Below are 115343 nucleotides of genomic sequence, written 5' to 3'. Positions count from 1 at the left end.
TATAGTTGTAATCGATATCTTCAGTGGTGTCATTGACTGCCAGAAAAAGCTCAAATGTACTGTTCTGAGAATTGTATAAATACAGGCCTATATAGGTCGCGGCGGCCCAAATTCTACCTTGCTTATCTTCAATAGTTTTGACAAATGCTATGTCCTCTAAGCCATACTCTTCTGTCGACATCTGCCTCACTTTATTCGCATCAAACCGGTTCAGACCGCCTTCGGTAGCCAACCATAAAAAGCCATTACTGTCGATCATCAGGTTGTTAACGGTGCCCTGGGAAAGGCCTTGGTCGGGTGTCAGAGGTTGCAGTAAGGGGGGTTGTGCCAGACTCTGGCCAGATAAGATCAACAACAGGCTAAACGTCAGCGTTCTGGCTAAGAACCTGATATGTTCAGACAACAGATCAACTCTGAATATCACGTAATCTCTCCAACCTGGCAGCTTTGTATGATTATTATTAGTGCTACAGCCATCTTGCTGTGACAGACCTTATACCGACAACACCTACCATGTCTAGTGCTCAGTGCAAGCTGCAGAGTATATAACCTATCTTATTTATATCAGCAATAATATGCGGGCAATATATAAAGCTAACATACTGCTAAGTAAGATAATTAATGCAGTTTGCTGGGCGTTAATCAGCAGAATAGCCCGTAAAATGTCTTTGCTGGCGGGTTCTACTCCGTCACCAAACCGCTGTCTGGGTGTTTTAAGCGCATCGTAATACGCCGGGCCGCCCAGTTTAACGCCAAGCGCAGCGGCCCCTGCAGCCAGCAAGAGGCGGCTGGGCCAGTAGTAAAAAAGCGTGTCGGCCTGACGATAATTACGCCAAGCTCTGCCAATCCCTGTTTGAATGGCTAGTAACAGAGCAGAAATTATAAGGCCAGGTGCTAATGCCAGCTGATAACAGCGCGCTGCCCCGCGGCCAAAGTAGCGGTAGTGGGGCAGTTTACTATTCCACTGGCGCGCGGCGGTTTGCAGCAGGGTATAGGTCAGAACCAGCAAGCCACCACCCATTAAAAACCAGCATAACGTGGCCACCAGATTGGCCGCCTGTTGCTGCAGCAGGCTTTCAATACAGGCTTTACTTAAGCCCATTGCTGATAAATTCTGGCGATCCCGCAGCAATAGGGGGGCAGCTTGCTCTTTGGCAAGGGTAAGCTGCTGGCGTTGTAAACTGAACGCCACGCTAGCGCCTTGCTGCAGGCTAAGCCGGCTACCGAGGCAGAAATAAAGAATAATGGCATCTAATACCAATGGCAGTTCTGATAGCAGATAGAAACCATAGGTGATAGCCAGCGGCAGCAACACTACCAGCAGCAGTGCCAGAGTGCCGGATAACTGCTGCTGAAAGTGACTGCGGGTGATATCCGGATGCACTTTTTTAGCCAGACGTTGCAGTATTAGCGCAAAGGCGCTAAACGGTACTCTGGTACCCGGCAATACCATCAGCCGGCTTAGCAGCAGCGCAATTAACGCCATACCTGGCCAGGCAGGCATGGCCTCAAGCCACGGCATCATTGTAAACTTACGTTGCTCAATTGGTTTAACAACGCGACTACCATCGCTGAACTGTTTTTCGAAGCGATTTCAAGATAGGCATCAAACGATATCGGTGACTCTTTTCCGGCTATATCACTAAGGCTTCTAATCACCACAAAAGGAGTATTTAGCATGTGACACACCTGCGCAATGGCTGCCCCTTCCATTTCCACCGCCAGCATAGTGGGAAAACGCTCACGGGTTTGTGCTATCCGCTGTGGGTCACACATAAAGCTGTCGCCAGTGGTAATGAGGCCGCTCTTGGTTTTACAAAAACCCAGACTACTAATGGTTTGTTCAGCGGCACTTACCAGTTGTGGATGGGCGATATAAGCCGGTGGCATTTGAGGTACCTGACCATACTCGTAACCGAATGCCGTCACGTCAACATCATGATGGCGTACTTCAGTGCCAATGGCGATATCGCCGACACTCAGTTCTGGGTCAAAGCCGCCTGCTGAGCCGGTATTGATAACGCAATCAGGCTTAAAATGATCGATGAGTAAGGTCGTTGCCACGGCCGCAGCCACTTTACCAATCCCGGATTGCACAATCACGGTCTCGTTGCCCGCCAGGTTGCCACGATAAAACACGTAGTTGCCGATTTGTTCGGTTGTTACCTTACTCAGTTGCTGTTTCAGTAAAGCAACTTCCGGTTCCATTGCACCGATAATACCAAAGCGTTTCATAACAGGGCCTCTACACTTAAAAGCGCTAGTATAAAGGCCCTGTGTCAGAAAATCCTCTGTTTATGCAGGCGTATTAAGCTTAATTTGACCTGCCGGGCCAGCTGCAGTGAGTTGGCCTTGCTGATAATCGCGGATAGCCTGCTCAATTTCGGCCGGCGTATTCATAACAAAGGGGCCATATTGTGCGATGGGTTCGCCAATGGGTTTTCCAGCCAGTAAAATGAGGCTTACGTCAGTGTTAGCACGCAGCGTGACGCTGTCCCCTTCGCTTAGTAAACCCGCGTGGTGCGTTTTTAATTGCTGCAGGCTGTCATCTTTTTTTACCGCAAGCTCGCCATCAAAGGGATACAGCATGGCATGATGAGCAGCGGGCAGGGCAACGGTTAACTCAGTACCCGTCTTCAGCCTGATGTCATAGAATTGAGGCTCTGTGCTTAAGCCATTAATCGGACCGGAAACGTTGTCTTTGCCAAAGCGAAAATTGCCGGCAATCACTTTTACTTCGATCCCCTCTGCCGGGTGATATTGCGGTATTTGCTCCGGGCTAATATCCACGTAGGCTGCAGGCTTCATTTTTTCGGTTGCAGGAAGGTTTAACCACAGCTGAAAACCGCGCATCATGCCTTGCTCTTGCTGCGGCATTTCAGAATGAATAATACCGCGACCTGCGGTCATCCATTGTACTCCGCCGCTTTTTAAATGCCCCTGGTTACCCAGGTGATCTTCATGCAACATATGACCGTCCAGCATATAAGTCACGGTTTCAAAACCGCGATGTGGATGCGCTGGAAATCCCTTAATATAATCGTCAGCCTGTTCAGAACCAAAACAGTCGAGCATCAGAAATGGGTCAAATCGCAGCTGGGGGTTAAGGCCCAGACTGCGCTTAATTTTCACGCCAGCACCATCTGACACCGCTACGGCGGCAATTATCTGCACAATATTGCGACTTTTCATAATGCTCTCCTGACGAGCAATCAATTATCGTGCTATTAAAGCGCAACTAAACAGAATATAAAATGCCAATTTACGCCGCACTTCTTTCGAAAAACCTGAAAGATTAAGCGAAGCAAAGTTAAGTTCAGCCGCTGTTAAGTCTGTCAGGCTAAGATGTCTGCCGTATTGCGACAGTCACTTGACATAAAAATCAGTCACTTGATTTAAAAAAGTAACGGAGTATTAAAGATGAAAAAAGTATTAGCAGTATCAGTTCTGGTGGCAATGACAATAAGCGCAACCGCTAAAGCTAACCCGGTTTGGGATTATGTTGGTGCGGGTTACACCGATGCCGCTGGCGATGGCCCCTACATTGAGGGATCTTTTCGGTTGAATCGCAATTGGATAGCTGATGCCAGCTATGCCCGCTTATCAAACGGTCCTTTTGATGCCAATCAGCTGAAAGCGGGTTTGAATTACATTCTGGGTACTTCACTGGGATTTTCAGCTGATACTCAAACGTATCTGTTGGGTGGCGTGGAGAACTGGTCTGGTGATGCCGATGAAACCGGCGCCTATGCAGGTGTAGGTATTCGTCACCCGTTAACCCCACAAGTTGAGTTGTACAGCGAAGCGACCTATCACACGGTTTTTGATGAGCATGGCAGTTTAGCGGGCGGTATTACCTACTTTTTGACGCCGGCCTGGGCTGTTCGTGGCAATTTAGCGCTTAATAGTGGTGATACCAAAAACGAGTTCCGCTTTGGTGTGTCTTACCAGTTCTAAGTACAATTCAGTTAAGTACTGTTTATCTCAGTCATGTTTTTGCTTGCAGGTTTGCCGGGCGTTGCCCGGCTTTTTTCTGGCTGCAGATTAATGTTGCAGCTTAAGACGTTGCTCATGCTGCAATAACCAGGCTTTATTGCGCAGGCCACCAGCGTAGCCGGTAAGGCTTCCATTGGCGCCTATTACCCGGTGACACGGCACCACAATTGCCAGCGGGTTTCTGCCATTTGCTGCTCCAACCGCTCTTACTGCTTTGGGCTTGGCAATGCTGTCGGCAATGCTGGCATAGCTGCAGGTTGTGCCATAAGGTAGCTGGCAAAGCGCCTGCCAGACTTGTTGCTGGAACGGCGTGCCGGTCGCTGCCAGTGGCAGGTTAAATGTGGTTAAATCACCGTAGAAATACTGCTCAAGCTGCTCAGCCGCAAGCCTGGTCAGGGCTGATGAAGCATCAGGGGTGGCGACTATTTTGCCAAGGGTTACCCTGAGTAAGCCCTGCTCGTTGGCAAAAATTTGCATGTCGCCCAACGGGCTGTCGATAGTTTGCTGAAACATTTTATTCTCCTTTTTGTAACCAGAGCTGAAAAGTAGCATAGCTTCGCCACGGTGCGAGGGTATCCGTGTTTGTTGCAGTGTTTTCTGTTCTGGCCAATGCTTTTTGAATACCTAAATCGCCAGCAAGCCAGATATCACTGTCACCCAGGCCGCGCATTCTTGCGTAATTAATAGTCCATGGGCCAATGCCCTTAATCGTCAGCCAGCGCTCAGCTGCTGCATCAGGCTCAGCCAGCACAAAAGCGGCAAGATCGCGCAAGGTTTGCCGGCGCAGCGCAGGAACTTTAATCATCTGTAAGTCGCTCGCCAGCACAGCTTGTGGCGAAGGAAACAACAGTTTGTTGTCAGAAACAGGGGCCCCCAGTGCCTGAACCAGACGATTAAGCTGGGTCCTTGCACCGGCTACGCTAACTTGTTGACCAAGGATCGCTCTGACACCGGCTTCCCACTGGTTCCACAGGCCTGGGATCCGCAGACCATTGATCAGCTGGCCTTTAAATAACGGATGGCTAGCCAGTTGCTGTTCAATTTGCAGCATGCTGGCGTCTAAGTCCAGCAACCGGCGCAGCTGCTGAACCAATGTGCCTAACCCTTCTGAGCCAGCCCAGTGCAATCTCAAAGTAAGGCTATGGGTTGTGCCGGGTTCAACTTCAAACCAGCCCGGTTGCTGCAAATAGGTAAACGTTCTGCCATAACATCCCGCATTAACCCATTCTACTTGATGCAAGGTGCGCGCCTGCCAGAATGCCAGCATGTTGTCCCACGCTAACGGCGGCTGATAACGTAACTCCAGCTGTCTGACAGGAGCAGTTTCTATGTTTAACATAAACCAGCACGATAAGTTTCAGATGACAAGAGTATACCAACACTGCTGCTTAAAACTGGCCATACCGCAACTAAAGGCTAATTTTATCTCCGGGCGCGGTAAGTGGTATTGCAGTTCGCTTTACTGCGGCTTACTATCAGTGCTAGCGTGTCCGGGCAGGATAACAGCGGCCAGCGAGGCCGGTTCAACGCAGGAGTTGCAATGTTAGAGCGCTTTTTTATTCAGTTAAGTACCGAGCCTGAAACCATTAGTTTTGAGCAAAGTATTGGCATTATTGACCTGATGTACCATTTTGAGCCATGTGACTTTAAAAACGGTGAGTTGCACAATCCGGCCGGTGAGAATGTCGGTGCCTGTAAAATACTGGCTTTTGGTTTACTGCATCAGTTATCTGAACCACAAACCTTATTTTTATTTGGCGACTTCTATGAGGAAGTACTCGCTGATCCTAAAGGCGCTGATCATGTGAACATCCGTAACTTTATGCGAAGCGGCTGGGATGGTGTTGCATTTAATCAGCAACCACTGCGTTTAAAACAATAACAACAGCGGCGTCATGCTGATTTTATATCGTTAATGGCTAAATACGGCTGGCTTTGGCCCGCCGTATTTTTAGGAAATGCCTCAGGCTGCGTTTTTGCTGTCTGTTGGTGTTTTATCTTCTTCGGATGCTTTAGCCGCTTTGATCTTGTCGCTATGCATCAGTTGATGATCAGGCAGTTCGGTTTTTCCTTGTTTAAGAAAATGATCCATCCAGCGGATTAACCGCATGCCGTAGTCCAGTTGTGCTGCGGCCTTCTGATTACCATGGCCCTCTCCGGGGTATAACACCAAGCGAACGGGCACTTTGCCATGAGTCTTCAGGTAACGGTAAAGCTCCATTGACTGGCTCGGATGCACCCGGGTGTCTTCTTTACCATGCATAATCAGAATAGGGGTTTGTGCTTGCTCCGCATGGTAAATAGGGCTGCGCTCTAAATACCACTGCCATTTTTGCCACGGATAACTGCGTGCATGTACCAGATGCATTTCATTGGCAATGTCTGTGGTACCAAACTTAGATAAATTATTGCTGATACCGACAAACATCACGCTGGCAGCAAAGTGTTCGGTTTGTTTGGTGGCTGCCCAGGCTGAGGCGTAACCGCCGTATGAGCCGCCGGTAATGCCTACTTTACTGGCGTCTGCCAGACCAATATCAACCAGATGTTTTTTGGCATCCACTAAGTCATCAAACTCTTTACCCGCATAGTCATTCTGGCCCAGTTTCGAGAACTCAACGCCCCGACCGGTGCTGCCACGGTAATTAGGAAAAAACTGCATATAACCTTCAGAGGCCATTAATTTCACCGGGCTGGCATAACGATCCAGCCAGCCATTTGAAATATGTGCTTCCGGCCCGCCGTGAACTACCATGACTAACGGGTATTGCTGGCCTTTAACATAATTCAGCGGGTAAACCAGGATCCCTTGCAGTTCGAGACCGTCGCGGGCCTTATGTCTAACCGTTTCCTGTTTTGGCATGCTAATGTCGGCCAACCAGGGGTTGGAGTTAGTTAGCCGGTTAAGCGCGCCGCGTTTCGTCATGGCATAAACTTCAGCGGGATGCCCGGCTTTATTTAACAGCACTCTGGTGTTTTCGCTGTTACTGGCAATGGCCAGAGTGGTTACGATGCCATTGCCGGCTTTAACCACGTCGCTACGTTTCATATTTCGCACATTTAAGCGGCCTACCTCAGCTTCAGTACCGACATGGCCAACATACTCCAGCTCAGTGTTACTGCGCCAGGCAACATCCTGCACATGCCCCATGTAATCAGGCAGAATGTCGGTTACCTGGCCACTTTTCAGGTCAGCCAGTAGTAAACGTCCGGCCGAGGGATCATGGATATCCTCACTGCCAATCAGCGCAATTTTGCTACCATCAGGGGAGAACTCGGCTTTATCCAGTTTACCGGCGGTGGCAAATCGCTGCACAGTTTCACCTGCAAGGTTAACTACCTGATACTGGCTGGCCATATAGTTGTCGTCTATCAGGGCGGTTGGGGCGGTGCGGATCAGCAGGTGATTGTTGTCAGGGGCAAAGCTGAGCGACAACACATTCCCTCCGATTGCAATCACTTCTGGTTTAAGCTCGCTGGCAGTCAAATCGGCCAGCCACAGCTGGTTTAATTCAGACTCCTCCTCATATACCTCTGCTTTAAATCCCTTTTTGGTTAATTGCTCTTTGGTTTTTGGCTCAGCCGGTTTGGCAATGAAGGCCAGATGTTTGCCATCCTGGCTGATGTCATAGCTGGCAATTGTGTTGCCATGGCTCAGAACTTTAGTGGCTTCACCACCATTGACGGCGATGCGATATAAACTGGCAAATTTATCTTTCCCACGCTTACTGACAAAATACAGCTGGCTGCTGTCAGGGCTGAATTTAAGGTTGCCCACCCGGACATCGCCGGTAATAAAGGGTATTTCCTGGCCTTTGTCATGCATCATAAATAATTCGCGGTAGCTGCTGCCATCGTCTTCTGTGTAAGGGTTACGCGGTCGATTACGAATAAAGGCAGTATAGTTGCCATCAGCACTGATGGTCAGTTCCGTGACGTGCTGCACTGCTACCGTTTGCTCCAGAGTAATAGGTTCGGCTTGCAGTGCGTTACTGCACAGTGCTGCGCCAACTAACAAGGAGCCTATTAACGGTTTTGTGGTTCGCCTCAGTGCGTTGAGCGAGGTTGAAACGAGATTGAGCATTGTTCTACCATCCATTTTTATCGTGCTATTTCAAATAACTGTAGCTTACAGGCTAGCAGCCTATTTTCTCCCACTGCTGCGCTGTGCTATGTTGACGGAAAAAGCTGGCGGTCTAGCCGCTGCCATAACAATAATAAAATGACACAGGACGCAATATGTCTCAACCACCCATATTTACTAATGATGCCGTGGTGCTTGGCTTACTGGCGGTTATTCTGGGCCTGGTTTTTTACACCAGCCACAGCAACAACCGTGCTTGCCAGCGTTTTTACAAATACATTCCTGCTTTATTACTCTGCTATTTTATTCCCTCATTGTTGAACAGTTTTAATGTGATTGATGGCGAAGCATCGTCGTTGTACAAAATGGCCTCACGCTACTTGCTGCCTGCCAGCCTGATTTTGCTGACATTGAGCGTTGATTTTAAAGCGATCCTGGGCCTTGGTCCCAAGGCATTGATTATGTTTTTTACCGGCACCGCGGGCATTATTATTGGCGGTCCGATCGCTTTTCTCAGTGTCGGGTATTTTTTCCCTGAGCAGCTTGGTGGTGATGTCTGGCGCGGCTTAACCACCGTTGCCGGCAGCTGGATAGGCGGTGGCGCGAATCAGGCAGCAATGAAAGAAGTATTTGAGGTAGACGGCAGTTTATTCTCGGTAATGATAACCGTCGATGTGCTGGTCGCCAATGTCTGGTTGGCTGTGTTGTTATTTATCGCCAGCCGGGCAAAGCAAATTGATCAGGCTAACGGCGCGGATACCCGGGCAATAGGTCATTTACAGCAAAAAATAGAGCAATATCAGGCTGAAAATTCCCGCATTCCGGCTATTCAGGATATTATGCTGATCGTGGCGGTAGCCTTTGGCGTGACGGGCCTGGCGCATGCCCTGGCCGATATTATTGCACCATGGATTGGCGAGGTGGCACCGCACCTGGCAGATTACAGCTTAACCAGCGGGTTTTTCTGGCTGGTGGTCATTGCAACCACGGTGGGGTTGCTATTGTCACTAACCCCTGCCCGGAAATTAGAAGGCGCGGGTGCCTCTAAAGTCGGTACGGCATTTTTATATATTTTAGTGGCAACCATTGGTATGCAAATGGATGTTACGGCAATTCTCAGTAACAAATTGATGTTTTTGGTCGGTATTATCTGGATGCTGGTACATGCAATTCTTTTGCTGGTGGTCGCCAAACTTATTAAAGCCCCGATGTTTTATCTGGCGGTGGGCAGCCAGGCCAATGTTGGCGGGGCAGCATCTGCGCCAGTAGTCGCAGCCGCATTTCATCCGTCCCTGGCACCGGTTGGCGTATTGCTTGCGGTACTTGGTTATGGCTTAGGCACTTATGGCGCCTATATTTGTGGGTTGATTTTGCAGCAGGTTGCGCCCTAGTAAGGGTGGCTTGCACTAAAAAGGAGTTTAACGGGTGAGTAACGAATTTAAAACCGAGCCAGGGCATTGGGTGCTGATCGTTTTCTTATTGCTGGCGTTATATGCCAGCTATTTGTTGATTGAGCCTTTTATGGGGCCCGTGGTGCTGGCCTTTGTGTTGTCATTGCTGTGTTTTCCGGTGCATCAGCGAATTGTGGATAAATTTCCTGACAAACCTAACCTGGCCTCGACCATCACCTGCTCGTTGTTGGTTGTGGTTATTCTGGTGCCTGCAACGTTAGTCATCATGGCGATTGTTCAGCAAGGTATTACTTTTGCAAAAGACAGTTATCAATGGGTTGAAGACGGGGGCGCCGAGCAGCTATTGCAGCAACCCCTGGTGAAAAGCAGTATTGATAGACTTAATGAGTTTTTACCCACCAGTGATTTTAGTATCCGCGGTATTATTGACCGCCTGGCTGAATTTGCTTCAGGCTTTAGTAACGAGCTGCTTAATATGAGTACGAAAGTGCTTGGCGATGTTACCGGGATGATCATCAGTTTCTTCCTGATGTTATTTGTGCTGTTTTTTTTACTGCGTGATCATAAAAAAATCATTGAAAGTCTTTACTGGGTAATACCGCTGGCCCGCTCTCAGGAAGAAAAGCTGTTAAAGGAAGCCAACACGGTCGCCCGCTCAGCCGTGATGGGCACATTATTGACGGCATTAGCTCAGGGCATCGCTGGCGGTATTGGCATGGCTATTGTTGGCATGCCGGGATTATTCTGGGGCACCATGATGGTGTTTGCTTCCCTGATACCGGTGGTCGGCGCGGCGTTAATCTGGGTACCGGCCAGTTTATACCTTGTCCTGACTGGTGACTGGCCCTGGGCCTTGTTTTTAACCTTGTGGGGGGCAATAGTGGTTGGCTCAATCGACAACTTCTTACGACCTGTGCTAATGCAGGGCACCTCTGATATGAGCACCTTAGTGCTATTTTTGTCACTGATTGGTGGTTTGCAACTATTTGGCGTTATCGGCCTGATTTATGGGCCCATTATATTTGCCTTGACTCATGTGCTTATTAAGCTTTACACGATTGAATTCAAAGATTTTCTTGAGAAGCAAGATAATAGTTGATGCCAGTGAGTCCGGTATAAAATGAGTAAGTCCTGGCAAACTGAAGAGAGTTTCCAGTTTGCCAGGTGTTGTATTGATGTTGTGTGATGTTGCGTGATACGGCGTTAAGCCACTTTAAACTGACGGGCCAGTTGTTGCAGTTCGGTGCCCAGCCGGCTTAAATCATTGCTGGCAGCCGCCGTCTCTTCACTGGCCGTGGCCGATTGTTCGGCTACATCCCTGATACTGAAAATACTACGGTTAATTTCTTCGGCCACGGTGCTTTGTTCTAATGCCGCGGCAGCAATTTGCTGGTTCATCTGCTGAATGCTGGTCACCGCACTATTAATGGCCTGAATGGCCTCGCCGGCTTCATCAGCGCTTTCCAGAGTATTATCAGCCAGGCCAGAGCTTTTATGCATATTGCTTACTGCCGCTTCAGCTTTTTGTTGCAAGGTGCTGATAAGCTGTTCTATTTGCCCGGTTGATTCCTGAGTACGAAACGCCAACGCTCTGACTTCTTCGGCAACGACTGAGAAACCACGACCTGCTTCACCGGCGCGAGCGGCTTCAATGGCCGCATTAAGGGCCAGCAGGTTGGTCTGGTCGGCTATGCTTTTAATTACATCCAGTACCGAGCCAATGTTGTTGCTCTGCTCTTTCAGCTCACCAAGAGAGTTAGCTGATGTTGTCACTTCATGAGCCAACGCCTTTATTTGCTTAATGGTTTTTTGTACTACCTGCTCACCAACATCAGCCTGGGCAGAGGATTCAGTGGCTGCAGCAGAGGCATCTTCAGCACTTCTGGCCACTTCCTGTACCGTGGCCGCCATCTCGTTCATGGCGGTGGCAACTTGTTCGGTTTCTTGTTTTTGCTGATTAACGCCATTGGCATTTTGCTCAGATATCGCTGCCATCTCTTCAGTTGCCGTTGCCAGTTGAGCGATGCCGGCCGTCAGATTATTTATCAGCGCCCGCAGGCTGATACTCATTTTTTGCATTGCCTGCATCAACTGGCCAGGTTCATCCTGGCGATCGGTTGGTAAATCCTCTGTAATATCTCCCGAGGCAATTTTTTCCGCCACTCTGACCACATGCTGCAAGGGAGCTACCACCATTTGGGTAATGATGATTGCCGCCAACACACCAATAATAATGGCAATTATCGCAGCAATAATAATCATCCATTCTAACTGATTAGTTTCTTGATCTAATATCTGCAGTTGATTGGCAACCGACCTTGTACCCGCATCGTCCGCCGCAAGGGCAGCGGTGACCATTTGCTGCTCTATTTCCTGCAGCTGCGCTTGTTCAGTTTGCTGATTAGTATTGCTAAGCAGCGATAATTGCTGTTGATACGTAGCAATGTTGGCCAGCATCTCCCGCATTAACGCGATACTTTCTGCATGGGTAAATGCTTCCAGGCTTTTCTCACCTAACTGTCTTGCCTGGGTGCTTATTTCGATTGCCTGTTGTAAAAACCTCGGCTCCTTTTGGATAAAGAAATTTTTATCCTGATGGCGCGCTTCGCTGATTAGCAGGTTAGTCTCACTGACATTCGTTACCACCTGAAAGCGGGCGTTCATGCTGCTTAGTGCGTTGTAGCTCAGCACTGAGCTAATCAGTAAAATAAGCAATACCAAGCCAAAACCGGTAAGTAATTTGGCACGAACACTCAGATTCTGGATTAACGTGGATTTATCAGACGATTTCTCAGACATAGTGGAGCCTCGTATTCAGTGACAGCTACCCCTCTTTATAACTAGATATTATTCTTGATGTTGATTGACATTTCACAGAATAAATAGAGGGCGCTGTGAATTTTTTGATACTGCTTAAGCTTAAATGCAATTAAGGTGAATGCAAGTTATTCGCAATTTACAACAACGGCTCTCGTTAATAAGATAAAGGTCAGCAAATGCTGACCTTTGATTCTTCCGGCCAGAAAACCGCTAAACACTGATATTAATATTTTGTCCGATATTACCTACAGGTGACGCAGCAGAGGTTTGCTCAACCGTTTGCATGGCACTTTGGAGCAATATATTAGCCATCTGTGCTTGCTGATTTTGCTGTTTTTTCGCCATAACGGCGCCCAGTATTTCAAAGCTCTGTGCGTTTGCCAGAGCAGCAACGGATTGACTCATAGTACCTCCTATTAACAATACGTCAGCAGGGTATCGGCCGCAGTTAGGAAAACTTTAGGTGTTTTTATTGCTATTAGGCTTTCAAGCATTCTTTTTAACGTAAAAATGCCGCCCGTGTAAGGGCGGCATTTACATGTAGCGTAAATTGAATTATTTCAGCCAGACGCTAAGACGCCTGAATGAGTCCGGTTTGCTGCGCTTTAATCTGAGAGTGCGATAGCACCGGGGTTAGGCCAGTGCCGGCTGGTTGTGCGGGTTTGTAGGAGCGTACAGGCCGGGTAGGGCCTTTTTTAACCAACCCTTTATACATAGGCTCGGCTTTTACTACTGGCTTACCTAAGCGCTGGGCCAGTGCCTGTTGTAAATCGGTGGCGGTGTAACCGGCTTTAATTTTAATGCGTAAATAAGGCACGCCAGCTGCTTCTAATGCGCCGCTGACAAACCAGTCTGGTGCGGCTTTGTGGCCATCTTTGTTGCTATTATTTACCAGGTCCAGCACGGCAATCACCCGCAGGTCATCGGTTGAGCACAGCACAAAATCCAGATATTTCGCATTAAGTTTTACCGAAGTGCTGCGTCGGGCTTTCTCGTTAGCATTGCCTTTTACCTCAATTAAATCGGCAAGTTTAATTCGGTTTAAAATTTTATACTCACCCTCCACTGCTTTTTCCAGTAAGTTCTGAAATGAGCGCTCAACCGGACTAAACAGACTGCTGCGCTTTTGCACCTGAAAAGGGTTGCTGTTATCAATAAAGCGACTGGCTACCATAGCTACCAGCACCACCAGTGCTACCAGCAACAACATAATAATTTCCATGTCCACCTCCGACGATAATTTGACATACCCAGTAATAATAGAAATTTAAAGCACAAGTCGTGCCATCAATTTCAATTGCTGTCCTTTATTACTATTGTTTTAGGTGATGCTAAGCATTTTAGCCATTAATGGCATTTATGGTTTGAAAGGGCTTATAGTTAGTGTACTAACAGCAACAACGGAAAAGGTTTGAATATGTCTGATACCATTACCCGGGCGGGATTGACCATCGCCGGCGAACTTAGCAGCGAGTATGAGCAAATTTTAACCACGGAGGCCTGTGCCTTTGTCACTGAGCTGGTGCGGGAGTTCCGGCCACGTTTAACCGAATTACTGGCTAACCGGATCAGCCGCCAGCAGCAATTTGATAATGGCGCCTTACCTGATTTTTTGCCAGAAACCGCACCAATTCGTGGTTCAGACTGGAAGGTAGCGCCTATTCCTGCCGATTTGCAGGACCGGCGGGTTGAGATAACCGGCCCGGTAGATCGAAAAATGATCATCAATGCCTTAAATGCTGATGTAAAAGTCTTTATGGCCGATTTTGAAGACTCGCAGGCACCGAGCTGGGCCGGCGTTATTGAAGGGCAGATTAACTTACGCGATGCCAATTTAGGCACTATAAGCCACACCGATCCGCAAAGTGGTAAACACTATGCGTTAAAAGATAACCCGGCGCTGTTAATTGCCCGGGTACGCGGCCTGCATTTATGGGAGAAACACCTGCTGGTGGATGGCGCGCAGGTACCGGGTTCACTGGTCGATTTTGCGCTGTATTTTTATCATAACTGGCAAACCCGCTTAAAAAATGGCTCAGGTGTCTACTATTACCTGCCAAAACTGCAAAGCCATACTGAAGCCAAATGGTGGGATGAGGTGTTCAGCTTTACCGAGCAAAAATTCAACGTAGCGACAGGCACTATTCGCGCCACGGTGCTTATTGAAACCCTGCCTGCCGTGTTTGAAATGGATGAAATTCTGTATAGCTTAAAAGATCATATTGTGGCGCTTAATTGCGGCCGCTGGGATTATATTTTCAGCTATATCAAAACCTTAAATAACCATGTGGATCGGGTATTGCCCGACCGGCAAGTGGTTACCATGACAAAGCCATTTTTAAATGCGTATTCACGCTTGTTAGTTAAAACCTGTCATAAGCGCGGCGCGCTGGCTATGGGCGGCATGGCGGCCTTTATTCCGGCTAAAGATGCTGAGGAAAACGAAAAAATTCTGGCGCGGGTTACTGCCGATAAAGAGCTGGAAGCCAGCAATGGCCACGATGGTACCTGGGTGGCACACCCAGGTCTGGCCGCTACCGCCAATGGCGTATTTGCTAAATATCTGACTGGTGGCAAGGTTAATCAGCTTGATGTCAGCCGGGAGCAGGATGAAGAAATTACCGCAGCTGAGCTGTTAGCGCCCTGTGATGGTGAACGAACAGAAGACGGTATGCGTACTAACATTCGGGTAGCGCTGCAATATATTGCCGCCTGGATAAGTGGTAAAGGTTGTGTGCCGATATACGGCTTAATGGAAGATGCGGCAACAGCCGAAATTTCCCGCACGTCTATCTGGCAGTGGATTAAGCATGGAAAAAGTTTAAGTAATGGTAAGTTAATTACCAAAGCCTTGTTTGCCGACTTTTTAGAGGAAGAGGCAAAAGTAGTGTTGCAGGAAGTGGGAAGCGAGACCTGGCATAGTCAAAACTTTGACCGGGCCAAGCAATTGCTGCTGGACATTACCACAGCTGATGAACTGGTAGAGTTTTTAACACTACCAGCTTACCAGCTGCTTGATTAACCTGAGTAAACCAAACCAAAGGCGCTGCCATTGCTGACAGCGCCTTTTTTGTTTTATTGGTTAAGCCAATACCAGAAGGAGAACGGCTGGAACCCCGTTTTGGTCGACACAGAGTGTCTGAGTGAGTGCGCAAGCGCGAGCGAGTTGCTGTGGCGAGCCAAGGCGGGTGTTGCAGTTGTTCTCAGACATGCCGGATACAACACTCTTCCTCACTCGCCGGGGCAACTCGCCCGTTGCCTTGCGGCAGGGGCTCAGACACTCCCCGGCTCCTTCAAAAGAGGTTCTATCCTCTATTGGTTAAGCCAATCTTCGAAAGAGAACGGCTTGAACCCCGTTTTGGTCGACACAGAGTGTCTGAGTGAGTGTGCAAGCGCGAGCGAGTTGCTGTGGCGAGCCAAGGCGGGTGTTGCAGTTGTTCTCAGACATGCCGGATACAACACTCTTTCTCACTCGCCGGGGCAACTCGCCCGTTGCCTTACGGCAGGGGCTCAGACACTCCCCGGATCCTTCAAAAGAGGTTCTATCCTCTATTGGCTAAATAAGCTAATTTAATTCATCTGCGGTTTCGACAATCAACCTTCTGAACCAGATATGGCTGGCGTCCTGGTGTAATAGCGGGCTCCAAATCATTTTCAGTTCAATCGACGGAATAGCAAAAGGTGGGTCCATAATGGCCATGGTCGGGTCTTTTTCATATAGTTTAGCCGCGCGGCTGGGCAGGGTGGCAATTAAGTCTATGCCTACTGCCAGGTGCATTGCCACATGATAATTACGGGTAAATACCGAGATATTGCGCTGCTTGCCAAGCTTAGCTAAGGCCTCATCTACCCAGCCGAGCTTTTGTACATCTTTAGGATCCATACCCACACCAACCCCAAAACCGGTTTTACTAACCCAGATATGCTGGGCTTTTAAATAGCTGTCTAGATTAAAGCGTTTGACTATCGGATCACTGGCATTAATCAGGCAAGAAAAGCTATCGCGCCAGACCGTTTTCTGGTGAAACGACTGTGGCAGCTGATCAAAGCGGTTAATCGCCATATCTACTTTGCCGTTTTCCACGTCATGAAAGGTCACGTCCGAGGGCGTCATAATATCCAAGCTGGTTAATGGCGCCTGTACACGCATCTTCTTCAATAATGCTGGTATCAGCGTCGAAGCAGCGTAATCACTGGCCATAATCCGGAATACCCGCTGACTATGCAGCGGTTCAAAATCTTTATTCGGCTGCAGGGTTTCTTCTAACGTGAGTAGCACACCACGCACCACAGGGGCCAGTTCGCGGGCGCGCTCGGTCGGAACCATGCCATCCGAGGTGCGTACTAAAATAGGGTCATTCAGTAAATCACGTAGCCGTTTTAAGCCATTACTCATTGCAGGCTGCGTAATATTCAGTTGGTTTGCCGCCCGGGTTACGTTCTTTTCGCGCAACAACACATCCAGATAAACCAGCAGGTTTAAATCCATCTTATTAATATTCATCTGCAAAATGCCTTTGGCTACAACTATAACTGAGTTGAATCATAACATTGGCTGGGCTGTGCTCGTCAAGCGCAACTTGGTATTCACAAGGAAAATGATGAGCATCATAAAAATCAGCTGGATGAATTGTTGTTTTGTTATCTATAGTGAATGACAACAACCCGCACAACAGTTTTAGAAAAGGAAACGGCCATGACAGCTTATCAAGATGATATCAGACACTTCGACAACGTATGCAAAGAGGTCGGTTCTGCCTGGAACGCGATTAGCCCGGAATACGCCGCACGGATGAAACTGCAAAACCGCTTTAAAACGGGACTGGACATCGCTCAGTACACGGCAGACATTATGCGCGCTGACATGGAAGCTTATGACGGTGATACCAGTCAGTACACTCAGTCATTAGGCTGCTGGCATGGTTTTATTGGCCAGCAAAAAATGATCGCTATCAAGAAACATTTCGGTACCACAAAGAAAAAGTACCTGTATTTGTCGGGTTGGATGATTGCCGCATTACGCTCGGAGTTTGGGCCACTGCCTGATCAGTCCATGCATGAGAAAACCTCAGTTCCTGCATTAATTGAAGAGTTGTACACCTTTTTGCGCCAGGCGGATGCCCGTGAACTGGGTGGCTTATTCCGCCAGTTGGACGACGCGACCGATGCAGCCAAAAAAGCTGAGATCCAGGCGAAAATAGATAATTTCGACACCCACGTGGTGCCAATTATTGCCGACATTGACGCCGGTTTTGGTAACGCCGAAGCGACCTACTTACTGGCAAAGAAAATGATCGAAGCCGGTGCCTGTGCAATCCAGATTGAAAACCAGGTGTCGGATGAAAAGCAATGTGGACACCAGGATGGCAAGGTCACCGTGCCACATGCCGATTTTCTGGCCAAAATTAACGCCGTACGCTACGCCTTTTTAGAGCTGGGCATTGATAACGGCATTATCGTGGCCCGCACCGACTCTCTGGGCGCAGGTTTAACTAAACAAATTGCAGTAACCAACGAGCCGGGCGATTTAGGCGACTTATATAACAGCTTCCTGGATGGTGATGTGATTAGCGGTGCTGACGATATTGCTAATGGCGATGTGGTGGTAAAAGCTGACGGCAAACTGTTAAAACCAAAACGTTTAGCCAGTGGCCTGTTTCAGTTTAAAAAAGGCAGTGGTATTGACCGGGTCGTGCTCGATTGTATTACCTCACTGCAGAACGGCGCCGACTTGCTGTGGATTGAAACCGAGAAACCGCACGTTGGCCAGATTGCTGAAATGGTAAACCGTATTCGTGAAGTGGTGCCAAACGCTAAGCTGGTATATAACAACAGTCCGTCCTTTAACTGGACCCTGAATTTCCGCCAGCAGGTGTTTGATGCCTGGGAGAAAGCCGGTAAAGATGTCGGCCAGTACGATCGTAAGGCATTAATGAGCGCCGAATACGACAGCACGGAACTGGCACAGGAAGCGGATGAGCGTATTCGTACTTTCCAGGCCGATGCGGCTCGCGATGCCGGTATTTTCCACCACTTAATTACCTTGCCAACGTACCATACTGCTGCCTTGTCTACCGACAACCTGGCAAAAGAGTATTTTGGTGAAGCCGGTATGCTGGGTTATGTCGCCGGCGTGCAACGTAAAGAAATCCGCGAGGGTATTGCCTGTGTCAAACACCAGAACATGTCGGGTTCAGACATTGGTGATGATCACAAAGAGTACTTCTCAGGCGAAGCAGCGTTAAAAGCCGGTGGTAAAGACAACACCATGAATCAGTTTTAAACGATTGGTTGCTTAAATTGTTTCGCTACGTGGTCAGTTGACCCCAGGCAGCCGTTAGGCTGCCTTTTTTATAGCTGTAAGCACGGTTAGCTCCGTCACGTTATGCCCGTATTAAGCACTAAACTAAATTAGCCCGGCGTGATATGTTTAGGGCATAGTCGTTATTAAAAAGTCTTTTATGAGTGAGTCATTTTTCTTTGGTGCCTGGCAGGTAGAGCCGGCAGCCAACTTATTGCGCCAGGGCAAGCAGCAGCAACAGCTTGAGCCTAAAGCGATGGATGTACTGGTGTTGTTGTGCAGTAAGCCGGGTGAAGTATTCACTACCGATGATATTGTCAGTCACTGCTGGCCGGGAACTGCCACAGGCGATAATCCGCTGCATAAAATACTGACCCAGCTACGTAAAGCGTTGGGTGATAACGCCACCAACCCCAGTTATATTGAAACCATCCGCAAACGCGGTTACCGCACGCTGGCAGAAGTGCGTTTTCCACTGGGGCAGCAGCAAAGTGTTAGCGAGCACAGCTGGCAGCAAGGCTCGCCGTTTCCGGGCTTGCAGGCCTATGACGCGCGTTTTGCCAGCGTGTTTTTTGGTCGTGGCGCACAAATTGATACGCTACTTAGCCGTATCGCACAGCAAATTAAATTCGGCCGCGATTTTTGCCTGCTGCTCGGCCCCAGTGGCAGCGGTAAATCATCATTAATTAATGCCGGGGTTATGCCTAACCTGATGCAACCGGGCGGCTTTAATGGCGTTGAAGTGCTATCTTACAGCAGCCTGGATTTGGCCGATGTCAGCAAAGACCAGTTATTTAGCAGCCTGGCCAGTGCGTTGCTGGATTGGGAGCTAAACGACAGTCCGGTGTTTGCCGGTGATAGTGCCGCTAGCCTGGCGGATAAACTACAACACCAAAGTGACGCGCTGCTGCAGCAGTGCCGTCAGCTGCTAGCCAATGGCAGGCAGTACACCCGGCGTTTTGCGCTGTTCGTCGACCGCCTGGAAGTATTGTTATCGTCGCCTCTGTTTAGTGAGCAACAGCGCAGCGACTTTGTTGGGCTATTGGAGCAACTGGCCAGCAGTGGCGCTGTGCTGGTGCTAAGCGCGTGTCGCAACGAGTTTTATCCCGATCTGGTGGGTTACCCAAGCTTAATGGCGGGTAAAGCAAAGGGCGCGCATTTTGACTTAGCCGCCCCCGGCCGTGCCGATTTACTGCAAATGATCCGCTTACCGGCGCTGGCCGCCGGCCTTAGCTTTGACACCGACCCCGCGACAGCGCAGGGGCTGGATGAAGTACTGGTGCAGGAAGCAGCCAGTAATCCCGATGCCTTGCCGATGTTGCAATACACCTTGCAGCAGCTGTACTTGCAGCGTAGCGAGGACAATAAATTACTGTTGTCCGTGTATAACGCGCTGGGCGGCATTGAGGGCGCAATTGGTAAAAATGCCGAACAAGCCATTAAAGGCTTAAGCAACATCGAGCAAAATGCCCTGCCGCAGGTGTTGTCATTGCTGGTAACGTTGCGTGAAGACGAGCAAAGCATTACCAGCCGCAGTGCCAGGCTCCAGCAGCTGCACACCGATGCCGAGCGGGCACTGGTCAATACCATGATCGAGCAGCGTTTGTTTGTGTCTAACCTGCAACACGGCGAGCCTAGTTTTAGTATCGCGCACGAAGCGCTGCTAAGGCGCTGGCCGCGCGCCACCGCCTGGATATCCGAACACTTTGACAGCTTAAGCGTAAAAAGCCGTTTGCTGCATTTAAGCCAGCGCTGGCAAAGTGAGCAACGTAACAACGCTTATTTACTGGCTGAGGGCAAACCGCTGCAAGAAGCGCTGTTACTAAAGCAAAACCGTTTATTTCAGCTAGACCCCGAAGAGCGGGAATTTATTCAGGCATCCAGCAACAAAGCCCGGTTAAAACGCTGGAGCCGGCGCGCGACCTTTACCATGTTGTGCCTACTTACTGTGACAGCGGTGACCATGGGCGTGCGCAGTTTTAATGCTGAGCAGCAGGCCCAGCAAAAGCGCCTGGCGGCAGAAAACCTGCTGGGGTTTATGGTCGGCGAGTTTGCCGACAAACTGCGCAGCATCGGCCGCATGGACTTACTCGACGGTATCAGCAATAAAGCGCTGGAATATTTTACTGATTACTCCGCTGATGACAGCAGTTTAAGTATTGCTGCCAGGTTACAGCACGGCCAAACCTTAGAGGCCATGGGCGAGGTGGCCTACTCGCGCGGTAAAACCGACGAAGCAGTAGCAGCATTACAAGCCGCCAGAGTGCAGTTAGAAGCAGTATTGGCGCAGCAGCCCGATAATTTAGAGCTGTTAAAAACACTCGGTGCCAATGCGTTCTGGCTCGGGCAAATACAATACGATGCCAGCAACTGGCAGGGCACTCAGCCTGAGTTTCAGCGCTATTACCAGTATAGCGAGCGCATGTATCAGTTAGCCCCTGAAGATTCAGATGCCATTATGGAGTTGTCGTATGCCACCAACTCCTTGGGCTCGCTGGCTATGAATCGTCAACAATTTGATATTGCGCAGCAGAATTTTCAGGAGTCTTTGCGGTTAAGGTTGTTAGTGCAAGCACAGCAGCCAGACAATAAAAAACTGCTGGCAGATATTGCTAATACCCGCTCCTGGCTGGCCAGCGCTGCGCTGGCACAGGGCGATATCAGTGCTGCTGTATCTGTGCATAATGATATTCAGCAAGCCATGTTGAATGCTGGCAATGATGCAGAGCTCTACTTATTGGAGATATTAGTCAGTAGTTACCAATTGTCTGCAAATTTACTGGGCTTTCTGGGACAGCATTCGGACGCCCTGAGTAATGTTGAGGCGTCTACTGTGATTATCAACAGAGCACTTACGCAAGACCCCGACAGCAGTCGCTGGCGAAACAATAAATACTACGCTTTTTATCAGTCACTGAAATTTTCGCCGGATAACTCTGTGCAACATATTAAACAAAGTCCGGCACAATTGGCTGAGTTGTTACAACAGGATGGCTCAGATTTGTCTGCATTGACAGACAGGCAGATGCTGGCCAGGCAATGGCTGACTGCTGCAGAACAGCTGCTTGCCAGAGGCGATGTTCAAACAAGTATCCGCTATAGCCAGCAAGCGCTTGCCGCGTATCAGGAACTGATCAGAGAAAACAGCAGTAATCTTCGTTTTATTGTGGCCAGATCAAACAGCTATCTGCTGTTAGCAAAAGCACTGTCTAAAACCCAGCGGCAAGAAGCGCAAACGTTTTGTCAAAATGCGCTGAACGATCTTGCCGATATCGTCAAAAAAAACAAAGAGCCTGAATTTACCATTCCCTATGTTAAAGCGCTTGACTGTCAGGGAGCATTGGATATTCAGTCCGACGTTGTAATGCTATTGAAGCAACATGGCGTATTAAATTTTAACTTTTAACACTTCAATTTGAATCACAAAAATAAGGAAAAACAGATGGTCAATCCTCAGGCTTCAGAATTAATTCAGGTTATGGTTAATCTGGTAAACGGTGAACCCCAATTTAGCTATTTAGACAGTGGCGGTCAGCCAATTGATGGTGATGTGACCGTGACGCTGGCTGAAACCATTACTTATCAGCTGGTCGATAATACTGGCAAAGGCCTGAAATTTTCCGGTGCCGGTTTTACCACTCCTTTTGATGGGGTGATTGACAGTGTTGCGGTATCAGCGGATGGCATGCAATTGCAGATGGTTGATACTGACCAAACAGCTGGCAGCAGCAAATTCCAGTTTGTTCTTACAAACACGACAAACACCCTTATGATCTTAAGCCCGGATCCTGAAGTTAAAAATGTACCACCTCAATAACCGCTGAAATTAGCAGATAAATATAATAAGCCCGCTGACGGGCTTGTTATATTTAGAAATTTCTTTCAAGTAAATCAATTAAATTCAGTGGGTTAAATCAGAAGGTTGTCAGAAGGTTCACACGTATAGAAAAAGCTAAAGTTGGCAGCAGTTAAACCAATTTAGTGAGATACGCCGATGAAAACTGCACACAACAAAACCTTACTGCAACCTATGGCGCTGAACGATGACAGCCTGTGGCCGGATGAAAATGGCCAGGCCAGCGGCCTGGATGTTGGCAGTTTTATTCAGTATCTGGCCGAGGCGGTGCTGATTGTCAGCCCGGATGGCATCATTGAGTGTGCCAATGCCAAAGCCGCGTTATTACTTAATTGCATTAGTACGCCGTTAATCGGCAGGCGCTGGCCAGAGTTTTTAACCAGCCGCTGTCAGCAGCAATATGATGGCCTGGTGAAAATGGTCGCTAAACGAGTGTTATCCTTGCAGGCGGGGCCAAGCGAAATGGCACTGCGCTGCGCCGATGGTGTGGTGAAAGACATCGAGCTGTCAGTGTCGTTTTTACCGGAGCCTGAAGCACGCTTAGTGCTGGTGATGCGCGATTTAAGCCGCTATAAGGCAGAGTGTGAGCAATTACGACAGCAGGCTACCACTGATGCGTTAACCGGTCTGACGAATCGCCGTGGTTTTGATGAGCAGCTGCACAAACAGTGGCAACAATGCACCGATGACCGTCGGCCACTTAGCGTGGTGATTATTGATATCGATTTCTTTAAACAGTTTAACGATAGCTATGGCCATATTCAGGGCGATGCCTGCCTGCGTAAAGTGGCGGCTGCGATTATGCAGGCTATGCCGCTGGAGGCGAAACTTGCCGCCCGTTATGGCGGAGAAGAGTTTGCCCTGATCCTGCCCAATCATAATCAGGACGGTGCGATGAGGGTGGCGCGGGACGTGCAAAAAGCCGTACGGCAACTACAGTTTCGCGATGCCGGCTTACCGGCAGCGACCAGTGTTTCAGTCAGCCAGGGCGTTGCAACAGAATTCAGCGGCCAGTACCGCACCAGCATGGCGTTGTTGTGCGCGGCCGATACCGCACTGTACCGGGCAAAGGCCGAGGGCCGCGATTGCATTAATACCGGTCACTAATACCGGATATTGATAGCGTGGCTAATAATTAGTGATATGAGCCTGGTAATTATAAACCGGGCTTTCGCCACCTTATTGCGCTGATTTCAGGTTCAGGGTTTCGCTGCCAAATATAAGGGTATCACCGGCAGTTACCTGTTTGCGTTTCTGGGTTTCCACCACCCCGTTTACTTTTACCAGGCCGGCATCGACTGCCGCTTTGGCTTCACCACCACTGCTGCATAACCCTTCAAATTTTAACACTTTATATAACTCTACCGGCTGCTTGCTTAAAATAACGTCACGGGTGTTGTTGCTCATAAAATAGGCCTTTTATTCAGTAATGTTAGCGGGTTCGCTTAGGTTCATTCGCTTAGATTTAAGTGTGGCTTGCCAACCAGATAGGCTCGGCGAAACTGGCTGAAATACTCAGCCAGGCACTTAGCCGCATTTATTTCGCCCGCCATTGCCAGCACCTCAATGGCTACTTCAGCAGTGCAAAGCTGATGCAAATGAGCGGCTTCGCGCAGGGCATAACGTGATGCCTGCTCGGGCTGAATGCCCAGTACCGGCAACTTTGCCAGGTAAGCACTTTTAAACATTTTTTTTGCTTCACGCCAGGTGCCATCCAGCATCACAAATAATGGTATTTTGCCGCGGGTAGCTAACGCTAACTGATGGGTATCCTGCAGGCAGCGCTCTGGTACCGCATACTGCTGCGGAAAGACCAGCACCGGGGCATAACGGCTGTCGGTTAATAATGCCAGTAATGCCGGATCAGGTTGGGTGCGGTCCCAGACAAACGCATGGTTATCGGCGATAACATCGCAAATTAGCCGCCCGGTGTTACTTGGCTTGTAGCACTCGCCGGTATACATAATAAAACAAAAGGCACAGTTGCCGGCGGCTACAGGTTTAGCTGCACAAATACATTCGCTGGCCGGCAGCAGACACTGCTGGCAGCGCACCACTTTGCTGCCACGGGCGTTAAACACCCGCTTAGCTTTTGCCAGCTGTTCGGTGCGCAAAGAGAGTATGGCATTTTTTTGTAAGCCGATGGCAGGTGACATGATGTTTTAACAGTCAGACGTAGAAAAGCCGCTATTGTAGCGGCTTTTGGCAGTAACTGCGCGCTGATTTTGAGCTGTGGCATTAATTTGCCGCAGGCGCTGCTACGTCATGAATTGTGACACGGCCTTTGATCCGATCTTCGTACGGCTTAAGCATCGCAACCACTTTTGTCGCCTGATTAAGCCTTGCAAAATCGGTTAACAATTTGCCATTGCAAACTATTTTTTCTACCGCACTTTGTTTGCTGATACGGTATTCCTGCAGAGTGTTGTGTAAGCTACGGCGATCATCGTCAGCCGTGTTGGTACAAACCTGCACTAAGGCGTTATAGATATAACTGTCTTCGTAAAAAACATCGGCGCTTGCCGGTACTGCCATACTGGCACTTGCCAGAGATACTGCGAAAATAAGTGTAGTTTTCATCGTATTGTCCTCTGATATCTGGGTTATGGCGTTTGCCATAGCGTTAGTTTGGCAAGGATCAGAAAGGATTACCGCCACGATGGGGTAAGCGGTGGCATGGTTGTTATCAAGTGATAAGCCGGTGCTGAGCAGGGATAAACGGTATTATTCAGCTTTGAGGAAGCGCAGTTAACTGCCCGCTCCAGTTTAGCTTGTAACGCCTGGAGGCATTGACCAGTTTGCCATTGCTTAATACAAACTGATAATCATTGTTATGGGGTTGCAGTTTATGGACATGATGCAGATTCAGTAAGGTAGAGCGATGGACCTGAACAAATTGTTCCGGCAGGCGTTGTAGTAAGTCTTTCATCGTTTCACGGATAACCAGCGTTTCGTTCAGGGTATAAATACACATATAATTGCCGGCTGCTTCAATCAGCAAAATTTCAATGTCGTCCAGTAACAGGGTGGCGCCACCGGTTTTAAAGGCCAGTTTGCTGGCAGGGGCAGGCTGAGGTTGTTCGGGGTGTTTATCAAGCGCTGTTCTGGCATCCAGCAGTGATTGCGCCAGGCGCTGGCGTGACACCGGTTTAAGCAGATAGTCAAAGGCAAAATGTTCGAACGCGGCAAAAGCAAATTGCTCGTAGGCGGTAACCAGAATATACAGTGGTCTTGCCATGGCAGAGCCTTTACCGGTTTGCTGTAAAATATCAATGCCTTTAACCCCCGGCATCTGAATATCCAGAAAAACCACATCGATATCAGGGGCGGTTTGTAAAAAACGTAGGGTGTCGTCACCATTATCAAAGCAGTCGACAATCTCCAGGTTTGAGTATACTGCCAGTTTAGCTTTCAGGTTGCTGATGGCCAGAGGTTCATCGTCGGCAATAATCACTTTAAGTGGCTGGGTCATAGAGGGCCTCCGTGGCAATGTTAAGCTGGCTGTAAAAGCCCGTTGCGTTGTAACTAAGGGATAAACTGGCTCTGTGGCCAAACAGCAGCTGCAATCGCTCAGTCAGGTTAATCAGGTTTGCCGGACGCTGCGTGTCAGCCCAGCCGGCGTTGGGGTCAGCACCTTGCTGGGCCAGGGTGATCTGCAATTGTGTGGCCGACTGCTCCAGCCGGATAATCAGACACAGCGCGCCGGCAGTTTCTGCCACACTGTACTGAATAGCATTTTCTGCCAGTGGTTGTAGCAACAGCGGCGGTATCAGTAAATCAGGTAACGGTTGTGGTAATTGCCAGCTTAGCTGCAGCCTTTCGCCAAAGCGGACTTGCTGAATTGTCATATAGGCTGTTAGCGCGTCGAGTTCCTGCTGTAACGGAATAAATTCATCCTGCTGATTTCTCAGCGAGTGGCGCAGGTAGACACATAAATGCTGGATCAGCTGTTCGGCATCATGGCCGCTGCGCTGCACGATCAATGCATTTAAGGCATTGAGGGTATTGAACATAAAATGCGGGTTCAGCTGATAGCGCAATACTTTTAATCTGGCCTGGCGTGCCTGCTTAGCCAGTTGTTGTTGTTTAACCAGGCCGGCAAAATGCAACTGGTTGGTTTTCAGCAGCATAAATACCGCCAGCCAGCCGGCTAATGGCAATAACACCAAATTAAACGCCAGAAAGAATCTCAGGTTGGAACTGACACCCTGCAGCATATCGGATGCATAAGTCGTAATCAGATACTGGCGCAGCAACACCATTAGCAGCCACCAGGGCAGTAACACCAGCAACAGCCGCCGTAACTGAACCAGCAACGGTCGCCGTTGTGCCAACTCATGCTGGCCCAGAATGCCGGTAAGCAGAATACTCAGTACGGTAACCAGCGTATATATCCACAGATAGGGCCAGCTCAGCTCATCCTGCAGCGGTACCAGCACGTTGAGATGGGTAAACTTGATCAGCAGATAACTTAACCAGTACAGCAGATGCCAGTACCAGAAGCCCGCCAGGCGCTGCTGTTCAGCGCTTGTTGCCGTCATGCCGTTTGCCATGGCAAGCAGATACTGACTGCAAACCCCTGAGGGCTGGCACCGATTTCCAGCCGGGCTTTATCGCCAAAATGTTGCAGCAGGCGGTTACGAATATTATCCAGCCCGACCCCGGCACCGCCGCAATCAGCTTGTAACTGCGAGCCCGGGCCGTCATCACTGACACACAGTTGCAGGCTGTCCTGCTGTCGTTTACCGCCAATGGTAATGGTGGCGCCCTGTTTACGGGTTGCGACCGCGTATTTAATGGCATTTTCCACCAGCGGTTGTAACAGTAAAGCTGGGATCCGCTGCCGTTTTAACTGTTCATCAATTTGCCAGTTAACTTTCAGTTTGTCACCGAAGCGGGTTTTCTGCAGCAGCAGATAAGCATCGATAGCGGCCAGCTCATCGGCCAGCTGTACCAGGCTGTCGGGTGATTTACTCAGTGAATAACGTAAAAATGTCGCCAGCTGCTCCGACATCGTTTCGGCATCATCATAGCGCTCTGCTTCCAGTAACGCGCAAACAGAATTCAGGGCGTTAAAAGTGAAGTGCGGATTAAGCTGCTGACTTAATGCCTGTAGCTCCAGTTGCTGGATTTTCTGGCTAAGCTCGGTGGTTTGAGCCAGCCGTTGCAGCTGCTGCTGATACAATAACACCGTCAGGAAGCAGGCTGTCCAGACAAAAAATGCCAGCACTGAGGTGTCAAGGTTGCCAATCAGCAGCCGGGCATCGACAACCTCTTTGTCCCATAACAGCAGCCAGAAGGCATTCTCTGCCGGAATATAAAGTGCCGCAACAACGATCACGCCCGCCAGTAAGTGCCAGTTGCTGAATGCCTGCTGGGCAAGTCGTTGATGACTCCAGATAACTAATGCCGCTGTCAGCAGCATTGCTACCAGCTCACTGGCCAGCATCATCGGTAAATATGTCCAGTTAAAAGGCTTTTCTGATATGACGGCAACCTGCCAGGAGGCAAGCAGGCTCAGCACTAAAATGGCTAACCAGTAGTACAGATTAAAGCGTAATAACGTTCCCCGACAGACTAACGGCATAACCGTCCCCACAATCTTGATTAAGCATTAGTATAAGTGCCACGGCCAATTTTGCTGCGCGCTCTGGATAAGCGGATGAAAATCCGGGGTAAAACCAGTGATAATCTTCATAAAACTGCCATGTTCAGCCGCCGGATATCAGATATGCTGGCAATTAAATTTTTTTGGTATTGATTCGAGGTTTGGTTGCAACTGCAGGATATGCTGCCGGAGCTTGGACAGCTGCAGCAATTAATTGCCAGCGCGCCACAGGCGCTTCGCTCAGAAATACTGACCACAGTGCCGCATATGACTGAGCAACTGCCGGTGTATGCGTTAGCATTAGGTAATCCAGAACCAAAGTTACCGGCCGTAGTACTGGTCGGGGGTGTCCACGGCCTGGAGCGGATAGGTACCCAGGTAGTGCTGGCGTATCTGCAAACCCTGCTGGAAAGGCTACCCTGGGACAAATGTTTACAACATACCCTGGAACACTGTTGCATTTATTTTGTGCCGCTGCTTAATCCCGCTGGCATGGCAAATGGCTGGCGGGCAAACGGCAACTGTGTTGATTTAATGCGCAATGCCCCGGTAGAGTGCCAGGAAGGCGCGGCTTGGCTGGTCGGCGGACAGCGGTTCAGCCGGGCCATACCCTGGCATCGGGGCCGGGCGGATAAAATGGAAACTGAAAGCCAGGCTCTGGTAAGTTATATCTCACGCGAGTTATTTACCCGGCCGTTCTCATTGGTGCTGGATTGTCACTCAGGCTTTGGCCGCACCGATCGGATCTGGTTTCCTTACGCGAAAAGCGCGCAACAGCCTATTTCGCATCTGGCTGAAATGTATCGTCTGCGTCAGCTGTTTTTTCAGACTTATCCGTATCAGAACTATATATTTGAACCTCAGTCGCAACATTATTTATGTCATGGCGATTTATGGGATTATCTGTACGATCAGGCGCTGGCGCAGCACACAATGATGCTGCCGCTAACGCTTGAAATGGGCTCTTGGAACTGGGTACGGAAAAATCCGTTTCAGTTGCTATCCAGCCTTGGCATGTTCCATCCGGTGAAACCACACCGGGTTAAACGGGTGCTGCGTAGTCATTTGGTCCTGATTAATTTTTTAATTAATGCTTCCTTGTCTTATCAGAACTGGTTACCGTTAACCAACCGCCGTCAACTGGAAAATGCAGCAACTAAGCTATGGTATCAGTAACCGATAACCTAACCCCGGTACTGTTATTGCGTGGCTTAACCCGCGAGCAGCGCCATTGGGGCCGGTTCAGTCCTTTGCTGGCTGAAAAACTAACTAACCCTGTACTGGGTTTTGACTTTGCCGGCAGCGGTGAGCTGTATCAGCAACGTTCGCCATCCACTGTCAACGCACTACGTCAGTCCGTTCGCAGCCAGTTGCTGTCGCATCCCGCTTTCAACGGTAAGGTGCATCTGGTGGCACTGTCGCTGGGGGGCATGATGGCAGGCGACTGGGCGCTGGCTTTTCCTGAAGAAGTCGCGTCGGTAACTTTAATAAACAGCAGTGCCAGGCCCCTGGCACCGTTTTACCAACGCTTACGCTGGCGAATTTACCCGGCGCTTGCCAGATTATTATGGCTGTCAGCCAGCGCGCGTGAACAATGTATTTTACAGCTGACCACGGCACAGGCTCATCAGGACCCGCAGCTGGTATGTCAATGGCAGCGTTGGCAGCAGCAAAGACCGGTGTCAGCAGCAAATGCGCTGCGTCAGTTACTGGCCGCCAGCCGGTTCAGGCTAAGTGCTAAGCCTGACTGCCGTATACTGATTATTAGTAGTCAGGGCGACAAGCTGGTTAATCCGCAATGCTCGGTGGCGCTGGCAAACTATCTTCAGGCCGCGCATCAGCGGCATAGCTGGGCCGGTCATGATATTGCGCTGGATGACCCGCTCTGGCTGGCCGGGCAAATAAGCCAATTTATTCAGCAGCTGTGATAATCTAGTGCTTATTTTTGCCGGAACACGTTATGTCGATAGCCCGTCAGGCCTCTGAAATTACTTTACCAGCGATTAATAAGGGCTGGGATACCGTGTTGCAGTTTTTATGCAGCCGGTTTGAATATATCAGCGAACCGGTCTGGCGCCAGCGCATGGCAGATGGCAAAGTGTTCTGGTTTAATGGTGATGCGGTGACGCCCTCGACGCCTTTTTCGCCAAGTAAAAGATTGTGTTATTTCCGTGAGGTGGCGGCCGAGCCGGTGATTCCGCTGTCACATCATATTATCTTTCAGAATGACCATATTATTGTTGCTGACAAACCCCACTTTTTACCGGTAACTCCGGGTGGCGACTATGTTAATGAATGCCTGCTGGCCCGCTTACAACGTGATACTGGTATTGACGATATGGTGCCGGTGCACCGTTTGGACAGAGATACCGCAGGACTGGTACTTTTTTCGGTAAATCCGCACAGTCGGCCAGCGTACTATCAATTGTTCAGTCAGGGGGCTATCCAAAAGCAGTATCAGGCTGTGGCAATGTTAACGGCGGCGGCACAACAGCATGAGTTGCCACAGCACTGGCATATTGAAAACCGGATTGAAAAAAGTCACCCCCGCTTTATCAATGCGGTTGTGCCGGGCGAGGTTAATGCGGTGTCTGATATTAAGCTGGTGGCGAAAGCCGGCGTGCTGGGACTGTTTGAGTTAATGCCGCGCACTGGCAAAACCCATCAGCTGCGCTTGCATATGCTTAGCCTTGGCATGCCAATAATGCATGATAACTATTACCCGCTACTGCAGGCTAAATCGTTGCCGCAATTTGACACGCCACTGCAGTTGCTGGCCTGTGCGTTAAGCTTTGTCGATCCGGTTACTGGCGATGTTAAGGCATTCAGCTCAGATCTTAAACTTTCTTCATTTCAAACCCTGTAATAATCAAACATCTAGCGGAATGTTCCGTCACTATAAATTTTGTCATTTACTGTCTGGTTGTTGGTAAAACTCTACTATGCTAATGAAAGTACTTTGCTAATAAGAGTGCTGAACTTGCCACTTTTGGCACGTTTTAGTCAGGGGATATAAGCGCATTATGAATACACTAAAAAACCTCTCGGTAAAAATGCAGATCTCTTTACCTATTTTAATCCTCTCTGTGCTTATTGCTGTAGTGGGCTTGAAAAGCCTGCTAACCATTAATAGTGTTATCGCCCGGACAGATGTCGCGATTAGTAATTTAAGTCCGGCTACTACCTCAATATTAAATGCGGATCGTGATCTTTATCAGGCTGAACTGGCACTACGTGAATATGTGGTATTAACGGGCGAAGGACAAGATATCACTGAGGTGCAACAGGAGTTTACCGATAATGTGAAGCAAGCATTTGATCGGATGGAAAACGCGGCGGCATTAGTTCGCGATCACGACGTGCGCGTGATGCCTGCTGCAGAATTTATGCAGGTGTTTAACCGCTGGCGAACGGCTGCAGATCAAGTTATTGGTTTTGCAAAACAGAATAATATTACTGAAGCAAGAGCGCTGATCACCGGTGCTGAAGGTATAGCATTTGCGACTTTACGCGAAGAATACAATGGCTTAGGTGAACGAATTGAAGATCGCCTGGTGATATTAGAACGCGAGCTGAGTTCGTATGTAAGTTTGCAAAAGAACCTGACCATACTACTGGTGATCATTGCCTTTAGCATTGCAATCATAACCGTTATATTTAGTCCGAGACTTATCGTTAAACCATTGGCACAGTTAAAAAATATGGTTAGCGACCTGGCCAGTGTCGGTGGCGATTTGACCCGTCGTATCCCGGTGAGCAGTGACAATGAAATTGGAGATGTGGCAAAGCGAACTAACGATTTTATCGCTACGCTACAAATGATGATGCAGCAGGTACAGCGTCACTTAGCAGATTTGGAGGATGCATCTGCAAATATTGCTGAAAAAACCAGTCAAACCAGCGCTAAAGCCGAACAGCAGACCGGTAATATTGAACAGGTGCTGACCGCCATTCATCAGATGCAGCACGCGGTGCAGGAGATTGCCGGAAATGCTGCGTTAACCAGTGATGCAACAGAGCAGGCCAATACTGATGCAGATAGCTCAGGCAAAGTGATCCGCCAGTCCATGGGTGAAATTGGTGTGCTGGCACGTGATATTGAGCAGGTGGTGCAGGCAATTAATAAGCTGGAGGCAGAAAGCCGTAACATTGTTTCGGTACTTGAAGTTATCGGCGGTATTGCTGATCAAACCAATTTACTGGCATTGAATGCAGCAATTGAGGCGGCCAGGGCAGGCGATGCTGGTCGTGGCTTTGCGGTTGTTGCTGATGAGGTTAGAACGCTGGCATCACGAACACAGCAATCGACCAAAGATATTCACGATATGATTATGCGATTGCAAACCGGTGTTAGCGACTCAGTAAACGCCATGAACAACGCTAAAAAACAAGTGTCCGAAACTGAGCAACATGCCGCGTCAGCCAGTCAGTATCTGGATCGCATTGTGTCCGGTATTGCGAATATTAATGACATGGCTATCCAGATTGCTGCGGCGACAGAACAGCAATCAACGGTTTCTGAGCATGTTAATCAGACAGTAAATGGTATTAGTCAAAATGCCGCAGAGTTATCTGATCTGGCTCGCAATACCGGCAATGACGGTAATCGGGTACAACAATTGGTGCAAGTTGTTAGTGAACAGGTTGGTCGGTTTAAAGTATAAATGGCTTATCAAGCCTGATGTCTTTGTAATAGCGTATCCAGCTTATTGGCAAACGCCTGCCGATCGCTCTGGTTCATTGGCGGCGGTCCTCCTGTATGCACCCCGCTGCCGCGCAAGGTATCCATAAAGTCACGCATAGTCAGCTTTTGTTTAATGGTATCGGGGCTATACAGTTCGCCACGCGGATTAAGAGCGTGGCCACCTTTAGCCAGCACGTCGGCTGCCAATGGAATATCGGCGGTAATCACCAGATCGCCTGGCTGACAACGACGCACTATCTCATTGTCAGCTTCATCAAAACCCTGTGCCACTTGCAAACTGCTGAGAAAAGGCGAGGGCGGCACCCGGACTAATTGATTGGCCACCAGAGTTGTACTGATCTGCCGTTTGATGGCGGCTCTGAATAAAATGTCTTTAATGACCACCGGACAGGCATCGGCATCAACCCAGATTTTCATTTCGTTGCTCACTTGATGTTTCAGTCATTTAATGTTTTGGTCATATCAGGTTTCGACCCTCATGCTCATCATTGTGCTTGATCAGATGGCAGTGGAATAACCAGGTTAAATTCAGTCCCTTTGTCCACGGTGGTTTGCATTTCAATGCTACCCTGCAGTACCTGAGTAATCAGATTGTAGCATAGATGCAACCCCAGCCCTTTGCTATGGCTGGCCCGCCGAGTGGTAACAAAAGGATTAAAAACAATATCCTGCACACTGGCATCGATGCCTTTGCCGTTATCGGCAACTTTAATAAGTAATTGCTGATTGCTGCAGTGAATTTCCAGCCGTATTTCACCGTGATCATCTGGTTCAAATGCATGCAATAAGGCGTTTTCCAATAAGTGAGTCAGCACGGTGGCAAGCGCACTTGCCCGCAATTGCAGGGTCAGATTATCCGGACACTGCAAAATGATGCCAATGGCGGCATTAGGTGGGTTAAGCCTGGCAACCAGGTGCTGTAGCCAGGGCTTAAGCTTAATAACCACCGTATCGGTGGCACTTTCATTTACGGCCAGCTGTTTAAACTGGGTCACCAGATCTGCCGCGCGCTGCAAGTTATAGCTAATCAGGCTCAGGTGTTGTTCGCTGTCGTTAATAAACTGACTGAAGGCCTTGGCACTGAGCGTTTTATTGTCGAAATGCTGTTTTAAGTCAATCAACTTTCCAGCTAAAGCACTGCTGGCAGTAATGCTAACGCCTACGGGTGTATTAATTTCATGGGCTACCCCCGCCACCGTCTGGCCTAAGGCAGCCATCTTTTCGTTTTCCAGCAGGCTTTGCTGGGCCACTTTTAATTGCTGACTGCGCTCTTCTACCAGCCTGGACAATTCCCTGGCCTGTAATTTAGCCACCCGCGTCCGTACCTTCACCAACAGGAATATTGCCAGCAACAGGCTAAAAATTATCATCAGCACAAACCACCAATGTTGCCAGAATGCCGGTTTTACCGTGAGTTGCAGTTCTGTTTGACGATCGCTCCATTGCCCTGCGCGGTTAGTAGCCTGAACTTGCAACGTGTAGTTGCCGGGCCACAGATTGGTATAACTGGCAATCCGCTGGCTGGCATCCGAAAACTGCCAGTCCTGATCCAGGCCCTGCAGCCGGTAGCGATATTGTAATTGTTGCGGCGCCGATAAATCCAAAGCGCTGAATTCAACACTGAAACTGCGTTCGTCGGCATTAAGGATTACCGACTGCTGCTCAGGTGCCAGTTGCCGGCTGCGACCCTGCACTTTAAGTTCTGACAATAACACCGGTGGCTGATACTGCCAGGTGCTGAACTGGTCGGGGTCGATGACTAACAGACCGCTAATGCCGCCATACAATAATAAGCCGTTATGGGTTTTGGTATAGGCGCGATACCAGGGGGTGCCGATATCGACACCATCCGCCGGGGTAAGCCGATACAACTGGTTCGTTGCCGGATGAAACCGGTATTTTGCTGTCCAGATATTGCCTTGCTTATCTTCCAGTAAATTGGCGCCAAAATCTTCAGAAAGACTGCTATTAGCAAAGCTTACTTTACTCAGAGCCGGTTTTTGTTGTCGATATTGTACATAGTTAAACTGATACAAACCCGTCGGCGTATCCAGCCATAAGCGGTTCTCACTGTCGTTAAGCATCCCATTAATACTGCTTAGCGCGTTGCCTTCAATTTCCAGTCCGGTAGGTATAGTCTCAGTAGCAGGTTTAATAAGATAAAGCCCACTGGCACCAGTGCCAAGCCAGATATTGCCGTCATGATCCTCTACGATAGCGTTAATGTAATCCTGCAACGGTTCACCGTTGGTCTGTTTGATCCGGACAAAGCGTTGCTGCTGTGTGTGCCATAATGCCACGCCAGTACTGCTACCCAGCCAGAGTCGTTGCTGACTATCAATGAACAGCGTTCGGACATTGGTGCGCCAGATACCGTGTTCTGGTCCTAATATTGTAAACTGGCCGCTAGCCGGATTATAACGATAGAGCTGCCCCGGGTTCACCCCCAGCCAGATAGTGCCATCGGCTTGTTCGACCATTGCGGTTATCCAGCCATGCTCCAATTTACCGGGGGTATTCGCTTGTGGCGTGTGCCGCGCTACAATGCCGCTGACCGGATCAATTACATCTACGCCTTTGCCCCGGCTACCCAGCCAGATCTGGCCATTAGCTAATTCGAGAATGCTGCTGATATTGCCACTGCTAATGCTGTTATCATCTACCAGACTATGTCGCAGCGTGCTGACGCCCGCCTGACCGTCAAAGCGCTGCAGGCCGCCGCCATAACCGCCAAGCCAAATTTTACCGGCCCGATCTTTCAGTAATGTACGAACATCCTCATGAGCCAGGCTAAAGGGATCTGAAATATCATGCTGATAATGACCCAGCAGCGTTTGCCTGGACGTGCTTAGCCGCATAATTCCAGCAAAGCCTGCCAGCCATACCTCATCATCGTTAATTTGCAGAATATCGTATATCGGGCCTGGTGTATTGTCGGCCTCAATCGTCTTTGTCACATTTCTGAGGCTGCGGTTAGGCTCAATAGCAAAGACTCCGGCACCCGAGGTCCCCAGCCAGATTTCATTTGCCACCCTGGCCAGGGTTAATACCTGACCCAGTTCCGTGTCCGGCGTTTGTATTTGCTGTGGTCCGGCGCTACCCGGGGTTAACAGAAACAAGCCATAACGACTGCCTATCCATAAGTTACCCTGCAGGTCTGTTAATAGTGCCCGGATGTCTTGCAGCTCAGCCTGTGGAGGCACAAACTGCAACACCTGACCATTCTGACTTAGCAGTACTATCCCCTGATTTCCTGCCAGCCAGATATTGCCATTGCTATCTTCGGTTATGGCCTGTACCTGTTGGCCAAAATCATCAGCTATGCCTGGTGCGGTAATTTTGGGTTGATAGAAACTGTCGTTGCTACTTTCATAACGTTGAATACCACCAGGAGCGGTAGCCAGCCATAAGGTGCCATCATTTGCGTGAAACAGATCCCTGACAAAATTACCGGCAATAACATTATTACTGAGATTTTTACTTTGCAGCAAATGCTGATCGGCTTGCACATAAAGTCTAAAGCGATAACCATCATAGCGGATAAGGCCGCCGGTACTGCCAATCCACAAGCGACCATAACTGTCCTGCGCCAGTTTAGTGACAATATTGTCGGGAATTTGCTGTCGATCGCTTATGCGGGTAAAAAACTCACTGGCAGGTGGGAAATAGGCCGGCGCGTCGTTTTTGCTGTCAGCGCGCTGGGCAAAAGCCGATGGCAGCAGTGCCAGCAGGCTCATTGCGCAAAATGGCAGTATCAAAGCAAATTTTTTCAGAAAACGGTAGATCAAGGAATACTGCTCTCGGTGTTAGCGGGATAGGTTAAATTTACGTCTGTTTTTATTAAAAATCAATTAATTAACTGTAGTTTTAATTGTGGTATTAAATCAGTGGCTACCAGCCAGGGACGCGGTTGTTGCCGGGCCAGACTGGCCGCGGCATTAAGGTGCAACCAGGCACCAAGCTGACAGGCATCGGCGCCGTTTAACCCTTGTGCCAGCAGGGCGGCAATAATGCCGCTGAGCACATCGCCCATGCCGCCGCTGGCCAGTGCCGGGCTGGCGGCCGCCAGCAACGTTACCTCGCCGGATTGATCGCATATCAGAGTGCCCGCGCCTTTTAGCAATACAACGCCGCCAAAGCGCTGTTGTAACTGGCTGACAGCAGCCAGTCTGTCTTGCTGGATCTGCTGGCTGCTACAGTTGAGTAAACGGGCGGCTTCGCCGGGGTGAGGCGTTAACACCCAGTTTTGTCGTTTAAGCGCAGCCTGTTCTTTCTCTGTCAGGCCTGCGATGTAGTTAAGCGCATCGGCATCCAGCAGCATAGGCTTATTGGTAGCCAGTGCCTGGGCCATTAATGCCTGGCCCCAACTTTGCCTGCCAAGGCCCGGTCCAATGGCAATAACATCTGCCCCCTGAAGCAGACGGGCACAATCTGTGCTGCTTACCATCACTTCCGGCTGGCGGGTTAGCATGGCGCCGACATGTTCACTGCGGCTGTATAAACTGACCATTCCCGCGCCACAGTTTACTGCAGCTTGTGCTGTCATTATTGCCGCGCCGCCAAAGCCGTGATCACCGCCAATAACCAACACACGGCCAAAGTGGCCTTTATGGCTGTTGGCGGCACGCCCGGGTAGCAAGTTCTGCAAAGCTTTAGCCGTAATACTGTGACACACTGGTTTAATGCTCTCTAGCACGGCATTTAGTTGCAGGGGGCTTAACCAAAGCTCACCACAATGATCCAGGCCATCTTGCATTAAGAGGCCAGGCTTCAGACCAATAAAGCTCAGGGTAGCGCTGGCATTGACCGCAACAGGCATGGCGACGCCGCTATTTGCCTTCAGGCCACTGGGGATATCCACGGCCAGCACCGGTTTGTCACTGTGGTTAATTTGATTAATCAGCGCTATGGTTGGCTTATCTAATGGCCGGTTCAGGCCGGTCCCAAATAATGCATCAATTAACAGCTGTGCTTCGGCAAACTCCTCTACCAAAGGCACGCCGGCTTTAGCGGCTGCAGCCGCCGCCTGTTTCGCTGCGGGACCGAGGGCGCTATGATCGCCATGCTGCGACAGCCTGATATCGTAGCCGCTGGCCCGGGCCATTGCCGCCAGCAAATAGCCGTCGCCACCGTTGTTGCCACTGCCGGCATACACCAGAATACTACACGGGGCTGGCCATTGTTGCTGCAGCAATTTAAGTAAAGCCGCTGCGGCGCGTTGCATTAAAACGTAGCCGCCGTTACTGCCAAGCTCAGTTATTGCCTGTTGTTCCGCTTTAACAATACTCTGCGCCTTATACAATACTTGTGACGTGCGGATATCTACCGGATATAACTGCGTTGTGCTGCTGGTATCAGTTGGCATCGTTAGTCTCACTGGTAACATTATGGTTAGCATAGCGCAGACCAAAGCGCAGTTTCTCCGGATACGGAAAAATATCCTCTACCACGCCTTTGCTGATCGCCTGTTGTTTAGCGCGCCAGTAAGCTGCATCCAGTAATTCGGGGTGCCTGCTAAAGAGCAGCTGGCGAATTTGCGGCTGTGGAGTAACAAAAGTCGCCATTTGCTCAGGGAACACGTCGCCAGGGGCGGCACAGCAATTGGCCTCGGCATTAATCGCATCTTCAAAATTATCAGTTTTAGGCAAAGAGCGGAAGTTGACATCCAGCAGGTATTGAACTTCATCGTAATCATAAAATACCACCCGCTTGTGGCGGGTTACCCCAAAATTTTTCAGCAGCATATCGCCGGGGAAAATATTGGCAGCAATCATTTCTTTAATGGCGTTACCATAGTCAGCCATAATGGTGGCTTTCTCATCGTCACTGGCCTGCTCCAGATAAATATTCAGTGGCACCATCCGCCGCTCGATATATAAATGTTTAATGACCACCAGCTCGTCGTCGACTTGCAGCGACCCACCAATGGTGTCGGTCAGTTCCTGTAATAATTCCGGTGTAAAGCGGTTCTTTGGTAACGCCACATCGGAATATTCCAGTGTGTCAGCCATCCGGCCGACCCGGTCGTGTTTTTTGACCAGCAAGTAACGGGCTTTAACGGTAGCGCGGCCAAACTCCTTGCTGGGGGCAAACTTATCGCGGATAACCTTAAAAACGTAGGGAAACGAGGGCAGAGTGAATACCATCATCACCATGCCGCGAATACCGGGGGCGGCCACAAACTGGTCATTACTTTTGGTCAAATGACTGAGTAACTCGCGATAAAACTCGGTTTTACCCTGTTTATGCAGGCCAATACTGGCATAGAGCTCTGCCAGCGTTTTATGAGGCAGCAATTCCCGTAAAAAATGGACCAGAGCAGAAGGAACCGGGCACTGCACCATAAAATAGGCCCGGGAAAAGCCGAAAATAATACTCATATGCTGTGGATCGGTTAGCAGCGTATCAAGGTACAGACCAGCATCTTGTTGATGCAACAGCGGTATAATAAAAGGCTGTTGGCCATTGGGGGTCACAACCCGGCCGACGATATAGGCTGCTTTATTGCGATAAAATACCGATTTAAGCATATCAAAACGGATTTGGTGTACCGGGTGGCGACCATGCTCTGACTGATGAATAAAGCTTTTTACGATATAGCGGATATCGCGCTCAAGATTAATAAAAGGGGTGTTAAATGCAAAGTCAGCGACAATATGCCGGATACTTTGCTTTAAGCCATCTTCAGCTGGAAAATAGCTTTGATATACCGAAGAGATCGGTGCTGGCAGATGCTGCTGATTTAGCGTGGATTCAACAAAAATATTTTGGTTGTGGAAGTACTTGCGGGCAAATAGCCTGCAAAATACCGAGTTGTAGAATGTTTCTGCCAGTTCTGCTTGCGGATGAAACAGCAGATATTGCAGATATTGCTGTTTCACCTGTTGCCATAATGGCTCGTTTAAACACGCCTGGGGTAATTGCTCGCGAAGTTCGCTAATCGTCTCATTTACCCGTTTGTCGTAAAACTGGATCCGTTCTGAGCTATCTTGCTGATAAGCCAGCCAGTCTGCCTGCTCAAACCGCTGTCGGGCCAGCGCGGTAACTTGCTGAAACACCCTGAAGTGTTTGCGGAAACCTTTTAAGATCACTTCAGCAATTTGTTGGGCTTTCGTCATGGTTTTTATTCTTTTTATGGTGGTATGCAGCCAATATCATAGCATGTCACATCTATGTCCTCTGCCACCGCTTCCCGGGCAATATACACTGTCCAGTATTCAACATGCGGGCTTGACCATTTGTAGTGGAAGCCGACACCTATGTGCAGCTGTTGCCGATAAAACGGCAACTCACCAAGCAAATGACTGCGATGTCCGTTAGAGGCTTTGAACGCAGCCCACACTTCTTCGGCAGTGCTATAGCCGCCAGCGACTGCTTCAACCTGATTACCTATAGCCCCACTGTAAAAAGGCGGTAGCTGATAACCAATCATTCTTAGTCTCTGGTTGGCACCTAAGCCACCAACATAATGATTAACAATGCCTTTTTGAGCCATTGTTTTCGCTTTTTCGGCCGCCGCTTCGGCGAGTAACGGATGACAACTCAGCCGGGTTCGTTGCTGTAGCGGGTCCTGAATAATCAACAAAGCAAGTTGTTGGGCTGCTTCGTTAAGACCACAATCGGTAATGGTATTGGTTGGAATAGTATCAGGATTACTTTTGACATTGTCAGTGGCTCCAGCAGGGAGATGCAGCTGTGGCGGAGACGTATCGGTTGGTGCTGGAGCAGCCAGCGCCGATGCGGATAACAGCACCAGCATCATGATAAAAATCAGCAATATCAACATCCATAGTTCAGAGTTAACCGCACGTTAAACCTGGCGGCATTCAATGTCAATGTTCAGGCAGCGCGGCAACTGCTGACTGCCTGAAGGTCTTTAATCAATTGCTGTTGCTGTCACTATTGCTGATAACTGTGCTGTTTTGCGTGGCAGGAGGCTGCACATCATCACCGTAGCCAAATACGACGGCCAGTACCAGCACCAACGACGCCGCCAGCATCAATTTCAGAATCAGCGGCAGGCAAAAGCGTACCCAATGGCCATAGGGAATTCCGGCAATACCGATAATTCCCATCAATATGGCATTAGTTGGAATGATCATATTAGAAAAACCATCACCAAACTGGTAAGCCAGTACGGCAACCTGGCGCGGTATTTCCAGCAAGTCTGCCAGCGGCACCATTAATGGCATGGTGACAAATGCCTGGCCGCTGCCCGAGGGAATAAAGAAATTAAGCAACGTTTGAATAATCAGCATTCCTACTACCGCAATTTCAGCACCTACGTAAGATAAGGGCAGTGACATACCATGCACCAGCGAATGCAGGATCTGACCATCTTCCATTACCAGAGAAATGCCGCGGGCAACCCCGATCAGGATCGCGGTGGTAGTCAGCTCCATAGCGCCATCAATAAATTTTTGGGCAGCGATATCGGCGCTAAGTCTGCTGATTACCACTGTGGCCAGACCCCAGGCAATAAAACAAGCGCTTAGCTCGTACAGATACCAGCCATGTGCTTTGATCCCATACGCTACCAGCGCAATGGTGGCGACAAAGCTGGTTAGGATCAGTTTATGTTTCAGCGCCAGCTTTGGGTAATCAACTGCTTTGCTATCACCGAGCGGGCAGGGCAAGTCGGCGACCATCGAATTAGCTGGGTTTGCCAGCACTTTTTTGGCGTAGCTCCAGACATGGTGAAAACCAATCAGCACGAAGGGCAGAAATATAGCAAAGCGTAACCAATTGCCTGATAGCGGCGGGATACCGGCAATTTGCTGGGCAATCAGTACGGTAAAAGGATTGACTGCCGATACGCCATAACCAATGCCGTAGCCGGCGACTGTCATGCCCACGGCGGTCATGGCATCCAACCGCATTGCTTTACATAGCGCGACCAGAATTAGCACAAAGGGAATATATTCACCGGCGGTACCAATAAAGCTGGAAGCCATGGCAAAGCAGAACACCACCATAAAGATTAAAATGTGTGGTTTTTCTCCGAAGCGTTCCAGCATCCGGCCGATTAACGCATCGACAGTGCCGGTAGCACGGGCAATCGACAACACACCGCCTAAAATCATCACAAAGAAGATGACGTCCTGAGCACTGGCAAAAGCGCGGGGGATAGCAGTAAGTAACTGCCACGGCGTCATGTAATTTTTATCTTCGGCCAGGGTAAAGGTACCCGGCACCACAGCCTGACGGCCAGACTCCAGTGTTTGCATTTCAAAAGAGCCCTGCGGCACTATCCAGGTGGCAATCATCGCGATTACCATCATAGAAAACAGCAGGGTAAGGGTGTGAGGTACTTTAAATCTTCCCATGGTCTATGGTTCCCATAACTAAAATATTGCTTGTTAAATGTGCGGTTTACGCAGCGTTATTCTGATGTAAAGCACCGGAGTCTACCCCAAGCGTGGCCGGCTCACAAATTTTAGCCGTCACTTTCAATCCACTGCTGCCACTTGCCTGTGGGCTGTTGTTTGTATAGGCTTGGCGGCTTTTAACCTTGCTGTTAATTGTGGAGCCTGCTTTGGCCTTGTTTCCTCTGACGATTCTGATAAGTGCCGCGTTGTTGTTTCTGGTGCAGCCGATGTTAGCTAAACAGCTACTGCCTTTCTTTGGTGGCGGGGCGGCGGTATGGACGGCGTGTATGCTATTTTTTCAGAGCATGTTGCTGGCCGGCTACGGTTATGCGCACCTGCTTAGCCGTTATCTGAAGCCGCAACAACAGCGGCTGGTTCACAGCAGTTTATTGCTGTTGGCGCTGCTTTGTTTGCCACTGCTGTGGCAGGAAACACTCATTCCCGATACCGCAGTTTCACCACTTTCTGCCATTCTGCTGCTGCTAACTGTCACGGTTGGCCTGCCGTATTTATTGCTGTCCGCCACTGGCCCACTGTTGCAGCACTGGTTTGCCAGCCGTTTCCCGCTGCGCTCACCCTACCGGCTTTATGCGTTATCTAATGCCGGCTCGCTGGGTGGTTTACTGGCATATCCGTTTATTATGGAGCCGTTATTCAGCCTGAGCGAACAGCGTCAGTACTGGGTAATAGGTTTTGTGTTGTTTACCCTTTGCTGTCTGTTGTTAATGTGGCGCGAACTTGGCCAGTTATCCGCTGCTATCCGGGGCATCAGTGCCCGCGTTAATCAACGCTATGCTGTGCGCTGGCTGGCATTATCGGCCTGTGGTGTCGTATTGCTGTTAGCGGTGACACAGCAACTTACCCAAAATGTGCCTCCGGTACCCTTTTTATGGGTGTTGCCACTTTGTTTATATTTAACCACTTACATCGTGGTCTTCAATCAGCCCCATTGGTATCAGCGCAGCCTCTGGTTATATGTGTTCTGCCTCAGTATGGTATTTGGTTTGTTGTTGTTTTATCTGGGGCGCCAGTTCGATCTTATTTCACAACTGCTGTTGTACCTGACCATTCTATTCAGCGGTTGTATGCTGTGTCATGGCGAGCTGGCCCGCTTAAAACCTGAACCTCAATACTTAACGGGCTATTATTTGCTGCTGGCGGCGGGCGGAGTAATAGGGAGTGCTGCAGTTAATTTACTGGCACCGCTTTTATTCAGCCAATATTGGGAGTTTTTACTGGTATTGCTGGCGATTTATCTGCTAATGCTGTGGCCAGATCGTGCAGCAACGCCACGTTGGCAGCAGGGTTTGTGGTTAAGCGGCGGCATTTTGTTCGGCTTCAGTGTTATTGGCCTGGAATGGCAATTGGGCCAGCATAATGTGTACAGCGAGCGTAATTTTTATGGCAGCCTGGTGGTGCGGGATCTTACCGTAAACAACCACCTGCAACGGCAGCTGATTGACGGTACCACCAGCCATGGTGCTCAGTACCTTCAACCGCCACTATCCGGTGTTGCCCAAAGTTATTACCGGTCTGGTACCGGTGCAGCGCTAGCTCTGCAGCATTTTTTGCCTGCAGCCCCTAGCCGTAATATTAGTCAGTTGCGCCACCGTAGCTTTGGCATGGTTGGCCTGGGAGCGGGCGCACTGGCGGTGTATGGTAAATCAGGTGACAACATGCAGTTCTACGAGCTAAACCCCGCCGTCATTAAAGTGGCTACGGAGTATTTCAGTTATCTGAGTGACAGTGCAGCAACAGTTGAAATTGTGCAGGGTGATGCCAGGCTGACTCTGGCAGAGCAGTTACAGCAGGGCAGCGCACAATTTGATGTATTGGTGCTCGATGCATTTAGCAGCGACAGTATTCCGCAGCATCTGCTGACCAGTGAAGCCATGCAGCTGTATTGGCAGCACTTGCAAAGCGACGGCGTGCTGGCAGTGCATGTCTCGAATAATTATCTGGATTTAACCAGCTTATTGCGTAATCAGGCGGCTAAGCTGGGTGTGCAAGCCTATTTTGTAGCGACTGAAGCGCAAGGTATTAATCCGGCAGCCCAGTGGGTGCTAATTACCGCTAACCAGCGTTTTATCAGCCAGCCGGTAATTCAGCAAGCACTAAGTTCTTGGCCGTCGGCGCTTAACCGCGACGTTAGCTGGACCGATCAGAGTAGTAATTTGCTGCAGGTTTTGAAGTGAAGATAAAGCGGGCAGCTAATACATAAGTCAGTGGGGGTGTAAGGTTAGCGAAACGATCAGTTTATAGGTCCTGAGGGTGCGGGGGTTGATGTAAGGGCAGGGTAGCTGGCAATACTTACTTCACCGGCTTCAAGGAGCACATCCTTGTGCCCCTTCAGCCTGCGCAGCATCCATGCTGCTGTTCCGTAAGCACACCAGCCACTTTGCGCCTGAGTCCGAGAAAAAGGGTCAGAGTGATTTACTGGGCCCGTTGAGGCTATCTCAGGGCCAGCTTTTTACTAAGACTCGTCGTCTTCCACCATGGTCATCAGTGAGGTATTACCGCCAGAAGCGGTAGTATCAATACTGATGGTTTTCTCGGTAATTAAGCGTTTAATCAGCGTATCGTAATACTCAGCACTAATTACCGGCAGTATTGCTCCCTCACGCTTGGCCAGCTGCTGACTGAAGTAACCCAGCCGCGATGAACGGGCTGCTACTACTGCACCGGCTAAATGCGGGTGGGCCAGAATTGACTGTAACTGATCGGGCCTTGCCACCTGGAACACACCTTTAGCCACACCGGTAGCAATAAACTTATCCCGAAATGCCTGCGCTTCTTCATAAAACAACTCTGACGCTACAGTAATCACGGTATTACCCGCTGCCAAGGCAGTAATGATGGATAAGGTCCAGAAATTAAACGACGTGCTCTTATCGGCATAACACACCACGCAACCGCGTGGTTCATAATGCAGAGTATTTGACTCACCCGTTGGTCCTGGCAACACAATGGCTTTACGCATGTGTTTTTCCAGCCGGTTTAGCTGGGCACGGGCATCTGACAGGGTAGAGCCCAAGTCGTCAGCCAGTTCGTCAATAATGTCAACCGTAGCAATTTTAGCCAGTAACTGGCGTACCACAGATACCCGGTCATTTAGTTTGGTGGCGCGCCATTTTTTCTCATCCTGCATGGAATTTTCCATCAGCTGCTGAACCTGCGCGTCCGCATCGGCAGTATGGTGTAAATCCAGCTCATCGGGGGTCAGGTTAGTCATCTGGACGTTTTCTGGTGATGCTTGTTCTTTGACCAGACGCAGTAAATAATTCGGGCCACCGGCTTTGGGTCCGGTGCCTGACAAGCCACGGCCACCAAAGGGTTGAGCACCGACGATAGCGCCGATCATGTTGCGGTTAACGTATACGTTGCCGGCTCGCGACATTCTGGCCAGATACTCGCAACGCTCTTCAATCCGGGAATGAATACCCATGGTTAAGCCATAACCGGTGCCATTGATTTGGTCGATAACTTTGTCTAAGTCTTTGGCTTTAAAGCGAATAATATGCACGCATGGCCCAAATACTTCCCGCTTTAATACTGACAAGTCTTTAATTTCATACAACCGTGGGGCAAAGAAATACCCACCATTTTCGCTATTGTCGGGAATTTTACATTCGTAATGCAAGGTCGCTTTGTCTTTTAAATATTCGACATGCTCGTTCAGATTTTTCAGCGCTTTTGCATCAATCACCGGGCCAATGTCGGTGCTAAGCAGCGCCGGATCGCCGACATGCAGTTCTTTTAACGCCCCTTTGAGCATCGTAATAATGCCATCGGCCACGTCTTCCTGAATAAATAATACTCTTAACGCTGAGCAGCGTTGGCCGGCACTTTGGAAACCGGAACTGATCACATCATCTACAACCTGCTCGGGCAGAGCGGTAGAGTCAACAATCATGCAGTTCTGGCCACCGGTTTCGGCAATCAGCGGTACCTGAATGTCGTTGCGATTCGCCAGGGTTTGCGAAATCAGGGTGCCGGTATCGGTAGAGCCGGTAAACATCACGGCCTGTACCCGTTTATCCGGCACGATGGTTTTGCCAACGTCACTACCACGGGCTATTACCGCCTGCACCACGTTTTCGGGCAAGCCGACGATGCCCATCAGCTCAATAGCACGCAAGGCAATCAGGCTGGTCTGTTCCGCCGGTTTGGCAATGACCGTGTTACCGGTAACAATAGCCGCCGCGACCTGGCCTAAGAAAATGGCCAGCGGGAAGTTCCACGGGCTAATACATAAGATCACGCCGCGTGGTTCAAAACGCTCATCTTTTGCCAGCTCTTCGGCCCTTGCCGCATAATAGCGACAAAAATCGACGGCTTCCCGTACTTCGTCTATACCATCCTGCGCCACTTTGCCAGCTTCTTTAATACAGATAGCAACCAGCTCGTCGTTATGACGCTCTAAAATATCACCGATACGGCGCAGCAGGTTGGCGCGCTGAGCAATCGGGGTGGCCGACCAGCTTTTAAAGGCTTCATCTGCATTGGTCAGCAGTTGCTGCATTTGCTCGCTGTTGTGCAGGGTAACGTGGCCAATGATTTCCTGAAGATTGGCCGGGTTTTTTACCGCGACTGCGCCCTCAGGCAAGCTATCTTCAGTAAGCTTATTTTCTTCCAGCCAGCGGTCAAGGTTGGCTTTAAACGGTACCAGGGTGTTTATATCGGTTAAATCAAGCCCTTTAGAGTTGGCCCGTTCAGCACCGTATAAATCCAGCGGCATTTTAATCTGGGTATTATATTTATTACGCAGGCTTTGCAGGGTTTCTACCGGATCTGGCAGCAAGGCTTCTACCGGTTGGGTAGTATCGACGATGGCATTAACAAAAGAAGAGTTTGCGCCGTTCTCAAGTAAGCGGCGTACCAGGTAGGCTAACAGATTTTCGTGTTCGCCCACCGGTGCATACACCCGACACTGAATTTTTTCTTCAGTGACAATCTGGTCAAATAAAGATTCGCCCATGCCGTGCAAACGTTGGAATTCGAAACCGGTATTATCACCTTTGGCTACTTCTAAAATGGTAGCGGCCGTGTACGCATTGTGCGTAGCAAACTGTGGATACAAGGCATCACGGGCTTCCAGCATTTTAATCGCGCATGCTTTGTATGACACGTCGGTAGAGGCCTTGCGGGTAAATACCGGGAAGTGATCCAGACCATCTTGCTGGGTGGTCTTAATTTCAGTATCCCAGTATGCCCCTTTAACCAGGCGCACCATCATCTGGCGGCCCACTTTGCGGGCTAACTGCGTTAGCCATTCAATCACAAAAATAGCGCGTTTCTGATAAGCCTGTACCGCTAAGCCAAAGCCGGTCCAGTCACCTAAATCAGGGTCGCTGAACACAGCTTCAATAATATCCAGGGAAATATCTAAACGGTCCGCTTCTTCTGCATCGACCGTAAAGCCAATATCATAACTTTTAGCAACTAATACTAATTCTTTTAATTTTGGCACCAGCTCAGACATTACCCGTTCACGATGGCTGAATTCATAACGTGGGTGAATTGCCGATAATTTAACCGAAATACCCGGGCTTTTAATCGGGCCGCGGCCCTTGCCAGCTTTACCAATGGCGTGAATAGCCGTTAGATAACTTTGATAATAGCGATCGGCATCGGCCATGGTGCGGGCACCTTCGCCGAGCATGTCGTAAGAATAAACATAACCTTTTTTCTCGGTATCCGCAGCGCGATCAATGGCATCGTCAATGGTGGTGCCCATGACGAACTGCTTACCCATAATTTTCATGGCATAGTTAACTGAGCGGCGAATAACCGGCTCGCCTAAGCGGCCCAGGGTTTTTTTCAGAATACCAAATTGTTCTGCTTTGCTATTGTCAGAATAGTTGACCATTTTGCCGGTAACTAACAAGCCCCAGGACGAGGCGTTAACAAACAGCGATTCACTGCTACCTAAGTGAGAGCTCCAGTCGCCATTGGCCAGCTTGTCACGGATCAGCACTTCCTGGGTTTTCTTATCAGGCACCCGCAGCAAGGCTTCAGCCAGACACATTAGTACGACGCCTTCTTCGCTGGACAGGGAAAACTCGTTAAGCAGCGCATCAATACCGCCCTGGCCGTCCTGATCTTTACGGATATTAAGTACAATTTGCCGCGCGCGTTCCCAGGCCCGGCTGCGAGCTTTTACGCCCACTTCGGCCAGCGGTAACAGCATGTCGATAATCTGGTTTTCATCAATCCGGTAGTAGTCACGGATTTTCTGTCTGATGGGACATTCGGTAGTTAAATTACCAGTAAATAACATAATTCACCCTTAACAAAATGGAGGCTGACCCTAAGTACGCTAGCCGAGGGAATGACACGCAAGCACGCGTGCATACTAATCAAAATGTAGCAGAATGTGCTGGCTTAATTGCGATATTTCTCCCTAGTTTACACGGCGTAATAGCAAATTAACCCTATAAAATGCTGCCTTTTCTGGCAAAATGCCGGCTGACTACGATTGTGGCTACGTGCTGGCTGATCGGGTTACATCTGACTACAGTAATAAGCCTGACAGCGTTATACGCTGCAAGTTCATGAACATACACAAACTAAGGCTTGCAAATGGAAAAAATTCGTCGATATTTCATTACGTTGCTCATAGGTTTTGCAGGGCTGTATAGCAGTATAGGCCATACACAGCAAGGCCAGGGGCAAAACAGCCAACAGCCGTCTCAGGGCTTTTTATATGGCGTGGGTATTGGTATAAATCAGGAAATTTATCGGGGCTACAAACGCCGAACTATTCCCCTGCCACTCATTGGCTATCGTGGTGAGAAGCTTTCGGTATATGGCCCTTTTGTTAGTTATCAGTTGCTGCAGCAAGGCAATATCAGCGTTAGCGCTAAGCTTTCCCCGCGTTTTGCCGGTTTTGATGAATCTGACAGTGACGTGTTTTCCGGTATGGCCAAACGGAAAAGCTCGCTGGATGGCGGTATCGGTGTCCAGTATCGCTTGCAGAGGTGGGTGTTTGAAGCAGACACTTTAATAGATTTACTGGGCAACTCTAAAGGTCAGGAATCAAAACTGGCAGTAGGTTACACGCTGCGCTTCGGGCCGGTGCTGATGGAACCTAAAGCAGGTATAAGTTATTCCGACAGCAAACTGGTCGATTACTACTACGGCGTGCGCCTGAATGAAGCTACCTCTAACCGTATGCCGTATCACGCCAAATCGGCATTTAACTATAATGCTGGTTTGTCATTAAGTACCCCGGTATTCTTTGGTGGCATGACCCGGCTGGGCATTGAACACCATTGGTATGATAGCAGTATCAGCGACAGTCCGTTAACCGACCGTGACAGTGGGGTATCAGCGTTTTTGTCCTGGTCAAAATTCTTCTGAGTATGGCGCTATGACAGATAAGAATATCGCTGTAATTACCGATATTTTTGGCCTTTGCAGCGGTCTGGACCGGTTGCTACAGGATTTGTCCGGGCAGCCGGTAAATCAGGCTGGTGACGCAACACTAACGATTACGCTAATCGATCCGTATCAGCAACAACGGCAACAATTCAAGGATGAGCAACAAGCCTACTCGGCCTATATTGACCAGTGTGGCCACGATAACTTTGCGTCTAACGTTGCCAGAGCATTGGAAACGCCGGTTGATCTGGTCATTGGTTTTAGCGCCGGCGCCAGTGCGTTATGGCGGGCACTTTCCACGCCTGCCGCTGCTAATATAAAGCAGGCTGTATTGTTTTACCCCGGCCAGATTTATCAGCACCTGAAACTCACGCCAGAGGTAACCACCACCCTTATTTTTGGTGCTACTGAGCCTCACTTTGATGTCGACGCTATGGTAGCGCTTTTACAACAAAAACCAGCGGTTAGCGCCTTTAAGACCTGTTATCAGCACGGCTTTATGAACCCGCCATCGGCTAACTTTAATGAGGCGGGTTATCGGGATTATTTAGGTATGTTGCAGAATAAGCTGAGCTAACGTTTTCTTAATACTCCCACCAGCATTGCTGCCACCACTCTGCAAATTCAGTAAAGTCGATATGACCATCATTATTTTTGTCGATGAGCTGAAAGGCTTCGCCAACATGACTGGCTTTGGTTTTGGGTGCCAGTGCCGTTAACAGCTCTATAAATTCTGCTATATCAATCTGGCCATTGCCATCCCGGTCAAAAAAATCAAATTCTTTTTTTATGGCTGCGGTTTGTTGTTCCGATAGGATTTCTTTACTCACGGGCAATGCCTTATAAATTAGTCAAATTCCTGCCTAGTTTACGTGGTGCGCTATTGCCTGTCCAGATTGCAGATAAGCCGTGCCGCCAGCATAAGCCGGCGGCACAGCAGAAAGCAGAGTTAGTTTGAGGCTGATAACTGTTGTATGACCCTGGCCGGATCAGAGAAGTCGGTTATTTCAGTAACCACCTTACCGTCAGTAATTTTTAACAGCAGTGGCATATTGCGAACATTAAAGTGTTGAAACAACACACCATGGTTATCAATCTGAAACGGTATCGCGATCGCGTATTTGGTTGTAAATTCGGCAAGTGCCGCTTCGTCTGTCCACAGATGATTAACTATGCCAGTCCAGTTAGCCTCTGGTGCCATCGACGCTAACTCATTGAAGCCACGCTGGACTCGTTGACACTGCTCGGCCATCGCCGGGCGCGACTGGGCAAGATACCAATCGCACCAGGTCGCGGTGAAAAACAAATAGTGGCTGCCCTGCTGATAAGGGGCCAGTATCTGTTGTTGTCGGGTTTTACTTATCTCGCTGGACTGTGCCGCTGGCAACTGCTGGCCCGCGGCCAGGCGCTGGATAAAGCCATCAAGTGCCTGATCAGATAGATGACTACTATAAACCTGCTGGCCCTGGTCGTTGATTAACACCGATAAGGGGGTTCCTACCAGGCCCAGTTGCAGGGCAAGCTGACCCTCAGTATCAACCCAAACCGGCATGGTTAAACCAAAACGTTTAATCACCTCTGCGATGGCCGCCGGCTTTTCGTTAATATCAATATTTACCGCGATAAAGGTGACGTCGTCACCGTATTGCTGATACAACTCCTGAAAATGTGGCATTTGCTCCATACAAGGTTGGCACCAGCTTGCCCAAAACTTGATGTACAGCGGTTTATCGCTAGCCGCGGTTGCTAAGTCTGCCGCAGCATAATCTGGGAATTTCTTTAATCCGGCCGAATTCAACGTGGTGGCGCTGGCATTTTCAGCTAGCAAAAAAGCAAGACAGCTGAGCACCAGCAGACTGACTAATTTATTCATTATTCACTCCTGATTATTTAACTTTCGCGATGGTAACTGCAGGGCTTCGCTGGGTATTGTAAATTTGCGACAACCTTCCTCATCCTTCGACAACTTGCGCAAGCGGTACAATGCCGGCGTTTCCGTGACAAAACCCCTGAACACATGGGTAAAGTGAGCCTGATCATAAAAGCCACATGCTAACGCGACATCAGCCAGTTTAAATTCGGGTCTGCAAAGCAAATGCCTGGCTCTTTTTATTTGCTGACATTGCTGGTAGTAAGCCGGGTTAAAGCCCGTCTGCAATGTCATCTGCCGCTCTAAGGTGCGCCGGCTGATAAGTAATGCCGAAGCGACAGCGCTAACGGTTTGCTCAGTGGTTCGCAGCAGTTTAAGTGCCTGCTGTAACCTGGCGGGCATGGCAGAATTAGCTGCCTGTTGGATTAACCACTGCTCAAAGTCAGTTACTGCCAGCAAGCGGCTGTTAGCCGCCAGTCGTTGTAACAGCTGTTGGAAACTGCTTTTTACCGGCCCGTTTAACAGTGCTAAGGCGTCGGTACGCCGTTCAGGTAGTTCAGTTGGCGACAATCCGAACAGAGTGAACAAAGCACCTGGCGTAAACCTGGCACTAATTTGCAGGCTACCGGTGGAAAACTGCTGGATTTGAGGGTGGCGGTTACATTCAAACCAGGCTGTTGTCTGGTACTGGTGAATATCAATTGTCAGGCTACAACCACCATCCGGGTAAAGTTTTTCTGCAGAGCTTACCGGCGCAGTGCCGGGCCCACCAATTGTCCACAGGCATTCCACAAAACCCGTTAAGGCCGGATGGGGGGCGAATAGCCGAAAACCGAGGTGGGATAGCCCTTCGGGCGATAACGCGCTCATTTTTCACCTTTGTTCAGACATCACCAGGTGTGTAGCTTGCCTGCAACGACGTCTTAGCATCAATCCACAGGCTATTGTAAAGCTAAATAGCATAAAAAGCCTGTTAGTTGTCACTTTACCTGTAGTTTGGCGACATATTGCTTGTGCTGTTATGCTTTACTTTATTTATGATTTCACACGGATAGCCCGGGTTGATCTGGCAGGGGGTAATTGATGCATACTCGGTTAAGCCGCAGGCAAAGCTTGAAATTACTAGGGGCAGCAGTCGCTGCTGGTTTGCTGCCGTCTTTGCCAGTTGTGGCTACGCCGGCATTAGTCAGCGCAGCTGATAAAAGCCCGGCAGTTTTGCTACGAAAACCAATTGGTAAACAGGGCAACACGCTGCCGGTTATTGGTATGGGTACCTGGCGCACTTTTAATGTTGGCAGCGATCCGAAATTACTGGATGCCAGAACGCAAGTGGTAAAGGCTTTTTTTGAGCTAGGCGGTGGTCTGATTGATTCCTCGCCGATGTACGGCTCGGCCCCTGACGTGATGGGTTATGCCCTGCGAAAGCTTGGCATACCCGACAGCCTGTTTTCAGCAGAAAAAGTCTGGAGCCCGGCGGGTGGCTCAGCGCGTGAGCAGGTGGCTGAGCTGAAAAAGCGCTGGCAGGTCGCTCAATTTAATCTGGTACAGGTGCATAACCTGACCGACTGGCGCGAACATCTGGCGGCATTACAACAAATGAAAGCTGAGGGCAGCCTTGGTTATATCGGTATTACCACATCACATGGCCGGCGCCACCAGGAGCTGGAACAGATAATGACCTCGCAGGATATCGACTTTATTCAGCTAACTTACAACATCACCCATCGCGAAGCTGAGCAGCGCTTACTGCCTTTAGCGCAGGAAAAGGGCATAGCGGTGATCGCCAACCGGCCTTTTGATGGCGGCAGTTTAATTAAAGGGTTGCAGCGCCGTGGCGAAAGCTTGCCCGATTGGGCCAAAGCGGAGTGCGGTTGCACTAACTGGGCCGATTTTTTACTGAAATTTATTGTCAGCCACCCGGCGCTGACTTGCGCTATTCCTGCCACTACGCAAGTAGCCCATATGCAGGAGAATATGAGCGCAGGTCACGGGCCAATGCCGTCTGCCAGCGCCCGGAAGCGGATGCAGCGTTACTTTGCTGCCTTATAAATGGAAGCACGATAAACGGAGACACTAAAAAGGAGGCGCTATGAGCGGCGGTGCAGGTTACCAGTTACAGCAATTTATCCCGTTTAGCAGCGATGTTTACCTGCGGCTATTGGAGCGGATTGGTGAAACTTACTGGCCCTGGCATATTGCTACGCTTTTACTCGGTGTAATAGTGCTGCTGCTGGCACTACGACATAAAGCCAGCGCCGGCTGCATGCTGCTGGCACCACTGTGGCTTTTTGTAGGTTATGGTTTTTTCCTGCAGCATTATGCAGAGCTGAACTGGGCCGGTAATTATATTGGCTATGCTTTTATTGCCGAGGCGCTATTGCTGCTGTGTATCGCGCTAAGCGGCAAAGGCCTTGCTAAAACAGCGCCAGACAAACGGCCAGCGGTCGTTATTGGCTTGGCGCTCGCCTTAACCGGGCTGGTGGGCTGGCCGTTTATAGGCCTGCTAAGCGGGAATAGCAGTTTTCAGGCAGCGGTGTTTGGCATTTATGCTGATCCTACCGCTATTGTCACCCTGGGCCTGCTGCTGATTATGCTAAGAGGCTGGCTACTGTGGCTAAGCGCTATTATACCGCTGCTGTGGCTGGTGGTCTCGGGCCTGACCTGGTGGGTGTTGCTGACGCCACAATGATGCTGTATTTATGCCGGATACAACACTTTTCCTTTAAATCTCAGCACTTCCTCATCTTTTGCTCATGTATTTTCAGTCTGGTCAGGTCATGCTGCAGCTTAGGCAATCATCAGGAAATACGCTATGCAAACATCTGTACCTAAAAAAACATTCTGGCAAAACCCATGGCGTAAAGCAGGCTGGGGGCTGATTGTCAGCCTGTTGCTGCTACCGCTTATCGCTATGCAATTTACCGCGGAGGTCAACTGGACTGCTTTTGATTTTGTGGCAGCCGGTATTCTGCTTGGTGGTACCGGCTTATTAATTGAACTTGGCTGTCGCTTTAGCCGAAGTGGTGCCGGTCGCGCTGGTTGGGCAGTAGCCGTATTAACCTCGTTGCTGCTGATTTGGATAAACCTGGCAGTGGGCATAATTGGTAGCGAAGATAATCCGGCGAATCTGCTGTATCTGGCAGTGCTTGCATCAGTGCCACTGGGCGGATTATTGGTGCGCTTTAAAGCTAAGGCTATGAGTTATGTGTTGCTATTTACTGCCGGTTTGCAAATCGCAGTAGAACTGGTAATTCAGGTCGCCGGGCTGGGTGCCGCGCCGGTTATCAATGCCGCTTTTGCGCTGCTATGGTTATTGGCAGCCGGGTTACTACGAAATGCCGGCACAATACTCGCCGCAAACGCGGCTTCTGATGCATAATAAAGCCATTGTAATGTAGCCTCTCGGGCTGCATAAGCCGGGAGTAGTTTTGCCTTATGACGGCACAGCGTTATTATTTTGCCGATTTTGTTTTGGATCCGGCACAGCGACAGTTGTTGTGTGGTAGCCGGCAGCTGGAGCTGAATGCCCGTTATCTGGATGCGTTAGTATTACTGGTGCAGGATTCGGGCAAGCTAATCAGCAAACAGCAGTTTTTTGATGAAGTATGGCAGGGCACGGTGGTAAGTGACGAAGCGCTCACCCAGTGCATTCGCAGTTTACGGCGGCAATTGCAAGACAGTGCAGCTGCGCCTCGTTTTATCGAAACGGTACCTAAACATGGTTATCGCTTTATTGCCGCGGTAAGCTGCTCAAGCCCAGCTGCAGCAGTCGAAAAACCGCCTGTTAAGCCAGACCGGCGCCAGCTGCTTTGGCATTTAACCGGGCAGGGGGCATTGGGTGCTGCTGTAGCCGGGCTGATTGGCGGTGGGCTGTATGGGCTGTTTGGCGCAGCACAGGCGCTGGCAACCGGCAGCCAGGCGCTTTCGGTGCTGCTGGTGATGCTTACGGTTACCACGCTGATTGCAATACTGGCCGGAGCGGCGGTGGCATCCGGCCTGGCGTTGGCGAAAATGTGGCTGATCCAGCCGTCGGGGCAGCAGCAAAAGCAGCTGCGGATCAAAAAACTCAGCTATCTGTTACTCGGTGGAGGCGCCGCGGGTTTATTAATCGGTGCCTTTGTCAGCTTATTGCTGCAGGAAACCTTTTTGTTATTTCTGGGGCGCAGCCCGGCGCATATTACCGGTGCCACCGAGGGGTTAATAATTGGCCTGGCGGCAAGCATAAGTTACTGGTTACTATTAACTGCCCGTCGCTCTGCCAGCCCGCAGCGTTTTAACTACCTTACTGTGGTTATGGCAGCAGTGCCCGGTCTGCTGGCTGGGTTGCTAATCAGTGTTGGCGGTGGGGTGTTGCTGGCAGGCAGTCTGGCGCAACTGGCGACAGAGTTTCCGGATGCCGCCGCCGCTGGCTTGCTGGCGATGGATGGCTTTAGTCCGGCACAGGGCTTCAGCACAGCGCAAGGTTTCGATGCAGCTGGTGTTATCAGCGCTATGCTGGAAGCCGGCTTATTTACTACCGGCCTGACTCTGGGATTAACATCCCGATCGCAGCGGGGATAGCCAGCGCGCCTGCCGTTTTAATTGGCAAGCTCGTCTGTCAGCTCCTGCACCAGTGGGTCCATAAGTTGGTAAACCCAGACTGTCTCACCACTTTCAAGCGGTAATTCTACCCGCTCATAACGCACACCCAGCCGCTCATATCGGTCCAGCGCCCTAAGCTCGGTGCCACTTACGGTAATAACCAGACCTTTGGTAACCGCGCCGGGGGCAGGCGTTATATTCAGCGCTTCTTTCTGATAGCCGGGCAGGGTGGCGGGGTTACCAGTGCCGGCACGGCCCATTACCAGATAGCGCACCCAGGGTTGCTTAAGCGTGCCATAAACAAATACTGAATAACGGGCGTTATCGTCAATCGCCGGTAGTTCGCCCCTGGGGTGATAACCATAGGGGCTGGCAAAGGTCAGCCATAGATATCCGGCAAGTATCATAAATAAAGCTGACAAAGCAAGCATGGTGCGAACAACTGATTTTTTCATTATGTTTAGCCGCTTATACAGTTCGTTCCCTCGGCGGTGAATTGATTTAAGTGATAAACCAGCAATTTCTGGTTTGAGTAGCCAATCGTAAATATAAATCATTGGAGTATTTCGATTAATATCATAGGCTTTGTGTAAAATTCAAGGGTGCAGTGAATTCTGGAATGTAAGATTCTGTTACAAAACTGAGCAGCGTTTACGATGATTTACCGCCAATTCGTGCTAGATTTTTCACTGATTGCAAATTAGCTGGCGGCTATCGCTGCGAGGAAATGATTATGAACAAGCTAACCTGTAACGCTGTTGCTGCACTGCTGCTTTTTGCTGCAACTTATTTATATAGTCCGCAAACCCTGGCTGCATCAGAAAACAAGCTGATAAATAAATTGTCTGACCAGGCTTATGTGTTGCGGTTTTCAAATTCATGGACAAATATTGGTTTAATAAATACAGATCAGGGTGTGGTGTTAATTGATCCGGCCGCAGGAAGCGCTAATCTGGAACAATTACGCCAATTTGTCGCTGATACGTTTCCACATGCAACATGCTTTGTGTTAAATACCCATGGTCATCCTGACCATACAAGCGGAAACGATTATTTTCAGTCCAAAGGCTGCGCGCTTATCGACAATGTCGACAATTTTGATGAGCTTCAGGCGCTACGCTTCAGTTCCCACACCAGTAACGATCAGGTGTTCTATCACAAGCAAAGCAATAGCATTTTTGTCGGCGACATCTATGAAACCAGAGGTAAAGCCATTCCTTCATTCTGGTCTGGCGGTCTGGCTGGGTTTAACCTTGCCGTGGCAGGCATTGAGGCGCTGGGCGATAGCTCGGCAGTTGTTATTCCAGGGCACGGCGAGCCCGCAAGTAAAGAAGAATTAGCGTTATTCAGAAAAAACACCGCAGCCTGGGTAGCCAGAGTAAAGGCGCTTAACGATGATAACATGGCGGCCAGCGACATCAGCAAAGATGAACAAATCAGAAGCATTTATGAAAACTTTAATGTCAATAACGTGCAGCCATACGTCGCAGAGCAGGCGCTTATCAGATTTATCGAAAGAACCCTGCACACATTAGCGCAATAAATGTAAACCAGAAGCATCTACAAGGAGCAGTCGATGAAGACCTGGTTTTTTGTTTTATTCGCTTTGTACTGCTGGCGGCTTGCTCTCACGGTTCAATGCCAAGCCAACTGCGACTAACCGGCCATGTGCTTTCGGTCTACGAGTCCAGCGATACCCTGGCAACGAGTTGCCAGTCACTTTCAGAGCTGACCGAGCAGCCGCAGTCGTTTAAAGAGCTCAAAATTGCTACCGGCAAGTTGCATGGTGCCTTCTATCTGCCGCATGTCGAATGGGTTGAGCTAGTAATGGATTGGGTTCACCAGGCCGGTGACTAACTTACTGCTAGCTAATTTGGTATGAGTTTTGCTCCTTATATATTGAACCCGGTGAATGCCCGCTCTTTTCCGGGGCATTCATGCACATTTTTCCATTAAAGGAGAAAACTATGAAATATATTCAAAAACTCGCCCTTCCTGCACTTATTGCCAGTTTAATGGCTGGTTCTGCATTCGCGGCAGAGGGTTTATATTCCATGGACAAACTTGAAGATGCTGATGTTTTCGACAGCACGGGTAAAGAAATAGGTGAGGTCGAGAATATCCTGATGGGTAACGGTATGTCCGTACATTCATTAGTTATTGAAACTGGCGAAATACTGGGGCTTGGCGGCAGAGAAGTCGTCGTTCACCGTGGTGCTTTTACCGTTGTGCCAGAGTCCGGCAAAAAGGGTTTCACTAATGTGGAGTATGAAGTTCATCTGGAAATGACCCAGGACCAGTTAAAACAACAACCGGAGTACAGCCAGGACTGGTGGAACCAAACCAGTGCTTCGCTGCAAAAGACCTGGCAGGAAACCAAGCGCGTAAGTGAAAGCGCCTGGGAGAACACCAAGGAAGCCACTGCGTCAGCATGGTATGAGATAGAGGAAGGAGCTGAAGAGTTGGGCGACGATATTGATGACGCGACTAACTAAATTCACTCCTGCTCGTGTTATGCAGCTTGTGCTGGGTAACTCTTAGAATGAAACGCTCCACCTTTATTAGGTGACTTAATAAAAAGGAGGGTTACAACCGCGCTGTAACCCTCCTTTTTTCAGTACTGAGGAGCAGAAATTCAGTTAATAATTACTTCATTAACTGCTGACTTAAAAAGGTGTACTCAAGCGCCGATCTTTTAGCAGTTTCCTGCAGATTTGCCGCTGCCGAGTGGCCGCCATCAATGTTCTCATAGTATTCAAAATTGTGGCCATACTGCTCTAACATGTAAGCCATTTTTCTGGCGTGGGCCGGATGCACCCGGTCATCTTTGGTGGAGGTTACGAAGAATATGGCTGGATACTCGCCCTGAGGATCAATATTATGTAACGGCGATATCTTTTCCAGAAAAGCGCGCTCTTCCGGAATATCCGGGCTGCCAAACTCACCTACCCATGAAGCGCCGGCCAGCAGGGTGTGATAACGCAACATATCCAGCAATGGCACCTGACACACCACGGCATTCCATAAATCAGGCCGCTGGGTATACATCACGCCCATTAATAAGCCGCCATTTGAACCACCCATTACCCCCAGATGCTCTGGCGAAGTGATTTTTTTGGCAATGATATCTTCTGCTACCGCAATCATATCGTCGAAAATAACCTGGCGCTTCGTTTTTAACCCTGCCTGATGCCAGGCCGGGCCGTACTCACCGCCACCGCGGATATTGGCCAGCACATAAACACCGCCTTGTTCCAGCCAGTTTTTACCAAGAATACCGGAATAGCTGGGCTTCATCGATACTTCAAAGCCACCGTAGGCGTATTGCAGGGTAGGGTTGCTGCCGTCGAGGGTAATACCTTGTTTGTGCACCACAAAATAAGGTATTTTTTCACCGTCAGTGGAACTGGCAAAATATTGCTGCACCACCAAATCCGCGGCATCAAACCGGGCCGGTGTAGATTTAATCGCTACAATATCAGCGTTGCTGACATTGACCTGATACAGGGTGTCTTGCGAGACAAAGTTTTCCTGATTAACAAAAATAATGTCGCTGTCGTCATTGGCTGAAGAGACCGACATCGTGCTGTTATCGGGTAAGGCCAGCTTGCTGTGCTGCCAGTTACTGTCTTTGAAGTCATACACATAGATATTGTTAACTACGTTTTCGAGCAGATTAAGCACCAGTTTGCTGGCGGTAATGGCTACACCATCCAGCGTGGCACGTTCATCCGGTTGATAAACCAATTGCACGGCACCAATTTTATTGTTCTGCAGCCAGTTTTGTATATCAAAAGACACTAAGTCGCCACTTTTAAAGCTGGTGGCACTGCCATCTGGGGTCCAGTCTTGTTTCAGGCTTAAAATAAGTTGCCCTTTAAAAATACCGTTAATACTGGACGTGTTGGGAATAGGTAACTGCACCGGGTCGCCATTTTCCGGTAACCAATAGTACTCAGACTCGTAAAAAGTAATGGCGCGCACTACCATATTTAACTGCTGATCCTGATGCTTCAGCGCATAGGGAAATACCCCGACATCGGTTTTATTGCCACTAAATACCGTTACTGCTTCGTCCAGTGACTGACCGCGTTGCAGTTGTTTAATGACATAGGGGTAGCCGCTGTCGGTTAGCATGCCATCACCCCAGTTGGTGCCAACATGCAGGCTGTCGGGGCTGCTCCAGCTTAGGGCTGTTTTTGCTTCCGGCAGATAAAAACCCTTATCAACAAAGCTTTTACTGGCGCGATCCCACTCGCGCATTTCTACTGCATCTTTGCCGCCATCCGATAGCGAAACCATGCACAGGTTGTAATCGCTTTCTGCGCAGGTTGTCCCGCTAAACACCCAGTTTTTACCTTCGGCGGCAGAGAGGGCATCAATATCCAGCAACGTTTGCCATTCTGGTTGCGCTTTGCTGTATTCTGCCAGACTGGTTTGGCGTAACACACCCCTGACATGGTTTTCATCCTGCCAGAAGTTGTACACCATATCGTTACGGTAAGTGCCATAGGGGATTTTATCGGTGGCATTGACGATATTTAACGCCGCTTGCTGATACTGACTAAAACGCGGGTCGCTGGTAAGTTTATCCAGCGTGCGTTTATTCCAGTTGGTCACCTTGGCAAGGGCCTGTTCGCCTTCAACTTCTTCTAACCATAGCGGTGCGTCGCTAATACTTGCTGTCATGGGCGTTTGCACTTCTTGATTGGCTTGCTTTGCAGTATCTGCAGGGTTACATGCGCTTAGTAAAGATATGCTTGCAACCGTGACGATCATTTTTAGTTTCATGGTAGCCTCAGTTTTTATTATTTTTATAACACTGTATTTAATGTATAGGGATTTAATGTAGAGGGTTTTAATGTAAATACACGGGCGGCCAATGTAAACCAGATTATTGCCCAGGCGGTGTATCAGGAATGGGTATATTCAGCTTATATTTTCAGTACTTATTTTCAGTACTTATTTTAAGTACTTATTTTAAGTACTTATTTTAAGTACTAAGGTATCGGCTACTTTATCCTGAATAGCTTGCCGGTTTGGATCCCAGTATATCTGAATAAACCCCAGCAATCCTGTGGCAAAGCCTGCGCTATAGCCACCCTGGCGACCAAATGCCTGCCACAGCGTAAGCGGTGTGTTATTTAGCTGCACCACTTTTATCGCCATACAGGCTTTGCCAAGTGTCTGGCCACCATTCCAACTAATAAACAGGGTGAAATAAAACACCGCCCAACCAAAGCCAATGCCTAAATCAGTTAAAATGCCTTGCAGCCATTTAAGAACACTGTGATCTGATTGGGCTAACTTTTGCCACCAGGAAGAGTCTGCTTCGGACTGGGTGGTTGTCTTAATTAACTTATCGGTAGCCTGCTGTGCGGCTTGCTGGCGATGCTGTTTAATATTGCTCATTGCTTTATTCAGTGCCACCGTCTGCTCTGCCGGTGTCAGTATTGAATCCTCAAGCAAGTCTTTAATCATGCTGTTAATTTCATCGTCGGTAAGCTTACTGCCGCGTAACTGTTCGCTGATATTCTCTAACTGCTTATCAGCGCATTCAGCATTGCAGTCTGTGCTGGTAAGCGCAATGGCGCTTGCGGTAATTAGTACACCTTCTTTTACGTTGTAGTCGCTGTGCTCGTCGGTTTCCACCTGCATCAGTGGTAATAAAAACAACGACAACAGTGCGAAGGTGATGACAATATTCCGGCGCCGGTTGTTATGTTGCAAATGGCAACGATAAGCCAGATAAGCCGCGACAGGTAGCAGGAATAAAAAGCTACCGGAGGTAAGTAAAGCGATAAGCACACCATCCAGGACTATTGCCACACCACGGCGCCAAGGCTTTGCCAGGGAGCGACCCACCAGGGCATTGGCTACCGTGAAATCGTGCGGGGTAACCACCTCGCGCACTTGCTTCGGTGAAAGCTGGTGGCCATTAAGGTCAACATACACCCCCGGAGATACTTCCGTAATGCTGGCATTACCGTCAAACTGGTGCAGACTCATCAAAATGTTGCTCTACTATTTTAAAAAAATTCAATTTACGCTAAACCGACCGGAAAGCTATTGTAATATGTTCCCCAACGTTTAGGGTGATAAAAAGACGACCTGAAACCGTATATTTTTGATTAAGAAAGGAGTTATCCGATGCACTTTCTGCTTATCTATGACACCGCGCCAGATTATTTACAGCGCCGGGCTGAATTTCGCCAGGCGCATTTGGCATTGGCCTGGCAAGCCGTTGAGCGCGGCGAATTACAGCTGGGCGGCGCGGTGGGCGAGCCAGCAGACAGCGCCTTGTTGCTGTTCAGCTGCGACAGTGCGGATATTCCAGCCGCCTTTGCCAAAGCCGACCCTTACGTAGTAAACGGCCTGGTGACAAACTGGCAGGTAAAAGCCTGGCATACTGTCGTGGGCGCGGGCGCAGCGAACCCGGTAAAAGCTTAAGCGGGCCGGCCTGCTTGGGGTTAATGCCTGGTGTCACTGCTCCCAGTGTTCTGCCTTAGCTACAACAGTTTGCAGACATCTTTTGTTACTTAATAATATTTTTTATTTCACATCACGCCTGCTAGTGTTATCAAGCGCTTAGCCCAAAACCCGTTGCGGCATAACGCCATGTATGGTTGTCATGTTCTTTGCAGAGCTAAGGAGTCGTCGTTGCCGGTTATTTTATCTATTAAAGCGGTTTTGGCTAAATTGCTACTGGCGATCACCATTATCGCGCTGGCGGTGATGGCATACCGCTGGCTGATGTTACCGGCTTTACAGTGGCTGTTTCAGCTGGATGAGCCCACTACAGCACTGCTGCGCCGGGTGGGTATTTTGCTGGTTATATTATTGGCCTACGGTGTATATGTGCGCTACGGCGAAAAGCGGCCTGTTACCGAGTTACGATTTCCAGTTAGCAAGGTCGCGGTCGGCTTATTGGCCGGCGCTGGGATGATTGTCCTGGTGTCAGCACTTTTATTTGCTGGAGGTGTATACGAAGTAACCGCTTACCGTGGCTGGCAAAGCGGCTTAGCCGATATTGCCCTGGTAATTCTGGTGGCCGCTGTTATTGAAGAAATTGTGTTCCGGGCGGTGTTGTTTCAGGCACTGGAAAGCCAGTGGGGCACGGTAACAGCACTGTGGCTGCAATCGCTGATTTTCTCCTTGCTGCATATCGCTAATATTGACGGCCAGTTGGACCTGCAGGCGCTAATTATTACCGTGATATCCGGCACCTTAATTGGCGCGCTCTGGACAGTGATGTATGTTTATGTCCGCAATGTCTGGGTGGTGGCGGCGCATCATGCCGCCTGGAACTTTACCGTGGTGCTAACCGGGTTACCGTTATCCGGTCTGGACGACTGGCAAGCAATGGCGCCACTGCAAAGTGTGTATCACGGCCCAAACTGGTTAACCGGCGGCGTGGTAGGACCGGAAGACTCGGTAATTACCCTCGCCATGGTAATTATCTCAGTAGCCGCTTTACTCTGGTTGGCAAAAAAACAGCAGCGGTTTTATTCATCAGCCGCGGAGCGCCTGGCGCAGGCTGCTGAAACAAAATCGGCGCGTACATGCTGACTGTAATCTTTAAAAGGCGATAGAAATTGAAGTTGGTACTGTTGCCAGGAATGGATGGAACCGGGCTGTTGTTTGAACCATTGGTAAAGTATTTTCAAAACGGGACAGCGCAAGAACACGCAGGCCAAGATCATAGCCTGGCAATACAGGTTTTACCTTTGCCAACGGACGGAGCCCAAGACTACCGCACCTTAGCAGCCAACGTAGTAGCGCAACTTCCAACAGAAGACTTTGTGCTCGTTGCCGAATCATTCTCAGGCGGCATTGCCGCCTGCCTGTCTCAACAGCCTGTGCCGCATTTAAAAGGCATTATATTTGTTGCGTCGTTCCTGTCAGGCCCTAAAAAACTAATCGCCTTGCTGGCATCGTTTTTACCAATCCGCCATTTAACCATGTTGCCATTTTCTGGTGCTGTCTACCGGTTGTTGATGCTAGGTAAAAACGCCACACCCGCGCAAATGACATTGTTTCAGGCTGCGTTAAATACTGTTCCTGCCAATGTTCTTAAGGCAAGGCTCAGGGTAATTGCTAAGGCTAAGTATGATGGGTTTACTTCAAATGTACCTGCAGTATATATAGCGGCGACAAACGACAGGCTGGTGCCGGCAATAAAAAAACAGCAGTTTGAGCAGGCCTATAGCAATATAACGTTCGCAGAAATTAACGGCCCGCACTTTATTCTGCAGGCAAACCCCAAAGACGGTTCCGCTGCCATAGTAAAAGCCACCAACCTAATACTAAGCAAAAGATGCTGATAGCTGCCATGCTGGTAAACCTGGCGTTTGTTTACTGAATATAAGGGGCAGATCAAAATTAAATAGCCTGAGCTGACTTTAATTTTGTTCTGGCCCCAATAACTCGCCCGAAGTGTGGTGTGGCTAAATATTTTAATCTAATCAGCACGATGCAGCATAAGTTGCGCACATTTCTCAATTAAATCGGACCTAAATTGCTCATCTTGCAAGGAACTCTGTAACTGTTCTTTATGTTCTTGATAATTGGGCTCAGTGAGTTTAAATTCATTAATCATTTTGGGTAAGTCCATAAATCGAATATTATTTTCTAAGCTTCCAATAAGGGTAGGCTGTTCAATGTCATTTTCAACATGATCAAGGCTATTGAGCTGAAGTATCAATGAGCTCTCATAGCGATGTAGCATTCGGCACTGGGAGGTTTTCTCGCAGGCTATCTCCATTAATACTACGGATTGACTTTGATCCATATCTACACAACTACTAACGCTAGACAGAATATCAGGGTTTCCTGCTTGAAGCTGCTCTGACAGGAAAGCATTTATTTCAGGGAGATCAATATTCACGGTCATTGGTGGCAGCAGAGGGATACCTAAAATATTGATGACAGCTTGCTCATGGCCTGCCTGTGCGGCCTGAACGAGCCAGTAAAAACCTAAGCTCCATGAAATATCTGATTCACTAGCAAAGCGACTTAAATAGAGCTCATTTTGAGGAAAAAACAATTCCAAATTCTCAGGATAAAAATGTGCACACGCTTGCATTAATCGCTCTAAGTCCGGTATTACGTTGGCAGGCAGTTCATCGGCATACGCATAGAGCATATGTAAGTTATTTACCAAGATTTCGCGGTCGTAAGCTACAATAGTACAAACACTTAAAATACGACCAAGTTCGAACTGACTGTTAACGTCCCCGGTCATTGCCAATTTATGCAAGGCTACTGCGATATCAAAGTAGTCTTCTATTGCTTCGTCGGCTGGCAGAGCAGGTGTTAAAGATGTAACTTCCAGTTCGGTGTCGACAACTTGCTTAAGGGTATTTTGTATGGGTGCTAACTCGGTTAAATGTAGCGTACACAAACACCAGCCAATAAGCATAATAAACAAAGTGGCAAATAGAGTTGTAATTGGTTTCTTAATAGTCAAGGTTGGTGTGCCTCTTTTTTTCATGATCTATTGAAAAAAATGCTGTGATTGCTTCAATTTTAATTGCTCAAAGCACCTTAGTAGGTTGTTCCGACTAAGGTGCGTGAGTTAAATTTAGTATGTCATATGATAACAAACCGGATCTTGTCCCTCAATTGCGGTACAAACCTTAACCGATTTTCTATTAGAAGCTATTGTCACAGATCGAATGTAATAGTTACCGCCGCTACTTCCGCCACTTAGATTAGCAAAGCCTGCTGCTACAATTTTATCCTGTTCATCTAATATTGCTATCAATCTATGTGTTCCATACACAGGATGAATAATCATGCGTACTTTATAACCATTACTGAGCCTTCAGCACAGCCTTCAGGGTCAGGTCTTGCCTTTTGACTTTGCTACTCAAGCGCGGGTTCTAGTCTCAAAATCTTGGTACTATTATCCGCATAAACAACCTGGCTTTGGGCTAACGTCACCTTGGCCTGTATTGAGTGTTAGACCGGTTTTAGCGGAGTTTTTAAAAAGTGAATAGCGATATCCTTAAACAGCAATTAGTTCAGCTGGAACAGCTACTGGTGCAGCCTGCTACCCGGATATCTGCTGAGCTACTTAACCGCTATCTGGCTGATGATTTTTATGAGATTGCTGCTACCGGCCGGTGTTTCGGTAAAGCCGATGTGCTTAAGCGCCTGCCAACTGAAACGCCGCCGGTTATTAGCCAGCAAGATTTTGCATGCCGGGTTTTAGCTGAAGGACTAGCGCAGCTAACTTATCGCGCCACGATACAACGTGCAGACAATGAGCCAAGTTACTCGGTGCGTAGCTCAATCTGGCGTTTTGATGGTGAAAAATGGCAGATGGTTTTTCATCAAGGCACACCGTGCGGACCACTTTAACCACAGGAATTACCCGCCGATGCGCGATGCCTTAAGACAAAAAATTATTGCCGTTTGTGACAAAAAATCCTCGCCAATAAAATGATGACCCCCAGCTGCTTATGGAAGCGGCGACGTGGTGGATCCAAACCCACCGCCTGGACCATTTTGAGAAAGCGCTGAAAATAAAGCAGTTGGTTATGGCAGGGCTTTAGTCGCCACTAGTTGTAGTTACCAATTTCATGTAAGGGCTGATGTTTTGCGGGATGCTTAAACAGCTAATCTCCGCTTCTGTTTGCTTCGCTCTGTTTTTTAACACGATACTCCGTTTGTTCACGCAGCTTTCGCGAAACAGCTGATATGCCGCAATACCCTCTTTGTAAATATCGAAGTTACCAACATATTGGATTTCATAACTTTTCTCGAAAGCTTTACAAGATTCTATCGGGTAGGTTTTTAGATAGTCATCATAACTGCTAATACTGATGGCATTGCAATGCGTCCGCATAAGATCAGAGACAATTTGCTTGCCCCAATGTTGTTTTACCGCAGCTGGGTAATCTTCCGATAATGAAACGGTTGTGCCAGACTGCTTAAACCAGCTTGCCACTTCTGTTTGGTTATCAAGCTCAGTGTCGCGGCTAAAGCGCGCTAGGGCTTGTGTCAGCGTTTCCGAGCCCGTTAATAAGCTTAACTGGTCAAAATAATCTTGCTGGTTGTAGCTCCTGCTTACTGCATTGGCTTTGAATATCCCTTGCCAAACATCAAACACAGATTTCTCCGGAGATTCTGCCTGTATTGCCAGATGGCTGGCCAGTGCCATGGCCGCACCGCAATCGTAATAGTTCCGATAGCGCCATAATTCAGCAGCTTGCTCCAGTGACTCCGTACCTTTGTTTAACACGCAGTTATTAGCGGCCTGTTCGAATCGCAACATCATTTGGCTGTTATCAATAAGGCCGAATTCCAGCATGGCAAAATTGGCAAAAGCATCAGCGCCGCCTTCGTGCATCCAGGCGTGATGTTGCTCTTCAAATGTAAACATTTGGCCGTTCCAGAAGTGCGCGGCTTCATGCGCTAAGAAATAAAACAGGGTATTGAACTGCCGGTCATTTTCTTCAATCCAGCGCTTGCCGTTTATGGTTAGCTGTACAAGGCCATCTAAGGTGCCGCCACTGTAGTTCGAATAGTCACCGTCAAGCTGGTCGTAATTAAAAAACACAACCGGCTTGAAATTCAACGCCTGGCCCGTTTTTGATTGGTAGTAGTCAAACAGCTGCGGAAAGTATTTCAGTGTCTGGTTCCATACCCATTTCGGCAGTTGCGGGTCGACGATAGCCAGCATATTGTCCGTTTCAATCGGCGTTATATTACCAAAATAGATATAGGTGCCTTCATTTTCTAAGGTCCAATGGGTCTGGTCCGAGTATGCTTGGCCGAGAAAAATAATGTTCTGCCCGGGGGCGTAAAAATGGAATTGGGTGCCGCTAAAGGACGCTCCTATAGGACTTACGGCTTTGTCCTCAATAATATTGGCGCCAAGCGTCAGATGGTTGGTATATAACAGCGTACTGCCATCGGTGTATTTTATATTGTGGGTATAGTCTTTCTGGATAAAGTCATAGTAAGAACTAAAGCTCAGTTCCAGTGATGTGAACTTGCTGCCGTCTAGGCTTCTGATCAGCAACACGTCGCCAGCTTTGTCCCAGACAAATTTTGTCGGGTCAAGTTGGTATAAATTGCGCCGGTCAAAATTGCTGTTGCGGTTAAAAGCGACATGATCCACCGCTATCGGCAATTGATAGATGACCTGCCATTGATCGTCATTTTGCTGATAACGCACATGAATGTGTAAGGCAAAATCGTTTTCCTCAGCACTCACCTGAAACACGAAAATGTGCAGCAATACGGTGATAAGTAGATAAAATCCATTAATCCTACAGCGCATGTTAGAAAATCCTTTTAGATGGTGTTTTTTATAAGTGACTGATTATAAATAGAGCAGCAAAAATGCCAAGCATAAATTCTCAGACGTGGTGAACAGCTGCTTAACCGCCACTAATTTACCATCAGAAGTTGCGGGTTGCGAAACTTGCGTCCAGAATATTCATGTGTTTCAGTGTTTCAGTGTTTCAGTGTTTCGATACGCTGTTCTGAGCAAAGGTAATTAATAAAATGAAAAATACTACTGAATTACTGACCAGTGACAACCTGCGTGAGATGGGCCTGATTGGCGCGCCAAAAGGGGCTGGTGCACATTTCAAACGCTTCCTGCAACGTAAGAACCTGACAGCAGCTGATGCTGCCCGTGATTTGAATGTGGCTAAATCTACCATTACCCGTTTTATAAACGGCGAAAGTGAGTTGAGTATTGACCTGGCAACCAAGATTAAGCGGGTTTATAACGCGCCGGTAGACGTGTTCTTTAGAATTGACGCCCAGTATAAGGCGTATGTTGTTTCGCAAAATATCAGCAAGTCAGTGGCATAAAAATTGGCAGGCGATTTTTCATCAGGGCACCGCGTTTAATCCACCATAATCTTCGGAAATCTTCAGTTATGCGCGACAGCTTAAAACAAAAAATTATTGCCATTTGTGACAAAAAATCCTCGCCAAAGGCGAAACAGTAGGTGTGTCGTTTTATGCGTTATTTGCCCATAAAATTGATGACCCCGAGAGCTAACTTTCTCAGGTCGTCAGTAAAGTTTACAGTTTTCTGTCCATTTTTCCGCTTAATTTACCTGCTCAATTCCTAGTTGTTGATAGCATTGATATTAATTTGTTGGCGCGCTTAATGCGTGGCTACTTAGTAGTGCTGAGATGTGGTCATTTATAAAAACCATATTAAAACATTATGTTAATAATAAGGCTCTGTGGAGTATCTGCTTTGTTTTAACGATGTTGGTGGTTGGCACTTCAGATGCAAATGTATAAATGCATACCAACGTTTTTCAAACAATATCGCAGAGGGCAACATTATGAAAACAGCATTGCCGTTCAGCGGCTACTCCAGGGTCGCTGCAATTTTTCTTCTTAGTCTGGCATCAGTAAACCCGAGCGTTGTCGCAGACGAAACCGGCAACTATACCGTCAAGTATGATGCACAAAGCATTACTGAGTACCAGCAAAAATGGGCCAACATATACGGGCCACTAGAGTTAGCCGCCGGTGGCAGCTTGTCTGTGTCAGAGCAGGAAATTGTAGTGAGCGCTATTCCTTTTCAGGTGGGGGCGGACTTTAGTGTTTTCGATCATTTGAAATACATTGCTGTAAGCACCCAAACATTTCAGGTACCTGAACATGGCTCGTTAGAATTTTCAGCTGAGATTATTGCCCATACACCGGGTACCCAGCCTGACAGATTGATTCAGGGCTGCTATGGCCCGGCATTTTCATATCTTAGCCCGACAGACCCGTGCGACATTCCTTATCAGCAAACCGTGTTGGAGGGGCAGCAGGCAGGTGTTGTGTTAAATATGATTAATTTTGAAACCGGGCAATTATTTGATTGGTTTATTTCCGGCAATAAAGCCTTCGCACTAATTGAGCGTTTACCTACGGTAGTAACCGGCAGCCCCGGCACCGGATTAGACCTTGCTTACACCCAGATTATCAGAGAAGTAGATATTAAAGCAGGCAAAAAGCAGCGCGTTGCCATTCGCTACAGCCGTGGGCCGGACGCGTCGTTTGTTGAGTATTTTCTCAATGGCGAACTGTTTGCCCGGGTTGATAATGTCGGCATACCATTAGACAAACAAGGCGTGCCCTATACTGGCTATGCGCCCTCTACCGGTGATGGCGAACCATTAAAAGACCGGCTGAACTCGTTTGTCATTGGTCACGGTTTATTTAGCTTACTGGATGCCTACCCCTATCAACATCCGGATGCGCCCGAGCTGAGTGTATCTATTCCAATGTCAGAACGGCTGTTTGGCCAGGGCGCAGCAGGGCAGTGGAGTAAATTTAAAGTGCAGCAAAAAGTGCAGCAATAAGTGCATTAGGCACCAGCAAAGCAGAGCAAAGGATCCAGCTAAAGCACGCGGTAGTTAATCGCTGGTTTGGCTGCGATCCTTTGTTTGTATTGCTTGTGCCATAGATCATAGCGGGTATTATTTGGTTGCCAGTTAAAGCGCCACCAAAGCTACGTACCGCAACATAGAAATGAAAACTGGTCGGAGGTAATTACTCTTGCTTGGTTTACTGATTAGTTTAATCAGACCTTCAAGCGCGACACTCGCTTTTGAAATGCCCGCACTACCCTGTTACGAGTCTGCTGTTTCTAATGTTTTGCAAACCGGATTTTAGCTATGCGCTGGACATTGCAAAAAATTATATCTTTACGTAAAGATAAATCTGTTGCTATAGTGCTCTCAATGCATAACACAAAGGAGAGCCACTATGGTGCGTGTATTTGCTGCAGCAATATCTATCTGCATGTTACTGACTTTAGGTTCAGCTGCGGCGAAAGCTGAACAACCCCCAGAGCAGACAGCTACTGCCGCTAAGCTGGCTGAGGTGGCGCAGGCTTATGCGGATGTGTATGGTTTTTCCGGCACGGTAAAGGTAGTAAAGCAAGGGCAGGAAGTGTTGCTTGCCAGTTATGGCTTGGCTAACCGCGAGTTTGGTATTAGCAACAGAGCGGATGTGAGGTTTTCAATTAACTCTATGTCGAAAACCTTTACTGCTGCGGCGGTGCTACAGTTGACAGAGCAAGGTAAGCTTAAGCTGCACACGCCGGTGGCGGCCTATATTCCCGAGCTAAGTGCCGATTGGGCTAACAAAGTCACTCTGCATCATTTGTTGACCCACAGTAGTGGCTTGCCGCGGGAGTCGGGCATTCAGCCACATCAAAACTTAACCCTTAGCCAGCAGATTACGCAGCTGGTTAATAATCAGACGCTGCTGTTTGAACCGGGTAGCCGTTATGAGTATTCCAACATTGGCATTATTTTACTTGGCCGGATAATAGAAACGGCGTCTAAACAAGATTTTGCCAGCTACATTACCGAACACATTCTCAAACCGCTTAAGCTTAGTAATACCGGCGTATATCTGGCGGAAAAGGTGGTCGAGCGCCAGGCGACACCCTACCGTATTTCACCAGAGGGGGTTGCTACTGCGGCGAGGTCGAAGCATTTAGGTGTAAACCCCGGTGGCGGCATGTATTCTAACGTCAACGACCTATATCAATTTGTGCTGGCGCTGGAGCAGCACAAACTACTTTCGGCAGAAACCACCCGGCAAATTTTTCAGCAACAGCTGACATCGGCAGAGGGCGATAGCCACGGCTATGGCTGGACGCTAAAACCCTTCGGTGACCGCATGCTGTATTTTGCTGCAGGCAGTGGCTTTGGCACCAAAAGCGTTATGCTGCGTTCGGCATCGCAAGATGACTTTATCGCTATTACCGCAAACTGGGGCAATACGCCGGTATTACAGCTGATGGCAGGGCTGTTCTTTGTGCTGAACGACATGGATTACACCTTGCCGGATAAGCGCAGCTTAGCGTCTGAGTCACAGTTTACGCCCCGTTTAGGCCGCTACAGTTTTGTTGCAGACGAGGTGCAGAAACATTTGATGATGCAGTCCAACATTGTCACCTTGCAGGCAATAGACGGCAAAGTATTTATGAATGATGAACTGATGGCGGTGCGGCCTGATAACACCTTACGACTTACCTATACCGATGAAGTCAGCATTGGCTTTGCCGGTAATAACATGATCATCAGTATTAACGGTAATACGCTACGCGGTGAAAAGCTGCCGTAAGTTAAGTGCGTCATATGCAGTTGAATAAGCGTTTTGGAGAATTTTAGATGAATAAACTCAATCAGGTACCCGCTCTGTTACAGCGGGCGGCTTCGCAGTGGAAAGCAATCCACCCACAGTTGCCGGTTGACGATGCAGTGCTGATTGGTTTGCTGATTGGCGTCGGCGCTAATGCCGATACGCTCGGCGTGCAGCAACTCAAGCCGTTCGCTTTGTGCCAGACCGAGCATGATGTGCTGGCGTGTGCCAGGCGCCAGGGACCGCCTTATCAGGTAACGCCGGCACTGTTGTTAGAAGAGGTGCGTATTACGTCGGGCGCTTTAACCACCTGCCTTAACCGTTTAATTGAAAAGTCGCTGATCAGCCGGGTGCCCAGCCAGACAGATTTGCGCTCTAAGCCATTACAGTTGACAGAGCAGGGCTTGGCGCTGATAGACAAGTTAACCAAGGTGCGTTTTCAGCTGGCAGCACAAGTGCTGGCAAATTTTTCCGCTGAGGAGAAAACACAGTTAAGAAGCCTGCTGGCTAAAGTACAGCAGGGTTTAAACCAGGATAGCGCTGCGGCTACAACAACGGTTTAGTCGCTACCAGCACGCCATTATTATCGGCATAGACATACTGGCCGGGGATAAAGTCTACCCCGGCGAAGGTAACAGTCAGGTTAATATCACCTAAATCACGCTTGTCGGTTTTCATCGGGTGAATACCCAATGCCTGCACGCCAAGTGGCGTTTGGCGGATGATGTCAATGTCACGAATACAACCGTTGATAATAATGCCTTGCCAGCCGTTGCTTGCTGCTTGTTCAGCCAGCATATCACCCAGTAGCGCATGGCGCTTTGAGCCGCCACCGTCTACCACCAGCACTTTGCCATGGCCGTTGGTTGCCACCAGCTGTTTTACCTTGGAGTTATCTTCAAAACATTTTACCGTAACAATTTCACCGCCAAAGCATGTGGTAGCGCCGTAGTTGGTGAAAATGGGTTCGGCTACGCGAATGCAGTCGGCGTGGGCGTCGCATAAGTCGGGCAGGGTAAATGGTGGCATGGCATAACCTCTTGCTAAATTTTTTAATCAGGACGTATTGTTAGTGCTGGTAATTAGTATGCCAGGCTATCGGCAGATGGCCGCTGTCGGGTTTGCAGCAGCATTAGCTGTAGTGACAAACTAAGCACGATATACAGCAGTTCCGGCTTTGCCTGAAATGCACCTAATAATAAAAATAGCACCAGCAGCAAATTAAAGCCGATGATCGCCTTAAGATAATGGTTAACTTTACGCTGCGTCTGCAACTGCTGGAGCTCCGGGGTATCGTCAAAATTTCGCCGCTTGCGAAACACCGTGAAATACACAGCGGCACATAACGCCGTATTGGTGAGCAAACCGACAGTGATTAACCGCCATAGCTTTGCCATATCAGGTGCCCAGTTACCGCTAATTACCAAAATGGCGGCTAACAGCGGCACGGTAAGCACGGCACATACCGCCATGACTCGATCGGCTGGCTGCACATAATCCAGTACCCGGCGCGGTTGTAAACTGGCTTTGCGCTGCGTTGGCACTATTGGCGGGGGTTGTAGCCATTGACGTTGTACCAGCAATAAAAAAACCTGCAGGCTGGTGAAACCCAGCAGTAGTGATATGTTCAGTGCTATCCAGCCAGACAACTGGGCCAGCAATAAAGCCGAACCTGCCAATAACACCAGCCTGTTTATCCATTTGAAATAAACGCGTAGCAGCGGTTTATTGGGCTGTAGCGGGTGCTGCTGTTGGCAACGATGAGGCAACCAGCCAGAAAGCAGCGCCAACTGCAGCGCAAATATCACATTTATCGCCAGATGCATGATGGTCATAAGGGCTCCGTTAACGTTGGCTCTTTGATAAGTTCAGCAAACTGCAGGCGAATTTCAGAGTCGGTCAGCCCGAGATCCCGCAGTTGTATAATCGTTGTTGTCAGCAGTTGCCGGGCTTGCTGGCTATGATCAATCAGGCAATTCTGGTTTGCCTGTGCGTGAATAAAAGTTCCGCGATACCCTTTGCCGACAATTACTGCGTCACGTTCCAGCAGCTTATAGGCTTTGGCCACTGTGTTCTGGTTAATGCCTAAATCGGCAGCTAACTGGCGAATAGAGGGCAACTGAAAGCCTGGCTGCAAGGTTCCTGCGTTGACCAACTGCTTAATCTGGCTGATCAGCTGGCTAAAAATCGGCTCTGTGCTGTCGGTATCAATCAGAATTTCCATATGCCCCCCGCTAAATCCTGATTTTGTTGTACTACTTGATCTAATAGTACACCGGTGCTAGTCTGCTTACAACATGTACTATTTGAACTAGTGGTGCATGTGGGTCATGCGTGTGTATCAAAAGTGCGATTTTAACTAAATTAACTGCCGCGCCGCGTGCAGTAATAAGGAGATACTGATGAAAAAACCACCCGTTATTGTGTTGCATAGCCTGTTCTGGGCCGCGATTATTCTGCTGTTTGCCTGGGTATTCCGTGATGCCGGGCAATCGGGTAGCTGGTTATTCTGTGCTGTTGCGCTGTGGTGCTGCAGCCATTCGCTGCTGCAATACGGCGTGTGCCGTCGTAAACCTTGCTGCAACTTAGTAAGCGATAGCAATAAGGATGTGAAATGAATACGTTTGAGCGAAGTCTAACTACTACCCATATATTTTTTTTATTTTTGCTTAGCGGACTGCTTAGCGTGACAGGCAAAGCGTTTCGCAGGGCCGGCCTGATAGCCGGTGTGCTGCTGAGCATGTTAGTACTGAGTGCGCAGGCTGATACTGTTACGAATACTGTGGCTGATGCTGAACCTGATTTGCAGGGGGCCTGGGTTGGCACGTTGCAGGTTGGGGATAACAAGTTGCGTTTACGCTTTAATGTCAGCCGAGAACAAGATCAGCCATATCAGGCAACCATGGACAGCATTGATCAGGGCGCCAGCGGCATTCCGGTTAGTCGGGTTACCGTTAAGCAACAGCACATTGAGCTGGAAATAGACGCTGCGCAGGTGCTTTATGTCGGTGAATACCAGGTAGCGTCTGAGCAAATACAGGGGCAATGGCAACAAGGCGGTCAGGCGTTTGATTTGACGTTAAGCCGGCAACAACAGGAAGCGCGCAAACCGCAGGATCCGGTAAAACCTTATCCGTATATTGAAGAGCAAATCAGTTTTAACAATACGGCTGCCGGTATTCAACTGGCTGGCACGCTGACCCGGCCGGCTGATACCTCGCACGCTGTGCCGGCAGTGGTGTTAATTTCAGGCTCGGGGCCGCAGGACAGAGATCAGCAACTGCTCGGCCACAGACCCTTTCTGGTGCTGGCTGACTATTTAACCCGCCAGGGTTTCGCGGTACTGCGGTTTGACGACAGGGGCATTGGCAAGTCTGGCGGGACATTTTATCAGGCAACCAGTCTGGATTTTGCCACTGACGTTGCTGCTGCGGTGCGCTATTTGCAGCAGCGAATAGAAATTCGTGCCGATCAAATTGGCTTGATTGGCCACAGCGAAGGAGGGCTGATAGCCCCTGTGGTAGCGCAGCAACAGGAGGGCGTCAGTTTCCTGGTGCTGCTGGCTGCCCCCGGTATCACCGGCGCCGAAATATCTGCTAATCAGTTTGAGCAGATGCTTGTCTCGCAGGGATTGCCTGAAACAACGGTCAGACATGCAACTGCGATTTATACCAATATGAACAAGCTCGCGGCAAAACCCAGGCAGCCCACTGCGGCAGAGCTGAACGGGTATTATCAATTGCAGTGGCAGAAATTACCCGACGAGATTAAGCAACAACTGCTGCCTTTGGGTGGCGGGGCATTGTCGAAAGAGCGGTTGGCCGAATTGCAGAACGCGTGGTTTCGCTACTTCCAGCAACATGATCCGCATCGCTGGCTCAGCAAAACCAAGTTGCCTACGCTGGTATTGTATGGCAGTAAGGATGTGCAACTGGATGCCGAGATCAATATTGCTGCCATTGAACAGGCGCTGCAGCAAGCCAGAAACACTCAATATAAGGTGATCCAATTACAAGGACTTAATCACCTGTTTCAGGAAGCAGACACCGGGCGCTGGGATGAATACGCCAGTATCAGCCAAACATTATCGCCAATGTTACTGAGTAATCTCGCAGACTGGTTGCTGCAGATAACCATGCAAAAGGCCCCTGAGCTTAAGTGAACCTGAAACCAGAAACGATAAACCGGTTCGAGCATTACACCGGAGTTTGCCCCTTAATCTCGCTGATCAGCTTTGGCTTAGCGGTTGCCAACTTGAATCTAAAGGGCCTGAGCCATTGATTTAAATTAAGGGGGAATAGTCGTTGATTGCAAATGGCGTTGAAGGGCTGGACTTACCTGTTGATTTTATAACCAGTAAAAAACTCTCTGTGAGTTAGTCTTAATTACTATGATGACTCGCCTCATTCCGGCTGATTGCCGAAATCCTAATTTAGGAACCGAGGCGAGTCATCATATTTGAGCCTGGTGGCTCATTGATACTTTTTGAAAATAACTTTTAATTAGCGTTTTGCGAATCTACGTAATGCTAATAGTGCGATACCAAACAAAGCCAGTGAACTAGGTGCTGGTACCTCAGTGGCAACCTCACCAATCACCACGTTACGTCCGGTCATGCCAAACTGCTCCCATATCTGCCACCAGGTTGTTTCGCTATAGGAACCAACAATATTCTCACCTGCAGTTGATGAGTTCATGGTGTAAGAGATACTGAAACTGTCAATCATATTAACAGAGCTAAAATCGATATTCTCAGGCCCCATATGAATACATGACTGGCTGCCCTCAGAATAATTGGCAGATAAAACTGACGAGCCATCAAAGCCGGCATTGTAAGAACCTTCGCTTGATCTTGTACCACATGAACCAGGGTACTCAAAACCAAGGTTTACATTGCCTGTAATGCTAACAGCCGAGAAGTCCCAGTAATTAGTATCGAGTGCTGTAAATGTAAGATTTAATGTATCGCCTACATTCAGCACAGTGCCAAACAGGTTATTGCCATAAATAGAAGTAAAGGTTGAGCCGTCCCACTCATACTCAATATCAATAATTGCAGCGTTTGCTGAACACGCCGATAAAGCTAAAATCAGACTTAATGCTTTTTTCATTAGAATACTTCTCTTATTTTGATAGTTATTATTTCCAATTGCCGCAGCGATCTTTGCAAAAAATGAACCACTATATAATATATGATATATATCAACAGCATAGGTTTGTGTTAATTGTGGCTAGTTATTTTTTGTAAAAAAAGCTGACAAAGGCGGGTGCATTGCAGTTGAAAACGCATAGGTTTGCCAACGGCGACAGTTGTCTAAAATTACTATCTGGATGGACGCATGGAGCTGGCTTTTATAATCTCAGTGTAGATTAGTGTGCACTGCTCGAACCGGTTTGCCCGCGCTAACACGCCGTAAACCCATCCCCGGGGGCTTCAACGGTTAGCTTAGGGCAAACCTAATCACGCTTATAACCTTCGTCCTAGCAGCTGGCATAAACAGGTGGTTATACCTTTAAATAATCCAGCATACCTTCCGCAGCTTTGCGACCCTGGGCAATGGCGGTAACCACCAAATCAGAGCCTAATACCATATCGCCACCGGCAAAAATCTTTTGCTGGTTAGTTTGCAGCGCGTAGGGGCTTTGCTCAGAGGCAACTACCCGGCCTTTACTGTCGAGCGCTACACCCATGTCAATTAACCATTGTGGTGGGCTCGGCTGAAAACCAAAAGCGATAATAACCGTATCAGCAGCTATTACTTGCTCTGAACCTGCTACAGGCTGCGGGCTGCGTCGGCCTTTAGTGTCGGGCGCACCCAATTCAGTAGTCACCACTTTAACGCCGCACACCTTGCCTTCGCTGTCTACTTCAATACCCAGCGGCTGCAGGTTAAACAAAAACTCGACGCCTTCTTCGCGGGCATTTTGCACTTCTTTGCGTGAGCCAGGCATATTGGCTTCATCGCGCCGGTAAGCACAGCTGACTTTGGTGGCGCCCTGGCGAATAGAGGTGCGTACGCAGTCCATCGCCGTATCGCCGCCGCCTAAGACCACCACGGTTTTATCTTTTAAGCTAACGAACGGATGCTCGGTCTGCCAGCCCATCAGGTTATTAATATTACCAATTAAAAACGGCAGGGCTTCATGCACCCCTGGCGCATCTTCATTTACCAGGCCGCCTTTCATTGGCGTGTAAGTGCCAAGCGCTAAAAATACCGCGTCATACTCATCCAGCAGGCTGTCGAAGCTGACATCGACCCCAACATTGGTATTTAAGCGAAACTCGATACCCATGCCTTCAAAAATTTCCCGCCGCCGACTTAGCACTTCTTTTTCCAGCTTAAACGGCGGAATACCAAAGGTCAGCAGCCCGCCAATTTGTGGATAGCGGTCAAACACCACCGGCGATACGCCATTACGCACCAGTACATCGGCACAGGCTAAGCCAGCCGGACCGGCGCCAATCACTGCCACCCGCCGATCGGTTTTTATTACCGCCGATAAATCCGGCCGCCAGCCCATTTCAAAGGCTTTATCGTTAATGTACTTTTCAATACTGCCAATGGTAACAGCGCCGAAGCCTTCATCGAGGGTACAGGCGCCTTCACACAGGCGGTCTTGCGGGCATACCCGGCCGCATACTTCCGGCAAGCTATTGGTTTTATGCGACAACTCGGCCGCTTCAATAATTTTGCCCTCGTTAGCCAGCTTTAACCACTGCGGAATATAGTTGTGCACCGGGCACTTCCATTCACAGTAAGGGTTACCGCAATCGAGGCAGCGGTCGGCCTGGCCTTCCACCTGGGTGTTGGTCATCGGCTGATAAATTTCCACGAACTCGATAGTACGTTCGCTGTGAGAGCGTTTTGGCGGATCAATCCGTTTCACGTCAATAAACTGATATACATTCTGTGCCATAACGTTTCCTTTGCCCTTACATCGCCTGAACCCGCAGCTCGGCAGAAGAGCGAGCGCGGTGTCCCAGCAAGGTATTTACATCGCTGGTTTTTGGTTTCACCAGCTTAAATTTGCTTAAGTAATTGTTGAAGTCAGACAGGATGCGCTGGGCTTTATCGCTGCCGGTTTCTTCTACGTGTTGGTGCAACAGGCTACGCAGGTGCTCTTGCAAAATGGGCGTGCTGATCTCCAGCGCTTCAACCAGCTCTGGGTTTAGCCGCAGTTCCAGGTCATCCTGCTCATCCAGTAAATAGGCAAAGCCACCGGTCATGCCCGCGCCAAAATTCACCCCGGTGCCGCCCAGCACCACCACCACACCGCCGGTCATATATTCGCAGCAGTTATCGCCGGTACCTTCTACTACCGCCAAGGCGCCGGAGTTACGCACGGCAAAACGCTCGCCGGCCTGGCCCGCAGCATAAAAGCGACCGCCGGTGGCGCCGTATAAACAAGTGTTACCGGCAATAGCAAAACCGTTTTTGGCAAAGCTGGCACCTTTGGCCGGGAATATCGCTATCTGGCCGCCGGTCATGCCTTTGCCGACATAATCGTTAGCATCGCCCTGCAGCGCTAAGTGCAGGCCACCGGCATTCCATACCCCAAAGCTCTGGCCGGCAGTGCCGGTAAAGCGCAGGCGGATTGGATCGGTTGCCATGCCCTGGTTACCGTGCTTGCTGGCGATAAAGCCTGATAACGTGGCGCCAACTGAACGGTCGGTGTTGCGAATGGGCAGGCTAAGCTGACCACCGCTTTTATTAAGCACCATTTGCTCACAGCGCTGCAGCAGTTGCTGGTTTAATGCACCCGGATCAAACGGCGTATTATTTTTAACGCAGTGCAGCGGTTTATCTGATGTTACTCCGCTGGCCTGTAAAATAGGGGTTAAGTCCAGTTTGGCTTGTTTCTGGGTTTCGCTGGCTTTAGCGGTCAGTAAGTCGGTACGACCAATAAGCTGAGTAAGCTCGGTTACCCCAAGCTGCGCCATTAGCTCACGGACTTCTAAGCCTAAAAACTTAAAGTAATTCATTACCATTTCTGGCAAGCCGGTAAAGTGGTCACGTCGCAGGGTTTCATCCTGGGTGGCTACGCCGGTGGCGCAGTTATTTAAATGGCAAATACGCAGGAATTTACAGCCGAGCGCCACCATGGGCCCGGTACCAAAACCAAAGCTTTCAGCACCTAAAATAGCCGCTTTTACCACATCGAGGCCGGTTTTTAAGCCGCCATCAACTTGTAAGCGCACCCGATCGCGCAGGCCATTTTCAACCAGCGCCTGATGCACTTCGGCCAGGCCAAGCTCCCACGGGCTGCCAGCATATTTAACCGAGGTTAACGGGCTGGCGCCGGTGCCGCCATCGTATCCTGACACGGTAATTAAATCGGCATAGGCTTTAGCCACACCGGTAGCGATAGTGCCGATACCGGGCTCTGATACCAGTTTTACCGAGATCAGCGCCTGCGGATTAACCTGTTTTAAATCGAAAATAAGCTGGGCTAAATCTTCAATTGAGTAAATATCGTGATGTGGTGGTGGCGAAATAAGGGTAACGCCGGGTACCGAATAACGTAAGCGGGCTATTTCGGCAGTGACCTTTTCACCGGGTAACTGACCACCTTCACCGGGTTTTGCGCCCTGCGCCACTTTAATCTGAATAACTTCAGCATTTACCAGGTAATGCGGGGTAACGCCGAAGCGGCCAGAGGCAACCTGTTTAATTTTGGAGTTTTTCTCGGTACCAAAACGGCGTGGATCTTCGCCGCCTTCGCCTGAGTTAGAACGCCCGCCTAAGCGGTTCATGGCGATGGCCAGCGCTTCGTGCGCCTCGGGGCTTAATGCACCAATGGACATGGCGGCACTGTCAAAGCGCGGATATAAGTGTTCGGCCGCTTCTACCTGGTCTAATGGGATACTGTTTTTGGCTGCGTCGGTATCATTAGCCAGTTGTAGTAAGTCACGCAAATGGGCCACCGGGCGCTGGTTAACATGGTTGCTGTAAACCCGGTAATCTTCGTATTTGCCAGAGCGTACCGCTTTTTGCAGGCTGGTAACCACATCCGGATTGTAGGCGTGGTATTCGCCGTCATGCACGTATTTTAGCAGGCCACCGTGGTTCATTGGTTTGCGTTTAAGCCAGGCGACATTGGCCAGCTGCTGCACGTCCTGTTCAAAATCAATAAAGCTGGCACCACCAATGCGCGAGGCTACGTCGGCAAAACACAATTGCATCACGTCGTTGTTAATGCCCACTGCCTCAAACAGGTTAGAGCAGCGGTAACTGGCCACGGTGGAGATGCCCATTTTCGACATTATTTTATAAAGGCCTTTGTTAATGCCCTTGCGGTAGTTAAGCACTGCCTGGCGCGCACTTAAATTAATGGTGCCTTTTTCAACCAGCTGCTCAACGGTTTCATAGGCTAAAAACGGATAAATACCGGTCGCGCCCAGGCCAATTAACACTGCAAAGTGATGCGAGTCACGGGCGCTTGCGGTTTCAATAATTATGTTAGAATCACAGCGCAGCTGCGCATTAACCAGTGCCAGTTGCACCGCACCTACTGCCATGGCGGCCGGAATAGGAATTAAGCCTTGTTCGATACGCCGATCGGTCAGGATCACCAGTACCACACTGTTGTCGCGCACCGCACTGACCACGGCGTCACACAAGGCGCGGGTCGCCAGCTCTAACGTTTGTTGCTGAGGGTCAAAGTTTAATGAGAACACCTGGTTTTTATAATATTTTTCATCAGCCTGGCGTAGCTGTTTTAAGTCTGAATACATCATTACCGGCGATTCAAACTGAATGCGGCGGGCATAACCGGCCGTTTCTTTAAACACGTTGTGCTCACGGCCAATACTGGTAGCCAGCGACATTACGTGTGACTCCCGCAGCGGATCGATAGGCGGGTTGGTTACCTGGGCAAACTGCTGACGAAAGTAGTCAAACAAGTTGCGGGGCTTGCGCGATAACACGGCCATTGGCGTATCGTCGCCCATAGAGCCGACCGCTTCCTGGCCGTCTTTGGCCAGCACGGTCATTACCTGCTCAATTTCTTCGTAGCTGTAGTTAAACAGCTTGTGATACACCTGCATGGTGTTGTCGTCAAATACCCGTTTACCAATTAAATCGGTCTCGTACTTCTCATAAGGCACCAGCCGCTGCACGTTGTCATCTAGCCAGCTGCGATAGGTATGTCGTGCCTTTAAATCGTTATCAATTTCATCCGAGCGCCAAATTTGCCCGGTAGTCGTATCAATCGCCAGCATTTCACCGGGGCCAACCCGGCCTTTCTCGACCACTTCATCCGGGGTGTAATCCCAGATACCCACTTCAGAGGCTAAGGTAATCAGTTTATCGCGGGTTATGACAAAGCGGGCAGGGCGCAGACCGTTACGGTCCAGGTTACAAGCCACATGCTGGCCGTTGGTCATGACGATACCGGCCGGGCCGTCCCACGGCTCCATGTGCATTGAGTTAAATTCGTAAAAGGCTTTTAAGTTGTCATCCATTACCCGGTTGCCTTGCCAGGCTGGTGGTACCAACAAGCGCATGGCGCGGAATAAATCCATGCCGCCGGCTAATAGCAGCTCCAGCTGGTTATCCAGTGAACTGGAGTCTGAACCACTCTGGCCGACAAATGGCGCGGCGTCTTGTAAGTCGGGTAACAGGGGTGAGGCAAATTTATACTGGCGGGCGCGGGCCCACTGCCGGTTGCCGGTAATAGTGTTAATTTCTCCGTTGTGCGCCAGATAGCGAAAAGGCTGCGCCAGTGGCCAGCGTGGCATGGTGTTGGTAGAAAAACGCTGGTGAAAGACGCAAATGGCGGTTTCCATCCGGATATCGGCTAAATCGGTGTAGTAACGCGGCAAGTCGGCCGGCATCATCAGGCCTTTAAATACCGTTACCAATGACGAGAAGCTGGGAATATAAAAATCCGGATCAGCCATTAATTGCTGTTCTACCCGGCGACGAACCATATAAAGGCGGCGTTCTAAATCATGATCGCCCCAACCATGGGGGGCATTAACAATAACCTGCTCAATTTGCGGCATCGATTCCAGTGCCAGCGGGCCTAACACGCTGCTGTCGGTAGGTACAGCGCGCCAGGTCACCAGGCTTAAGGTTTCACGGGCTATTTCTTTATTAATAATGGCTTTGGCTGTGGCAGCTTTTTCCGGATCCTGGCTTAGGAAAATCATACCGACGCCGTATTTTTTTGCCAGGTTCCAGCCATTCTCCTCTGCAATTGCCCGGAAAAAACTGTCAGGTTTTTGCATTAATAAACCGCAGCCATCGCCGGTCTTACCGTCAGCCGAAATACCGCCACGATGCTGCATGCGATCCAGGCCGTTGATGGCAGTTCTGACAATCCGGTGGCTGGCAGCACCTTCTATATGAGCGATAAGGCCAAAGCCACAATTTTCCCGCGCCTGACTATGCTGATACAACGCCATGACTTACCTCCAAACTTGCCTTGAAAATATATAAATATTTACAAAAAATGAATTATTATTCTTAAAACCAATTTTTCTGCAAATGAAAGAAAATAACGAGGTCTCTTTCAGTAATTTATGCGCTGTAGTGTTTTTACTCTATTTTGATTGGCGCTCTGCAGCCACCAAGCTGAACAGGTATACTAAGAATAAGCTAAAAAAGCAAGTGAAGTTTATCCGTCTGGCCGTCTGTTTGATTTTGAAATTGCCCGGCTGAAAATGAAAATAAATTACATGAATTGGCGCTATTTCCAGCATCAATATTACTTTGGCATAAAAAAAAGCTGCCGAAGCAGCTTTCTAAGTTCTAGTAGTACATTTGGTTTGCATATATTTATGCTAAACGTGCTTAGTGCAATGTTAGCGCTCAAACATGCCTTTTACCGTGGCTTTGCCTGAATTTACTAGCTGTTTGCCCTTGGCAAATACCTGGTTGATAGCCAGATCGTCGCGATTAAGCAATACCAAATCGGCATCTAAGCCGATTGCCAATCGACCTTTTAGCTTTAGTCCTAACACAGCCGCTGGCGACTGGGTGATAGCGCAAATGGCGTCACTGATACTTACCTTGTGCTTTAATATTGCATCGCGGGCTGACTGATATAGCGTGCTTACCTGGCCAACTTGCAGCCCCAGTAAATCACCGTTGTCCGTGTAAATTGGCAGACTGGCATTGCCGTCTGAGCTAAGCGTCAGATGCAGCGGATTGATATCTTCCTGCAGTGCCTCAGCCAGCGCCGCTGCTGCTGCGACTTCGCCGTGTTTTAGATCGTACTCTGTGGTACTGGTGGTGAAGTCAATCACGCCGCCTTTTTTAGCAAATTCAAGGCCGGCTTCGAAAACCCGGCGGTTGCGGTTCATATGGGTAGGATAAAACTGCTTTAAGGTTAATTCTGTGCCAGAAACCGCCTGATAAATAGGTTGCAGGATACGTTCGCCAGCACCCATATGCACGCTGACGACCCCACTCTTACCTGCCAAAATACCGCCCACTCTGGCTGCTGCTGCGATCTTACGGATCTCATCAATGGTAGGCTGTGATGAGCGATGATCACTTATCGCGATTTCACCTACACCAATAAATTTATCAATTAAGATTAAATCATCAGTAATACTACCCGTTAAGGTACGGCAGGGAATTTCATATGAGCCGGTATGGCAGTAGGTGGTAATACCTTCTATATCTAGTGCATGTGCTTTGGCCAGCAGGTTGGTTAATGTGCGGGTGGTGGCATCGGTCCCCAGCACACCAATAGCAGTAGTCACACCCCCTAAGGTGGCATCAGTAAGTTGCATTTCCGGGGTGCGGGTGGCAAAACCACCTTCACCGCCACCGCCAATAAAGTGTACCAGCGAGTCGACAAAACCCGGGGTCAGGTAATAGTCACTGCCATCGATAATCGTCACCGGCAAATTGCTGCCAGCCATGTTAAAGTCATTGCCAATGGCGGCTATACGACCGCCGGCTATTACTACGTCCAATTTGCCAAGTGGCTGTGGCGCAAACAGCTCGGCATTTTTTATAAGTACAATTGAATTCAAAATATTAACCTCGAACAGCCGATTTGCTGCTATTGATAACCTATTGCCACAGCGATAAGCATAAAGCTGCTGGCCAGCGCAAACAGCCAAAGCTGTAATTTCCAGACAAAACGAAACCACACGGTCCAGTCAACCCTTACCACACCTAAACAACCGATTAACGCCGCTGACGTCGGGATAATGCAGTTGGTCAAACCATCACCGAGCTGGAATGCTAATACCGCAATTTGGCGCGACAGTCCGACTAAATCGGCCAACGGCGCGATAAGTGGCATAGTTAGCGCCGCCTGACCTGAACCAGAAGCAACAAAGAAGTTTATGACCGACTGAATAATCAGCATTAACCAGGCGGACAAGTACGACGGTAAATCGCCAAGCGCCTGGCCGCTGTAATAAAGCAGGGTGTTTAGTACCGACGGCGAATTGGGCTCATCGCCACCTAGCAACAGCACTATGCCTTTGGCCATACCGACAATCAGTGCGGCGGGTAAAAGCTCTGCAGCGCCATGTTTAAAACCATCGGCCGCTTCATTCATGGTTAAACGTTTACCAAATACCGCGATAACGGCGATAATAATACCAATAGTAAAGAATTGGCTGGCAATCTCCGGAATATAGTATTGGCGAGTGGTTACACCCCAGATAATCCAGACCAGGCCGGCGAAGAATGCCAGTAAAATAATGCTATCGAGCTGATTGTAGTCGTTTTTTGCTTCTGCACTTTGTTGTGCCCGCAATTTCTGGTCGGTATTGAAACTTAACGACAGCTCTGGCTGCGCTTTTATTCTGGCGGCATAGCGCATGGTGAAAACCATGCCAAACAAAGTGAAAATCACCCACATAGCGATGCGTAAGTCTTTGCCAGACATTAATGGAATTTCCGCAATGCCCTGGGCAATAGCGACATTAAACGGGTTCATCCAGGAGGTTGCAAAACCAATTTGGGTAGCAACGTAGGTAACCAACACCGTGGTGATGGCGTCATAACCAAGTGCCAGCATCAATGGCAGCAAAATGATACAAAAAGCGATTGCTTCCTCGCCCATACCAAATACCGCACCACCTAGTGAAAATAAGCCAAACATCAGTGGAATAAATACAAATTCCATTCGTTTGGTTTTTTCGATAAGCGCCAGAATACCGTTGTGAATAGCACCGGTTTTCATAATGATGCCAAAAGCACCACCCGTAAGCAGAATAAAAGCCACTACACCAATGGCTGATCCCCACTTATCGCCGGATACCAGCCCTTCAAAGGCATAGTTAAAAAAGCCAATGCCACCGCCCTCCGCAAACAGCGGCACACCTTGTTGTGCATCTGTTACCAGCGTAAAGCTGTTTGGGTCAATTTTACCCTTAAGTTTGGCTGCCCCTTCGGCCACCGGCGCAGGCTCGAGTAAACTAAATGAGCCGGCAGGGACCAGATGCGATGCAACCGCAGCCAGAATCATCACAAAAAACAGGATGACAAAGGCGTCCGGCATTGCTACCGGTTTTTTTACTTGGTTAGCCATAATGTAAGCCTTGTAATAGCTATCGGTAATTAGCGGGCGTAATACCAGTTGTAGTATTTACGCCCGCGTCTTTGCTAATTAAAAGAAGTAGCTAAAGGATACACGATAGTTGCGGCCAAAGGCGTTGTGGTTAATAGAGTCGAACCCGCGGCTGCTGCCATATACCGCTGGTGGGTCACGATCCAGCAGGTTGTCGATAGTGAAGTTAAGCGATGCATGCTCAAAATCATAACCAATGTTGGCCCGCAGTGTGGTCCAGGCTGAGACATCACGAGTGCCATCAGCGTCAATCAGACCTAACTCATCAAGCTCGTCCAGGTTGCGACTGCGTAACCGCGCAGTATCGTCCAGGTATGACGAGGTATAAAGTGCTGTCAGGCCCAGATAAAGCGCTTCGCCACTCCAGGAAATGCGGGCACTACCGATATTTTCCGGGTAGCGGAAAGTACCAATGAGTGCTTCAACTTCATCCGAGCCGGCTTTATTGCGCTCAAACTCCAGATAGTGGGTCCAGTCAAGATCCAGCCCTAAGCGGCCACCGGCCAAATCAAGTGTATGGCTGAAACTAGCATCAATACCGCTAACATCCTGACGGCCAACGTTATCCAGCTGGATAACATGGTCACGGAACAGCGGCAATTCAGCAAAGCGCGGATCGTCGTACTCAACCCAGGCATCCAAGATTTCTGCCATATTGGCGCCGTCATCTTCAACAGTTCTGCCGGCCAGATCGGTAACATCACACAAGTCAGGATCGTAAGAGATACCCAGTTCGCCATCAGGCACCAGGCCACAATGACGGACACTGGCATCGGTTGCCGTGCGGGCCAGCATCGCGGTCATATCGGTATCGACCAGTTTTTTATGCTCAAACTGCCAGTAATCGACGGTTAGCGTGGTGTCCTGAGTCGGGCTCCAGCCAAAACCAACGCTGACAGACTCTGAAGTTTCGGCTTCAAGCGCAGCATTACCCAGTTCCAGTACATTCGGGCTGCTGGTAAAACCGGCACCGTCACAGTACAAATCAGAAACGGTTTGGTTAGCACTACAATCAAAGGTTGCGGTAGTGGTTCTTAGTTTTACCCCTGCCTGAGTAAGTGACGGTGCCCGGAATGACGTGGCCCAGGAGCCACGAATCACTAAGCTTTCCAGCGGACGCCAGGTAATACCCACTTTCGGGTTAAAGGTACTGCCAAAATCGTCGTAGTGGTCGTAGCGGCCAGCCAGCTGTAACTCAACCGTATCACCTAATGGCGCATAAATTTCGGCAAAAGCGGCCATCTGGGTTCGATCAGCAGCAGAGAGGCTGGAACCAAAGCCGAAGACATCTACCAGGTAACCATTGGCGGCACTGGCCTGAGCGTTAGCAGATGGCGTATCAGTAATTTCTTCTTTACGTAATTCAAGACCAAATGCCGAGCGTACCAGCTGACCATTCAACTCAAATAAATCGCCACTTATCCGTGCATCCCAACCATAAACTGTGCTGACGCCATCGCGGGTAGGTACCTCCTGAGCCAGTGCTAACAGTGCTTCATTACCGGCATCATTGGCTAAAAACGGATTATAAACACCCGCCAGACCTGCACCACTGCCGCACGTTAACGTGTCGGCATCACTATTGTAACTGGCGATAGTACCGTCCTGGCAAAGCTCACCGGCGATTGCAGCATGATATTTATAGCGGTTGTAAATCCCGGCTATGGCGCGCTGCTCTGACTCAGAGCGTGATAACAGCGCTGCAGTTTCCCAGTCCCAGTTTTCAGTGCTGCCAGCGATACTGCTAACAAGACGGAACGAATCGCTGGTAACTTCAACAGTTCTTGGTGTATTAAAGCGAGCATCGAACTGAAAACCAAACAACCGCTGACCCGCCACACTGGTGAACGGGTCAATATAAATTTGATCGAGCAACGAGTCGCGCACGGCGTCAGGGAACACATCCAGTGCGGTTTCCCGAACCCAGGCGCCCTCGCTGTCATCAACCTGATTAATTGGTGCCGGGCTGGATGAAGAAACCGACGAGGTGTGGCTGTAGAAAAAGTCGGTATTCCATATCAGGTTGTTGCCCAGCTCTTTGCGGAAATTAAAGCCGGCTGAGGCACTTTCAAACGGCGTTTCTAATACATCATCCTCGTTTGCATAGTATGCACAGATTTGCTCGCCAAATTCGGTGGTAACCAGTTGGCTGGTGCAGCCCGGGCTGGCTATTTCATCGCCACTAACGGCTGAAAAGAAATAAATATTAGGTACGCCTTTTGGTAAGTAAGAGTAGTTACTTACCAGGTTTGGGTTGCGGGTAAAGTCACGATCCTGCGCAGTGTAGCCCTTGCGATCATAGACATCAGCAAATATGGTCAGATTACCGCCGGCCAGTTCTGTACCCAGCACAATATTGGCGTTAACTTTCGCATCATCTGATGAAGCAGTACTGTTGCCGTAGGATACGTTGAGTTCTGCACCTTCATAATCTGTTTTCAGTATATAGTTAATAACCCCGGCCACAGCGTCGGCACCATAGATTGCTGAAGCACCGGTTGCCAGCACTTCTATCCGCTCAATGGCTGCCAGCGGAATGCTGTTTACGTCAACAAAGTTCTGAGTGCCGGCTGCAAACGAAGAGGCTGCAACCCGGCGGCCATTTACCAGCGTCAATGTTGAAGAGGGACCAAGACCACGCAGCGATGCTGCAGCCTGACCTGCTGGAGTCGAAGTAGACGTTGCGCCGCTCTCAGAAGTAGAAAAGGTACCACTACCACCTCGTACCTGACCTAGATCTTTAAGCAGATCATAAATTGAACTGGCGCCAGAATTTTTAATCTGTTCGGCAGAAATAACAACCAACGGTTGCGTGCCTTCCAGATCAACACCTTTGATCCGTGAACCTGTTACTTCAATTCGTTCTACTTTTTGTTCTTCGTTGGCCGTTTCTTGTGCATAGCTAAAAGGAGACACGACTAAGCTGCCAGCAATAGCCAGCGCCAGTGGGGTTAATTTACGCATAGTTACACCTGTGTTTTTTGGGCATGCGATCAGCTAAGGATCGGCACAGCCACTTATTTGCTTTATTTTTGCTTTAATGGGTTTGTTTAAATAGAACACCTCAGGTCAACCGCAGTTGCCTGATAGGTTTCTATTCGTTAAACCACTCAGAAAGGTAGTAGGACGAATAGTGATATGAGCCGAGCATTAGTGCTTTCTTTAACATATCGCTACTTTGAAAAGTGAGTTATTAATTATAAATTGCCTTATTTTGTGATCGGCACTGATCTAAATCAGTGCCGATCACAATCTTATTTCTACTTCTAATTGGCAAAGATGTCAATACAGGATAATCTGTATGCCTTAAATATGGGGTTCGCGCCTGGCGCATTATCAGTAGTCTGCAGGCCCTGGTGGCCTGAAAAACAATAAGAAAGAGCCGATGAAAAAAATAACTGCTTGTTTATCAGCCATTTTAGTGGCAATGCCGGTTTTTACTCTTAGTGCCAATGATGAAAATAAAACGATGCCTGAGTACTCAATGCTGCTAATGGGGGGCGGGCTTGCTGCCTGTAGCTCAACCAGCACCCGGCATTGTGTAAATAATGAAGTATTTTCTGCTGCGGCTAAAAAGCATAGTTTGTTCCAATTGACTGCAGAGCATCTGCAAGCAATAAACAGTCAGGGATTCTGGTCCGAAGATCGGATTATCGAACAGCAGCAAACTCTGGCCATTTTAGAATTTTTGCGGGGACAGTTGGCTAACGACGCCGTGCCTGAACGTGAACTGCTTAGATTATGGCGCAGCGCTGAGATTGAAGTGGATGGTATCTGGGTTTCTGGTCGCACGGTTTATGAGGGCTTAAGTGGCCGTGAACTGAATTTCGTGCTGGACCAACTGGAAGTACCGGTAATGACTGAAAGCAGTGCAAACCGCACCAGTCAGCGGAGCCGGGAATTTGCTGACCTGGCCAACACTAAAAATAAGTTTACTGTGGAACTGTATCAGAAGTTTGTAGCGATGGCTCAGCAAATAGCGGGTGAGCAACGTAAACCGAGGATCCTGGTTGTTACTGCGTCATCACGCGATCCTTTTGCGGCTGTCGATTTTTATACTAATTTATTTACTGAAGCCGGAGCTGATGTTAGTTGGTTGCCTATTAGCGCAGCCTATCAGGCTGCATGGCAGAGCGGCGATAAAAATAGTTGTGCAGAACTGGATAAACATCTGGCAGAGCAGCATGGCAGTTATCAACGTCAGCGGGTGTACGCTGATTTAATGACCCAGAAAACTGAGTTTTGCCAGGCTGGCAGTAAAGGCGCTGTGGCAAAGATTCGTCGGGCAGATGGTATCTTTTTTAATGGTGGCGATCAGAGTTTGACCCTGAAAGCCCTGCGGCTGGATGACGGCTCTGCCTCAGCCGAACTGCAGCAGATAGAGCGAATGCTGGCAGCTGGTCAAATTGTGGTGGCAGGCACCAGCGCCGGTACGGCCGTGATGTCAGGTGGTAGCTTTAACGGACAACGCACCCCGATGATTACCAATGGTGATAGTTTTAATGCCATGCAATTTGGTGCTTTCGATCTGCCAGCACCGGAGGTAGGTTGCGATAAAGATTCAAGTTGCAGTAATGGTCTGGCAGAAAGCCATCTTACCTATAGCGCAAGCGGTGGTCTGGGATTATTTCGTTGGGGCGTGCTCGATACCCATTTTTCAGAGCGTGGTCGGCAAGGGCGTTTGATCCGCTTACTGCACGATACGCAAAGTCGTTTTGGCTTTGGTATTGATGAAAATACCGGTTTACTGGTGGGTTTTGGTGCTAATCCTGAACAGCCTGCTGTACGAATGGCGGTAATTGGTGAGGCAGGTGTTTATGTTGTTGATATGAGTGATGCTAATAGCAGTGGTGAAGGCAATGCCTTAGCGCTGCGTAATGTGGCAACCCATTATCTGACCCGGGGTGATGAATTAGAAATAAACGCAAACCAGATGCGAAGCCGCTTTGCCAACTGGAAATTTGCACCCAATAATCTGGCGCAACCTTTACTGAGCTCGGGTGATATATTCGACCGTGACAATTATAAGCAAGTGAGTCATTTGCTTTGCATGACTCAGGCTCGACAGGCGGAAGGGCGTGCCATTAAAGTTGGTCAGGGCTATGCCGTGACAATTTATAAAGACCATAGTTCTTATACCCGCCAGGGTAGTTTTAGACAGCAAGCAGAAGACGTTGCATACTGTTCATATCGCAATATGATGGTAGATCTGCAACCCGCCAATTAAGGTGCTTGTGGAACATAACCTTGTAAAGGGTATCGAATAATGCAAAGTCCGGTACACCCAAAGGTTAAAGCTTTTGCTGCATTGATAAAGCGCTGGGGTAATTTTCGTCTCGGCCTTTTATCATGGCTATGTTTGCTGGCATTGCTGGTAATGGGGCACTACACCTACGCTGCGTTATTTGCGGTAGAGGTCGACTGGTTAATGCTGCAGGCCCAGTTGATCCTTGTCATGTTCGCCAGCCCCATTGTTATTCTTATCGTTTTTTATCTGGTACTGCACCTCAATGCTGCCTTGCTGTACCTGAAAGACTCTGCCCATCAGGAGCGCCTGCTAAACCAGAATATGCAGGACAGTATCCGTCAGCTGAACTTTGAAATAGAAGAACGTAAGAAGGCGTTTCAGGCGAAAAGACGTGCTGTTGATGAGCTACGCAAGGAAATCTCTGAGCGTAAAAAAACCCAGCAGGAACTTGAAGAGCAGAGTTTACTGATCCGTTCTATTGTTGATAGCTCGCCCGATTTATTCTACTACCGCGATGAAAACGGCCATCTGGCCAGCTGCAACAAAATGTTTGAAATTATCATGGGTAAAACATCGCAGGAGCTTATTGGCTTTCATCCTGCTGAACTGTATACCGAAGACAGTGCTCAGGCTGCTATTTTAACGGAATATGAAGCAGCAGCAGAACACACTGAGCTAACGCTGGATGTTGAGTTTGTGAAGCAGGACGGCCAGATCCTCTGGTTTGAAATGCGTAAAGTACCATTTTACGACGGCCAGGGTCGCTATATCGGCTTACTGGGTTTTGGCCGCGATATTACCTCACGGAAGCTGGCAGAGCAGGCCCTTGAAAAAGCCTATCAGGACAAAGGTAAATTTATTGCCACTCTGAGCCACGAGCTTAGAACGCCACTTAATGGCATTGTCGGGCTAAGTCGGCGTTTACTTGATAGCACCTTAGGACCCGAGCAGCACAGCTGGGCTAATACTATATTCAGCAGTGCGGAAACTCTTGGTAATATTTTCAATGATATTATTGATTTAGACAAAATTGATCGCCAGGACTTAGACATTGTTTTTCACAGTATCCACATTCAGGGCTTTTTAAATGATATTGCAAACTTCGCCGAGCTGATTTGTCAGCAAAAGGGGCTGCATTTTGTACTGCGTTGTCAGGGAGATATGGAAACCTATCTGAAACTTGACGCAACCCGGCTGCGTCAAGTGCTATGGAACCTGCTGAATAATGCCGTGAAGTTTACTGCTCAGGGCCAGATAACCCTTGATTGCACACTCAATACTGACCTTTCGCAGCTGCTGTTTAAAGTTCAGGATACCGGCATTGGCATTGCTAGCGCTGAGCAAGAGCGTATCTTCGACATGTATTATAAATCTACTGATGGCCGTCGGTTAAGTATTGTTGGTTCTGGCATTGGTTTGTCTGTGTCCCGTGCGTTGGTTGAAGCTATGGGGGGAGAAGTCTCCTTAACCAGCAAACCCGGCGAGGGCAGTTGTTTTAGTGTCTTGCTGCCAACTGAGCAGGTAAGTGCGCCAAGCGATACCACGGTGTCCTGCCCGGAACTGGTTATATTGTTGATTGAAGATGTACCATTAAATGCGGAAATTGCCATAGCCCTGCTGGAGCAACGCGGACATAGCGTTATCCACGCAGAAACAGGCGAAGATGCCATAGCCTTGCTGGAGACCGAGGACGATATTGATTTGGTGCTTCTTGATATGCAGTTGCCTGATATGAGCGGTGACCAGATTGCCCGCTATATTCGTAGTGAAAGCCATTTGCAATCTATACCCATAGTAGTACTTAGTGCAAATGTCAGGAAGGCTGAAGAGCAGTTAACTGATATTCAGGTAGATGGCGCTTTAGCAAAACCAATAAACACTAACAAGCTTGATCAGATGCTGGCGAAACTGTTTTCGCCCAGTGCGTTAAAGCTGCAACAGTTACACCCCGGCACTGAGATTGATACCGAGAATCAGATCCTGGATATGGCAACTTTGCACGACTACATGCAGTCATTGGGGCCTGATGCGATGAAACGCAGCGCCCAGCTATTTGCGCAGCTATTGCCCGGCTACATTAATAAGATGATTGAAGCTGCGGTGCAGCAAAACCAGGTAGAGTTTAAAGAGTCGGCTCATAAGCTAAAGGGTGCGGCCGCATCAGTTGGCCTGCTTTGGGTGCAGCAACAGGCAAAAATGTACGAGCAGGGGCCAGAAGGCTGGCAGGGCATGGAACGTCAACTGGTAGACTATCATTTAAAAATAGAGCAGCACCTGGCTGCTCTGCAAGAATTTATAGAAGCTAACTAACCGGTAGTTAGCTCGCTATCTTTACTTATCGATTTTACCAACGAAACGGTAACCTTCACCATGGATAGTGCTGATTAACTCCGGGCTGTCGATATCAGATTCAAAATGCTTGCGGATACGACGGATGGTCACATCTACCGTGCGGTCATTCGGACGTAATTCACGGCCGGTCATATGGCGGATAAGCTGTTCACGGGTAAATATTTTGCCTGGTGTATCCAGCATTAAACGCAGAGCGCGATATTCGCCTTTCGGTAAACGACGAGCCATACCTGTAGGTGAAGTCAGGTTGCGGCTGTTTTCATCCAGCGTCCAGCCGTTAAACTTAACAATACTTTTATGCTCTTCAACCACCGGTTGAGCGACTGTGCGGCCCAGCAGATTACGGGCACGAATCGTTAATTCACGTGGGTTAAAAGGTTTGGTCAGATAGTCATCAGCACCAATTTCCAGACCCAGGATCCGGTCAACTTCACTGTCACGACCTGTCAGGAAAATTAAACCGATGTTTTCTTTCTGGCGTAATTCACGTGCCAGGATCAGGCCATTCTTGCCGGGTAAGTTGATGTCCATAACAACCAGGTTAACCGGATTTTGTTCCAGCTTTAGATACATCTCTTCGCCATTAACTGCTTCGATGACATCATAGCCTTCACCCTGGAACAGATTAACCAGATTGAGTCTGGTAACTTCTTCATCTTCAACGATCAGAATCACAGGTGTTTGCATTAGAGTTAAACCTTATGTTTTTTTTGTGAACAGTATAGCGTACTAATTACTATAGTTGCCGTGGACATGTCAAATATTGGCGCAATTATAGCGGGCCGCCCAATTGTTAACAAGAATTTTGTTAACAATTGACGTTTCATTATTAGCAACTGTCTGTGAATGAATAAAAACATGTTTTAATACAATGAGATATTATTAACTTTTGTTTTGATGGCTATTATTGATTACCGGAAAGTCGATGAGTATTTGCACACCTTGACCAAGAGTGCTGGTAAAACTGATTGTGCCATTTAAAGCCTGGGTAACCAGATTATATACCAGGTGTAAACCCAGGCCGCTGCCTCCTTCGCCGCGTTTAGTGGTAACAAAGGGATCAAAAATTCGTTTTTTAATACTTTCAGGTACACCACTGCCATCATCGCGATAGGATAGTTTACAACGCGTGCCACTGATTTTTACTGCAATAGTTATGTTACCCTGGTCAGTGTTGTCAAAAGCATGAATAAGACTATTCATGATAAGGTTAATCAGAATCTGGTTTATCGGTCCCGCTTTGCTTTCAATAATAAGTTCTGGCGGACATTCAACCACAACTTGATGGTGATTTTTCTTAAGGTTAGGTCGCAAAGAAAGTAATACTTCATTTATCAGTTGCGCCATATTGAAGCTGCGCTGACTGTCATGCGACTGATCGACCGCTACTTGTTTAAAGCTGCTGATTAAACTCGCCGCGCGCTCCAGGTTGCGATAAATAATGCCCAGGTTTTCTTTGCTTTCACTTAAAAATCGACCCAGTTGGGAAGAGGTCAGTTTTTTCTCGGTATAAGCACGTTCTATTTGGGTCAACCGATCCTGTAGCAAGGTTGACGCAGTTACGCCCAGTCCAATGGGGGTGTTTACTTCATGAGCAACGCCTGCCACCATCTGGCCAAGACTGGCCATTTTTTCTGTTTCGACGATTTGATTCTGATATTGATGTAAAGTAGCAAGGGTATTCAGCAGTTCCTGATTTGATGATTTCAGCGCATCGGTGCGTTCACTTACTTTTTGTTCCAGACCTTGATAAAGCTCACGAATTTCTGTTTCAGTTTGTTGTTGCTTAATAATTTGTCGCTCAACTTTGTCGAGCATAGTGTTCAGCGCTTTACCAAAAGTATTGAATTCTGCCACATTAGTTTGCTGCGCACGCAGGTGATATTCTTTATCTTTGGCAATACGCTGCACTAACTGCAATAGCTGATGTATAGGTGTGGTGAAGCGCTGATCAAGCTTTCTGGTCAGAAAATAAGCAATGGTTAAAGCGCAGAGAATAATCAACAGATCAATTAACACGTTGTTTTGGATATAGGTCTGCAATTTTTGCTGACTTGCTCTGACGTAAACATAACCTGCAAGCGTATCGCCAACCCTGATTTCCTGACTCAACTCTATATGATTGTCAGTTAAATACGGGGTTAAAAAAGAAGCTACTTTGTCGTACTGCGTTGGATAAGGACCAATACCTCTGGCGTTGTAAATTGAGTAGAGTGCTAATTTATCGGAGGCCGCTTGCAGCCGGTATATGTGAATGTTGTGTAACATTGGAACGGCTTCAAAAGAATACAATCGGTTTTCTTCTATGTGGGCAAAGTCGTTATAAATGTTTTCCTTTTCATCGGTAGTTTTTGCCTCTGATTGTTCGATGCGTTGCTCTGCTGCGATAAAGCTAACTTGGGCATTGTACGCAATAACACTGGCATATGTTTTTAGTTCATTAATCAGCGCTGTACGCTGTTGTCCGATATCGTGCAACGTTGAAGCAAGCATTGCAACACAGATTGTCAGGCTGCAAATGGCCATTACACCGACAAACAACGCACTTCTGATAGTACTGGTTTTTGAACTGGTGTTGACTACTGCTTTCATGCATTGCTCACTTTTAGCTGACATTGCTGCAACTGATCCAGATTAAGCATTGATGTTATGCAGTTAAGGACGTTTTAGCAAACCTGTTTGGTAATTTTCTGGCTGGCGGGTATAGTTAGCTGGATTGTTTCAAGTAGGTGTAACATATGTCGTTATGGCAAGCTTACAAAGACAGTGTGTTTATCTGCCGGCAACGCCTGGCAACTCAATTAGATTTTGCGATTATTAGTGCCCAGAATCCTGCCGGTGAAATCAAAAATTCGCATGTCAACTTGTGCCTCGACAAACAATTTGAAGATATATTGCAACAAGCGCGCATGCCTTTTCGGGCGGTTATCGGCGCCTCTGCCGATTTAAGGTTTCAGGAAAAAAGCTGGATAGTATTGTGCGAAAAATTGCAGGCAATGCAGTTGGCCCGTGATTTACAGCAAAATGCCCTTTATTGGGTAACAAATAATAAGTTGTATCTGGTTCCTGTACTTTACAAGCAGACAGAAGAGTATCTTGGCTTATTCGATAGCAGAGTTATTTTACTGGCTGATTAACGTTGCCGCTTGAGGATGGCCAGGATCACAGGTAAATCTTCTTTATATTGCGCCTGATACTGGCGCCGGGTCATGTTTTGTTCAATTCTTTGCTGTTCGCTGCCGGGTTGTTGCAGCAGTGGCAGAAAATCTGTCACGCAAATACAAAGTAACTGTAATTCGTTTTGAGATGGCAGAGTATCGGCCCGATACAGCTGGTGAGGGCAGGCTTTAAACCGGTTTTTATTTTGAATACACTGCTGTGGCACATCGGCGTGTGCTGGCATTATTACTGCTACAACCAGGGTAAACCCCAGCACTTGCCATGCCAGCGTCATTAACCGCTTTTTCATTGCCTTACCTTTTAATTGCCTGATATATAACAAAACCATTGGCTTTAGCCAATATTGCCACTTTGCCAAAGGTTTGTTCAAGTAATGTGTGGTATGCCAGATGCGAGTTGGCGACCAGCGTTAAACTACCACCAGCATTCAGGCGGCTTTTACTCTGACTGATAAACGCTTCACTTATACTGTAGTCGGTCTTTATGCCGGTATGAAACGGCGGGTTACTGACAATATGATCAAAGCTTGCTGGTTGTGCCGGCAGGCCGTCTGCTGTTATTACCGTGCCTTGCAGATTATTAGCGCTTAGGGTCTGACGGGTGGCTTCAGCGGCCAGTGCACTAACGTCCGAACAATACAAATTAAGCGCGTTGTGACGTTTTTTCAGATAAGCACCGATAACGCCGCTGCCGCATCCAAAATCTAAAACAGTGCCTTTAACAATATGTTCCAGATTATCAAGTAATAAAGCTGTACCAATATCCAGTTTGCCATGGTTAAACACTCCGGCGATGGAGCAAATGTTAAGTTCGGTGCTGTTAATGGTTAGTTTGTGCTGGCTGAATGCAGGTTTGGCAAGGTTTTGCAGTGAGCCACTTAAGTAGTACCACAGGCAATGCTTAGCATTATCCAGTTTGTTAACCTGCAAGCCTAACTTATCGGCGTGACTGCTGAGGCTTTTAATACCGCCTTTATTGTCACCAACCAGATAGAGCTGACTGTTGTCGGCTAAGGCAGGAGCCAGGTTTGCCAGCGTTAAATTAAGTTGCTCTTTACTTTTCGGGTAAAAAATTACCACAGTATCAAATTGCTGGTTAAATGTTGGCAGTGCACTGAAGTGGCAGGTTGCTGAAGAATGCTGCCAGGTGCTGGCAACGGCTGCATTTGTGGTGTAGCAGCTTAATGTTGCATCCGTAGGCAGGTTTGCCAGCAGGCTGCGGCAAAGTTCATCAGCTTCTGGTTCAACAATTAATATATTGCCGGTTAAATCGGCAATATTCCGCAGTAGCATCTGACTGGTGTTAGTGAGCATTAACTTATCCTTTCAAACATAAGATCCCAGACGCCATGGCCAAGACGCTGCCCACGTTGTTCAAATTTGGTTAGAGGGCGCTGTTCCGGACGTTCAACATAATCGCCGGTTGCAGATACGTTGGCAAAGCCTTCAGCTACCTGCATTACTTCGAGCATATGCTCAGCGTAATTTTGCCAGTCTGTTGCCATATGAAACACTCCGCCAATCTGTAGTTTCTGGCGCAGCAACTGAACAAAATCAGGCTGAACTATCCGCCGCTTATGGTGGCGTTTTTTATGCCAGGGATCGGGGAAAAACAGCTGCACGGTACTCAGACTACTATCCGCTATAGTGTCGTTCAGTACTTCCACCGCATCATGTTCGAATAAACGCAAATTGCTCAGACCCGCCGCCGCCGCATCACCAAGACAAGCTCCCACGCCGGGTTTATGAACTTCAATACCGATAAAGTTTTTGTCGGGTGCATGTTGAGCCATGGCAACCAGTGACTTTCCCATGCCAAAGCCGATTTCCAGTACCACCGGCGCAGCGCGGCCAAACACTTCAGTCAGGTTTAATGGCGAGTTCTGATAAGCCAGACCAAATGCGGACCAGTGGTTATCCAGGGCATTTTGCTGGCCTTTGGTCAGCCGGCCTTCTCGCAGTACAAAAGAGCGGATTTTACGCATGTAAGGCACGTTTTCGTCTTGCCCTGCGGCCGGTTTTTGCGTTTCTGGTTGCTCTGGGGTGGTGGTCATTTATGGCTCCATAATCAAACTGCGGCGCACATTATGCGGATATTAGGGCAGAAGCTCAACTGACGTTTTGCGTTGGCTTTCAACTGCAAGCTGCTTATACTGCGCAGCTATTCGCAAGTTGGCTGAGATGTGGAGAGCGCTGTTGCAAAAAGATACTGCTAATTGGTTTTCAGATCAGCTGCTTAGCTGGTATCAGTTACACGGCCGTAAAACGCTGCCATGGCAGATAAATAAAACACCTTATAAAACCTGGCTCAGTGAGGTGATGTTGCAGCAAACCCAGGTGAGTACGGTAATTCCTTATTTTGAGCAGTTTATTCAGCATTTTCCTGATGTGAAAAGTTTAGCGGCGGCGCCACTGGATCAAGTGCTGCATTTGTGGACTGGCCTTGGCTATTATGCCCGTGCCCGAAATTTACATAAAACGGCTCAGATAATAGCGACTGAGTATGATGGACAGTTTCCGGTTGAATTTGCCCGGGTACTTGCCCTACCCGGGATTGGCCGCTCTACCGCAGGTGCCATTTTATCGCTGGCACTGGGCCAGCATTACCCTATTTTAGATGGCAATTGCAAAAGGGTATTAAGCCGGTTTTCTGCGGTTTGTGGATGGCCAGGTAATAAAGCTGTCGAACAAAAGTTATGGGATCTGGCTGAACAGGTTACCCCGCAGGGAGAACAGGTCTCGGCATTTAATCAGGCAATGATGGACCTGGGGGCGACACTATGTAGTCGCAGCAAACCCCGTTGTGCACAATGTCCACTGCATTTAAACTGCCGGGCAGCTCAGGCTGGTGAACAAACCGCGTACCCTGGGAAAAAGCCTGCAAAAACCATCCCTGAGAAACAAAGCTTCTGGTTAATGCTGCAGTATCAGCAGCAGATACTATTGCAACAAAGGCCTGCAAGTGGGTTATGGGGCGGCCTGTACGGCTTTATTGAGTTTGGCAATGAACAGCATCGAACAGATTACCAGTTGTTAAATAACTTAAAAGTAGCAGCAACGCTTGAATTACCGGCATTTCGACATACATTCAGTCATTTTCGCTTATGGATAACCCCTCTGTTAGTGCAGCTTGCGACAAAACCTGAGCTGGTGCAGGAGCAAACGGCAGCGCAATGGTTTACAATAGCGCAATTACCGCAGGTGGGGTTATCTGCACCTGCTAAAATCCTGCTGCAACAGTTGCAGGCATTACAACCCCGTAATGAGGAGAAAAGTTGATGAGTAGAACGGTTTTTTGTCAGTATTTGCAAAAAGAGGCACCTGGAATGGATTTTCAGTTATATCCGGGCGAGCTTGGCAGTAAAATTTTTGCGTCGATTAGCAAAGAGGCGTGGAGCAAGTGGCAGGCCAAGCAAATAATGCTGATTAACGAGAAAAAGCTCAATATGATGAATCCTGAACATCGGCAATTTCTGGAGCAACAGATGGATGCCTTCTTGTTTCAGGGCGAAGATATTGAGATTGAAGGCTATAAGCCCCCAGCCAGTTAACTATTGAGCTAAGTAAATTTATGGCGCGTCGTCTGCCACCACTAAATGCGTTAAAGGCTTTCGAAACAGCCGCCCGACACCTTAGTTTTACTAAGGCTGCCGAAGAAATGTATGTAACACAGGCTGCGATAAGTCATCAGATCAAGGCGTTAGAAGATCATCTTGGTCTGAAATTGTTTATGCGTAAAAACCGCTCGCTGTTGCTGACAGAAGAGGGTCAAAGCTATTTTCTGGACATCAAAGAGATTTTTCTGCAGTTGCATGAGGCGACAGAGAAGTTACTGGTACGCGGTGCTAAAGGTTCGTTAACCGTAAGTTTGCAACCAAGCTTTGCAATTCAGTGGCTGGTACCCCGCTTAAATCAGTTTAGTGAACAGCATCCGGATATCGACGTCCGGATTAAAGCGGTGGATCTGGATGAAGGGTCATTAACTGATGACGTAGATGTGGCCATTTATTATGGTCGGGGCAACTGGCGTAATTTACATGCAGATAAGTTGCACACGGAATATTTGTTACCGGTATGTTCGCCATTGTTGCTTAACAGCGGAAAACCGCTGAACGAACCTACAGATTTAGCAAAACATAATTTACTTCATGATAGCTCACGCCGGGCCTGGAAAGCCTGGTTTACCAGCCAGGGCTATAAACAGTTTAATGTTAATCAGGGACCAATTTTCAGTCATTCTTCAATGGTGCTGCAGGCGGCTATTCATGGCCAGGGTGTAGCTTTGGCGCACAACGTGCTGGCACGGCCAGATATTAACTCCGGTCGTTTAATTGTGCCGTTTAACCATGTGCTGATTAGTAAAGATGCCTATTATCTGGTGTGCCGGGAAAGTCAGACCGAGCTGGGTAAAATTACAGCGTTTCGACAGTGGATGGTCGATATGGTAACAGCGGAACAACAACTATTCACTGAACAACAATTTACTAATGCTGTTGCCCTTGACTAACCCCAAAGCCTGTTTAATTCTGGCTCACGGTGCCGGAGCCTCCTGCGATAGCCATTACATGAATGCTCTGGCCGAGGCGCTTGGGGCGCAAAACATTCAAGTACAGCGTTTTAATTTCGGTTACATGCAGCAGAGCATTGAGCTGGGGCGTAAACGACCTCCGGGGAAAATGACAGTATTGCAGCAAGAGTTCTTAGCGCAAATTGACATGGCCAACGCCAGTACACCATTATTTATTGGTGGGAAGTCGATGGGCGGTCGGGTTGCCAGCATGTTGAGTTTGTCAGAGGTGCCGCGCTTTAAGGCGATATTTGCTTTTGGCTATCCCTTTCACCCGCCAGGTAATAACAGCTGGCGTACTGAACACTTTGCCCGGTTGACAGCACCTTTGTATATTATACAGGGCGAGCGAGACCCGTTTGGTAAACGTACAGAGTTAGCGGATTTAAGTTGGCCAGAAGTCAGGATACATTGGCTGGCGAGCGCAGATCATGATTTTAAACCGACTAAAGCCAGCAAATTACGGCAGCAACAACTGATTGAGCAGGCCGCAGCATATTGCAGTGAGGTAATAGATGAAATTCTTCTGGTCAGCCAGTAACAGCTTCTCTGCTTTGTATGGTGCAGCAGTAGTAGGGTTGGCGGCGGCATTGATGCATCTGTGGGCTGGGCTCGATAGTAAAGAGTTTGGTCGCCTGTTAAGTGCTATCAGTATCCTGGCATTTCATACTCTGGCGTTGATGGTTATTGGGCGTCAGCCCGATTCTGCCAGGCTGATAAAAGCTGTTGCGTTATTCTGGCATCTGGGGCTTTGGCTGTTTGTCTGGACGCTATGTGCCGGCGTGCTGAAATTACCGTTGTATAATTCTGCCTTAGCACCAACAGGTGGACAAATTTTGATTATTGGCTGGTTGATGCTTGCAATAAGCGCCTGGCGAAAGGATGTTAGATGAAACAATTACTATTGTATTGCCGTGCCGGTTTTGAAAAAGAATGTGCCGCGGAAATTCAGGACAAAGCCAGCAGCTATGACGTTTTTGGTTTTTGTAAACTAACGGCGAATTCAGCCTTTGTTATTTTTGAAGCTTATGATGCTGATGGTCTGGCAGAGTTTTATCGTGATTATCCATTTGAGCATTTTATTTTTATACGCCAATGGTGTCTGTTGCAGGCGCAACTGCTTGAATTACCATCTGAAGATCGAATAGCGCCGGTGCTTGAAGCTCTTCTTGCTGCTGAACTAACCGGCTGTGGTGAGCTACGGGTCGAATATCCTGAAACAAACGACGGTAAAACGTTATCAACCCTGGCACGTAAATTAACCGTGCCTCTTCGCCAGTCACTGCGCAAAGCAGGCGTATTATTGTTAAAAGAGCAAAAGCGAGCGCCGGTTTTGCATATTTTATTGCTCAGTGGTCAGCAAGGGTATGTTGGCGTGTCTTATCCAGAGAATAATAGCCCGCTGGAAAACGGTATTATGCGGCTGAAGTTTCCTGGCGAAGCGCCCAGTCGTAGCACGTTGAAACTGGAAGAAGCGTTTCTGCAGTTTATTCCTAAATCTGAATGGGATAAGCGATTGGGCGGTGGCTTAAATGCGGTTGATTTAGGCGCCAGCCCCGGTGGCTGGACTTATCAGCTGGTCAAGCGCAGCATGATGGTGACCGCTATCGATAACGGGCCAATGGCTGAATCGCTAATGCAAACTGGCCAGGTCAAGCATTTAACGGTAGATGGTTTTAAGTTCGAGCCGCAAAAGAAAAATGTCTACTGGGTTGTTTGCGACATGATTGAACAGCCACAGCGGGTTGCACAGCGGATGGGCGACTGGCTGATTAATGGCTGGTGTCAGGAAGCGATATTTAACTTAAAACTGCCGATGAAAAAGCGCTACGAAACAGTAACAGACATATTGGCTCAACTGGAGCAGCGCCTGGTAGAAGCCGATATTAAGTTTCGTTTACAGGTTAAGCATCTTTACCATGACCGTGAAGAAGTTACGGTACACGTGCAAAACCTGGTTTTGAAATTTTAAGCGTGTCTTAAATATTGTCCCGAACAGAGTTGCGCGCTGAATTACTCAGCGCTTAATTCAAGCTTCAGCCAAACCAGACGATGATCTGAGCTGGCGCCACGAGTGCCGACCATAGCATAGTCTGCTTCATTTTTTGCCGGCCAGAAAACCCCACCATCGGTAGTGTTAAAACCAAAGTCAGAAGCCAGCACATAATCTGCCCGCATCCGCCATGCCGCGGTGTGATATTTAGCATGTGCCTGTTCGGGCGAGTTTTCAGCCGCTCCTTTACTTTCTGGGGTAACGCTCTGGCTTATTCTCTGATGGCTTACCAGTGCTTTAATGGCACTGCTGATAGCATCACCATCGCCATCCGCTGACGCATTTAAATCGCCGAGTAACACAAAGCGACTGTTTTCTGCCAAACCACCTTTATTGCCTTCATCATCATAAATGTAGCCAGCGTTACCCGGATCCAGATAGTCCAGCCAGAAACGGATCTCGTCGTGATTGCGGATGCCATTGCGGTTTTCCGGTCCATCAAATACCGGTGGAGTAGGGTGGCTTGCCAGAATATGCACCGTGGTGTTATCAACTTTTATTGGTATATCCCAGTGTGACTTAGACGACAATGGCATTTGCTGCCATGCTTCACTACTATACCAGGGGCTGCCGTCAGGTTTTAATGTGGGCATAAACTGTGGCATATCTTTCCACTTAAAATGCTGAAACGTGCGAACGTTTTTGAGATCAATCGGGTATTTCGATAGCAAAACCATACCGTACTGGCCCGGGTAAAAGCCATAACCCCAGGCATCGGCACCGACACCGGTAGCTTTACCACTATTATCCAAATCAAACGGGCTGGGCTGTCCGGTATTTACGGTAGAATAGTAAAAATACGGATAGTTAATAGGCTCGCTGCCCGCTTGAGGCTGGTTTAAATAGTGTTTAATAAAAGCCTGAATACCCTGCTTGGGGTCAGTAATATAGTCAAACTCATTTAATAACAGGACATCGGGCCTTGCACGCTGAATTATTGCGGCAATATTTTTTACCTGCGGGTTGTCACCATTTGCCAGAATTGACGCCAATACCCGGTTGTTCCCGGTTTCACCTTGCGCCAGGTAATTAGAAGATTCCATGCTGACATTGAAGGTTGCGACCTTAAGCTCGTTGACGTGATCGGCCATAGCTACTCCGGAAAACAGCAAAAGAAAATAAAACACAGAATGATTAAACATAGATAAACGATAGTTTTTCAAGGGGCTGCAAGGAGTTGGTAGCATAACCAAGCGAATGCTGAAACACCAGCATGCTGCCGCTTTATTCAAAAATTGATATTTTTTAATCAATTTAGGTCGTGATTATTCGCAACTCTGACCAGCCATGTTACACTTGGATGACAGGCGCACTTTGACTAAAGAAGAGCTTAAAAGTTCCCGGTTAAATTGTGGTGTAATCAAAGTGACATAAAATTGCGTTACACTTTTGCCCTTAATTGAACACAGATTTTTGTATTCAAACGGATTAGAACAAAACTACTAACTACCAGGTGATTAACGATATGAAAATAAAACATTTAGCGTTAGCCGTAACACTCGCATTGGGCTCGGTTAATATCGCTATGGCAAATGATACCTCTTCTGGTGTCCGTGGTAATGTTACAGGCCCTGCTGGTCAGGTTATAGCCGACGCCAAAGTTGAAATTGTCCATGTACCATCTGGTACCCGTTCAACGGCAGTAACTAACCAGTCTGGTGCTTTCTCCAGCACTGGCCTGCGGGTTGGTGGTCCATATACAATTACAATTACCAGCGCTCAGGGTGTAAAAACCTATAACAATATATATCTGTCGCTGGATGATACCCTGCGCTTAAATGCTCAGGTCGAGTCTGCTCAGCAAGTTGAACGTATTACAGTTACTGGTAGTTCTATAGTCGCCCAGAACATTGGCAGCAACAGTTATTTTGGTGCTGAAGACATTGCCAATTCACCTAGTTTTAACCGCGATATCAAAGATATCGTTCGTAATAATCCGTTGGCAGTTTTATCATCTAAAGATGGTGAATTAAGCGTAGCAGGCACCAACCCACGCTTTAATAGCATTAGTGTAGATGGTATTGCTCAAAACGATGACTTTGGTTTAAATGCCAACGGTTATCCTACTACCCGGTCACCCATTTCTTTAGAAGCCATTGATCAAATCACGATTGATGTTTCCCCTTTTAACGCCAAAGACAGTGGCTTTCAGGGTGCAAAAATCAATGCTGTAACCAAATCAGGTGGCAATAAGTTATTTGGCTCTGTGTTTTATGAAACACAGAATGACGACCTGGCCGGTACACCTCAGGACGGTACGAACGAGATCCCTATAAAGTTTGATGAAACAACTTACGGCGCTACCCTTGGTGGTGCTATCGTAAAAGACGAATTGTTCTATTTCGTATCATACGAGTACTACGAAGCGACTGCGCCAATTGAGTGGGGCCCGGCAGGAAGTTCAGCGCCTAACCAATCAAGAGCTAACCTGGCTGATTATAATGCAGTTAGAGATATTGCCCAGCGCGTTTACGGCGTTGATCCTGGGGTATGGGATCTTGCACCGATAACGGATGACGAAAAGTTACTGTTAAAATTAGACTGGAACATTAACGATGAACACCGTGCGGCGTTTACTTACCAGTATACCAAAGGTAACCGCACCTCGAATCAAAGCAGCAGCCCGTTTGAACTGCGCTTATCTTCGCACTGGTATAATCGGGTTGAAGAGCTTTCTAATTATGCCTTTAAATTATATTCTGACTGGACACCTGATTTCTCCACCCAGTTCAGCCTTACCTACCTTGACAACCCGACTATACAAGCATCATTTGGTGACTTTGGTGATGTATTAGTTGAAACAAGTTCTGGTGATATTGCACTGGGTTCTGACTACTCCAGGCACTCAAATGATTTAAGAAAGAAATCATTTATCTTAGGCATGGACGCAGATTATCTGGTTGGCGATCACAGCATAAGTTTTGGTTATCAGTTTAAGCGTTTAGACATTTTTAACCTGTTTTTACAGCGCACCAAGGGTGAGTATGAATTTGCGAGCCTTGCAGACTTTGAAAATAGAATTGCTGCTTCAATTGATTACCAGAACGCTAACAGCTTGGACCCGAATGATGCAGCAGCTTCGTTCGTGCGTGATGAACATGCAATATATGTGCATGACGAGTGGGCTTTTGATGAAAACTTCACTTTCGACATAGGTTTACGTTACGAAATGCTGGCATCAGATGATAAGCCACTATTTAACGATCAGATGGCGGCCAGAACGGGTGGCTTAGATAATAGCGAAAGTCTGGATGGCATCGGTATTTTATTACCACGTTTGGCATTCAAATGGGATGGGTTTGATGATTTAGTAATTCGCGGTGGTGTTGGTCGCTTCTCCGGAGGTCAGCCAACTGTATGGGTATCTAATTCCTATTCTAACCCAGGTGTAGGTATCGCAAGAGAAAGCGGTGAAGATTTCACTAATGTAAGCTTAACTCAGGTACCACAAGAACTGCGAGATGCAGTAGCTAATGCAACTGCTTATGGCAGCACCAACTTTACTGATCCAAACTTTAAGCTGCCGTCCGATTGGCGCGTTCAGATTGCTGCAGATTATCGCTTCGATATCCCAATGTTGGGTGATGATTTCTTGTGGACAAACGAGTTAATGTACAAGAAAGGCGAAAATACCGCTTTCTGGCAAGACGCAAGTCTGTTTGGTGACGAAGATGGCACGACCGCTGATGGTGGCCGGATCATTTATGACGATGCAGATGGCAATACTCGCGATCTGATGCTGACCAATACCGATAAAGATGGCCGTTCTATTGTCTTCAGCACTATCCTGAGCAAGAAATGGGATAATGGTATCAATGTAACGACCTCTTATACTAATCAAGACATTACAGATGCGCACACCAGTACCAGCTCTACTGCTTCCAGCAACTATGGCTTTAATACTGCAATAAACCGTAATGAGGCAGTTGTTGGCCGTTCAACCTTTGAAACTGAGCATCGCTTTGTTATTAACTTTGGTTATGAGCATCAGTTCTTTGAAGGCTATAACACCAACATTAATATGTTCTTTGAGCGCCGTTCAGGTAAGCCAATAACCTATTATGCCGATGGCGCTGATTTAGATGGGCGTTCTGGTCCGGGTAGTGACCCATATGGCCTAATAAGCCCAGGTACGTTTAATGATTCGTTCCTGCCTTATATTCCAACGCAAGGTGATCCTAATGTACGGTTTGTTTCAGCAGCAGCTGAAGCTACGTTCTTCAATACCATTAACCAGCTTGGGTTAAACCAGTATGCGGGTGGTTATTTACCAAAAGGTGTCAATACAACTCCTTGGGTAACGACCCTGGATTTAAGCATCCGTCAGGAAGTACCAGGCTTTAAAGAAGGCCACAAAGGTATGGTCTACCTGACAATAGATAACTTCTTGAATCTGATAGATAGCAGCAAGGGCAAGGTGTACGGTAGTAACTTCGGTACTACTGAACTGGTTGAGTTTACTGTTGACCCGGAAACCCGTCAGTATGTTTATGGTAACCCTTCAACCAATACTAACAACTTTGATACGTTTTATGTTGATGATTCAACCTGGCGTTTGAAAGTAGGTGTAAGCTACCGCTTCTAAGATTAGTTAAGCTAAAAACTAAAATGCCCGCGTAACGCGGGCATTTTTTTTAGCTGTTTTTATTTCTATCTGCTGCATTATTAGCGATAATCGCCAGCTGTTTTCCACAAAGTAGGCGATGTTGTGGCTAAAAATACTATTATTGCTATTGCGGGTGCCTCTGCATCTGGTAAAAGTTTATTTGCGTCAACCGTTTATCAGGAGTTGGTTGCTGAACTGGGCGGCGAGCGTATTGCTATTTTATCGGAAGATGCTTATTACCGTGACCAAAGCCATCTGTCTTTTGATCAGCGGATCCTGACTAATTACGATCATCCTTCTGCGTTTGAACATAGCTTACTGGTTGAGCACTTGCAGCGCTTGCGTGCTGGTCAAAGTATTGAAATGCCGCAGTACAGTTACAAATTACATACCCGGCTGGATGAGTCTATAAAAGTGCAGGCCGCCAAAGTTATACTGGTAGAGGGTATTTTACTGCTGAATGATGAAAAGCTGCGCGGGCAGTTTGATATCAGTGTATTTATGGATACGCCGCTGGATATTTGTCTGCTAAGGCGAATTAAGCGTGATTTAGAAGATCGCGGCAGAAGCCTGGCATCTGTTACTGAACAATATGAAACAACCGTACGGCCCGCTTTTTTCGAGTTTATCGCACCGTCTAAGCAATATGCTGATTTAGTGGTTACCCGCGGTGGTAAAAATCAGATTGCAATCGATATTATAAAAGCAAAAATTCGCCAGTTACTGGCAGAATAATAATAATCAGGGAATAACATATGATGGGATTAGTGGGCATTTTTGCCTTATTACTGGTGGCGTTTGCTGCATCTGCACATCGCAATCGTATCAACTGGCGCACGGTAGGCGGGGCTTTTGCTATTCAGTTGGTGATTGGTGCTTTTGTACTTTATGTGCCTTTTGGTCAGGACGTGTTGTACCGCGTGTCGCAGGTTGTCGCCAATGTTATTGGATATGCCAACGCGGGCATACTGTTCTTGTTCGGTGATTTAGGGAGCTTTTCTCAGGGCTTTATATTCGCCATTCACGTACTAACGATTATTATCTTTTTCTCTTCGTTAATTGCGGTGTTGTACCATATTGGTTTAATGAGCTGGGTTATCCGGTTAATCGGCGGTGGTTTACAAAAATTACTCGGCACCAGCCGGCCAGAATCGATGTCGGCAGCTGCCAATATTTTTGTTGGTCAAACTGAAGCTCCATTAGTGGTCAGGCCCTTTATTCCAACAATGACCCGTTCAGAACTATTTGCCGTAATGGTGGGGGGGCTTGCATCAGTAGCCGGCTCAGTGCTGGCAGGGTATGCCGGTTTAGGTATTGAACTTAAATACCTGATAGCGGCCAGCTTTATGGCCGCCCCTGGTGGCTTTTTAATGGCCAAAATAATATTGCCTGAAACCGAACAACCGAAGAATGAATTAACCGAAATAAGCACGGAAAAACCGCATACGAATGTTATCGATGCCGCAGCGGCTGGCGCGTCCAGTGGTATGCAACTTGCGCTGAATGTTGGTGCTATGTTACTGGCCTTTGTTGGTTTAATTGCCCTGGTTAACGGTATTGTTGGTGGCGTTGGTAGCTGGTTTGGCATGGAGAACCTGACGCTGCAACTGATATTCGGTTATGTGTTCCAGCCGCTGGCGTTTATTCTTGGCGTATCCTGGGATGAAGCGCGTTTAGCGGGCAGTTTTATTGGCCAGAAATTAGTTATTAATGAATTTGTCGCATACCTCGACTTTGTGCAGGTGAAAGAACAGCTAAGTGCCCATACTCAGGTAATCGTGACAATTGCCCTGTGTGGTTTTGCTAACTTTTCTTCAATTGCTATTTTATTAGGCGGGCTGGGTGGTATGGCGCCAGGTCGTCGGGCTGATATTGCTGAGCTGGGCTTAAAAGCGCTGCTTGCTGCAACATTAGCTAACTTAATGAGCGCTGCAATTGCAGGGTTCTTTTTTTCCTTAGGCTAAAAAACAGGTCTTTTATATGACACAGCAAGTTCCAACGTTAGATATAAGACGGTTTGCCACCGACAAAGATAACTTTGTTGCCGAAATTGGCAAGGCCTACACTGAGTTTGGATTCTGCGGCATTAGTGGCCACGGTATTCCAGACGAAGTGGTAGCAAATACTTACAGCGCGATTAAGCAGTTTTTCGCGTTACCGACCGAGGTGAAGACCAAATATCATAAACCAGGGCAGGGCGGTGCCAGGGGTTATACCGCCGTTGGGGTCGAAAAAGCTAAAGACTCTAATCATCCTGATTTAAAAGAGTTCTGGCACGTTGGTCGCGAGCTGGAAGGTCCGGCACCGCACCCCAGCTTATACCCGAATATCTGGCCTGCTGAAGTGCCTGGCTTTAAAGAGGCCACTTACACCTTATTTGCTGAGCTGGAAAAGTTAGGCAATCGGGTGTTGGAGGCGTTAGCGTTATACCTTGGCCAGCCACAGCAGTATTTTGCTGATAAAGTAGATTACGGTAACTCCATCTTGCGGCCTATTCACTATCCGCCAATTAAGGATACCTCCACGGAATCTATTCGGGCCGGCCAGCATGAAGATATTAACCTGATTACCTTATTGGTTGGCTCTAACGAAGCAGGCCTGGAAATCCTGCGTCGTGATGGCAGCTGGTTACCGGTAACGACCATTGAAGGCACCATAGTGGTCAACATTGGCGATATGCTTCAGCGCTTAACTAACCATGTGTTGCCTTCTACCACTCATCGGGTAGTAAATCCGGCCGGTATGGCCGCGGGCGAGCCACGATATTCGATCCCGTTCTTTATGCACCCTAATCCGGACTATGTAATTGAAACACTGGATAGTTGTATTAGTGCAGAACGGCCAAACCGTTATCCAGAGCCTATAAACTCTAACGACTATTTAATGCAGCGTTTAGAGGAAATTGGCTTGCTTAAAAAGGCGAAATAAATAGCGCCTTGCTCAGCAAATAAGCGAACGGATAAAAACGAGCAGAATAGTTGAATTCAATAGTTGACTAGTTATTTTGAATCGCTATACTGCTCGCCATGTTAGGCACCTGGTGCAAAACATAACGCAGATGTGGTGGAATTGGTAGACACGCAAGCTTCAGGTGTTTGTGCCCACAAGGCGTGAGAGTTCGAGTCTCTCCATCTGCACCAAATTAACCGGCCAAGGCCGGTTTTTTTGTGCCTGCAATCCGTGCAGGCATCCCTCGGGACCAGCCTTAGGCTGTCCAAAAGCACTCCCGGCGCTTTTGTGTTTTTACCATCCATGGTAAATACCTGCTACGCAGGCCAGCTGAAGCTGTCTAAAACTGATCCCGTCAGTTTTATGTGCCTGCAATCCGTGCAGGCATCCCTCTTAATTTATCTTTTCAGTTCTATCCGACGGATAAAGTCTTCGACTAAGATGTCGTAAAGTTTGTTACCCAGGTGCAAGTCTTCCACACCATCATCAATATTCGGGTTGTCGTTTACTTCTATTACATAAACTTTATCGCCGTCTTGTTTAACATCTACTCCGTAAAGGCTGTCACCAATTGGTGCGCAGGCACGAATAGCTGCATCTAATACATGTGCCGGCACTTCATTCACTGCGCAGGTGCTAAAACCACCACTTTCGGTTTTAGCCTTACCATGCTTATAAATTTGCCAGTGATTGCGGGCCATAAAATACTTACAGGCAAATATAGCCTGGCCGTTCAACACGCCAATCCGCCAGTCGTATTCGGTAAAGGTATACCGCTGCGCCAGGATAATAGCGCTTTGTTCAAACAGAGTGACTAGAGTAGAGCGTAATTCGGTCAGGGTTTTTACTTTTATTACGCCGCGGGAAAAACTGCCATCAGGAATTTTTAACACTAGCGGCAGGCCAAGACTATCGGCTGCGCGTTCCAGGTTGTCTTCATCCTGCTTGAATAACATAATACCGTCAGGCATTGGCACCTTATGCTGTTCAAACAAAGTATGAAGGTACACTTTATTACCACAGCGTAAAATAGAGCTGGGATCATCCACTACCGCTAATCCTTCGCGCTCTGCTTTTTGTGCCATATGAAAGGTATGATGATTCACTGCTGTTGTTTCGCGGATAAACAGACCATCAAATTCTGCTAACCGGTGAATATCTTTTGCGGTAATTTGCTCAACATCCATCGCCGCTTTTTTCGCAGCTCGGACAAATAAATCCAGCGATTTTGGTGTGCATGGCGGAAACTTTTCTTTTGGGTCAACTAACACGGCAAGGTCGTATTTAAACTTGCGGTTCGTGGGTTCCAGGCGCCATATTTTATGGCTGTATTTCTCCAGAATATTGCCAAATAAACTCTGTTCTGTTTCAGTAAGTTTGTTTACGCTGCCAATTTTCAGGGTTTTGACCTGCCAGCGGACTTTTTTCTGTAGTTCCACTCTGAGGATAGGTACCGGAAAAGCTTCAAACAGATAGGAGGCAACCTTTTTTAAAGCTTTATGCTCTGTCTCCCCAAAGTAAATATTAAACGTCAGCTGGCTTGCGGTTTCTTCAGCCAGGTCTTTGTTCAGCTGTTGCAGCAATGCCAATGGCACTTCGTCGGCGATATCTGCAATTTCATGGCGATTAAATTTATTAAATGCCCGCACCGATGGCATTACATTATGCCCACGGGCCTCGGCCAGTAGGGAACAATAGTAGCCGCTTCCCAAATAGTGTGACTGGCGACACAGGTTAATCACCCGCACACGCTGTTTTTGTTTGGCAGACCACTTAAGGTAAGCGGGTAAACTCATTACACCGTCATATTGATGAAAAGGTGCCCAGTCCTGAGCTTTATCTACTATTATTATCAGTTTCGCCATGTTGCCTCCTGTTAGCATGTCAAGCCTGACTGATTATGGCAGTGAAAGACAGCAAATTTATTTTCAGCATAGCATCAGAATTTCTTACTGGCATTTCAAACGCATAACTGTTGTGATGTATTTAGGTTGCTATTAAGAATGATGTTAAGGGTAAAAGTGTATGGTTAAGTCAGAACAGGCGAACGATATCAGATTACGACCTGCGATGCTGGCTGATGTTGCTGCTTTACAGTTTATAGAACAACGTTGCTTTAGTTCAGACAGATTAAGTGTGCGTAGTTTCAGGCGTTTTATTACTGAAAAACGTAGTGACTTGCTTGTGCTTGAAGTGGGCGACACGCTGGCAGGATACTTTTTGTTAATCTACCGCAGAGGCACCAGTCTGGCGCGGTTGTATTCAATAGCTGTGGATCCTGCATTCAGGCAGCGGGGCTTTGCTGAAAAGCTGATGGCGGAAGCAGAGGTCCAGGCAGCTAACCGGCATTGTGCATTGCTGCGTTTAGAGGTACGCAAAGATAATGAGGCGGCAATAAAACTTTATAAGAAGTTGCAGTACCATGAGTTTGCAATAAAGCATGACTTCTATGAAGATCATTCAGATGCAATCTGTATGCAGAAGCAAGTGATCCAGTTTAAGCGTGACTCGGGTACCCGTCAGGTTCCGTACATCGCCCAAACCACTCCATTTACCTGTGGGCCAGCCAGTTTATTAATGGCTTTTAATTATTTTAAGCCGGGCTTGTTTAACCCTTATCAGCATGAAATCGAGCTATGGCGGGAGGCCACTACCATCTTTATGACCAGTGGCCATGGCGGCTGTGGTCCGAGAGGATTAGCACTGGCGGCGCATCGCAGAGGGTTTTCTGCCGAAGTTTATCTGAACAATGATGGCTTGTTGTTTGGTGACAGTGTTAGAAGTGAGGTAAAAAAAGCGGTTCTGCAACGGGTTCATGACTCTTTCAGGCAACAAACGGAGCAGCAAGGTGTCACAGTTCATCATGCTGAGCTTACGGTTAGTGCAATTAAGCGGTATCTGCAACAAGATAAGCTTATCATTGCTCTGATCAGTACCTGGCAATTTGATAAGAGCAAAGCGCCGCATTGGGTAGTAGTGTGCGCGGCCGATGATAATTTTATCTATATAAACGATCCTGACACAGCCGACATTCCCTGGTTGTCGACAGCAGAGCGACAATATATTCCAATTGAGTACAAGGTGTTTAGCAAAGCTTTCAGCTATGGTAAAAAACGGCTTAAAGCTGCTATCGTTGTTGGCCTGGGTTAGAAACAGGCATAATTTGTAGGTGTTTTCGCTAAATCGTTTGCTTTTTGCGCGAACAATCGTGTTCTGCATGTTTTTAATTGATTAACCCTTGCACCCACAGCTGAACTCTCTATAATGCGCGCCATGTCATGCGGAGCGCTGCGAAAGTAGCGCCTCAGGTGAGATAAGCCGGATTGCAAAAATCTTTCAAAAAGACGCTTGACAGTCAGGTTTAAATCACTAAAATGGCGCCCTCGCTTCAGGGTGGTAACGAAAGCCCTGAAATGCGATGTTAGCAGTACCAAATAGTGAAAGAGTCAATCGTGATGATGTGTTTGGTAAAAAGATAAATCATCACGCTTGACTTAAAATCTGGGAAGTGTAACATACGCCTCCCGCTTCAAACGAGTTTGAAGCACGCTCTTTAACAATTAGCAATCAATTATCTGTGTGGGCACTTATGATGATGTTCGTGTAAAACGAAAAAATCAGTATGAGTGACCAAATGTAAGATTTAGTCAGTAATGCTGAGCTGGAACGTCGGTTCCGAAAAAACTTTAATTGAAGAGTTTGATCATGGCTCAGATTGAACGCTGGCGGC

Annotated in this window: 97 protein-coding genes and 1 tRNA gene (1 of these 98 running past the window's edge); 50 read left to right on the top strand and 48 right to left on the bottom strand. The window is 48.3% G+C overall.

Going from position 1 to position 115343, the window contains the following annotated elements; genetic code table 11:
- The 4 genes from B2X65_RS12440 to B2X65_RS12425 all read right to left on the bottom strand — a co-directional run.
- On the bottom strand, positions 1–424 hold the beginning of the coding sequence (locus B2X65_RS12440) for an EAL domain-containing protein (protein WP_290612944.1). It extends 4127 nt beyond the left edge of the window; the window shows 424 of its 4551 coding nt (coding positions 1–424); the start codon lies at positions 422–424; its stop codon lies beyond the left edge, outside the window.
- A gap of 135 nt (positions 425–559) precedes the next feature.
- Positions 560–1525, bottom strand: a complete 966-nt coding sequence (locus tag B2X65_RS12435) for a cobalamin biosynthesis protein CobD/CbiB (protein WP_290612939.1) — start codon at positions 1523–1525, stop codon at positions 560–562.
- On the bottom strand, positions 1522–2235 hold the full coding sequence (gene mtnN / locus B2X65_RS12430; RefSeq protein WP_290612936.1) for a 5'-methylthioadenosine/S-adenosylhomocysteine nucleosidase: 714 nt from the start codon (positions 2233–2235) through the stop codon (positions 1522–1524). Before mtnN ends, B2X65_RS12435 begins: the two co-directional genes overlap by 4 nt.
- A 60-nt stretch (positions 2236–2295) precedes the next feature.
- Positions 2296–3192, bottom strand: a complete 897-nt coding sequence (locus B2X65_RS12425; RefSeq protein WP_290612932.1) for a pirin family protein — start codon at positions 3190–3192, stop codon at positions 2296–2298.
- Between the two features lie 228 nt (positions 3193–3420).
- On the opposite strand from B2X65_RS12425, the gene B2X65_RS12420 reads away from it, so the two are divergent.
- Positions 3421–3957, top strand: coding sequence for a hypothetical protein (locus tag B2X65_RS12420; protein WP_290612929.1), 537 nt, complete (start codon positions 3421–3423; stop codon positions 3955–3957).
- 87 nt (positions 3958–4044) lie between these two features.
- Here the strand turns inward: B2X65_RS12420 and B2X65_RS12415 are convergent, their stop codons facing one another.
- Together B2X65_RS12415 and B2X65_RS12410 are read right to left on the bottom strand one after the other, a co-directional pair.
- Positions 4045–4509 (bottom strand): methylated-DNA--[protein]-cysteine S-methyltransferase, encoded by a 465-nt coding sequence (locus tag B2X65_RS12415; protein ID WP_290612928.1) that lies wholly within the window; start codon positions 4507–4509, stop codon positions 4045–4047.
- Position 4510: 1 nt separating this feature from the next.
- Positions 4511–5335, bottom strand: coding sequence for a DNA-3-methyladenine glycosylase family protein (locus B2X65_RS12410; RefSeq protein WP_290612927.1), 825 nt, complete (start codon positions 5333–5335; stop codon positions 4511–4513).
- A 201-nt stretch (positions 5336–5536) separates the two neighbouring features.
- Here B2X65_RS12410 and B2X65_RS12405 point away from each other — a divergent pair, with 201 nt between their 5' ends.
- A complete protein-coding gene (locus B2X65_RS12405; RefSeq protein ID WP_290612926.1) occupies positions 5537–5878 on the top strand; it encodes a HopJ type III effector protein in 342 nt (113 codons plus the stop codon).
- Between the two features lie 81 nt (positions 5879–5959).
- On the opposite strand, the gene B2X65_RS12400 is transcribed toward B2X65_RS12405, so the two are convergent.
- Complete coding sequence (locus B2X65_RS12400) at positions 5960–8080, bottom strand: alpha/beta hydrolase family protein (protein ID WP_290612924.1); 2121 nt, start codon at positions 8078–8080, stop codon at positions 5960–5962.
- 155 nt (positions 8081–8235) lie between these two features.
- Here B2X65_RS12400 and B2X65_RS12395 point away from each other — a divergent pair, with 155 nt between their 5' ends.
- Both B2X65_RS12395 and B2X65_RS12390 read left to right on the top strand, forming a co-directional pair.
- Entirely contained in the window at positions 8236–9471 is a 1236-nt protein-coding gene (locus B2X65_RS12395) for a DUF819 domain-containing protein (RefSeq protein ID WP_290612922.1), read from the top strand.
- Between the two features lie 34 nt (positions 9472–9505).
- Positions 9506–10591, top strand: a complete 1086-nt coding sequence (locus B2X65_RS12390; RefSeq protein ID WP_290612920.1) for an AI-2E family transporter — start codon at positions 9506–9508, stop codon at positions 10589–10591.
- A gap of 104 nt (positions 10592–10695) precedes the next feature.
- Here B2X65_RS12390 and B2X65_RS12385 read toward each other — a convergent pair whose 3' ends face one another.
- The 3 genes from B2X65_RS12385 to B2X65_RS12375 all read right to left on the bottom strand — a co-directional run bounded on the left by B2X65_RS12385 (position 10696) and on the right by B2X65_RS12375 (position 13534).
- Complete coding sequence (locus B2X65_RS12385; protein ID WP_290612918.1) at positions 10696–12291, bottom strand: methyl-accepting chemotaxis protein; 1596 nt, start codon at positions 12289–12291, stop codon at positions 10696–10698.
- A gap of 231 nt (positions 12292–12522) precedes the next feature.
- Positions 12523–12717 (bottom strand): hypothetical protein, encoded by a 195-nt coding sequence (locus B2X65_RS12380; protein ID WP_290612916.1) that lies wholly within the window; start codon positions 12715–12717, stop codon positions 12523–12525.
- Between the two features lie 166 nt (positions 12718–12883).
- Positions 12884–13534, bottom strand: coding sequence for a DUF2726 domain-containing protein (locus B2X65_RS12375; protein ID WP_290612914.1), 651 nt, complete (start codon positions 13532–13534; stop codon positions 12884–12886).
- Between the two features lie 195 nt (positions 13535–13729).
- Here B2X65_RS12375 and aceB point away from each other — a divergent pair, with 195 nt between their 5' ends.
- Positions 13730–15334 (top strand): malate synthase A, encoded by a 1605-nt coding sequence (aceB, locus tag B2X65_RS12370; protein WP_290612912.1) that lies wholly within the window; start codon positions 13730–13732, stop codon positions 15332–15334.
- Between the two features lie 543 nt (positions 15335–15877).
- On the opposite strand, the gene B2X65_RS12365 is transcribed toward aceB, so the two are convergent.
- The gene (locus tag B2X65_RS12365) at positions 15878–16816 is read right to left on the bottom strand and encodes a LysR family transcriptional regulator (RefSeq protein WP_290612910.1); all 939 of its coding nucleotides are present in this window, start codon (positions 16814–16816) and stop codon (positions 15878–15880) included.
- Between the two features lie 192 nt (positions 16817–17008).
- On the opposite strand from B2X65_RS12365, the gene B2X65_RS12360 reads away from it, so the two are divergent.
- The 4 genes from B2X65_RS12360 to B2X65_RS12345 all read left to right on the top strand — a co-directional run bounded on the left by B2X65_RS12360 (position 17009) and on the right by B2X65_RS12345 (position 23576).
- Positions 17009–18595, top strand: a complete 1587-nt coding sequence (locus B2X65_RS12360; protein WP_290612908.1) for an isocitrate lyase — start codon at positions 17009–17011, stop codon at positions 18593–18595.
- Positions 18596–18773: 178 nt separating this feature from the next.
- Entirely contained in the window at positions 18774–22019 is a 3246-nt protein-coding gene (locus B2X65_RS12355; RefSeq protein WP_290612906.1) for a winged helix-turn-helix domain-containing protein, read from the top strand.
- A 36-nt stretch (positions 22020–22055) separates the two neighbouring features.
- Positions 22056–22430 carry a DP-EP family protein gene (locus tag B2X65_RS12350; protein WP_290612904.1) on the top strand — a complete coding sequence of 125 codons (375 nt, stop codon included), beginning with the start codon at positions 22056–22058 and terminating at the stop codon, positions 22428–22430.
- Positions 22431–22607: 177 nt separating this feature from the next.
- A complete protein-coding gene (locus tag B2X65_RS12345) occupies positions 22608–23576 on the top strand; it encodes a sensor domain-containing diguanylate cyclase (RefSeq protein WP_290612902.1) in 969 nt (322 codons plus the stop codon).
- A gap of 72 nt (positions 23577–23648) precedes the next feature.
- Here B2X65_RS12345 and B2X65_RS12340 read toward each other — a convergent pair whose 3' ends face one another.
- The 6 genes from B2X65_RS12340 to B2X65_RS12315 all read right to left on the bottom strand — a co-directional run bounded on the left by B2X65_RS12340 (position 23649) and on the right by B2X65_RS12315 (position 28056).
- Positions 23649–23876, bottom strand: coding sequence for an RNA-binding S4 domain-containing protein (locus B2X65_RS12340; protein WP_290612900.1), 228 nt, complete (start codon positions 23874–23876; stop codon positions 23649–23651).
- 44 nt (positions 23877–23920) lie between these two features.
- On the bottom strand, positions 23921–24625 hold the full coding sequence (locus tag B2X65_RS12335; RefSeq protein ID WP_290612898.1) for a tRNA-uridine aminocarboxypropyltransferase: 705 nt from the start codon (positions 24623–24625) through the stop codon (positions 23921–23923).
- A gap of 82 nt (positions 24626–24707) precedes the next feature.
- On the bottom strand, positions 24708–25049 hold the full coding sequence (locus tag B2X65_RS12330) for a DUF3718 domain-containing protein (protein WP_290612896.1): 342 nt from the start codon (positions 25047–25049) through the stop codon (positions 24708–24710).
- Between the two features lie 148 nt (positions 25050–25197).
- Entirely contained in the window at positions 25198–25941 is a 744-nt protein-coding gene (locus B2X65_RS12325) for a LytR/AlgR family response regulator transcription factor (RefSeq protein ID WP_290612894.1), read from the bottom strand.
- A complete protein-coding gene (locus tag B2X65_RS12320) occupies positions 25925–27010 on the bottom strand; it encodes a sensor histidine kinase (RefSeq protein WP_290612892.1) in 1086 nt (361 codons plus the stop codon). Before B2X65_RS12320 ends, B2X65_RS12325 begins: the two co-directional genes overlap by 17 nt.
- Positions 27007–28056 (bottom strand): sensor histidine kinase, encoded by a 1050-nt coding sequence (locus tag B2X65_RS12315; protein ID WP_290612890.1) that lies wholly within the window; start codon positions 28054–28056, stop codon positions 27007–27009. Before B2X65_RS12315 ends, B2X65_RS12320 begins: the two co-directional genes overlap by 4 nt.
- Before the next feature lie 186 nt (positions 28057–28242).
- On the opposite strand from B2X65_RS12315, the gene B2X65_RS12310 reads away from it, so the two are divergent.
- The 4 genes from B2X65_RS12310 (at position 28243) to B2X65_RS12295 (ending at position 32741) form a co-directional block, all read left to right on the top strand.
- Positions 28243–29253, top strand: a complete 1011-nt coding sequence (locus tag B2X65_RS12310) for a M14 family zinc carboxypeptidase (RefSeq protein WP_290612888.1) — start codon at positions 28243–28245, stop codon at positions 29251–29253.
- Positions 29241–30005 carry an alpha/beta fold hydrolase gene (locus tag B2X65_RS12305; protein ID WP_290612886.1) on the top strand — a complete coding sequence of 255 codons (765 nt, stop codon included), beginning with the start codon at positions 29241–29243 and terminating at the stop codon, positions 30003–30005. Before B2X65_RS12310 ends, B2X65_RS12305 begins: the two co-directional genes overlap by 13 nt.
- 32 nt (positions 30006–30037) lie before the next feature.
- Complete coding sequence (locus tag B2X65_RS12300) at positions 30038–30943, top strand: pseudouridine synthase (protein ID WP_290612884.1); 906 nt, start codon at positions 30038–30040, stop codon at positions 30941–30943.
- Between the two features lie 157 nt (positions 30944–31100).
- Positions 31101–32741 (top strand): methyl-accepting chemotaxis protein, encoded by a 1641-nt coding sequence (locus B2X65_RS12295; RefSeq protein WP_290612882.1) that lies wholly within the window; start codon positions 31101–31103, stop codon positions 32739–32741.
- Between the two features lie 8 nt (positions 32742–32749).
- Here B2X65_RS12295 and B2X65_RS12290 read toward each other — a convergent pair whose 3' ends face one another.
- The 6 genes from B2X65_RS12290 to B2X65_RS12265 all read right to left on the bottom strand — a co-directional run bounded on the left by B2X65_RS12290 (position 32750) and on the right by B2X65_RS12265 (position 42108).
- Positions 32750–33199, bottom strand: a complete 450-nt coding sequence (locus B2X65_RS12290) for a YaiI/YqxD family protein (protein WP_290612881.1) — start codon at positions 33197–33199, stop codon at positions 32750–32752.
- Between the two features lie 68 nt (positions 33200–33267).
- A complete protein-coding gene (locus B2X65_RS12285) occupies positions 33268–36570 on the bottom strand; it encodes a sensor histidine kinase (protein WP_290612880.1) in 3303 nt (1100 codons plus the stop codon).
- Between the two features lie 59 nt (positions 36571–36629).
- A complete protein-coding gene (locus B2X65_RS12280) occupies positions 36630–38147 on the bottom strand; it encodes an NAD(P)H-hydrate dehydratase (RefSeq protein WP_290612879.1) in 1518 nt (505 codons plus the stop codon).
- Positions 38137–39900: a bifunctional isocitrate dehydrogenase kinase/phosphatase gene (gene aceK, locus B2X65_RS12275; protein WP_290612877.1), complete on the bottom strand. Its 1764-nt coding sequence runs from the start codon at positions 39898–39900 to the stop codon at positions 38137–38139. Before aceK ends, B2X65_RS12280 begins: the two co-directional genes overlap by 11 nt.
- Positions 39901–39914: 14 nt before the next feature.
- The gene (locus B2X65_RS12270) at positions 39915–40559 is read right to left on the bottom strand and encodes a CAP domain-containing protein (RefSeq protein WP_290612875.1); all 645 of its coding nucleotides are present in this window, start codon (positions 40557–40559) and stop codon (positions 39915–39917) included.
- A 103-nt stretch (positions 40560–40662) separates the two neighbouring features.
- Entirely contained in the window at positions 40663–42108 is a 1446-nt protein-coding gene (locus B2X65_RS12265) for a YfcC family protein (protein WP_290612874.1), read from the bottom strand.
- A 209-nt stretch (positions 42109–42317) separates the two neighbouring features.
- Between B2X65_RS12265 and B2X65_RS12260 the strand changes: the two genes are divergently transcribed.
- Entirely contained in the window at positions 42318–44345 is a 2028-nt protein-coding gene (locus B2X65_RS12260; protein ID WP_290612872.1) for a spermidine synthase, read from the top strand.
- A gap of 278 nt (positions 44346–44623) precedes the next feature.
- On the opposite strand, the gene putA is transcribed toward B2X65_RS12260, so the two are convergent.
- A complete protein-coding gene (gene putA / locus B2X65_RS12255; RefSeq protein ID WP_290612870.1) occupies positions 44624–48430 on the bottom strand; it encodes a bifunctional proline dehydrogenase/L-glutamate gamma-semialdehyde dehydrogenase PutA in 3807 nt (1268 codons plus the stop codon).
- A 302-nt stretch (positions 48431–48732) separates the two neighbouring features.
- On the opposite strand from putA, the gene B2X65_RS12250 reads away from it, so the two are divergent.
- Both B2X65_RS12250 and B2X65_RS12245 read left to right on the top strand, forming a co-directional pair.
- The gene (locus tag B2X65_RS12250; protein ID WP_290612869.1) at positions 48733–49512 is read left to right on the top strand and encodes a MipA/OmpV family protein; all 780 of its coding nucleotides are present in this window, start codon (positions 48733–48735) and stop codon (positions 49510–49512) included.
- Between the two features lie 10 nt (positions 49513–49522).
- Positions 49523–50110: a dienelactone hydrolase family protein gene (locus B2X65_RS12245; RefSeq protein WP_290612868.1), complete on the top strand. Its 588-nt coding sequence runs from the start codon at positions 49523–49525 to the stop codon at positions 50108–50110.
- 7 nt (positions 50111–50117) lie between these two features.
- On the opposite strand, the gene B2X65_RS12240 is transcribed toward B2X65_RS12245, so the two are convergent.
- The 3 genes from B2X65_RS12240 to B2X65_RS12230 form a co-directional block, all read right to left on the bottom strand.
- Entirely contained in the window at positions 50118–50363 is a 246-nt protein-coding gene (locus B2X65_RS12240) for an EF-hand domain-containing protein (protein ID WP_290612866.1), read from the bottom strand.
- Between the two features lie 119 nt (positions 50364–50482).
- Positions 50483–51406, bottom strand: a complete 924-nt coding sequence (locus B2X65_RS12235; protein ID WP_290612864.1) for a TlpA family protein disulfide reductase — start codon at positions 51404–51406, stop codon at positions 50483–50485.
- A gap of 3 nt (positions 51407–51409) precedes the next feature.
- On the bottom strand, positions 51410–52273 hold the full coding sequence (locus B2X65_RS12230; RefSeq protein WP_290612862.1) for a helix-turn-helix domain-containing protein: 864 nt from the start codon (positions 52271–52273) through the stop codon (positions 51410–51412).
- Positions 52274–52486: 213 nt separating this feature from the next.
- Between B2X65_RS12230 and B2X65_RS12225 the strand changes: the two genes are divergently transcribed.
- The 4 genes from B2X65_RS12225 to B2X65_RS12210 all read left to right on the top strand — a co-directional run bounded on the left by B2X65_RS12225 (position 52487) and on the right by B2X65_RS12210 (position 55963).
- Positions 52487–53452, top strand: a complete 966-nt coding sequence (locus B2X65_RS12225; protein ID WP_290612861.1) for an aldo/keto reductase — start codon at positions 52487–52489, stop codon at positions 53450–53452.
- A gap of 40 nt (positions 53453–53492) precedes the next feature.
- Positions 53493–54092: a DUF6064 family protein gene (locus tag B2X65_RS12220; protein WP_290612859.1), complete on the top strand. Its 600-nt coding sequence runs from the start codon at positions 53493–53495 to the stop codon at positions 54090–54092.
- 123 nt (positions 54093–54215) lie between these two features.
- The gene (locus tag B2X65_RS12215; protein WP_290612857.1) at positions 54216–54782 is read left to right on the top strand and encodes a hypothetical protein; all 567 of its coding nucleotides are present in this window, start codon (positions 54216–54218) and stop codon (positions 54780–54782) included.
- Between the two features lie 56 nt (positions 54783–54838).
- Positions 54839–55963, top strand: coding sequence for a winged helix-turn-helix domain-containing protein (locus B2X65_RS12210; RefSeq protein WP_290612855.1), 1125 nt, complete (start codon positions 54839–54841; stop codon positions 55961–55963).
- 17 nt (positions 55964–55980) lie between these two features.
- Here the strand turns inward: B2X65_RS12210 and B2X65_RS12205 are convergent, their stop codons facing one another.
- Positions 55981–56439 carry a gamma-glutamylcyclotransferase family protein gene (locus B2X65_RS12205; protein ID WP_290612853.1) on the bottom strand — a complete coding sequence of 153 codons (459 nt, stop codon included), beginning with the start codon at positions 56437–56439 and terminating at the stop codon, positions 55981–55983.
- Between the two features lie 278 nt (positions 56440–56717).
- Here B2X65_RS12205 and B2X65_RS12200 point away from each other — a divergent pair, with 278 nt between their 5' ends.
- The 3 genes from B2X65_RS12200 to B2X65_RS12190 all read left to right on the top strand — a co-directional run bounded on the left by B2X65_RS12200 (position 56718) and on the right by B2X65_RS12190 (position 58479).
- Entirely contained in the window at positions 56718–57527 is an 810-nt protein-coding gene (locus tag B2X65_RS12200) for an MBL fold metallo-hydrolase (protein ID WP_290612852.1), read from the top strand.
- Positions 57528–57622: 95 nt separating this feature from the next.
- Positions 57623–57841 carry a hypothetical protein gene (locus B2X65_RS12195; protein WP_290612850.1) on the top strand — a complete coding sequence of 73 codons (219 nt, stop codon included), beginning with the start codon at positions 57623–57625 and terminating at the stop codon, positions 57839–57841.
- A gap of 110 nt (positions 57842–57951) precedes the next feature.
- A complete protein-coding gene (locus tag B2X65_RS12190) occupies positions 57952–58479 on the top strand; it encodes a PRC-barrel domain-containing protein (protein WP_290612848.1) in 528 nt (175 codons plus the stop codon).
- A 151-nt stretch (positions 58480–58630) separates the two neighbouring features.
- On the opposite strand, the gene B2X65_RS12185 is transcribed toward B2X65_RS12190, so the two are convergent.
- Together B2X65_RS12185 and B2X65_RS12180 are read right to left on the bottom strand one after the other, a co-directional pair.
- Positions 58631–60763, bottom strand: coding sequence for a prolyl oligopeptidase family serine peptidase (locus B2X65_RS12185; protein WP_290613519.1), 2133 nt, complete (start codon positions 60761–60763; stop codon positions 58631–58633).
- Positions 60764–60964: 201 nt separating this feature from the next.
- The gene (locus B2X65_RS12180) at positions 60965–61993 is read right to left on the bottom strand and encodes an RDD family protein (protein WP_290612846.1); all 1029 of its coding nucleotides are present in this window, start codon (positions 61991–61993) and stop codon (positions 60965–60967) included.
- Positions 61994–62134: 141 nt separating this feature from the next.
- Between B2X65_RS12180 and B2X65_RS12175 the strand changes: the two genes are divergently transcribed.
- From B2X65_RS12175 to B2X65_RS12165, 3 genes are all read left to right on the top strand, one after another.
- Positions 62135–62434, top strand: coding sequence for a YciI-like protein (locus tag B2X65_RS12175; protein WP_290612845.1), 300 nt, complete (start codon positions 62135–62137; stop codon positions 62432–62434).
- A 210-nt stretch (positions 62435–62644) separates the two neighbouring features.
- Positions 62645–63553 (top strand): CPBP family intramembrane glutamic endopeptidase, encoded by a 909-nt coding sequence (locus tag B2X65_RS12170; protein WP_290612844.1) that lies wholly within the window; start codon positions 62645–62647, stop codon positions 63551–63553.
- A gap of 26 nt (positions 63554–63579) precedes the next feature.
- Positions 63580–64308 (top strand): alpha/beta fold hydrolase, encoded by a 729-nt coding sequence (locus tag B2X65_RS12165; protein ID WP_290612842.1) that lies wholly within the window; start codon positions 63580–63582, stop codon positions 64306–64308.
- A 137-nt stretch (positions 64309–64445) separates the two neighbouring features.
- Here the strand turns inward: B2X65_RS12165 and B2X65_RS12160 are convergent, their stop codons facing one another.
- Positions 64446–65477: a hypothetical protein gene (locus B2X65_RS12160; protein WP_290612840.1), complete on the bottom strand. Its 1032-nt coding sequence runs from the start codon at positions 65475–65477 to the stop codon at positions 64446–64448.
- Positions 65478–65977: 500 nt separating this feature from the next.
- On the opposite strand from B2X65_RS12160, the gene B2X65_RS12155 reads away from it, so the two are divergent.
- Positions 65978–66349, top strand: coding sequence for a DUF4440 domain-containing protein (locus B2X65_RS12155; RefSeq protein ID WP_290612838.1), 372 nt, complete (start codon positions 65978–65980; stop codon positions 66347–66349).
- Between the two features lie 101 nt (positions 66350–66450).
- Positions 66451–66543, top strand: coding sequence for a DUF6500 family protein (locus B2X65_RS17810; RefSeq protein WP_349678712.1), 93 nt, complete (start codon positions 66451–66453; stop codon positions 66541–66543).
- On the opposite strand, the gene B2X65_RS12150 is transcribed toward B2X65_RS17810, so the two are convergent.
- Complete coding sequence (locus tag B2X65_RS12150; protein WP_290612836.1) at positions 66540–68276, bottom strand: hypothetical protein; 1737 nt, start codon at positions 68274–68276, stop codon at positions 66540–66542. The two genes, B2X65_RS17810 and B2X65_RS12150, sit on opposite strands and share 4 nt — an antisense overlap.
- Positions 68277–68503: 227 nt before the next feature.
- On the opposite strand from B2X65_RS12150, the gene B2X65_RS12145 reads away from it, so the two are divergent.
- The 5 genes from B2X65_RS12145 to B2X65_RS12130 all read left to right on the top strand — a co-directional run bounded on the left by B2X65_RS12145 (position 68504) and on the right by B2X65_RS12130 (position 72678).
- The gene (locus B2X65_RS12145; RefSeq protein ID WP_290612834.1) at positions 68504–68818 is read left to right on the top strand and encodes a helix-turn-helix transcriptional regulator; all 315 of its coding nucleotides are present in this window, start codon (positions 68504–68506) and stop codon (positions 68816–68818) included.
- A 142-nt stretch (positions 68819–68960) separates the two neighbouring features.
- Entirely contained in the window at positions 68961–69011 is a 51-nt protein-coding gene (locus B2X65_RS17805) for a hypothetical protein (RefSeq protein ID WP_349678717.1), read from the top strand.
- Between the two features lie 295 nt (positions 69012–69306).
- Complete coding sequence (locus B2X65_RS12140; RefSeq protein WP_290612832.1) at positions 69307–70320, top strand: DUF6081 family protein; 1014 nt, start codon at positions 69307–69309, stop codon at positions 70318–70320.
- A gap of 406 nt (positions 70321–70726) precedes the next feature.
- Positions 70727–72097 (top strand): serine hydrolase domain-containing protein, encoded by a 1371-nt coding sequence (locus B2X65_RS12135; protein WP_290612830.1) that lies wholly within the window; start codon positions 70727–70729, stop codon positions 72095–72097.
- Between the two features lie 47 nt (positions 72098–72144).
- Positions 72145–72678 (top strand): MarR family transcriptional regulator, encoded by a 534-nt coding sequence (locus tag B2X65_RS12130; RefSeq protein WP_290612828.1) that lies wholly within the window; start codon positions 72145–72147, stop codon positions 72676–72678.
- On the opposite strand, the gene rraA is transcribed toward B2X65_RS12130, so the two are convergent.
- Genes rraA through B2X65_RS12115 form a run of 3 tightly spaced genes read right to left on the bottom strand, consistent with a single transcriptional unit; the run spans position 72662 to position 74339 of the window.
- Positions 72662–73144, bottom strand: coding sequence for a ribonuclease E activity regulator RraA (rraA, locus tag B2X65_RS12125; RefSeq protein WP_290612826.1), 483 nt, complete (start codon positions 73142–73144; stop codon positions 72662–72664). The two genes, B2X65_RS12130 and rraA, sit on opposite strands and share 17 nt — an antisense overlap.
- A 53-nt stretch (positions 73145–73197) precedes the next feature.
- Positions 73198–73950, bottom strand: a complete 753-nt coding sequence (locus tag B2X65_RS12120) for a hypothetical protein (protein WP_290612824.1) — start codon at positions 73948–73950, stop codon at positions 73198–73200.
- A complete protein-coding gene (locus B2X65_RS12115) occupies positions 73947–74339 on the bottom strand; it encodes a GntR family transcriptional regulator (RefSeq protein ID WP_290612822.1) in 393 nt (130 codons plus the stop codon). The genes B2X65_RS12120 and B2X65_RS12115 overlap by 4 nt, the downstream gene beginning before the upstream one ends.
- Positions 74340–74517: 178 nt before the next feature.
- Here B2X65_RS12115 and B2X65_RS12110 point away from each other — a divergent pair, with 178 nt between their 5' ends.
- Together B2X65_RS12110 and B2X65_RS12105 are read left to right on the top strand one after the other, a co-directional pair.
- A complete protein-coding gene (locus B2X65_RS12110; RefSeq protein WP_290612821.1) occupies positions 74518–74733 on the top strand; it encodes a hypothetical protein in 216 nt (71 codons plus the stop codon).
- The gene (locus B2X65_RS12105) at positions 74730–76277 is read left to right on the top strand and encodes an alpha/beta hydrolase family protein (RefSeq protein ID WP_290612820.1); all 1548 of its coding nucleotides are present in this window, start codon (positions 74730–74732) and stop codon (positions 76275–76277) included. The genes B2X65_RS12110 and B2X65_RS12105 overlap by 4 nt, the downstream gene beginning before the upstream one ends.
- Positions 76278–76617: 340 nt before the next feature.
- Here B2X65_RS12105 and B2X65_RS12100 read toward each other — a convergent pair whose 3' ends face one another.
- From B2X65_RS12100 to B2X65_RS12075, 6 genes are all read right to left on the bottom strand, one after another.
- A complete protein-coding gene (locus B2X65_RS12100; RefSeq protein ID WP_290612818.1) occupies positions 76618–77226 on the bottom strand; it encodes a PEP-CTERM sorting domain-containing protein in 609 nt (202 codons plus the stop codon).
- 394 nt (positions 77227–77620) lie between these two features.
- Positions 77621–79033: an FAD-dependent oxidoreductase gene (locus B2X65_RS12095; protein ID WP_290612817.1), complete on the bottom strand. Its 1413-nt coding sequence runs from the start codon at positions 79031–79033 to the stop codon at positions 77621–77623.
- 16 nt (positions 79034–79049) lie between these two features.
- Positions 79050–83525 (bottom strand): glutamate synthase large subunit, encoded by a 4476-nt coding sequence (gltB, locus tag B2X65_RS12090; RefSeq protein WP_290612816.1) that lies wholly within the window; start codon positions 83523–83525, stop codon positions 79050–79052.
- Between the two features lie 399 nt (positions 83526–83924).
- Positions 83925–85106, bottom strand: a complete 1182-nt coding sequence (iadA, locus tag B2X65_RS12085) for a beta-aspartyl-peptidase (protein WP_290612814.1) — start codon at positions 85104–85106, stop codon at positions 83925–83927.
- Positions 85107–85135: 29 nt separating this feature from the next.
- Positions 85136–86620, bottom strand: coding sequence for a putative basic amino acid antiporter YfcC (yfcC, locus tag B2X65_RS12080; protein WP_290612812.1), 1485 nt, complete (start codon positions 86618–86620; stop codon positions 85136–85138).
- Between the two features lie 78 nt (positions 86621–86698).
- Entirely contained in the window at positions 86699–89623 is a 2925-nt protein-coding gene (locus B2X65_RS12075) for a TonB-dependent receptor domain-containing protein (protein WP_290612811.1), read from the bottom strand.
- 421 nt (positions 89624–90044) lie between these two features.
- On the opposite strand from B2X65_RS12075, the gene B2X65_RS12070 reads away from it, so the two are divergent.
- Both B2X65_RS12070 and B2X65_RS12065 read left to right on the top strand, forming a co-directional pair.
- Positions 90045–91886, top strand: a complete 1842-nt coding sequence (locus B2X65_RS12070; protein WP_290612810.1) for a cyanophycinase — start codon at positions 90045–90047, stop codon at positions 91884–91886.
- 39 nt (positions 91887–91925) lie between these two features.
- Positions 91926–94217, top strand: a complete 2292-nt coding sequence (locus tag B2X65_RS12065) for an ATP-binding protein (protein ID WP_290612808.1) — start codon at positions 91926–91928, stop codon at positions 94215–94217.
- Positions 94218–94238: 21 nt separating this feature from the next.
- Here B2X65_RS12065 and arcA read toward each other — a convergent pair whose 3' ends face one another.
- The gene (gene arcA / locus B2X65_RS12060) at positions 94239–94946 is read right to left on the bottom strand and encodes a two-component system response regulator ArcA (RefSeq protein WP_290612806.1); all 708 of its coding nucleotides are present in this window, start codon (positions 94944–94946) and stop codon (positions 94239–94241) included.
- A 195-nt stretch (positions 94947–95141) separates the two neighbouring features.
- Positions 95142–96851, bottom strand: a complete 1710-nt coding sequence (locus tag B2X65_RS12055) for a sensor histidine kinase (RefSeq protein ID WP_290612804.1) — start codon at positions 96849–96851, stop codon at positions 95142–95144.
- A 146-nt stretch (positions 96852–96997) separates the two neighbouring features.
- Here B2X65_RS12055 and B2X65_RS12050 point away from each other — a divergent pair, with 146 nt between their 5' ends.
- Positions 96998–97396, top strand: a complete 399-nt coding sequence (locus B2X65_RS12050; RefSeq protein ID WP_290612801.1) for a DUF3293 domain-containing protein — start codon at positions 96998–97000, stop codon at positions 97394–97396.
- Here B2X65_RS12050 and B2X65_RS12045 read toward each other — a convergent pair.
- From B2X65_RS12045 to trmB, 3 genes are read right to left on the bottom strand one after another with little or no spacing between them, the layout of a single operon-like run.
- The gene (locus tag B2X65_RS12045; protein WP_290612800.1) at positions 97393–97728 is read right to left on the bottom strand and encodes a hypothetical protein; all 336 of its coding nucleotides are present in this window, start codon (positions 97726–97728) and stop codon (positions 97393–97395) included. The genes B2X65_RS12050 and B2X65_RS12045 overlap by 4 nt on opposite strands.
- A 4-nt stretch (positions 97729–97732) precedes the next feature.
- Entirely contained in the window at positions 97733–98752 is a 1020-nt protein-coding gene (locus B2X65_RS12040; protein WP_290612798.1) for a class I SAM-dependent methyltransferase, read from the bottom strand.
- Positions 98752–99492, bottom strand: coding sequence for a tRNA (guanosine(46)-N7)-methyltransferase TrmB (gene trmB / locus B2X65_RS12035; RefSeq protein ID WP_290612796.1), 741 nt, complete (start codon positions 99490–99492; stop codon positions 98752–98754). Before trmB ends, B2X65_RS12040 begins: the two co-directional genes overlap by 1 nt.
- Positions 99493–99634: 142 nt before the next feature.
- Here trmB and mutY point away from each other — a divergent pair, with 142 nt between their 5' ends.
- Genes mutY through rlmM form a run of 6 tightly spaced genes read left to right on the top strand, consistent with a single transcriptional unit; the run spans position 99635 to position 103977 of the window.
- Positions 99635–100717 carry an A/G-specific adenine glycosylase gene (gene mutY, locus B2X65_RS12030; protein ID WP_290612795.1) on the top strand — a complete coding sequence of 361 codons (1083 nt, stop codon included), beginning with the start codon at positions 99635–99637 and terminating at the stop codon, positions 100715–100717.
- Positions 100717–100989 carry an oxidative damage protection protein gene (locus B2X65_RS12025; RefSeq protein ID WP_290612794.1) on the top strand — a complete coding sequence of 91 codons (273 nt, stop codon included), beginning with the start codon at positions 100717–100719 and terminating at the stop codon, positions 100987–100989. The genes mutY and B2X65_RS12025 overlap by 1 nt, the downstream gene beginning before the upstream one ends.
- A 20-nt stretch (positions 100990–101009) precedes the next feature.
- Positions 101010–101945 (top strand): transcriptional regulator GcvA, encoded by a 936-nt coding sequence (locus tag B2X65_RS12020; RefSeq protein ID WP_290612792.1) that lies wholly within the window; start codon positions 101010–101012, stop codon positions 101943–101945.
- Positions 101926–102546 (top strand): alpha/beta family hydrolase, encoded by a 621-nt coding sequence (locus B2X65_RS12015; RefSeq protein ID WP_290612790.1) that lies wholly within the window; start codon positions 101926–101928, stop codon positions 102544–102546. Before B2X65_RS12020 ends, B2X65_RS12015 begins: the two co-directional genes overlap by 20 nt.
- Positions 102521–102898: a hypothetical protein gene (locus B2X65_RS12010; RefSeq protein ID WP_290612788.1), complete on the top strand. Its 378-nt coding sequence runs from the start codon at positions 102521–102523 to the stop codon at positions 102896–102898. Before B2X65_RS12015 ends, B2X65_RS12010 begins: the two co-directional genes overlap by 26 nt.
- Complete coding sequence (rlmM, locus tag B2X65_RS12005) at positions 102895–103977, top strand: 23S rRNA (cytidine(2498)-2'-O)-methyltransferase RlmM (RefSeq protein ID WP_290612787.1); 1083 nt, start codon at positions 102895–102897, stop codon at positions 103975–103977. Before B2X65_RS12010 ends, rlmM begins: the two co-directional genes overlap by 4 nt.
- A gap of 41 nt (positions 103978–104018) precedes the next feature.
- On the opposite strand, the gene B2X65_RS12000 is transcribed toward rlmM, so the two are convergent.
- Positions 104019–105149, bottom strand: a complete 1131-nt coding sequence (locus tag B2X65_RS12000) for an endonuclease/exonuclease/phosphatase family protein (RefSeq protein WP_290612785.1) — start codon at positions 105147–105149, stop codon at positions 104019–104021.
- Positions 105150–105523: 374 nt separating this feature from the next.
- On the opposite strand from B2X65_RS12000, the gene B2X65_RS11995 reads away from it, so the two are divergent.
- The 5 genes from B2X65_RS11995 (at position 105524) to B2X65_RS11975 (ending at position 111804) form a co-directional block, all read left to right on the top strand.
- Positions 105524–108643: a TonB-dependent receptor gene (locus tag B2X65_RS11995; protein WP_290612783.1), complete on the top strand. Its 3120-nt coding sequence runs from the start codon at positions 105524–105526 to the stop codon at positions 108641–108643.
- 123 nt (positions 108644–108766) lie between these two features.
- Positions 108767–109399 (top strand): uridine kinase, encoded by a 633-nt coding sequence (gene udk, locus B2X65_RS11990; protein WP_290612781.1) that lies wholly within the window; start codon positions 108767–108769, stop codon positions 109397–109399.
- Positions 109400–109419: 20 nt separating this feature from the next.
- On the top strand, positions 109420–110628 hold the full coding sequence (locus B2X65_RS11985) for a NupC/NupG family nucleoside CNT transporter (RefSeq protein ID WP_290612779.1): 1209 nt from the start codon (positions 109420–109422) through the stop codon (positions 110626–110628).
- Between the two features lie 16 nt (positions 110629–110644).
- Positions 110645–111592 carry an isopenicillin N synthase family dioxygenase gene (locus B2X65_RS11980; RefSeq protein WP_290612777.1) on the top strand — a complete coding sequence of 316 codons (948 nt, stop codon included), beginning with the start codon at positions 110645–110647 and terminating at the stop codon, positions 111590–111592.
- Between the two features lie 126 nt (positions 111593–111718).
- A tRNA-Leu gene (locus tag B2X65_RS11975) sits at positions 111719–111804 on the top strand.
- A 207-nt stretch (positions 111805–112011) separates the two neighbouring features.
- On the opposite strand, the gene B2X65_RS11970 is transcribed toward B2X65_RS11975, so the two are convergent.
- Positions 112012–113478 (bottom strand): RimK family protein, encoded by a 1467-nt coding sequence (locus tag B2X65_RS11970; RefSeq protein ID WP_290612775.1) that lies wholly within the window; start codon positions 113476–113478, stop codon positions 112012–112014.
- A 160-nt stretch (positions 113479–113638) separates the two neighbouring features.
- Here B2X65_RS11970 and B2X65_RS11965 point away from each other — a divergent pair, with 160 nt between their 5' ends.
- Entirely contained in the window at positions 113639–114763 is a 1125-nt protein-coding gene (locus B2X65_RS11965) for a GNAT family N-acetyltransferase/peptidase C39 family protein (RefSeq protein ID WP_290612773.1), read from the top strand.
- Positions 114764–115343 lie beyond the last annotated feature (580 nt).

The sequence above is a fragment of the Arsukibacterium sp. UBA3155 genome, assembly GCA_002364615.1.
In the GTDB taxonomy this organism is placed as follows: domain Bacteria; phylum Pseudomonadota; class Gammaproteobacteria; order Enterobacterales; family Alteromonadaceae; genus Alishewanella.
The sequence above is the reverse complement of the archived record's forward strand: the minus strand, read 5'-3'. Positions and strand labels throughout refer to the sequence as shown.

Excerpts from the sequence above, each read along its gene's own strand:
- B2X65_RS12140 (WP_290612832.1), top strand. The coding sequence starts at position 69,307 with ATGAAAACAGCATTGCCGTTCAGCGGCTACTCCAGGGTCGCTGCAATT.
- putA (WP_290612870.1), bottom strand. The coding sequence starts at position 48,430 with ATGTTATTTACTGGTAATTTAACTACCGAATGTCCCATCAGACAGAAA.
- B2X65_RS12050 (WP_290612801.1), top strand. The coding sequence starts at position 96,998 with ATGTCGTTATGGCAAGCTTACAAAGACAGTGTGTTTATCTGCCGGCAA.
- B2X65_RS12070 (WP_290612810.1), top strand. The coding sequence starts at position 90,045 with ATGAAAAAAATAACTGCTTGTTTATCAGCCATTTTAGTGGCAATGCCG.
- B2X65_RS12195 (WP_290612850.1), top strand. The coding sequence starts at position 57,623 with ATGCCAAGCCAACTGCGACTAACCGGCCATGTGCTTTCGGTCTACGAG.
- B2X65_RS11985 (WP_290612779.1), top strand. The coding sequence starts at position 109,420 with ATGATGGGATTAGTGGGCATTTTTGCCTTATTACTGGTGGCGTTTGCT.
- B2X65_RS12295 (WP_290612882.1), top strand. The coding sequence starts at position 31,101 with ATGAATACACTAAAAAACCTCTCGGTAAAAATGCAGATCTCTTTACCT.
- B2X65_RS12215 (WP_290612857.1), top strand. The coding sequence starts at position 54,216 with ATGCAAACATCTGTACCTAAAAAAACATTCTGGCAAAACCCATGGCGT.
- B2X65_RS12100 (WP_290612818.1), bottom strand. The coding sequence starts at position 77,226 with ATGAAAAAAGCATTAAGTCTGATTTTAGCTTTATCGGCGTGTTCAGCA.
- B2X65_RS12185 (WP_290613519.1), bottom strand. The coding sequence starts at position 60,763 with ATGATCGTCACGGTTGCAAGCATATCTTTACTAAGCGCATGTAACCCT.
- B2X65_RS12415 (WP_290612928.1), bottom strand. The coding sequence starts at position 4,509 with ATGTTTCAGCAAACTATCGACAGCCCGTTGGGCGACATGCAAATTTTT.
- B2X65_RS12315 (WP_290612890.1), bottom strand. The coding sequence starts at position 28,056 with ATGCCGTTAGTCTGTCGGGGAACGTTATTACGCTTTAATCTGTACTAC.
- B2X65_RS12150 (WP_290612836.1), bottom strand. The coding sequence starts at position 68,276 with ATGCGCTGTAGGATTAATGGATTTTATCTACTTATCACCGTATTGCTG.
- B2X65_RS12015 (WP_290612790.1), top strand. The coding sequence starts at position 101,926 with ATGCTGTTGCCCTTGACTAACCCCAAAGCCTGTTTAATTCTGGCTCAC.
- B2X65_RS12355 (WP_290612906.1), top strand. The coding sequence starts at position 18,774 with ATGAGTGAGTCATTTTTCTTTGGTGCCTGGCAGGTAGAGCCGGCAGCC.
- aceB (WP_290612912.1), top strand. The coding sequence starts at position 13,730 with ATGTCTGATACCATTACCCGGGCGGGATTGACCATCGCCGGCGAACTT.
- B2X65_RS12120 (WP_290612824.1), bottom strand. The coding sequence starts at position 73,950 with ATGACCATCATGCATCTGGCGATAAATGTGATATTTGCGCTGCAGTTG.
- B2X65_RS12055 (WP_290612804.1), bottom strand. The coding sequence starts at position 96,851 with ATGAAAGCAGTAGTCAACACCAGTTCAAAAACCAGTACTATCAGAAGT.
- B2X65_RS12330 (WP_290612896.1), bottom strand. The coding sequence starts at position 25,049 with ATGAAAACTACACTTATTTTCGCAGTATCTCTGGCAAGTGCCAGTATG.
- rraA (WP_290612826.1), bottom strand. The coding sequence starts at position 73,144 with ATGCCACCATTTACCCTGCCCGACTTATGCGACGCCCACGCCGACTGC.
- arcA (WP_290612806.1), bottom strand. The coding sequence starts at position 94,946 with ATGCAAACACCTGTGATTCTGATCGTTGAAGATGAAGAAGTTACCAGA.
- B2X65_RS12040 (WP_290612798.1), bottom strand. The coding sequence starts at position 98,752 with ATGCTCACTAACACCAGTCAGATGCTACTGCGGAATATTGCCGATTTA.
- B2X65_RS12220 (WP_290612859.1), top strand. The coding sequence starts at position 53,493 with ATGAGCGGCGGTGCAGGTTACCAGTTACAGCAATTTATCCCGTTTAGC.
- B2X65_RS12000 (WP_290612785.1), bottom strand. The coding sequence starts at position 105,149 with ATGGCCGATCACGTCAACGAGCTTAAGGTCGCAACCTTCAATGTCAGC.
- B2X65_RS12205 (WP_290612853.1), bottom strand. The coding sequence starts at position 56,439 with ATGAAAAAATCAGTTGTTCGCACCATGCTTGCTTTGTCAGCTTTATTT.
- B2X65_RS11995 (WP_290612783.1), top strand. The coding sequence starts at position 105,524 with ATGAAAATAAAACATTTAGCGTTAGCCGTAACACTCGCATTGGGCTCG.
- mtnN (WP_290612936.1), bottom strand. The coding sequence starts at position 2,235 with ATGAAACGCTTTGGTATTATCGGTGCAATGGAACCGGAAGTTGCTTTA.
- rlmM (WP_290612787.1), top strand. The coding sequence starts at position 102,895 with ATGAAACAATTACTATTGTATTGCCGTGCCGGTTTTGAAAAAGAATGT.
- B2X65_RS12425 (WP_290612932.1), bottom strand. The coding sequence starts at position 3,192 with ATGAAAAGTCGCAATATTGTGCAGATAATTGCCGCCGTAGCGGTGTCA.
- B2X65_RS12235 (WP_290612864.1), bottom strand. The coding sequence starts at position 51,406 with ATGAATAAATTAGTCAGTCTGCTGGTGCTCAGCTGTCTTGCTTTTTTG.
- B2X65_RS11965 (WP_290612773.1), top strand. The coding sequence starts at position 113,639 with ATGGTTAAGTCAGAACAGGCGAACGATATCAGATTACGACCTGCGATG.
- B2X65_RS12325 (WP_290612894.1), bottom strand. The coding sequence starts at position 25,941 with ATGACCCAGCCACTTAAAGTGATTATTGCCGACGATGAACCTCTGGCC.
- B2X65_RS12115 (WP_290612822.1), bottom strand. The coding sequence starts at position 74,339 with ATGGAAATTCTGATTGATACCGACAGCACAGAGCCGATTTTTAGCCAG.
- aceK (WP_290612877.1), bottom strand. The coding sequence starts at position 39,900 with ATGACGAAAGCCCAACAAATTGCTGAAGTGATCTTAAAAGGTTTCCGC.
- B2X65_RS12245 (WP_290612868.1), top strand. The coding sequence starts at position 49,523 with ATGACAGATAAGAATATCGCTGTAATTACCGATATTTTTGGCCTTTGC.
- B2X65_RS12010 (WP_290612788.1), top strand. The coding sequence starts at position 102,521 with ATGAAATTCTTCTGGTCAGCCAGTAACAGCTTCTCTGCTTTGTATGGT.
- B2X65_RS12045 (WP_290612800.1), bottom strand. The coding sequence starts at position 97,728 with ATGAAAAAGCGGTTAATGACGCTGGCATGGCAAGTGCTGGGGTTTACC.
- B2X65_RS12350 (WP_290612904.1), top strand. The coding sequence starts at position 22,056 with ATGGTCAATCCTCAGGCTTCAGAATTAATTCAGGTTATGGTTAATCTG.
- B2X65_RS12365 (WP_290612910.1), bottom strand. The coding sequence starts at position 16,816 with ATGAATATTAATAAGATGGATTTAAACCTGCTGGTTTATCTGGATGTG.
- B2X65_RS12190 (WP_290612848.1), top strand. The coding sequence starts at position 57,952 with ATGAAATATATTCAAAAACTCGCCCTTCCTGCACTTATTGCCAGTTTA.
- B2X65_RS12210 (WP_290612855.1), top strand. The coding sequence starts at position 54,839 with ATGACGGCACAGCGTTATTATTTTGCCGATTTTGTTTTGGATCCGGCA.
- B2X65_RS12410 (WP_290612927.1), bottom strand. The coding sequence starts at position 5,335 with ATGTTAAACATAGAAACTGCTCCTGTCAGACAGCTGGAGTTACGTTAT.
- B2X65_RS17810 (WP_349678712.1), top strand. The coding sequence starts at position 66,451 with ATGGAAGCGGCGACGTGGTGGATCCAAACCCACCGCCTGGACCATTTT.
- B2X65_RS12130 (WP_290612828.1), top strand. The coding sequence starts at position 72,145 with ATGAATAAACTCAATCAGGTACCCGCTCTGTTACAGCGGGCGGCTTCG.
- B2X65_RS12065 (WP_290612808.1), top strand. The coding sequence starts at position 91,926 with ATGCAAAGTCCGGTACACCCAAAGGTTAAAGCTTTTGCTGCATTGATA.
- B2X65_RS12290 (WP_290612881.1), bottom strand. The coding sequence starts at position 33,199 with ATGAAAATCTGGGTTGATGCCGATGCCTGTCCGGTGGTCATTAAAGAC.
- B2X65_RS12020 (WP_290612792.1), top strand. The coding sequence starts at position 101,010 with ATGGCGCGTCGTCTGCCACCACTAAATGCGTTAAAGGCTTTCGAAACA.
- gltB (WP_290612816.1), bottom strand. The coding sequence starts at position 83,525 with ATGGCGTTGTATCAGCATAGTCAGGCGCGGGAAAATTGTGGCTTTGGC.
- B2X65_RS12175 (WP_290612845.1), top strand. The coding sequence starts at position 62,135 with ATGCACTTTCTGCTTATCTATGACACCGCGCCAGATTATTTACAGCGC.
- B2X65_RS12280 (WP_290612879.1), bottom strand. The coding sequence starts at position 38,147 with ATGCCAACTGATACCAGCAGCACAACGCAGTTATATCCGGTAGATATC.
- B2X65_RS11970 (WP_290612775.1), bottom strand. The coding sequence starts at position 113,478 with ATGGCGAAACTGATAATAATAGTAGATAAAGCTCAGGACTGGGCACCT.
- B2X65_RS12340 (WP_290612900.1), bottom strand. The coding sequence starts at position 23,876 with ATGAGCAACAACACCCGTGACGTTATTTTAAGCAAGCAGCCGGTAGAG.
- B2X65_RS12400 (WP_290612924.1), bottom strand. The coding sequence starts at position 8,080 with ATGCTCAATCTCGTTTCAACCTCGCTCAACGCACTGAGGCGAACCACA.
- B2X65_RS12435 (WP_290612939.1), bottom strand. The coding sequence starts at position 1,525 with ATGATGCCGTGGCTTGAGGCCATGCCTGCCTGGCCAGGTATGGCGTTA.
- B2X65_RS12375 (WP_290612914.1), bottom strand. The coding sequence starts at position 13,534 with ATGGAAATTATTATGTTGTTGCTGGTAGCACTGGTGGTGCTGGTAGCT.
- B2X65_RS12135 (WP_290612830.1), top strand. The coding sequence starts at position 70,727 with ATGGTGCGTGTATTTGCTGCAGCAATATCTATCTGCATGTTACTGACT.
- B2X65_RS12230 (WP_290612862.1), bottom strand. The coding sequence starts at position 52,273 with ATGAGCGCGTTATCGCCCGAAGGGCTATCCCACCTCGGTTTTCGGCTA.
- B2X65_RS12105 (WP_290612820.1), top strand. The coding sequence starts at position 74,730 with ATGAATACGTTTGAGCGAAGTCTAACTACTACCCATATATTTTTTTTA.
- B2X65_RS12160 (WP_290612840.1), bottom strand. The coding sequence starts at position 65,477 with ATGAAAAAAAGAGGCACACCAACCTTGACTATTAAGAAACCAATTACA.
- B2X65_RS12250 (WP_290612869.1), top strand. The coding sequence starts at position 48,733 with ATGGAAAAAATTCGTCGATATTTCATTACGTTGCTCATAGGTTTTGCA.
- B2X65_RS12395 (WP_290612922.1), top strand. The coding sequence starts at position 8,236 with ATGTCTCAACCACCCATATTTACTAATGATGCCGTGGTGCTTGGCTTA.
- B2X65_RS12025 (WP_290612794.1), top strand. The coding sequence starts at position 100,717 with ATGAGTAGAACGGTTTTTTGTCAGTATTTGCAAAAAGAGGCACCTGGA.
- B2X65_RS12300 (WP_290612884.1), top strand. The coding sequence starts at position 30,038 with ATGTCGATAGCCCGTCAGGCCTCTGAAATTACTTTACCAGCGATTAAT.
- B2X65_RS12145 (WP_290612834.1), top strand. The coding sequence starts at position 68,504 with ATGAAAAATACTACTGAATTACTGACCAGTGACAACCTGCGTGAGATG.
- B2X65_RS12075 (WP_290612811.1), bottom strand. The coding sequence starts at position 89,623 with ATGCGTAAATTAACCCCACTGGCGCTGGCTATTGCTGGCAGCTTAGTC.
- B2X65_RS12360 (WP_290612908.1), top strand. The coding sequence starts at position 17,009 with ATGACAGCTTATCAAGATGATATCAGACACTTCGACAACGTATGCAAA.
- B2X65_RS12200 (WP_290612852.1), top strand. The coding sequence starts at position 56,718 with ATGAACAAGCTAACCTGTAACGCTGTTGCTGCACTGCTGCTTTTTGCT.
- B2X65_RS12110 (WP_290612821.1), top strand. The coding sequence starts at position 74,518 with ATGAAAAAACCACCCGTTATTGTGTTGCATAGCCTGTTCTGGGCCGCG.
- B2X65_RS11980 (WP_290612777.1), top strand. The coding sequence starts at position 110,645 with ATGACACAGCAAGTTCCAACGTTAGATATAAGACGGTTTGCCACCGAC.
- B2X65_RS12380 (WP_290612916.1), bottom strand. The coding sequence starts at position 12,717 with ATGAGTCAATCCGTTGCTGCTCTGGCAAACGCACAGAGCTTTGAAATA.
- B2X65_RS12405 (WP_290612926.1), top strand. The coding sequence starts at position 5,537 with ATGTTAGAGCGCTTTTTTATTCAGTTAAGTACCGAGCCTGAAACCATT.
- yfcC (WP_290612812.1), bottom strand. The coding sequence starts at position 86,620 with ATGGCTAACCAAGTAAAAAAACCGGTAGCAATGCCGGACGCCTTTGTC.
- trmB (WP_290612796.1), bottom strand. The coding sequence starts at position 99,492 with ATGACCACCACCCCAGAGCAACCAGAAACGCAAAAACCGGCCGCAGGG.
- B2X65_RS12320 (WP_290612892.1), bottom strand. The coding sequence starts at position 27,010 with ATGACGGCAACAAGCGCTGAACAGCAGCGCCTGGCGGGCTTCTGGTAC.
- B2X65_RS12265 (WP_290612874.1), bottom strand. The coding sequence starts at position 42,108 with ATGGGAAGATTTAAAGTACCTCACACCCTTACCCTGCTGTTTTCTATG.
- B2X65_RS12420 (WP_290612929.1), top strand. The coding sequence starts at position 3,421 with ATGAAAAAAGTATTAGCAGTATCAGTTCTGGTGGCAATGACAATAAGC.
- B2X65_RS12225 (WP_290612861.1), top strand. The coding sequence starts at position 52,487 with ATGCATACTCGGTTAAGCCGCAGGCAAAGCTTGAAATTACTAGGGGCA.
- B2X65_RS12305 (WP_290612886.1), top strand. The coding sequence starts at position 29,241 with ATGGTATCAGTAACCGATAACCTAACCCCGGTACTGTTATTGCGTGGC.
- B2X65_RS12180 (WP_290612846.1), bottom strand. The coding sequence starts at position 61,993 with ATGAGTCTGCACCAGTTTGACGGTAATGCCAGCATTACGGAAGTATCT.
- B2X65_RS12385 (WP_290612918.1), bottom strand. The coding sequence starts at position 12,291 with ATGTCTGAGAAATCGTCTGATAAATCCACGTTAATCCAGAATCTGAGT.
- B2X65_RS12335 (WP_290612898.1), bottom strand. The coding sequence starts at position 24,625 with ATGTCACCTGCCATCGGCTTACAAAAAAATGCCATACTCTCTTTGCGC.
- B2X65_RS12345 (WP_290612902.1), top strand. The coding sequence starts at position 22,608 with ATGAAAACTGCACACAACAAAACCTTACTGCAACCTATGGCGCTGAAC.
- B2X65_RS12095 (WP_290612817.1), bottom strand. The coding sequence starts at position 79,033 with ATGGCACAGAATGTATATCAGTTTATTGACGTGAAACGGATTGATCCG.